The sequence below is a fragment of the Sporosarcina sp. YIM B06819 genome, from assembly GCF_033485175.1.
In the GTDB taxonomy this organism is placed as follows: domain Bacteria; phylum Bacillota; class Bacilli; order Bacillales_A; family Planococcaceae; genus Sporosarcina.
On record NZ_JAWLIQ010000010.1, the window covers coordinates 1 to 115,343 of the forward strand.

The 115,343-nt window shown below is 41.4% G+C and carries 110 protein-coding genes, 1 tRNA gene and 1 other annotated feature (1 of these 112 running past the window's edge); of the genes, 83 read left to right on the forward strand and 28 right to left on the reverse strand.

Features of this window, described 5'->3' with window-relative positions:
- The 4 genes from R2B72_RS07810 to R2B72_RS07825 form a co-directional block, all read left to right on the forward strand.
- A partial coding sequence (locus R2B72_RS07810; protein ID WP_318615893.1) for an InlB B-repeat-containing protein occupies nt 1-2,330 on the forward strand: 2,330 nt, incomplete at its 5' end.
- Between the two features lie 231 nt (nt 2,331-2,561).
- On the forward strand, nt 2,562-3,332 hold the full coding sequence (locus tag R2B72_RS07815) for a prolyl oligopeptidase family serine peptidase (RefSeq protein WP_318615895.1): 771 nt from the start codon (nt 2,562-2,564) through the stop codon (nt 3,330-3,332).
- 51 nt (nt 3,333-3,383) lie between these two features.
- On the forward strand, nt 3,384-3,692 hold the full coding sequence (locus R2B72_RS07820) for a metal-sulfur cluster assembly factor (RefSeq protein WP_318615896.1): 309 nt from the start codon (nt 3,384-3,386) through the stop codon (nt 3,690-3,692).
- 531 nt (nt 3,693-4,223) lie between these two features.
- Nucleotides 4,224-6,365, forward strand: coding sequence for an ATP-dependent Clp protease ATP-binding subunit (locus R2B72_RS07825; protein WP_318616055.1), 2,142 nt, complete (start codon nt 4,224-4,226; stop codon nt 6,363-6,365).
- 54 nt (nt 6,366-6,419) lie between these two features.
- Here R2B72_RS07825 and R2B72_RS07830 read toward each other — a convergent pair whose 3' ends face one another.
- The gene (locus R2B72_RS07830; protein ID WP_318615898.1) at nt 6,420-6,602 is read right to left on the reverse strand and encodes a YjzD family protein; all 183 of its coding nucleotides are present in this window, start codon (nt 6,600-6,602) and stop codon (nt 6,420-6,422) included.
- 187 nt (nt 6,603-6,789) lie between these two features.
- Here R2B72_RS07830 and R2B72_RS07835 point away from each other — a divergent pair, with 187 nt between their 5' ends.
- The gene (locus R2B72_RS07835) at nt 6,790-7,722 is read left to right on the forward strand and encodes a beta-ketoacyl-ACP synthase III (RefSeq protein ID WP_318615899.1); all 933 of its coding nucleotides are present in this window, start codon (nt 6,790-6,792) and stop codon (nt 7,720-7,722) included.
- Between the two features lie 63 nt (nt 7,723-7,785).
- Nucleotides 7,786-9,021: a beta-ketoacyl-ACP synthase II gene (gene fabF, locus R2B72_RS07840; RefSeq protein WP_318615900.1), complete on the forward strand. Its 1,236-nt coding sequence runs from the start codon at nt 7,786-7,788 to the stop codon at nt 9,019-9,021.
- Between the two features lie 540 nt (nt 9,022-9,561).
- On the opposite strand, the gene trpS is transcribed toward fabF, so the two are convergent.
- The gene (gene trpS, locus R2B72_RS07845; protein ID WP_318615901.1) at nt 9,562-10,548 is read right to left on the reverse strand and encodes a tryptophan--tRNA ligase; all 987 of its coding nucleotides are present in this window, start codon (nt 10,546-10,548) and stop codon (nt 9,562-9,564) included.
- A 148-nt stretch (nt 10,549-10,696) separates the two neighbouring features.
- Nucleotides 10,697-10,951 (reverse strand) — a binding site (T-box leader).
- 246 nt (nt 10,952-11,197) lie between these two features.
- Nucleotides 11,198-11,542, reverse strand: coding sequence for a DUF3899 domain-containing protein (locus R2B72_RS07850; protein ID WP_318615902.1), 345 nt, complete (start codon nt 11,540-11,542; stop codon nt 11,198-11,200).
- A gap of 251 nt (nt 11,543-11,793) precedes the next feature.
- On the opposite strand from R2B72_RS07850, the gene R2B72_RS07855 reads away from it, so the two are divergent.
- The 9 genes from R2B72_RS07855 to pepF all read left to right on the forward strand — a co-directional run bounded on the left by R2B72_RS07855 (nt 11,794) and on the right by pepF (nt 22,721).
- A complete protein-coding gene (locus R2B72_RS07855) occupies nt 11,794-13,500 on the forward strand; it encodes a peptide ABC transporter substrate-binding protein (protein ID WP_318615903.1) in 1,707 nt (568 codons plus the stop codon).
- A gap of 161 nt (nt 13,501-13,661) precedes the next feature.
- Nucleotides 13,662-14,591, forward strand: a complete 930-nt coding sequence (gene opp3b, locus R2B72_RS07860) for an oligopeptide ABC transporter permease (RefSeq protein ID WP_318615904.1) — start codon at nt 13,662-13,664, stop codon at nt 14,589-14,591.
- Complete coding sequence (gene opp3C / locus R2B72_RS07865) at nt 14,591-15,610, forward strand: oligopeptide ABC transporter permease (protein WP_318615905.1); 1,020 nt, start codon at nt 14,591-14,593, stop codon at nt 15,608-15,610. The genes opp3b and opp3C overlap by 1 nt, the downstream gene beginning before the upstream one ends.
- A 14-nt stretch (nt 15,611-15,624) precedes the next feature.
- Nucleotides 15,625-16,689 carry an ABC transporter ATP-binding protein gene (locus tag R2B72_RS07870; protein ID WP_318615906.1) on the forward strand — a complete coding sequence of 355 codons (1,065 nt, stop codon included), beginning with the start codon at nt 15,625-15,627 and terminating at the stop codon, nt 16,687-16,689.
- Nucleotides 16,689-17,612 carry an ABC transporter ATP-binding protein gene (locus tag R2B72_RS07875; protein ID WP_318615907.1) on the forward strand — a complete coding sequence of 308 codons (924 nt, stop codon included), beginning with the start codon at nt 16,689-16,691 and terminating at the stop codon, nt 17,610-17,612. The genes R2B72_RS07870 and R2B72_RS07875 overlap by 1 nt, the downstream gene beginning before the upstream one ends.
- 492 nt (nt 17,613-18,104) lie before the next feature.
- On the forward strand, nt 18,105-18,500 hold the full coding sequence (spxA, locus tag R2B72_RS07880; RefSeq protein ID WP_203246566.1) for a transcriptional regulator SpxA: 396 nt from the start codon (nt 18,105-18,107) through the stop codon (nt 18,498-18,500).
- Between the two features lie 446 nt (nt 18,501-18,946).
- Nucleotides 18,947-19,609 (forward strand): adaptor protein MecA, encoded by a 663-nt coding sequence (gene mecA / locus R2B72_RS07885; RefSeq protein ID WP_318615908.1) that lies wholly within the window; start codon nt 18,947-18,949, stop codon nt 19,607-19,609.
- Between the two features lie 94 nt (nt 19,610-19,703).
- Nucleotides 19,704-20,849 carry a competence protein CoiA gene (locus tag R2B72_RS07890; RefSeq protein ID WP_318616056.1) on the forward strand — a complete coding sequence of 382 codons (1,146 nt, stop codon included), beginning with the start codon at nt 19,704-19,706 and terminating at the stop codon, nt 20,847-20,849.
- A 51-nt stretch (nt 20,850-20,900) separates the two neighbouring features.
- Nucleotides 20,901-22,721 (forward strand): oligoendopeptidase F, encoded by a 1,821-nt coding sequence (gene pepF / locus R2B72_RS07895; RefSeq protein WP_318615910.1) that lies wholly within the window; start codon nt 20,901-20,903, stop codon nt 22,719-22,721.
- Nucleotides 22,722-23,202: 481 nt separating this feature from the next.
- On the opposite strand, the gene R2B72_RS07900 is transcribed toward pepF, so the two are convergent.
- The 3 genes from R2B72_RS07900 to R2B72_RS07910 all read right to left on the reverse strand — a co-directional run bounded on the left by R2B72_RS07900 (nt 23,203) and on the right by R2B72_RS07910 (nt 25,183).
- A complete protein-coding gene (locus R2B72_RS07900; protein WP_318615911.1) occupies nt 23,203-24,009 on the reverse strand; it encodes a DsbA family protein in 807 nt (268 codons plus the stop codon).
- Nucleotides 24,006-24,398: a globin gene (locus R2B72_RS07905; RefSeq protein WP_318615912.1), complete on the reverse strand. Its 393-nt coding sequence runs from the start codon at nt 24,396-24,398 to the stop codon at nt 24,006-24,008. The genes R2B72_RS07900 and R2B72_RS07905 overlap by 4 nt, the downstream gene beginning before the upstream one ends.
- A gap of 104 nt (nt 24,399-24,502) precedes the next feature.
- Nucleotides 24,503-25,183 carry a lytic transglycosylase domain-containing protein gene (locus tag R2B72_RS07910; protein WP_318615913.1) on the reverse strand — a complete coding sequence of 227 codons (681 nt, stop codon included), beginning with the start codon at nt 25,181-25,183 and terminating at the stop codon, nt 24,503-24,505.
- 157 nt (nt 25,184-25,340) lie between these two features.
- Here R2B72_RS07910 and R2B72_RS07915 point away from each other — a divergent pair, with 157 nt between their 5' ends.
- From R2B72_RS07915 to R2B72_RS07930, 4 genes are read left to right on the forward strand one after another with little or no spacing between them, the layout of a single operon-like run.
- Complete coding sequence (locus R2B72_RS07915; protein WP_318615914.1) at nt 25,341-25,721, forward strand: hypothetical protein; 381 nt, start codon at nt 25,341-25,343, stop codon at nt 25,719-25,721.
- Between the two features lie 21 nt (nt 25,722-25,742).
- Nucleotides 25,743-26,411, forward strand: coding sequence for a GTP pyrophosphokinase family protein (locus R2B72_RS07920; RefSeq protein ID WP_318615915.1), 669 nt, complete (start codon nt 25,743-25,745; stop codon nt 26,409-26,411).
- Nucleotides 26,412-26,416: 5 nt separating this feature from the next.
- Nucleotides 26,417-27,217: an NAD kinase gene (locus R2B72_RS07925; RefSeq protein ID WP_318615917.1), complete on the forward strand. Its 801-nt coding sequence runs from the start codon at nt 26,417-26,419 to the stop codon at nt 27,215-27,217.
- Nucleotides 27,189-28,130, forward strand: coding sequence for an RluA family pseudouridine synthase (locus tag R2B72_RS07930; protein ID WP_318615918.1), 942 nt, complete (start codon nt 27,189-27,191; stop codon nt 28,128-28,130). Before R2B72_RS07925 ends, R2B72_RS07930 begins: the two co-directional genes overlap by 29 nt.
- On the opposite strand, the gene prpE is transcribed toward R2B72_RS07930, so the two are convergent.
- Nucleotides 28,114-28,854 carry a bis(5'-nucleosyl)-tetraphosphatase PrpE gene (prpE, locus tag R2B72_RS07935; RefSeq protein WP_318615919.1) on the reverse strand — a complete coding sequence of 247 codons (741 nt, stop codon included), beginning with the start codon at nt 28,852-28,854 and terminating at the stop codon, nt 28,114-28,116. The genes R2B72_RS07930 and prpE overlap by 17 nt on opposite strands.
- A gap of 84 nt (nt 28,855-28,938) precedes the next feature.
- Here prpE and mgtE point away from each other — a divergent pair, with 84 nt between their 5' ends.
- Entirely contained in the window at nt 28,939-30,312 is a 1,374-nt protein-coding gene (gene mgtE / locus R2B72_RS07940; protein WP_318615920.1) for a magnesium transporter, read from the forward strand.
- Between the two features lie 60 nt (nt 30,313-30,372).
- Nucleotides 30,373-30,816 carry a hypothetical protein gene (locus R2B72_RS07945; protein ID WP_318615921.1) on the forward strand — a complete coding sequence of 148 codons (444 nt, stop codon included), beginning with the start codon at nt 30,373-30,375 and terminating at the stop codon, nt 30,814-30,816.
- A gap of 130 nt (nt 30,817-30,946) precedes the next feature.
- On the opposite strand, the gene R2B72_RS07950 is transcribed toward R2B72_RS07945, so the two are convergent.
- The gene (locus R2B72_RS07950) at nt 30,947-31,498 is read right to left on the reverse strand and encodes a CotY/CotZ family spore coat protein (RefSeq protein WP_318615922.1); all 552 of its coding nucleotides are present in this window, start codon (nt 31,496-31,498) and stop codon (nt 30,947-30,949) included.
- Between the two features lie 106 nt (nt 31,499-31,604).
- Here R2B72_RS07950 and R2B72_RS07955 point away from each other — a divergent pair, with 106 nt between their 5' ends.
- From R2B72_RS07955 to R2B72_RS07985, 7 genes are all read left to right on the forward strand, one after another.
- The gene (locus tag R2B72_RS07955) at nt 31,605-32,021 is read left to right on the forward strand and encodes a hypothetical protein (protein ID WP_318615923.1); all 417 of its coding nucleotides are present in this window, start codon (nt 31,605-31,607) and stop codon (nt 32,019-32,021) included.
- Nucleotides 32,021-32,476, forward strand: coding sequence for a stage V sporulation protein AC (spoVAC, locus tag R2B72_RS07960; RefSeq protein ID WP_318615924.1), 456 nt, complete (start codon nt 32,021-32,023; stop codon nt 32,474-32,476). The genes R2B72_RS07955 and spoVAC overlap by 1 nt, the downstream gene beginning before the upstream one ends.
- Nucleotides 32,470-33,471, forward strand: a complete 1,002-nt coding sequence (locus R2B72_RS07965; RefSeq protein WP_318615925.1) for a stage V sporulation protein AD — start codon at nt 32,470-32,472, stop codon at nt 33,469-33,471. The genes spoVAC and R2B72_RS07965 overlap by 7 nt, the downstream gene beginning before the upstream one ends.
- A 9-nt stretch (nt 33,472-33,480) precedes the next feature.
- Nucleotides 33,481-33,843, forward strand: coding sequence for a stage V sporulation protein AE (gene spoVAE, locus R2B72_RS07970; protein ID WP_318615926.1), 363 nt, complete (start codon nt 33,481-33,483; stop codon nt 33,841-33,843).
- Nucleotides 33,844-34,225: 382 nt separating this feature from the next.
- Nucleotides 34,226-34,360: a YjcZ family sporulation protein gene (locus R2B72_RS07975; RefSeq protein ID WP_318615927.1), complete on the forward strand. Its 135-nt coding sequence runs from the start codon at nt 34,226-34,228 to the stop codon at nt 34,358-34,360.
- A 16-nt stretch (nt 34,361-34,376) separates the two neighbouring features.
- The gene (locus R2B72_RS07980) at nt 34,377-34,631 is read left to right on the forward strand and encodes a stage VI sporulation protein F (RefSeq protein WP_318615928.1); all 255 of its coding nucleotides are present in this window, start codon (nt 34,377-34,379) and stop codon (nt 34,629-34,631) included.
- A 76-nt stretch (nt 34,632-34,707) separates the two neighbouring features.
- Nucleotides 34,708-35,016, forward strand: coding sequence for a hypothetical protein (locus R2B72_RS07985; RefSeq protein WP_318615929.1), 309 nt, complete (start codon nt 34,708-34,710; stop codon nt 35,014-35,016).
- 193 nt (nt 35,017-35,209) lie between these two features.
- Here the strand turns inward: R2B72_RS07985 and R2B72_RS07990 are convergent, their stop codons facing one another.
- From R2B72_RS07990 to R2B72_RS08000, 3 genes are all read right to left on the reverse strand, one after another.
- Complete coding sequence (locus tag R2B72_RS07990) at nt 35,210-35,644, reverse strand: GNAT family N-acetyltransferase (RefSeq protein WP_318615930.1); 435 nt, start codon at nt 35,642-35,644, stop codon at nt 35,210-35,212.
- 3 nt (nt 35,645-35,647) lie between these two features.
- Nucleotides 35,648-36,163: a YjcG family protein gene (locus tag R2B72_RS07995; RefSeq protein ID WP_318615931.1), complete on the reverse strand. Its 516-nt coding sequence runs from the start codon at nt 36,161-36,163 to the stop codon at nt 35,648-35,650.
- 98 nt (nt 36,164-36,261) lie between these two features.
- Nucleotides 36,262-36,984, reverse strand: coding sequence for an esterase family protein (locus tag R2B72_RS08000; protein ID WP_318615932.1), 723 nt, complete (start codon nt 36,982-36,984; stop codon nt 36,262-36,264).
- Between the two features lie 98 nt (nt 36,985-37,082).
- Here R2B72_RS08000 and R2B72_RS08005 point away from each other — a divergent pair, with 98 nt between their 5' ends.
- The 14 genes from R2B72_RS08005 to R2B72_RS08070 all read left to right on the forward strand — a co-directional run bounded on the left by R2B72_RS08005 (nt 37,083) and on the right by R2B72_RS08070 (nt 51,094).
- Nucleotides 37,083-37,667 (forward strand): phosphatidylglycerophosphatase A, encoded by a 585-nt coding sequence (locus tag R2B72_RS08005; protein ID WP_318615934.1) that lies wholly within the window; start codon nt 37,083-37,085, stop codon nt 37,665-37,667.
- A gap of 173 nt (nt 37,668-37,840) precedes the next feature.
- Nucleotides 37,841-38,818, forward strand: coding sequence for a TAXI family TRAP transporter solute-binding subunit (locus tag R2B72_RS08010; RefSeq protein WP_318615935.1), 978 nt, complete (start codon nt 37,841-37,843; stop codon nt 38,816-38,818).
- A 94-nt stretch (nt 38,819-38,912) separates the two neighbouring features.
- Nucleotides 38,913-39,440 carry a DUF1850 domain-containing protein gene (locus tag R2B72_RS08015; RefSeq protein ID WP_318615936.1) on the forward strand — a complete coding sequence of 176 codons (528 nt, stop codon included), beginning with the start codon at nt 38,913-38,915 and terminating at the stop codon, nt 39,438-39,440.
- A gap of 37 nt (nt 39,441-39,477) precedes the next feature.
- Complete coding sequence (locus R2B72_RS08020) at nt 39,478-41,457, forward strand: TRAP transporter permease (RefSeq protein ID WP_318616057.1); 1,980 nt, start codon at nt 39,478-39,480, stop codon at nt 41,455-41,457.
- A gap of 234 nt (nt 41,458-41,691) precedes the next feature.
- Complete coding sequence (locus tag R2B72_RS08025) at nt 41,692-42,408, forward strand: FadR/GntR family transcriptional regulator (RefSeq protein ID WP_318616058.1); 717 nt, start codon at nt 41,692-41,694, stop codon at nt 42,406-42,408.
- Nucleotides 42,409-42,422: 14 nt separating this feature from the next.
- A complete protein-coding gene (locus R2B72_RS08030; RefSeq protein WP_318615937.1) occupies nt 42,423-43,139 on the forward strand; it encodes a (Fe-S)-binding protein in 717 nt (238 codons plus the stop codon).
- Nucleotides 43,140-43,156: 17 nt separating this feature from the next.
- A complete protein-coding gene (locus R2B72_RS08035) occupies nt 43,157-44,584 on the forward strand; it encodes a LutB/LldF family L-lactate oxidation iron-sulfur protein (RefSeq protein WP_318615939.1) in 1,428 nt (475 codons plus the stop codon).
- A complete protein-coding gene (locus R2B72_RS08040) occupies nt 44,581-45,288 on the forward strand; it encodes a lactate utilization protein C (protein ID WP_318615941.1) in 708 nt (235 codons plus the stop codon). Before R2B72_RS08035 ends, R2B72_RS08040 begins: the two co-directional genes overlap by 4 nt.
- A 127-nt stretch (nt 45,289-45,415) precedes the next feature.
- Nucleotides 45,416-46,972 carry a glycoside hydrolase family 10 protein gene (locus R2B72_RS08045; RefSeq protein ID WP_318615943.1) on the forward strand — a complete coding sequence of 519 codons (1,557 nt, stop codon included), beginning with the start codon at nt 45,416-45,418 and terminating at the stop codon, nt 46,970-46,972.
- A gap of 185 nt (nt 46,973-47,157) precedes the next feature.
- Nucleotides 47,158-48,420: a methyl-accepting chemotaxis protein gene (locus tag R2B72_RS08050; RefSeq protein ID WP_318615945.1), complete on the forward strand. Its 1,263-nt coding sequence runs from the start codon at nt 47,158-47,160 to the stop codon at nt 48,418-48,420.
- 166 nt (nt 48,421-48,586) lie between these two features.
- Nucleotides 48,587-49,291: an N-acetylmuramoyl-L-alanine amidase family protein gene (locus R2B72_RS08055; RefSeq protein ID WP_412177809.1), complete on the forward strand. Its 705-nt coding sequence runs from the start codon at nt 48,587-48,589 to the stop codon at nt 49,289-49,291.
- Nucleotides 49,292-49,428: 137 nt separating this feature from the next.
- A complete protein-coding gene (locus R2B72_RS08060) occupies nt 49,429-49,797 on the forward strand; it encodes a hypothetical protein (RefSeq protein WP_318615946.1) in 369 nt (122 codons plus the stop codon).
- 212 nt (nt 49,798-50,009) lie between these two features.
- Nucleotides 50,010-50,082: transfer RNA gene (locus R2B72_RS08065), tRNA-Val, on the forward strand.
- A gap of 166 nt (nt 50,083-50,248) precedes the next feature.
- A complete protein-coding gene (locus R2B72_RS08070) occupies nt 50,249-51,094 on the forward strand; it encodes a DNA-3-methyladenine glycosylase (protein WP_318616059.1) in 846 nt (281 codons plus the stop codon).
- A 210-nt stretch (nt 51,095-51,304) separates the two neighbouring features.
- On the opposite strand, the gene R2B72_RS08075 is transcribed toward R2B72_RS08070, so the two are convergent.
- Complete coding sequence (locus R2B72_RS08075) at nt 51,305-51,448, reverse strand: hypothetical protein (RefSeq protein ID WP_318615947.1); 144 nt, start codon at nt 51,446-51,448, stop codon at nt 51,305-51,307.
- A gap of 143 nt (nt 51,449-51,591) precedes the next feature.
- Between R2B72_RS08075 and R2B72_RS08080 the strand changes: the two genes are divergently transcribed.
- Both R2B72_RS08080 and R2B72_RS08085 read left to right on the forward strand, forming a co-directional pair.
- Complete coding sequence (locus R2B72_RS08080) at nt 51,592-52,533, forward strand: Gfo/Idh/MocA family oxidoreductase (protein WP_318615948.1); 942 nt, start codon at nt 51,592-51,594, stop codon at nt 52,531-52,533.
- 24 nt (nt 52,534-52,557) lie between these two features.
- Complete coding sequence (locus tag R2B72_RS08085) at nt 52,558-53,946, forward strand: aldehyde dehydrogenase (protein ID WP_318615949.1); 1,389 nt, start codon at nt 52,558-52,560, stop codon at nt 53,944-53,946.
- Between the two features lie 23 nt (nt 53,947-53,969).
- On the opposite strand, the gene R2B72_RS08090 is transcribed toward R2B72_RS08085, so the two are convergent.
- Nucleotides 53,970-55,538, reverse strand: coding sequence for an ATP-binding protein (locus tag R2B72_RS08090; RefSeq protein ID WP_318615950.1), 1,569 nt, complete (start codon nt 55,536-55,538; stop codon nt 53,970-53,972).
- A gap of 107 nt (nt 55,539-55,645) precedes the next feature.
- Between R2B72_RS08090 and R2B72_RS08095 the strand changes: the two genes are divergently transcribed.
- The 7 genes from R2B72_RS08095 (at nt 55,646) to R2B72_RS08125 (ending at nt 67,213) form a co-directional block, all read left to right on the forward strand.
- Nucleotides 55,646-56,692, forward strand: a complete 1,047-nt coding sequence (locus tag R2B72_RS08095; RefSeq protein WP_318616060.1) for a M42 family metallopeptidase — start codon at nt 55,646-55,648, stop codon at nt 56,690-56,692.
- A gap of 14 nt (nt 56,693-56,706) precedes the next feature.
- The gene (locus R2B72_RS08100) at nt 56,707-58,197 is read left to right on the forward strand and encodes a UDP-N-acetylmuramoyl-L-alanyl-D-glutamate--2,6-diaminopimelate ligase (RefSeq protein WP_318615951.1); all 1,491 of its coding nucleotides are present in this window, start codon (nt 56,707-56,709) and stop codon (nt 58,195-58,197) included.
- Nucleotides 58,198-58,327: 130 nt separating this feature from the next.
- Complete coding sequence (locus tag R2B72_RS08105; RefSeq protein WP_318615952.1) at nt 58,328-59,902, forward strand: peptide chain release factor 3; 1,575 nt, start codon at nt 58,328-58,330, stop codon at nt 59,900-59,902.
- A gap of 456 nt (nt 59,903-60,358) precedes the next feature.
- Entirely contained in the window at nt 60,359-63,424 is a 3,066-nt protein-coding gene (locus R2B72_RS08110; protein ID WP_318615953.1) for an efflux RND transporter permease subunit, read from the forward strand.
- Nucleotides 63,425-63,634: 210 nt separating this feature from the next.
- On the forward strand, nt 63,635-64,723 hold the full coding sequence (locus R2B72_RS08115; protein WP_318615954.1) for an SDR family oxidoreductase: 1,089 nt from the start codon (nt 63,635-63,637) through the stop codon (nt 64,721-64,723).
- A gap of 248 nt (nt 64,724-64,971) precedes the next feature.
- A complete protein-coding gene (locus R2B72_RS08120; protein WP_318615955.1) occupies nt 64,972-65,727 on the forward strand; it encodes a TerC family protein in 756 nt (251 codons plus the stop codon).
- 136 nt (nt 65,728-65,863) lie between these two features.
- Complete coding sequence (locus R2B72_RS08125) at nt 65,864-67,213, forward strand: TrkH family potassium uptake protein (protein WP_318615956.1); 1,350 nt, start codon at nt 65,864-65,866, stop codon at nt 67,211-67,213.
- A gap of 220 nt (nt 67,214-67,433) precedes the next feature.
- On the opposite strand, the gene R2B72_RS08130 is transcribed toward R2B72_RS08125, so the two are convergent.
- Nucleotides 67,434-67,589 (reverse strand): hypothetical protein, encoded by a 156-nt coding sequence (locus tag R2B72_RS08130; RefSeq protein WP_318615957.1) that lies wholly within the window; start codon nt 67,587-67,589, stop codon nt 67,434-67,436.
- Nucleotides 67,590-67,695: 106 nt separating this feature from the next.
- Between R2B72_RS08130 and R2B72_RS08135 the strand changes: the two genes are divergently transcribed.
- Entirely contained in the window at nt 67,696-68,556 is an 861-nt protein-coding gene (locus R2B72_RS08135; RefSeq protein WP_318615958.1) for a helix-turn-helix domain-containing protein, read from the forward strand.
- Between the two features lie 70 nt (nt 68,557-68,626).
- Here the strand turns inward: R2B72_RS08135 and R2B72_RS08140 are convergent, their stop codons facing one another.
- Entirely contained in the window at nt 68,627-70,378 is a 1,752-nt protein-coding gene (locus R2B72_RS08140) for a B12-binding domain-containing radical SAM protein (RefSeq protein WP_318615959.1), read from the reverse strand.
- 189 nt (nt 70,379-70,567) lie between these two features.
- On the opposite strand from R2B72_RS08140, the gene R2B72_RS08145 reads away from it, so the two are divergent.
- Together R2B72_RS08145 and R2B72_RS08150 are read left to right on the forward strand one after the other, a co-directional pair.
- Complete coding sequence (locus tag R2B72_RS08145) at nt 70,568-72,001, forward strand: ATP-binding protein (protein ID WP_318615960.1); 1,434 nt, start codon at nt 70,568-70,570, stop codon at nt 71,999-72,001.
- A gap of 101 nt (nt 72,002-72,102) precedes the next feature.
- Complete coding sequence (locus R2B72_RS08150; protein ID WP_318615961.1) at nt 72,103-72,543, forward strand: MarR family transcriptional regulator; 441 nt, start codon at nt 72,103-72,105, stop codon at nt 72,541-72,543.
- Between the two features lie 709 nt (nt 72,544-73,252).
- On the opposite strand, the gene R2B72_RS08155 is transcribed toward R2B72_RS08150, so the two are convergent.
- Together R2B72_RS08155 and R2B72_RS08160 are read right to left on the reverse strand one after the other, a co-directional pair.
- Nucleotides 73,253-73,894 (reverse strand): hypothetical protein, encoded by a 642-nt coding sequence (locus R2B72_RS08155; protein WP_318615963.1) that lies wholly within the window; start codon nt 73,892-73,894, stop codon nt 73,253-73,255.
- A 48-nt stretch (nt 73,895-73,942) separates the two neighbouring features.
- The gene (locus R2B72_RS08160) at nt 73,943-74,140 is read right to left on the reverse strand and encodes a YkvS family protein (protein ID WP_318616061.1); all 198 of its coding nucleotides are present in this window, start codon (nt 74,138-74,140) and stop codon (nt 73,943-73,945) included.
- Nucleotides 74,141-74,382: 242 nt separating this feature from the next.
- Here R2B72_RS08160 and R2B72_RS08165 point away from each other — a divergent pair, with 242 nt between their 5' ends.
- The 5 genes from R2B72_RS08165 (at nt 74,383) to R2B72_RS08185 (ending at nt 78,972) form a co-directional block, all read left to right on the forward strand.
- A complete protein-coding gene (locus R2B72_RS08165) occupies nt 74,383-74,541 on the forward strand; it encodes an aspartyl-phosphate phosphatase Spo0E family protein (RefSeq protein ID WP_318615964.1) in 159 nt (52 codons plus the stop codon).
- 56 nt (nt 74,542-74,597) lie between these two features.
- A complete protein-coding gene (locus R2B72_RS08170; RefSeq protein WP_318615966.1) occupies nt 74,598-75,533 on the forward strand; it encodes a MoxR family ATPase in 936 nt (311 codons plus the stop codon).
- Nucleotides 75,533-76,723 carry a DUF58 domain-containing protein gene (locus R2B72_RS08175; RefSeq protein ID WP_318615967.1) on the forward strand — a complete coding sequence of 397 codons (1,191 nt, stop codon included), beginning with the start codon at nt 75,533-75,535 and terminating at the stop codon, nt 76,721-76,723. Before R2B72_RS08170 ends, R2B72_RS08175 begins: the two co-directional genes overlap by 1 nt.
- Nucleotides 76,684-77,922, forward strand: a complete 1,239-nt coding sequence (locus R2B72_RS08180; RefSeq protein WP_318615968.1) for a hypothetical protein — start codon at nt 76,684-76,686, stop codon at nt 77,920-77,922. Before R2B72_RS08175 ends, R2B72_RS08180 begins: the two co-directional genes overlap by 40 nt.
- 183 nt (nt 77,923-78,105) lie before the next feature.
- Nucleotides 78,106-78,972 carry an NAD(P)-dependent oxidoreductase gene (locus R2B72_RS08185; RefSeq protein ID WP_318615969.1) on the forward strand — a complete coding sequence of 289 codons (867 nt, stop codon included), beginning with the start codon at nt 78,106-78,108 and terminating at the stop codon, nt 78,970-78,972.
- A gap of 140 nt (nt 78,973-79,112) precedes the next feature.
- On the opposite strand, the gene R2B72_RS08190 is transcribed toward R2B72_RS08185, so the two are convergent.
- Complete coding sequence (locus R2B72_RS08190) at nt 79,113-79,583, reverse strand: YkyB family protein (RefSeq protein ID WP_318615970.1); 471 nt, start codon at nt 79,581-79,583, stop codon at nt 79,113-79,115.
- A gap of 273 nt (nt 79,584-79,856) precedes the next feature.
- Between R2B72_RS08190 and R2B72_RS08195 the strand changes: the two genes are divergently transcribed.
- The gene (locus tag R2B72_RS08195; protein ID WP_318615971.1) at nt 79,857-81,911 is read left to right on the forward strand and encodes an EAL domain-containing protein; all 2,055 of its coding nucleotides are present in this window, start codon (nt 79,857-79,859) and stop codon (nt 81,909-81,911) included.
- A gap of 113 nt (nt 81,912-82,024) precedes the next feature.
- Nucleotides 82,025-82,783, forward strand: a complete 759-nt coding sequence (gene fadH / locus R2B72_RS08200) for a 2,4-dienoyl-CoA reductase (protein WP_318615972.1) — start codon at nt 82,025-82,027, stop codon at nt 82,781-82,783.
- A 352-nt stretch (nt 82,784-83,135) separates the two neighbouring features.
- Here the strand turns inward: fadH and R2B72_RS08205 are convergent, their stop codons facing one another.
- On the reverse strand, nt 83,136-83,705 hold the full coding sequence (locus R2B72_RS08205) for a hypothetical protein (protein WP_318615973.1): 570 nt from the start codon (nt 83,703-83,705) through the stop codon (nt 83,136-83,138).
- A gap of 190 nt (nt 83,706-83,895) precedes the next feature.
- Between R2B72_RS08205 and R2B72_RS08210 the strand changes: the two genes are divergently transcribed.
- The 11 genes from R2B72_RS08210 to R2B72_RS08260 all read left to right on the forward strand — a co-directional run bounded on the left by R2B72_RS08210 (nt 83,896) and on the right by R2B72_RS08260 (nt 97,827).
- Nucleotides 83,896-84,132: a hypothetical protein gene (locus R2B72_RS08210; protein WP_318615974.1), complete on the forward strand. Its 237-nt coding sequence runs from the start codon at nt 83,896-83,898 to the stop codon at nt 84,130-84,132.
- A 107-nt stretch (nt 84,133-84,239) separates the two neighbouring features.
- Nucleotides 84,240-84,680, forward strand: a complete 441-nt coding sequence (gene cbpB, locus R2B72_RS08215) for a cyclic-di-AMP-binding protein CbpB (RefSeq protein ID WP_318615975.1) — start codon at nt 84,240-84,242, stop codon at nt 84,678-84,680.
- A 132-nt stretch (nt 84,681-84,812) separates the two neighbouring features.
- On the forward strand, nt 84,813-85,703 hold the full coding sequence (locus R2B72_RS08220; protein ID WP_318615976.1) for a LysR family transcriptional regulator: 891 nt from the start codon (nt 84,813-84,815) through the stop codon (nt 85,701-85,703).
- A gap of 86 nt (nt 85,704-85,789) precedes the next feature.
- Nucleotides 85,790-88,195, forward strand: coding sequence for a hypothetical protein (locus tag R2B72_RS08225; RefSeq protein WP_318615977.1), 2,406 nt, complete (start codon nt 85,790-85,792; stop codon nt 88,193-88,195).
- On the forward strand, nt 88,192-89,127 hold the full coding sequence (locus R2B72_RS08230; RefSeq protein WP_318615978.1) for an ABC transporter ATP-binding protein: 936 nt from the start codon (nt 88,192-88,194) through the stop codon (nt 89,125-89,127). Before R2B72_RS08225 ends, R2B72_RS08230 begins: the two co-directional genes overlap by 4 nt.
- Complete coding sequence (locus R2B72_RS08235; RefSeq protein WP_318615979.1) at nt 89,124-89,975, forward strand: ABC transporter permease; 852 nt, start codon at nt 89,124-89,126, stop codon at nt 89,973-89,975. Before R2B72_RS08230 ends, R2B72_RS08235 begins: the two co-directional genes overlap by 4 nt.
- 15 nt (nt 89,976-89,990) lie before the next feature.
- The gene (locus tag R2B72_RS08240) at nt 89,991-91,418 is read left to right on the forward strand and encodes a hypothetical protein (protein ID WP_318615981.1); all 1,428 of its coding nucleotides are present in this window, start codon (nt 89,991-89,993) and stop codon (nt 91,416-91,418) included.
- A gap of 190 nt (nt 91,419-91,608) precedes the next feature.
- The gene (locus R2B72_RS08245; protein ID WP_318615982.1) at nt 91,609-92,601 is read left to right on the forward strand and encodes a MoxR family ATPase; all 993 of its coding nucleotides are present in this window, start codon (nt 91,609-91,611) and stop codon (nt 92,599-92,601) included.
- A complete protein-coding gene (locus tag R2B72_RS08250; RefSeq protein WP_318615983.1) occupies nt 92,601-93,473 on the forward strand; it encodes a DUF58 domain-containing protein in 873 nt (290 codons plus the stop codon). Before R2B72_RS08245 ends, R2B72_RS08250 begins: the two co-directional genes overlap by 1 nt.
- 12 nt (nt 93,474-93,485) lie before the next feature.
- Complete coding sequence (locus tag R2B72_RS08255; protein WP_318615984.1) at nt 93,486-95,249, forward strand: BatA and WFA domain-containing protein; 1,764 nt, start codon at nt 93,486-93,488, stop codon at nt 95,247-95,249.
- Nucleotides 95,233-97,827: a VWA domain-containing protein gene (locus R2B72_RS08260; protein WP_318615985.1), complete on the forward strand. Its 2,595-nt coding sequence runs from the start codon at nt 95,233-95,235 to the stop codon at nt 97,825-97,827. The genes R2B72_RS08255 and R2B72_RS08260 overlap by 17 nt, the downstream gene beginning before the upstream one ends.
- A gap of 181 nt (nt 97,828-98,008) precedes the next feature.
- On the opposite strand, the gene R2B72_RS08265 is transcribed toward R2B72_RS08260, so the two are convergent.
- The 6 genes from R2B72_RS08265 to R2B72_RS08290 form a co-directional block, all read right to left on the reverse strand.
- Nucleotides 98,009-99,211: an MFS transporter gene (locus R2B72_RS08265; protein WP_318615986.1), complete on the reverse strand. Its 1,203-nt coding sequence runs from the start codon at nt 99,209-99,211 to the stop codon at nt 98,009-98,011.
- Nucleotides 99,212-99,381: 170 nt separating this feature from the next.
- Nucleotides 99,382-100,455: an ABC transporter substrate-binding protein gene (locus R2B72_RS08270; RefSeq protein WP_318615987.1), complete on the reverse strand. Its 1,074-nt coding sequence runs from the start codon at nt 100,453-100,455 to the stop codon at nt 99,382-99,384.
- Nucleotides 100,452-101,252: an ABC transporter permease gene (locus R2B72_RS08275; RefSeq protein WP_318615988.1), complete on the reverse strand. Its 801-nt coding sequence runs from the start codon at nt 101,250-101,252 to the stop codon at nt 100,452-100,454. Before R2B72_RS08275 ends, R2B72_RS08270 begins: the two co-directional genes overlap by 4 nt.
- Nucleotides 101,236-102,060, reverse strand: coding sequence for an ABC transporter permease (locus tag R2B72_RS08280; RefSeq protein ID WP_318615989.1), 825 nt, complete (start codon nt 102,058-102,060; stop codon nt 101,236-101,238). Before R2B72_RS08280 ends, R2B72_RS08275 begins: the two co-directional genes overlap by 17 nt.
- Nucleotides 102,050-103,153 (reverse strand): ABC transporter ATP-binding protein, encoded by a 1,104-nt coding sequence (locus R2B72_RS08285; RefSeq protein ID WP_318615990.1) that lies wholly within the window; start codon nt 103,151-103,153, stop codon nt 102,050-102,052. Before R2B72_RS08285 ends, R2B72_RS08280 begins: the two co-directional genes overlap by 11 nt.
- A gap of 14 nt (nt 103,154-103,167) precedes the next feature.
- Nucleotides 103,168-103,710 carry an XRE family transcriptional regulator gene (locus tag R2B72_RS08290; protein WP_318615991.1) on the reverse strand — a complete coding sequence of 181 codons (543 nt, stop codon included), beginning with the start codon at nt 103,708-103,710 and terminating at the stop codon, nt 103,168-103,170.
- 249 nt (nt 103,711-103,959) lie between these two features.
- Between R2B72_RS08290 and R2B72_RS08295 the strand changes: the two genes are divergently transcribed.
- The 7 genes from R2B72_RS08295 (at nt 103,960) to R2B72_RS08325 (ending at nt 108,999) form a co-directional block, all read left to right on the forward strand.
- On the forward strand, nt 103,960-104,283 hold the full coding sequence (locus R2B72_RS08295; RefSeq protein WP_318615993.1) for a hypothetical protein: 324 nt from the start codon (nt 103,960-103,962) through the stop codon (nt 104,281-104,283).
- Between the two features lie 317 nt (nt 104,284-104,600).
- A complete protein-coding gene (locus R2B72_RS08300) occupies nt 104,601-105,398 on the forward strand; it encodes a helix-turn-helix domain-containing protein (RefSeq protein WP_318615995.1) in 798 nt (265 codons plus the stop codon).
- A gap of 10 nt (nt 105,399-105,408) precedes the next feature.
- Nucleotides 105,409-105,891 (forward strand): hypothetical protein, encoded by a 483-nt coding sequence (locus R2B72_RS08305; RefSeq protein ID WP_318615996.1) that lies wholly within the window; start codon nt 105,409-105,411, stop codon nt 105,889-105,891.
- A 96-nt stretch (nt 105,892-105,987) separates the two neighbouring features.
- A complete protein-coding gene (locus R2B72_RS08310) occupies nt 105,988-106,557 on the forward strand; it encodes a GNAT family protein (RefSeq protein ID WP_318615997.1) in 570 nt (189 codons plus the stop codon).
- A gap of 577 nt (nt 106,558-107,134) precedes the next feature.
- Nucleotides 107,135-107,677: a peroxiredoxin gene (locus R2B72_RS08315; RefSeq protein ID WP_318615999.1), complete on the forward strand. Its 543-nt coding sequence runs from the start codon at nt 107,135-107,137 to the stop codon at nt 107,675-107,677.
- A 72-nt stretch (nt 107,678-107,749) separates the two neighbouring features.
- A complete protein-coding gene (locus tag R2B72_RS08320; protein ID WP_318616000.1) occupies nt 107,750-108,205 on the forward strand; it encodes a TlpA family protein disulfide reductase in 456 nt (151 codons plus the stop codon).
- A 134-nt stretch (nt 108,206-108,339) separates the two neighbouring features.
- Complete coding sequence (locus R2B72_RS08325) at nt 108,340-108,999, forward strand: TrkA family potassium uptake protein (protein ID WP_318616001.1); 660 nt, start codon at nt 108,340-108,342, stop codon at nt 108,997-108,999.
- Between the two features lie 44 nt (nt 109,000-109,043).
- On the opposite strand, the gene rnjA is transcribed toward R2B72_RS08325, so the two are convergent.
- The 3 genes from rnjA to def all read right to left on the reverse strand — a co-directional run bounded on the left by rnjA (nt 109,044) and on the right by def (nt 111,718).
- Nucleotides 109,044-110,711, reverse strand: a complete 1,668-nt coding sequence (gene rnjA, locus R2B72_RS08330) for a ribonuclease J1 (protein ID WP_318616002.1) — start codon at nt 110,709-110,711, stop codon at nt 109,044-109,046.
- 2 nt (nt 110,712-110,713) lie between these two features.
- The gene (locus R2B72_RS08335; protein WP_318616003.1) at nt 110,714-110,923 is read right to left on the reverse strand and encodes a DNA-directed RNA polymerase subunit epsilon; all 210 of its coding nucleotides are present in this window, start codon (nt 110,921-110,923) and stop codon (nt 110,714-110,716) included.
- 237 nt (nt 110,924-111,160) lie between these two features.
- Nucleotides 111,161-111,718 carry a peptide deformylase gene (gene def, locus R2B72_RS08340; protein ID WP_318616004.1) on the reverse strand — a complete coding sequence of 186 codons (558 nt, stop codon included), beginning with the start codon at nt 111,716-111,718 and terminating at the stop codon, nt 111,161-111,163.
- A gap of 135 nt (nt 111,719-111,853) precedes the next feature.
- Between def and R2B72_RS08345 the strand changes: the two genes are divergently transcribed.
- From R2B72_RS08345 to R2B72_RS08360, 4 genes are all read left to right on the forward strand, one after another.
- On the forward strand, nt 111,854-112,486 hold the full coding sequence (locus R2B72_RS08345) for a YkyA family protein (RefSeq protein WP_318616063.1): 633 nt from the start codon (nt 111,854-111,856) through the stop codon (nt 112,484-112,486).
- 268 nt (nt 112,487-112,754) lie between these two features.
- The gene (gene pdhA / locus R2B72_RS08350; RefSeq protein WP_318616006.1) at nt 112,755-113,870 is read left to right on the forward strand and encodes a pyruvate dehydrogenase (acetyl-transferring) E1 component subunit alpha; all 1,116 of its coding nucleotides are present in this window, start codon (nt 112,755-112,757) and stop codon (nt 113,868-113,870) included.
- 3 nt (nt 113,871-113,873) lie between these two features.
- On the forward strand, nt 113,874-114,851 hold the full coding sequence (locus R2B72_RS08355; RefSeq protein ID WP_318616007.1) for an alpha-ketoacid dehydrogenase subunit beta: 978 nt from the start codon (nt 113,874-113,876) through the stop codon (nt 114,849-114,851).
- 158 nt (nt 114,852-115,009) lie between these two features.
- Nucleotides 115,010-115,343, forward strand: the beginning of a protein-coding gene (locus R2B72_RS08360; RefSeq protein ID WP_318616008.1) for a dihydrolipoamide acetyltransferase family protein. 983 nt of this gene lie beyond the right edge of the window; only the first 334 of its 1,317 coding nucleotides appear in the window; the start codon lies at nt 115,010-115,012; the stop codon falls past the right edge of the window.

A 115,343-nucleotide genomic window follows, 5' to 3' on the forward strand; every position in this document is an offset into this window, starting at 1 on the left:
TCACAACAGAAAAAGTAACATCAGCAACAACGCTTTACGCAAAATGGACAATCAATAATTACACGGTCACATTTGATTCCCAAGGCGGAAGCACAGTTAGCGATCAAACAGCAAACTACAATACAATGGTTGCAGTCCCAACAGCACCAACAAAAGTGGGTTACACATTCGATGGTTGGTTCAAAGAAGTAGGACTGACGAATGCGTGGAATTTCACGAGCGATATGGTGACGACTGACACAACACTTTACGCAAAATGGACAACTCAAAAGTATACCGTTAATTTTAACGTGGACGAAGGAAGTGCGATTGCAACTCAAGAAATTGAGCACGGTCAATTCGCAAACCAACCGGTGTCGGCCCCGACTAAAACGGGTTATACATTTGCTGGCTGGTACACAGATGACAATTTTGGAACGGCTTTTGTTTTTGCTAACAATGTAATCACCGCACCCACAATCATTTATGCAAAATGGGAGATTAACAATTATGTCGTTACATTCGATACCCAAGGTGGAGATGCGTTAAGTAGTGCAAGCGCAAATCATAACACTGTAATCGCAGCGCCAACAGCACCAACGAAGGAAGGCTATACATTTGTCGGTTGGTACAAAGATTCTGCAGCAACCGATGCGTGGGACTTCACAACAGATAAAGTAACATCGGCAACAACACTTTACGCAAAATGGACAATCAATAATTACACGGTCACATTTAATTCCCAAGGCGGAAGCGCAGTAAGTGATAAAACAACAAACTACAACACAGCAATCACAGCACCAACACCGCCAACGAAAGCTGGCTATAGATTCGTTGGTTGGTACAAAGAATCTGCGGTAACCAATGCATGGAATTTTACGGGTGCCATAACGGAAGATATTACACTGTATGCGAAATGGGTGGTATACAATGAACCGACGCCGCCAACACCATCAACACCGTCAATACCATCAAAAGTAGAGGAAATTAATGTGGATGTAGAAACTGGGACAACCATAATTAAGACTCCTGTTGTCCGTACAACTGATGCAAATGGAACGATCAAAGACCAAGTCACATTTACCAGTAAGAAAGCAGATGAAACGATTGGTAAATTAAAAGATCAAAATCAAAACACCGCAAAAATAATAATTCCAGACACTGAAGATAAAGTAAAAGAAGTTAATGTAACAGTGCCAAAAGCAGCCGTTAGCCAATTAGCTAATGGGCAAGTCAATTTAGAAATCTTCACAGAAAATGTATTGATTCATGTTCCACAAAGCTCAATGCAAGACTTTGACGAGGATTTGTACTTCCGTGTAATTCCGCTGAAGGATCAAGCCGAGAAGAACGTAGTGGAACAACGTGCTAAACAGGAAGAAATCGTTCAAAAAGTTTCTAAAGGTAAAACAATTCAAGTGTTAGGTAGACCAATGACCATTGAAACGAATATGGAAAATCGTCCGGTGACATTGACATTGCCGCTGCTAGATAGTTTGCCGAAAGATGAAAGCAAACGTCAGGAGATGTTGAATAATCTTGCTGTCTATATCGAACATGATGATGGAACACTAGAGGTCATCAAAGGGAAATTAGTTGTCTATAAAAATGGTGAACAAGGCATCGAATTTGACATCAACAAATTCAGTACGTTCACATTGCTTTACATGGAAGGACTAGATGACTATCTGAAGGAGCAGGACACGCATTCTGCTTATATCCAAGGATATTTGGACAAGACCTTTAGGCCAGAGGCCCCTGTCACCAGAGCACATATGGCGGCCATGCTAGCGAGAAATAGTGGCTATTCTGAACAAACAGGTATAACAAATGGCTACAAGGACGTACCGAAAACACACTGGGCATACAATGACATCTTAGCTGTAAAGAACACTGGTTTTATGGTGGGAGATGGCAAGTCATTCAACCCTAACAACAGTATCACACGTGCGCAAATGGCTACAATTGTCTATAGATGGGTTAAGAATGCATGTGAAAATGATCCTGATGCCTATAAACAGTGTGCAAGCCTTTCAAATATTAACGCAGTCTCCTATACGGATGTTTCAAGTAAGCATTCGGCAGCCCAAGCAATCCTAGCCATACAAAAGTTTAAAATAATGGAGGGCTATGCGGACGGAACGTTTAGACTTGAAGAAAAATTAACAAGAGCTCAAGCTGTAAAAGTATTAAATCGCTTATTTAAACGTGGTCCACTAAATGGCGATTTCAAATCAAGTTTTAAAGACGTGAAAACAAGTCATTGGGCATTTAGAGAAATCGAAGAAGCATCTAGAAATCACGCGTTCACGATTTCGACGGATGGGAAAGAGATTTTGTTGGAGAAGTAAAATAATTAACTAATCAAGGCAAATCTGTTTAAGTAGCAGATTTGCCTTGATTAAATTTCGTGACAAATTATCATGCAAAATCCATGAAAAAAACAGTTTTCAAAAGCTGGGAAAAAGATCACGCGTGTTGATAACCCAACCTGTTTTTTAGGAACCCGCTTCAAATCATCCTTTTTGTTTTTTTAGAAAAACTTTGATACCCTTATTTGAAAAGGTAAAGGTGGGGTGCGCGTGATTGTTCATGAAGAAAAATGGGGTCATATCCCTTTATTGCATATAGTTGAAGAAAAGTTTCAGGATAAACAGGTACCTGTGGTCATTTTCCTGCATGGTTTTACGAGTGCCAAAGAGCATAATTTGCATTATGCCCACAATATCGCGAAAAAAGGGATTCGTGTTTTATTGCCAGATGCGCATTTGCATGGCGCACGAGATGAAAAATTAGATGAAGCTCAACTAAGTCTGCGTTTTTGGGAAATTGTTCTGGCATCTATCGAGGAAGTAGGTTTACTGCGTGAAGAGCTAGTCAACCGCAAACTTATCACAACAGAGAAGGTTGGAGTAGGCGGTACTTCGATGGGAGGCATTACAACACTAGGTTGCCTGGCTGTCTATGAGTGGATTGATGTAGCAACTGTTATGATGGGGGCGGCTGGTTTTGTGCAGCTAGCAGAAGCACAAATGGCTCAATTTGAACGACAAGGATTCAAATTGCCGATCTCTGATGAGGAAAAGCGAGCTATACTCCATACATTATCGACATTCGATTTGACGCGACATGCAGCTACATTGAATAACAGGCCCATTTATTTTTGGCATGGTAAGCAAGATACGGTCGTGCCTTATGCACCGACCTATCAGTTTTATGAAGTAGTGAAAAAGGACTATGCGGACAAGCCGGAACGGATTGAGTTTGTTTCAGACGACACAGCCGGGCATGCGGTTTCAAGAACGGGAATGTTGCGAGCGGCAGATTGGTTTGCCTGTCATTTGAAAGGCTGAAGCGAACTCTGGTATGATAAGGATATTAAAGGAACGGAAAGAGGGATGAAGATGGATCAGGCAATGAAAGATAGTATGATGGGCGCTCTTGAAAACGTGATTGACCCGGAACTAGGTGTCGATATTGTCAACTTAGGTCTCGTCTATGATGTTGAGCTAGACGAAGAAGGTACGTCAAAAGTAACGATGACACTGACGTCTCTTGGCTGTCCAATGGGGCCGCAAATCGTTGCAAATATTAAACAAGAGCTAATGGAATTGCCAGAAGTAAAAGATGTCGATGTCAATGTAATCTGGAATCCACCATGGTCAAAAGACATGATGTCACGCTACGCCAAAATGGCGCTAGGTGTACGATAAGTGAATCGATCTAGCTGTATGACTGATTTTCAGTCGTACAGTTTTTTTATTTTTACGGAAACGTTGTCTAGTTTTCTGAACGTTGTTTAGTTACGCAGGAGTGTTGTTTAGTTTATGGAAAACGTTGCATAGTTCTCTGAACGTTGTTTAGTTACGTAGGAGTGTTGTCTAGTTTGTGGAAAACGTTGCTTGGTTTCCTAGAAACGTTGCATAGTTCTCTGAACGTTGTTTAGTTACGTAGGAGTGTTGTCTAGTTTGTGAAAAATGTTGCTTGGTTTCCTAGAAACGTTGTCTAGTTCTCTGAACGTTGTTAAGTTACGTAGGAGTGTTGTCTAGTTTATGGTAAACGTTGCATAGTTGTACGGGAACGTTGTCTACTATATTTTATTTCAAAATAAAGAAGGAAATGCTGAGTAATGTCGAATGGCTTAAGTAGGCAAATCATTTTACAATTGACAAGATACATCCTATAATTTCAATTAATCAAAGATGGTCAAAGTCGAATTAATGAAGAGGTGGATGTCAATGAGGATGAATGAACAGCAAGAAGATTCACGGACACCGCTTGAACAATTTGGGCGTAATCTCGTTGAAGAAGTGAAAAAAGGGAAGATGGACCCGGTCATTGGACGTGACGAGGAAATTCGAAATGTCATTCGAATTTTATCGAGAAAGACTAAAAATAATCCTGTGCTGATTGGGGAGCCCGGGGTCGGTAAGACAGCAATTGTGGAGGGCTTGGCACAGCGAATTGTTAAAGGCGATGTGCCGGAAGGATTGAAGGACCGGCAAATTTTTGAGTTGGATATGAGCGCGCTTATTGCGGGTGCTAAATATCGTGGAGAATTTGAAGAACGGCTAAAAGGCGTCCTGAAACAAGTGAAAGACAGTGCAGGGGAAATCATTTTATTCATCGATGAAATCCATACAATTGTTGGCGCTGGGAAAACGGAAGGTGCGATGGATGCTGGTAATATGCTGAAGCCGATGTTGGCGCGTGGTGAATTATATTGTATCGGTGCGACAACTCTAGATGAATACCGCATGTATATTGAAAAGGATCCCGCGCTTGAACGCCGATTCCAACAAGTGCTTGTCCGTGAGCCGTCTGTTGAAGATACCGTTTCGATTTTACGTGGCTTGAAAGAGCGCTTTGAACTGCATCACGGTGTCAGAATTCACGACCGGGCGATTGTAGCAGCCGCGACATTATCGGATCGTTATTTGACGGAACGATTTTTGCCGGATAAAGCCATTGATTTGATTGACGAAGCGAGTGCAATGATTCGTACGGAAATCGATTCAATGCCGCAAGAACTCGATGCGGTCACTCGACGAATAATGCAGCTAGAAATTGAAGAGCAAGCTTTACGCAAAGAAAAAGATGCTGTGAGCCAATCACGTCTGAAAATATTGCAGGAAGAGCTATGGGAATTGAAAGAATCCTCTGCCGGGATGCGTGGGCAATGGGATGCAGAAAAAGCAACATTGCGGGGTATCCAGGACAAACGGGAGATGCTCGATCGTTACCGACGTGAATTGGAGGATGCTGAAAACCGTTTCGATTTGAATAAAGCTGCGGAACTTAGTTACGGTAAAATTCCAGCTCTTGAGCAGGAGTTAGCCAAAATGGAAGCACCTTTACTGGATGGACAGGAAAATCGATTGCTTCGCGAAGAGGTCACGGAAGAGGAAATTGCTTCGATTGTTGCGCGCTGGACGGGTATTCCCGTGACAAAACTTGTCGAGGGTGAACGAGAGAAGTTACTTCGCCTGCGTGAAACGCTGGAACAGCGTGTCATTGGGCAAGATGATGCGGTACAACTTGTCACAGAAGCGGTATGGCGAGCACGCGCAGGTATTAAAGATCCCGATAAACCAATTGGCTCCTTTTTATTTTTAGGTCCAACAGGAGTAGGGAAGACAGAACTTGCAAAAACGCTGGCTGCAACGTTATTTGATTCAGAAGATCATTTTATACGCATTGATATGTCGGAGTACATGGAGAAGCATAGTATATCGCGACTTGTTGGTGCCCCTCCAGGATATGTCGGTTACGAAGAAGGTGGCCAGTTAACGGAAGCGGTTCGTCGTAATCCGTATGCAGTTATTTTATTGGATGAAATTGAGAAAGCGCATCCGGATGTTGCCAATATTTTACTACAGGTGCTCGATGATGGCCGGATTACTGATAGTCAAGGACGACTCGTTAACTTTACCAATACTGTTGTTATCATGACATCGAATGTTGGCTCTGCTTATTTATTGCAAGGATTGGATGATACAGAAAATCATGCGAAAGAAGACCTTGTAATGGCAGAGTTACGCCGCCATTTCAAACCAGAGTTACTGAATCGTATGGATGATATTATCATTTTCCATTCTCTTACAGGTAATTCATTCCGTTTGATAGCACGGAAAATGTTAGGGGATCTTGTCAAGCGATTGAGTGAACAAGAAATCGACATGACGTACAGTGATGATGTGCTCGATTGGATTGTCAATGAAGGCACAGATGCGGATTTTGGTGCGCGTCCATTGAAACGCTTTATCCAACGACATGTGGAGACACTAGTTGCCAAAGAGGTGATCAAGGGCGATATCAAGCCGAATGAAACACTTGTATTGCTGATGAAAGACGGGAAGTTACTAGTGGAAAACTCTTCGGAATAGTAAATAACGCAAAGAAAAAACCATCCCCGAAGAAGGAGATGGTTTTTTTGTTGATTAATGGTCTGCAACTTCGCCTTCTGGTATTGATTCACCAAGGAAGATAATTAATAGTGCTGCGACAACCGCAACGATTATACCTGCTGAAAAATTGAAATCAACGTTGGCAATTGATCCGGCAACATAGTTCAACATCGTGACTAAAGCGATAGCCCAAAAGAATGTCATAATATATCTCATTGAATTCACCTCTACAATACTATTTCATCATCCATCATATCATAGCGAGTCCATTGTAGAAACAAATATCCACGTAAATAGTCACTTTATTTGGCAGAAAAGTGTCGGTGGGTTGTAAAATGCGTGCATTTCTTTTATGATTAATACCAGGTACTAATAATAGATGATAAGAACAGGGGATGTTTGTATGAATGCGGGTCTTATTGGCATGGGTAAATACGTACCGTCACACATTTTGACGAACGCGGACCTTGAAAAGCGCATAGATACGTCGGATGAATGGATTCGGACGATGACGGGTATAGAACAGAGACATATTGCGGATGATTCGATGGATACATCTGATATGGCATATCATGCGGCGGTAGACGCAATTAGTAATGCTGGCATTAAGCCAGAAGAAATTGGTCTTATTCTCGTTGCAACTGTAACACCAGATCGACCATTTCCATCTGTAGCAACAATGATTCAAGAACGTCTAGGTGCAAAAAATGCAGCAGCCATGGATATTTCTGCGGCGTGTGCGGGATTTATGTATGGGGTTGTTACAGCCAAGCAGTTTGTGGAGTCGGGCGTGTATGATTATGTCCTTGTCGTAGGTGTAGAAAAATTATCTAAAATTACGGACTGGGAAGACCGAAATACGGCTGTTCTCTTCGGAGATGGCGCCGGTGCAGCGGTTGTCGGTAAAGTGAGTGAAGGACGGGGGATTCTGTCTTTCGAACTTGGTGCAGACGGCAGTGGTGGTAAGCATCTGTATCAAGACAAGTATCTTCAAATGAATGGTCGCGAAGTGTTTAAATTCGCAGTCCGTCAAATGGGTGAATCAGCTGTCAATGTCATTGAAAAAGCGGGTCTGGCGAAAGAAGATGTCGATTTCTTAATTCCTCACCAAGCTAATATCCGTATTATGGAAGCTTCTCGTGAACGGCTCGGTTTACCGGTTGAAAAGATGTCGAAAACGGTTCATAAATATGGTAATACCTCAGCAGCATCGATTCCGATTTCGCTTGTCGATGATTTAGCGGATGGTAAAGTGAAAGATGATGATATACTTGTTCTTGTTGGATTTGGCGGGGGACTCACATGGGGTGCTTTGTGCATTAAGTGGGGAAGATAATTGATCGAAATAAAAAGTACAGGGAATGGGTTCATTAACTAGATAGAAGGGAAGTTTAGTATTATGGAAAAAAGACGTGTAGTAGTAACAGGAATCGGAGCTATTTCTCCGGTCGGGAATTCGGCTGAGGAGTCATGGCAGTCGGTTTTAGCAGGGAAATCAGGCGTTGGCCTATTGACTAGGCTTGATAGCGAGCAGTTTCCGGTAAAAGTAGCGGCAGAAGTTAAGGATTTTGATATAGAAGCCTATATTCCACGGAAAGATGCACGTAAAATGGATCGGTTCACACATTATGCGTTAGCAGCGTCTGTAATGGCTATGAAAGATGCAAACCTTGAATTAGAAGGTGATTTGGCACTTCGGACAGGTGTTTGGATTGGCTCTGGAATTGGTGGCATGGAAACGCATGAACAACAATTTTTAACGTTCCAAGAAAAAGGTTATCGTCGAGTGAGTCCATTTTTTGTTCCAATGATGATTCCGGATATGGCCTCAGGTCAAGTATCGATCCATGTTGGGGCGAAAGGCATTAACTCTTGTACGGTAACGGCTTGTGCATCTGGAACAAATTCAATCGGGGATGCATTTGAAGTTATTCGTCGCGGAGATGCAGATGTGATGATTACAGGTGGCGCTGAGGCACCGATTACGACGATGTCGGTTGCTGGTTTTTGCGCAAATACCGCGTTGTCGTTGAATCCAGATCCAGCAACGGCGTCACGTCCGTTCGATGCAGAGCGTGATGGTTTTGTCATTGGTGAGGGTGCGGGTATCCTCATTCTTGAAGAGTATGAACATGCGGTTGCTCGTGGTGCGAAAATTTATGCTGAACTGGTTGGCTATGGTTCAACAGGAGATGCGCATCATATTACGGCGCCAGCTCCTGGCGGCGAAGGTGGTGCACGCGCGATGATACAGGCGATTGAACAAGGCGGCATCACACCGGACCAGATCGATTATATCAATGCGCATGGCACAAGCACGCCGTACAATGATTTGTTTGAAACGATGGCGGCGAAAGCAGTTTTTGGCGAGCATGCTTATAAGCTTGCGATGAGTTCGACGAAATCCATGACGGGCCATTTACTTGGTGCGGCAGGTGGACTTGAAGCGATTTTCACAGTGAAGGCATTGCAGGAAGGCATTTTGCCTCCGACAACGAATTTTGTCAATGCGGATCCTGAATGTGATCTCGATTATGTGACAGAGGGTGCGCGTAAAGTGGACATCGAGTATGCGATGAGCAACTCACTCGGTTTCGGCGGACATAACGCATCACTTGTTTTTAAGAAAATCTGAATTTGAATTGATATAGCTAGGGCGTCCCAGTTAGTTGGGGCGTCTTTTTTTGATTTGATTAGGAGGAGGGAGTTTTGCCCTTACAGTTTGCCAATTTATCCTGACAGTTCCCGTTTCTCCTTACAGTTTCGCCACTTACCCTGACAGTTCAGCATTTTGCCCTTACAGTTTGCCAATTTATCCTGACAGTTCCCGTTTCCCCTTACAGTTTCGTTACTTACCCTTACAGTTTAACGTTTTGTCCTTACAGTTATCCAATTTGCCCTGACAGTTCAACAGTTCGTTCAATAATAAAAGCCCCCTTCGTCTAAAAGGGGGCAATGCCGTCATATAATTAAAGAAAATTCAAAGGAAGATGTACAATAATGACACGCCTTTTCCTGTTTCTTATCAGTTATGGACTAATTGTCGTCACCGTATCGAATATGATCCTTTACTTTAATTACAGATCTCTTGGGTATGAATGGCAGCAGATTTTTTATTTCATCATGCATACTGCCGATTTCACGCTCTTTGTGCTAGCGGCAATTACGCTAATTCTTACCGTCTACGTCCGAGTCCCATCGCGGCTTCCATTTTCCCGAGAGTAGCGGATGCAATGGCGTGTGCTTTTTCTGCACCTTTGTCGAGAATGTCGTCAAGGACAGGCGATTCAAGCAGTTCGTAATATTTATCTTGGATTGGGGATAAGTGATTGATGACTGTTTCTGCAACGCCAGCTTTGAATGCGCCGTAGCCAAGTCCTTCATATTTTACAACGAGATCATCGATGGATACACCGCTAAGTGCTGATTCAATCGTCAGTAAGTTCGAGACGCCAGGTTTATTCTCCACGTCATACGCTACTACGCCATCTGAATCGGTCACTGCACTCTTAATTTTCTTCTCAATTTCTTTCGGTGTATCGAGAAGAGAAATCGTGCCTTTCTTGTTCGGATCAGACTTGCTCATTTTCTTCAAAGGTTCTTGAAGAGACTTAATACGCGCGCCGTTTTTCGGAATGCGAATTTCTGGAATCGTTAACACATCGCCATAGCGTTTGTTAAAACGTTCGGCCAGATCACGTGTCAATTCAACATGCTGCTTCTGATCATCACCGACTGGAACGATATCCGTGTTATATAGAAGAATGTCTGCAGCCATTAATGGTGGATACGTTAGAAGTGCTGATGATACGCCTTCTTTCCCATCAGACTTATCTTTGAACTGTGTCATTCGTTCAAGTTCACCAATATAAGAAATACATTGCATAATCCAGCCAGCCTGTGCGTGCGCTGGAACCTCGGATTGAATGAACAATACCGCTTTTTCGGGATCAATGCCAGTTGCTACATAAAGTGCAGCGAGCGAACGAATCGCTTTCGCTAATTCGGTAGGATCTTGTTGAATGGTAATGGCGTGCTGATCGACAATGCAAAATAGACATTGTTGTTCGTGTTGTAACTCTGTAAATTGTCGAAATGCCCCAATGTAGTTGCCTAGTGTTACGATTCCTGTTGGCTGTACACCTGAAAAAATGGTTTTCATGAATAAATCTCCTCCTTAATTATTTAAAGCTTTAAAAGGAACGCGGCTTAAGTGCGCGACGTCCTGTCGCAAAAGCCGCACATCTACAAGGAAGGATGGAATTCGATCCTTCCCTACTGTAGACGAAAAAACATCAGCCGTCCCCGTAAAAAGGGACGGCTGATGTTTTATCAACCGTGGTACCACCCGAATTGCCCGAAGGCCACTCAAATTCCCTTAACGCGGGGGACGTGACAAGCTACTAGGGAGTTTATTCAAAAGGACTAGACTTTTCGAATAAACCTCCAAAAGTTCACTTGTCAGGCTCAGGAACCCATTCCTTCAGCATCGATTACCTGTTTGCACCAACCACAGGCTCTCTACAAATCGACAACTGAAATACTATTTCCATCATAGCCATTCGCTCAACTGTTTTCAAAATTATAATACGCCAGTGATAAGTTTGCAATAGACTAAACTTGATTCAGCAGAAGTTCACTGCTAAATCAAGTTAAAGGAAGGCAACCTAAGTGCGCCACGTCCTGCAGCAACAAGGAAGGATGCAGTTCAATCCTTCCCCGTTGCATACCCGCTTCCTGCGGGCACAAGCGCAATTCAAAATTTGGAATCAATTACGCCAAGGCGTAATTGATTCTATTCGTTTCATCTATCATAAGTAAAAAATAACAAGAGCAATACCCATGACCATCAATACTAGGGCACCACTACCTAATAGAGGAGAAACAGGTGCTGAAAAAATTTCAGAAGGAGTTCGCATAGACATGACATCCTCCATTCGGCTTTTTGGTGTTATCACTTTTCTCATTGTTACAGTGAATACATCAAAAAAACCTGTCGAGAAAACAAAAGAAACTAGACCGAGAAACATAATCGTTCCTCCAACAACAAAAGCCGAGTTAATATAGGAGAGTAATGTTAACTCTTTAAAGTAGGTGAACATAATCAGTGCAGTAACAACCTGTGCAATGATGAAGTTCCGTATAATTTTGCTCACTATTTCACCTCCAATTTAGAATATTATACAATTTTTGTCGAAGTTAAACTATTTAGAAAATAGTAATTCTGTACTTTAACAATAGACAGAATTATTTTAATTTACCTCGAGGAACATTGGTATAATCACTTTCTTAAACCTATATCTGTAATAGTACACCATTAAATAACTAAAAGGTATGTACAACTGAAATAATCATTGTATAATATTATTGTAAGTAGTTTTCAGACAATTTTGAGGAGGTCATCGATTTGAAAAACCACAAATTTATGTGGCTTATGAGCATTTTGCTCGTACTAAGCGCGTTCCTTGCGGCGTGTGGCGACAAAAAAGAAGAACAAGGCGCTGCAGATCCAGCTAAGGAAGAGGACAAGCCAGCAACAGAAGAAACTGCAAAAGCACTACCACAGGTTTTGAACTTAATTGAAACGGCAGAAATTCCATCTATTGACTCATCACTTTCAGAAGATGCTGTTGGTTTCAACGTATTGAACAACATCATGGAAGGTCTTTACCGTTTAGATGCAGATAGCCTTCCAACACCGGGTATGGCCGATGGTGAACCTGAAATCAGCGAAGACGGATTGACATATACATTTAAACTTCGTGATGCACAATGGTCAAATGGTACACCTGTTACAGCACATGACTTTGTATATGCTTGGCAACGTGCAATCGATCCAGCTACTGGTTCTCCTTATGGACCATTCTTGATGGCTGGTATGATTAAAAATGCAACTGAAATCGGTGCAGGAACTGCTGAAGTAGCAGATCTTGGTGTTACAGCGACAGATGACAAAACACTTGTTGTTGAACTTGAGCGTCCAGTGGCTTATTTCTTGTCACTTATGTCTTTCGGAACATTCTTACCACTTAACGAAGAATTTGTAACTGCTCAAGGCGATAAATATGCATCTACATCAGACACAATGATTTACAATGGTCCATTCTCATTAACTGCTTGGGATGGAACGGGTAACTGGAAATATGTTAAAAACGAAAAGTACTGGGATGCTGCAACAGTACAACTTGAAGAAATCAACGTTGACGTTGTAAAAGAAACTTCAACAGCTGTTCAATTATATGAACAAGGTAAAAAAGATCGCGTAACTCTATCAGCTGAATACGCAATGCAATATGCTGATGATCCAAACATCATCAATGAGCTTGAAACAGCTGTATTCTATTTCAAATTAAACCAAGAACGTAACGGTAAAGCTACACCACTTGCGAATGCAGACATTCGTAAAGCGATTGCAAGAGCATTCAACAAAGAAGAACTTGCAGAAGCGGTACTTGCGAACGGTTCTGTTGCTGCTAACTATTTAGTTGCATCAAACTTCACTTATGATGAAAATGGTAAAGACTTCCGTGATTATAGCGGAGAACACACTTCTTATAATGTTGAAGAAGCTCAAGAATATTGGGCGAAAGGTCTAGCTGCTCTTGGCGTAGACAAATTAGAAATTGAAATTCTTGGTGGCGACACTGAAAATGCTAAAAAACAGCAAGAATGGTTTAAATCAGAGCTTGAAAGAAATCTTCCAGGTTTGACAATCAAACTAAAAGAAGTACCTTTCGCAGTTCGTCTTGAACTTGATGACACTAGCGATTTCGATATTCAATCAGCTGGATGGGGACCTGATTTCCAGGATCCAATTTCATTCATCGAATTGTTTGTAACAACTAGTCCACAAAACAAAATGAACTACTCTAACCCTGCATATGATGCGCTTGTAGAATCTACAAAAACAACACTTGCAAATGATCCAGTTGCACGTTTTGAAGCATTTGCACAGGCTGAAAAAATCCTTCTTGATGAAGATACAGCTATTGTTCCAACGTATCAACGTGGAAGAATGGTTCTTATGAATCCTAATGTACAAGGTCTTGCTACACACCCATTCGGTGGAGACTATAGCTACAAGTGGACTTATATTGCTGAAGAAGCTAAGTAAGAATTTGAAAGTTTGAAATCTCATAGAAAAGAGAGTATATGGCCGTTATCGCCCATGTACTCTCTTTTTCACTGAAATCAAACTATCTAAAAATTCATTGTACTTTTTGTCGAAATTTAATATTTTATAGAATTTATTGAAGAAATCCAGGAGGTGCAAACATGGCAAAGTATATTACAAAACGTGTAGTTTATATGTTCTTGTCACTATTTCTCATTGCGTCATTTACATTTGTGCTTATGAAACTGCTTCCAGGGTCCCCGTTAGCTTCCGCAGAAAAATTATCCATTGAGCAAAGGGAAGTTGTCTATGAAAAGTACGGCTTGAATGATCCAATTCCGGTGCAATATGTTCGGTATATGGGCAATCTAGCTAAAGGCGACTTCGGTGTATCATTCCAATATAAAAGTGCCGATGTAAAAGATTTAATCATCAAAAAGTTGAAATTCTCAGCACTTTTAGGTAGCCAGGCACTTATTTTTGGCACATTAATCGGAATCGTTCTAGGAATGATTGCAGCATTAAAACAAAATACAGTATGGGATTACGGCAGTACAATCATTGCGATTATTGGTATATCCGTTCCTTCGTTTGTTTTCGCTGTACTGTTGCAATATGTCTTTGCAGTATGGCTTCAATGGTTACCGGTTGGGTTATGGGAAGGATGGAAGTCGAGTATTCTACCATCTATCGCACTAGCTATGGGGCCAGTTGCGATTGCAGCGAGGTTTATCCGTACTGAAATGATTGAAGTATTAAGCTCGGACTATATTTTATTAGCGAAGGCGAAGGGAGCTAGTATGTTTGAAATCGCTTTCAAACATGCGTTCCGTAATGCGCTTATTCCGCTTATAACGATACTTGGACCAGTTGCTGCTGGATTATTGACAGGATCACTCGTTGTTGAGCAGATTTTCGCCGTACCGGGTATCGGAGAGCAATTCGTAAAATCGATTAGCTCGAATGACTTTGCGGTTATTATGGGTACGACAATATTCTTCTCGATTTTCTTAATTGTGATTATTTTAATTGTGGATATTCTTTATGGGATTATTGACCCGCGTATCCGTTTGTCTGGAGGTTCCAAGTAATGACGAATAATATGGAAAAATTACCAAAAGGGTCATTTGAGCGGATTACCATTGATAGTTCACATGCAGAAAAAATTTCAAAGCCGAGTTTAAGCTTTTGGCAGGATGCTTGGCTGCGTATTCGTAAAAACAAAGCGGCGATTGTCAGTATGTTCATCCTTATTTTTATCGTATTCATGGCTTTTGCTGGACCATTGATGGTTGAACATGATCCCGAAAATGTAAAAGTAACACATGCTAACTTACCACCAAAAGTGCCTGGTCTTGAAAAGTTAGGGATTTTTGATGGGGTAGGGAAACTCGGTTCAAAAACAGTCAACCTATATGAGTTGAAAAAAATAGATGAGTATTACTGGTTTGGAACGGATAGTCTTGGGCGTGACTTATTTTCACGGATATGGAAAGGGACACAAATTTCCTTGCTGATTGCTTTCTTAGCAGCCGTTATTGACGTCGTGATTGGTGTTATTTATGGGGGGATTTCCGGTTATTATGGAGGAAGAACCGATGACATCATGCAGCGTATTGTTGAGATACTGATTGGTATCCCCACGCTAGTTATCGTGATTCTCATGATTATGATTATGGAAGCGGGAATATTATCCATCATCATCGCGATAACGATAACCGGATGGATTGGGATGTCCCGGATTGTCCGTGGACAAGTACTGAAGTATAAAAATATGGAGTTTGTCTTGGCTGCCAAAACACTTGGTGCTAGTGATGCACGTATTATTAGCAAGCATTTACTGCCGAACTTAATGGCAATCATTATCATTAATATGATGTTCACGATTCCAACAGCGATTTTCTTTGAGGCCTTTTTGAGCTTCATCGGGCTTGGACTTCAAGCACCGCAAGCTTCACTTGGAACACTTATTAATGATGGGTATAAGTTTATCGCGTATCAGCCATATATGCTGCTATTCCCATCATTAGTATTGAGCTTGCTAATGATTGCGTTCAACTTAATTGGGGACGGCTTGCGTGATGCACTTGATCCGAAAATGAAAGATTAAAGGAGGAAAGCAAAATGGAGAAAATGATTGAAGTGAAAAACCTAGAGCTTTCCTTCCATACATTTGCAGGTGAAGTGAAAGCTATCCAAGGTGTTAATTTTGAAGTATTTAAAGGGGAAACACTTGCTATCGTAGGTGAGTCGGGGTCCGGTAAATCGGTGACAACGAAATCGATTATGCGACTCTTACCAAAATCTAGTACGGAATATAGAAATGGTGAGATTTTATTTGACGGCAAAGATCTGTTGAAGCTTTCTGAAAAGGATATGCAAAAAGTACGTGGGAAAGATATTTCGATGATTTTCCAAGATCCGATGACGTCGCTGAATCCAACGATGACAATTGGTAAGCAAATTATGGAACCATTGTTTAAACACCAAAAGCTTGGAAAAGCAGAGGCTTGGAAAAAATCGGTTGAACTACTAGGGCTTGTTGGAATGCCGCAACCAGAAATGCGTATGAAGCAATATCCTCACCAATTTTCAGGCGGACAACGCCAACGTATCGTTATTGCTGTGGCATTGGCTTGTAATCCGAAGATTCTCATTGCGGATGAACCAACAACAGCACTAGACGTGACGATTCAAGCGCAAATCCTGGAGTTGATGAAGGATTTGCAGAAGAAAATTGATACGTCGATTATTTTCATTACACATGATCTTGGTGTTGTTGCTAACGTGGCAGACCGTGTAGCGGTTATGTACGGAGGACGTATTGTGGAAGTAGGGACGGTGGATGAAATCTTCTATAATCCACAACACCCGTACACATGGGGGCTGCTGAGCTCAATGCCTTCGCTTGATGCTACTGAAGAGAAATTATATGCGATTCCTGGAACGCCACCAGACTTATTAGATCCACCTAAAGGAGATGCCTTTGCGCTACGTAGTGAGTATGCGATGAAAATCGATATGGAACAAGTTCCGCCGCTATTCAAGGTCAGTGAGACCCATTATGCTGCGACTTGGTTGCTCCACCCAGAGGCGCCGCAAGTGGATCCTCCGGCAGCGGTAATCGAACGTATGAAAAGGTTCCCGGGTAGTCGCTATTACGAAGGCAATGCAGGAGGTGTTCGGTAATGGCTGAAAAATTACTTGAAATCAAAAATTTAAAGCAATATTTCAATGTTGGCAAAAAGAATGAAGTGCGTGCGGTTGACGACATTTCATTTGATATTTATAAAGGTGAAACGCTTGGTCTTGTTGGTGAATCAGGCTGTGGGAAATCGACGACAGGTCGTACCATTATCCGTTTGTATGATGCAACGGGTGGGGAAGTCATTTATGACGGTGTTGATGTCCATACAAAGAAATCGAAAACAGATCTGAAGGCATTTAACCGTAAAATGCAAATGATTTTCCAAGATCCGTACGCATCTTTGAATCCTCGTATGAAAGTGCTCGATATCATTGCAGAAGGACTCGATATTCATGGACTTGTCAAAAGCCCGAAAGAGCGTACAGAGCGTGTCCATGAGCTGCTAGAAACAGTAGGACTCAATCGAGAACACGCCAATCGTTATCCACATGAGTTTTCTGGCGGTCAACGTCAACGCCTTGGGATTGCCCGTGCGTTGGCTGTTGAACCGGAATTCATCATCGCAGATGAGCCGATTTCAGCGCTAGACGTGTCGATTCAAGCGCAAGTCGTTAACCTGTTGAAAGAGCTTCAAGAAGAAAAAGGATTGACGTATTTATTCATCGCACACGATTTGTCGATGGTTAAATACATTTCTGATCGAATTGGCGTTATGTATTTCGGCAAGCTTGTTGAACTTGGGCCAGCGGAAACGTTATACACGGCACCATTGCATCCATACACACAGTCATTGCTATCGGCAATTCCGTTACCAGATCCTGATTATGAGCGCAGTCGGGTACGTAAGAGCTACAATCCGAATATGCATGAGTATGGTCCAGATGAGGAAGTCATTATGCGAGAAGTCACACCAGGACATTTTGTCCTTTGTTCACTGCGTGAATTTGAAGCGTTTAACAAATAATAATAAGTAGGACCGATTTTCGAAAAGAGAATCGGTCCTTTTACATTGTTTGCATATACTCGTATGGTTGTTTACCAGCCTAAAAAAAAATCCGGAAAAAAATTATTTCTGGATTTTTTTGAATTTAGATGAAACCTTTTTATATTGACAAACGTATTATATAAGTGAAGAGTCAAAAATATTTTCAATTAGCACCAGCCTAAATGAGAAAAGTTTTTATTTGACAAATCAGATGTTTAAAACTCTGGCATGCGGGGTATAACAGTATAGAGCAGAAATGTAACTGTCGTTAAGTCGTGATAAAGCCGATAACTATTGTGGAATTGTGACAACATGCTATCGTTTGGTAAATTTTTTTCAAAAAGTGTATTCATCAGTATTGAATATGTGTATAATAGGCATTAGTAGCAACCACATTAAAATTATTCTAATTTAATTGTACAAATATAATTTCTACTACTCGATCCGATTGAAAGGAAGTGTCAGCATATGATGGTTACACTATTTACATCCCCAAGCTGTACATCATGTAGGAAAGCGAAAGCATGGTTAGAGGAACATGATATTCCATATACAGAGCGAAATATCTTTTCTGAACCTTTGAATATTGACGAAATAAAAGAAATTCTTCGTATGACAGAAGATGGAACTGATGAGATCATTTCAACACGTTCTAAAATATTCCAAAAATTGAACGTTGATGTAGAAAGTCTTCCATTACAACGTCTATACGAGCTAATCCAAGAACATCCTGGCCTTTTGAGAAGACCGATTATTCTCGATGAAAAAAGGTTACAGGTAGGGTATAATGAAGATGAGATTCGTCGATTCCTACCGAGAAAAGTAAGAGCCTATCAGCTGCTTGAAGCGCGGCGCATGGTAAACTAATCCAACAATAGTGTGAAGCTGATGGGAATTGACATTGAAAAATGCCGTAAACCTATCAGTTTTTTTATTTGTATTCAGCGGATGTTTAAACATCCGCTGAATACAAATAAAGCCTCCGGCGGATGTCACAGATTTTGGAAGGAGTTAAGAAGGCAACCTAAGTTCGCCGCGTCCTGCGGCAACGGTTGCATGACCTGCATCGTGCAGGCCTCAAGCTCGATTCAAAATCTGGACGCAATTACGCCGTAGCGTAATTGATTTCTCTTGCTTTCCCGAAGGATGTTTTCTACAATGCTATTACTATCAAAATTATTCATCCCAAGGCAGAACCCTTTCAAATCACGCGGGATGGTCATATATTAAGTATAAGCATTGTAGGAGTTTTACACACATTGATTGCAGGGAACCAGTCAAATCCTGTTTTAGAGGAAAGGAGAGAATAAGAGATGGAAATAGAGCGCATTAACGAAAATACAGTAAAATTTTTTCTTTCATATATTGATATTGAAGAGCGTGGCTTCACTCGAGAGGAAGTTTGGTATAATCGCGACAAAAGCGAGGAACTCTTCTGGGAGATGATGGACGAAGTCAATGATGAGTCCGAGTTTGAAATCGAGGGGCCGTTGTGGATTCAAGTGCATGCTATGAGTGGCGGAATTGAAGTTACCGTTACTCGAGCGCAAATGTCAGACGATGGTGAACCAATAGACTCACCCTTCGGTATGGATGATCCGAGAAAAATGTTTCCGCAAGACAGCGGAATTTTTGGAAATGATGAAGATATGATGCCTGATATGAATGGTAGTACAGTGGAATGGCTTGACAATGTATTTAGCTTTAAAGAATTCGATGACCTTATTCCACTAGCCGATCGAATGTCAGGTTATATTGTGAACTCATCACTTTATTCGTATGAAAATAACTATTATTTGCATATTGAATATGAGGATGAAACGATGGACGAAGCGAGAAAGACTGATTTATTCAGCGTAGTTTCTGAATTTGGAATGCCGTCCAACCTAACAATCCATCGACTTAAGGAATATGGAAAAGTTGTAATGGATTCAGATGTTTTCACCAAAATTCAACACTACTTTGGGGAAAAATAGGTAATAAAACAGCTATCTGTATGATAGCTGTTTTTTCTTGCATTCTAATCGGAGTATTTGTAAAATTGAATTAGGTTGAAAGGAGGAAGCTACTATACTTACAGCAAAAACAAGCAATGGAGAACTAATTGTCCTGACAACAGAATTAACAAGAGATCAGCTAAAAAAGTGGCGGAAGTCACAATCATTCTATTGCCCCCAATGTAGTTTGCCAGTGCAGTTGAAGGTTGGTGATATTAAAATTCCACATTTTGCACATGAAAAAGATACGGCCTGTTCAGCTAATTTTGCTGAGGGTGAATCGAAGGAACATCTTCAAGGAAAACAGCAATTGTATCTTTTTTTGCAAAAACGTACGGGACATGTCGAACTTGAACCATTTTTGCGTATGCTGTCACAACGCCCAGATCTTCTTGTGATGACAACATCCAATACGACACCAATTGAGTTTCAATGCAGCACGATTCCTGTCGCCGAAATAGAGTCAAGATCAAACGGTTATCGCAGTATGGGCATGAAGCCTATATGGATTTTGCATACCCCGGCAAAATTCAGCACATTACCGCAAGGTGTAGGCGTCTTTTATTTTTCTAGGTTCCACGAAAGCTTTTTCACCCACGTACATCCTGAAGGCTATACAATTCTTACGTACAATCCCCAAAAAGAACGCTTCCATTACTTTTCTAGTCTTATTCATGTTGCGGGTAAACGCTATATAGGTATTCATCGTTCATTATCATTGGCAAAACAAATATTTCCTTTTGCTCGCCCTAAAACTCCTACTAAAGAAGAAATAACTCAATATATATCCATTTATGTAGCGATGCGTAACAATTTTCTACAATCCCGCATTTTATTGAATAGAAGAGGGATAAATGATCCATTTTTGAAATGTTGCTATGAATTGCGTATGCATCCATCTAATCTTCCGTTGTGGATAGGGTTGCCTGTTGCTTTTAACGAGTCATTTCGTGAGCATGATTGCGAATGGCAATTGGGTCTTATTTATTATATGAGATGCAAAGGTATCCGTATTAGGGATTTGTCGGAAAATCAGATTCATGCCTATGTGCGTAGGATGGAAAACCCATCCGTAGGGCAAGAAAGAGCATGTATGGCCTACCGTGATTTACTTATAGCGGAAGGCATCGAATCTTTTCACACTGTGGCTGCAATTGATGAAATGATTATTTTTAATGTATTATCAGAAAGATTGCTTGCAAAGCGATATGAAAATTGAGAAAATAGAGTTGATTCGTTTCCCGAAGTAACGGGAGAAGGGGGAATTTAGATGACAACTGAAACTAACAATAAAGTTTTGACGCGTGATGAAGTAAAAGTGGAGGAGACTTGGCGCTTAGAGGACATCTTCGCTTCAGATGAAGCGTGGGAAAAAGAATATACTGCTGTCGAGGAATTTTCAAGCAAAGCAGCGGCTTTCAAAGGAACATTGCATAACAGTGCAGAAGCACTCTATAATGCACTTGTTTACCGTGATGAGCTGTCGGAGAGATTGCGCCGTCTTTACACATATGCACATTTAAAGACTGACCAGGACACGACAAACAGTTTTTATCAAGCAATGGACAGCCGTGTTAAATCATTGTACGTAAAAGTATCCACAGCTTTATCATTTTTCTTGCCTGAGCTGTTAGCGATGGATGAAGATGAATTGAATAAGCTTGTTGAATCACATGATGGATTACATTTATACAAGCAAGAATTTGAAGAGGTTAATATGCAACGACCTCACGTCCTGCCTGCTGAACAAGAAGCGCTTCTTGCCCAACTTTCTGAAGTGATGGGGAAATCTGCTGAAACGTTTAGCATGTTGAATAATGCGGACTTAACGTTCCCTATGGTGAAAGATGAAAATGGGGAAGAAGTCGAATTGTCTCACGGCCGCTACATTCGATTCCTAGAAAGTGATGATGCTCGCGTACGGGAAGATGCGTTTAAAGCAACTTACTCGAGATATGAAGAATTCCAAAATACATTTGCATCGACACTGTCAGGGAATATAAAACGCGATAACGTTAACGCTAGTATCCGTAACTATTCATCTGCACGTGAAGCTGCCATGTCCAATAATCATATTCCGGAACAGGTATATGAAAATCTTGTGTCGACAATCAATAAAAATGTGCACTTGCTTCAGCGCTATGTAGCACTTCGTAAAAAAGTGTTTGGACTCGAAGATCTTCATATGTGGGACATGTATGCACCACTTGTAAAAGATGTGGATATGAAAATTCCATACGAAGAAGCAGCCCAGACGATGCTCGACAGCTTCCATACGCTCGGAGAAGAATATGTGTCAATCGTTCAAGAAGGACTAGATAACCGTTGGGTCGACGTCCGTGAAAATAAAGGCAAACGCTCGGGGGCTTATTCTTCGGGGGCTTATGGTACAAACCCGTATATTTTAATGAATTGGCAAGATAACGTCAGCAACTTGTTTACATTGGCACATGAATTTGGCCATAGTGTGCATAGTTATTACTCACGTAAAAGCCAGCCATTCATTTATAGCGGCTATTCCATCTTTGTAGCGGAAGTTGCATCGACTGTCAATGAGGCCCTTTTGAATGATCACCTATTGAAAACCATTGATGACGAACAAAAACGTATTTACCTATTGAATTACTGGTTAGATGGATTCCGCGGAACGGTCTTCCGTCAAACGATGTTTGCTGAATTTGAGCATCTAATTCATCAGTTAGATCAGCAAGGTGTCGCATTAACAGCTGAAAAACTAACAGAAGAGTATTATGCGCTTAACAAAAAGTATTTTGGCGATGATCTTGTTGTGGATGAAGAAATTGGCCTCGAATGGGCAAGAATTCCACATTTCTACTATAATTACTATGTCTATCAGTATGCGACAGGGTATAGTGCAGCGGTGGCGCTCAGCAATCAAATCCTAACTGAAGGTGAGCCAGCGGTTGAACGTTATGTGAATAACTTCTTGAAAGCGGGTTCTTCTGATTATCCAATTGAAGTGCTTAAAAAAGCGGGTGTCGATATGACGAGCGCAGCACCGATTGAAGAAGCATGCCGCGTCTTTGAAGAAAAATTGAATGAGCTTGAGTCACTTCTTCTGAAAAACTAACTTATACTTTCTTACAGCCCTATTTGTCATGAAGGGCTGTATTTTTATTATATAAGAATAGTTTGGATAGCATCTTGTTGAAGGAGTATATCGCTGTTGTATAGTAGTAGGTTCTGTTGTATAACTAATAGATTGTGGGTTTATCGATGTTTAAAAATGTGACATTCATGTGAATTGTATTGTGAAAAGTTGCCGTTACTATTATTTTGTGATAAAGTAAGGATGTGAAATAGATCACATACCAAACATACACCCCTTTTGTTTGAACGTGAACATTTCTCCCATTCCCTTTGTAAAAGAGCATTCACTCCCCCCCAGGAGTAGGATGCTCTTTTTTGTTGTATGGAAACAGTAAGGGAGCGCGATAATTGTCACGGCAAAAGTGCGAACTGTCAGCGAAAATCATCTCCCTAACCGTTACCATAATAAAAAACCACTCCATCAACCGGAAATATCCGGAGAATGGAGTGGTTCGTGTTTGTTATAGTAATTTTTTTCGCCATAAGGTTGTGTCTTCGAAAGAGATTCGTTCAACGTGTTGTTGAAGAAGTTGTTTTTTTAGTTCGCGTTCAGCTGACTTTTCGGAGATGTTGTAGATGTCTGCAATCTCTTTTGTAGAAAGTGTGTCGAAACGTCGGAACAAATCTTCTAGTGCTGGGGGTATGTCGGGGATGATCGTCATACCGACCAACTCCTCTAAAATCTGTTCGTACACCTCGTAGCCGTACAATCCACTCACTTTTAAGCCTTCATCTTCAATATTGCCATTAAAGAACACGAAAGTAGCTGCTTTGTCGACTTCCATCTCTTTTGCCATATACAAATCAACTTGTAAAGAACGTAAAACGTTTTTGGAAGAAAAGTCTCGAATAAATTCATCGACATCGAGCTCTAATTTTTCAGCAATTTCAACAAGCACTGAAAAAGAGGAGACATTTCGGGATTTCAAGAATGAATATTCAAATAACTTCGATAGGAAGCGTAATCCGGCACGCTTGCCTTGGAATTCTGCTGCCTTCACGGCGATACTCGGAAAAGTTGGATGCACTTTGTTGCAAGCCTTTGCATCCTCATTTTCACGTGTGCATAGTAGGTTCATCGATGATAATGATGTACGCAATGCAATTCGAAGTGTGAAATAGTGATCATACTCGAGCTGTAGTTTGCGAAGAAGTGGTTGGATAGACCAGCAATCCTCGCATAAGGGATCCATGAAAACATATAATTCAATGGGTCTTGTACATGTAGAAGGAATCACTGAATTTTCCATCAACGTTTGTCGGTTCACAGATGATCCTCCCCGCTCCTGTTCACCATATGGTTTGCAGTTAAGGCGAGGCGATTATAATACATGTCACGTAAGTTCCCTTCGAGTCCGACTTCATCCATCGCTTGGGACATGCAAGAAAGCCATGCTTCCGCCCGAACGGGTGTAATTGGAAAGGGCATATGACGAGCTTTCATCATCGGATGACCGTGTTCGTCTGTATATAAATTGGGTCCGCCTAAATATTGTGTTTGAAATTGTTTTTGTTTACGTGCCGTTTCAGCCCAGTCACCCGGAAAAATGGGGTATAGGTCTGGATGGACAGCCACTTTAGCGTAAAATAAGTCGATAAGTTCCGACAACTTTTCAGCACCGATCTCCTCATAAGGGATCAAAGGTTTTCGCATCATTATGTCAATCTCCTTTGCTCTGACTGTACTGATATTCTACCAACCTGGCGCCACTTTCTCAAATAAATCGCTTCCAAGTAATCCCCACATCGGTGAAAAGGCTGTTAAACTCTAGCGTAATTAAGCACTTTATGCACATATTGCTGGGTTTCTTTGAAAGGGGGGATGCCGCCATGTTTCTTCACATTGCCAGGTCCAGCGTTATATGCAGCGAGGGCCAGTTCAATATTACCGTCGAATTGATTGAGCATTTGTTTTAAATATTTGGCTCCACCCATGATGTTTTGGACAGGGTCGAAACTATCTTTGACACCTAGGAATTTTGCTGTCCCAGGCATCAGTTGCATAAGACCTTCAGCACCAGATTGACTGACAACATTATTGTTGAAGTTTGATTCTTGTTTAATGACAGCGGCAATTAAGTTTTCAGGTAGGCCAAATTCTTCCGCAGCCTGCTTCACAATATCGCTGTATTGTCCTTTATCAATCGTACTATTGCCAAATGAACTACTATCAAATGAACGTGGTGCGGGTTGCTGGGACGAAGTAAGTATTTTAGCTAGCGTTGAAGGTTCGAAAACACGATTATTCCCTTCGTAGCGTAGGCTTTCTAGTTGGCTTACATTGTTTGGTAATAAGGAGTCTGTGATAGATGATTGACTACCTAACTCTTCAAGTAGCATTTGAAATATAGAAGTGGAGGAATCTTGTCCTGTGTTCTGAACTGAACCGAAAGACCGCATTGCATTGATCTCCATTAATGTCCGGATTGCACGTGTATCCATCAAGATCTTTCCTTTCTGCTGGTGTGCTTTTAGTTTACGAACTAGCACACTACTAACTAGTATACCAATTCTCTAAAGAAAACGCATTGTTCAACCTGCAAGGCCGCGCTCCATATGGTAAACTGAACATAATGACATGTGAAGGGAAGACGACATTGTGAGTATTCAAAATCAAATTGACAGCGGAATCCGGGACGGAGAAAAAATCCGCTTTTTATTGGCAGAAACGGCTGGACAGCCACAAGGGGTTCCAACTGGCAAGATGATTACGGATTCCGACGACTTATCATTTGTGTATCTGTTAGAAGTAGAAGAAGGCTATCGTCAGCTCCATTTTACACAGGCAGTGTGGCCGCTTATGGTGGATGTGTTGAAGTCGGATATCGATCCGGTGCTAGTATGGAAAGACGAAGTAATGGCGTTACCTGGATTTAAAGATGAACTAACGATGCTTATTTATAATATTGAGGGAAATGATAATTACGGGGAAGTATTCTCTTCGGCAGTCGAGCAAGCATTTCAAGACATACTTAACTGAAATCAGCTGGGAGGGGTCCAGATGAGGCAATGGAATCAATTTCTTGAACCTTATAAACAAGCGGTAGATGAATTGAAGGTGAAATTTAAAGGGTTGCGCAATCAATATGACTTGGAAGACGTACATACGCCTGTTGAATTTGTGACGGGCAGAGTGAAGCCGCTCGCAAGTATTTACGATCGAACACTTGAAAAAGGAATCCCTTTTGAACCATCGGCGGAACTGGCTACGGAATTGCCCGATATTGCAGGACTTCGCATGATGTGTCAATTTGTCGATGACATTGGCACGGTTGTCGAAACCTTACGCCAGCGCAAAGACCTTGAAATCATTGAGGAACGGGATTATATTTCGCATAAAAAACCAAGCGGTTACCGATCCTACCATATGATTATTAAGTATCCTGTGCAAACGATTCATGGGGAGAAAACAATTTTGGCAGAAATCCAGATCCGCACATTGGCGATGAATTTTTGGGCATCGATTGAGCACTCTTTGAATTATAAATATGAAGGTGAAATGCCGAACGAAATTAGGCTACGTCTGGAAAGGGCTGCAGAAGCAGCCTTCCAATTAGATGAAGAGATGTCACAAATTCGCGACGAAATCCAAGATGCACAACAATATTTCAGTGCATTTAAAGAAACTGCAACGAGAAGCTACGAGCGAAAGGATCGAAGAAAGAGGTGAACAACATGAAATTTGCCATTCAATCACGCAATGATGAGTTATCGAACCGACTCATGGAAGAAGCGAAAGGTTATTTAATAGACTTTGGGCTTGTCTTTGATGAAGAAGAGCCTGAAATTGTGCTATCCATCGGGGGAGATGGAACGTTGCTGCATGCGTTTCATAAACACCAGCATCGTTTGCAGAACACTGCTTTTGTTGGTATTCATACGGGCCATCTAGGGTTTTACGCAGACTGGAAGCCGGAAGAGATGGAGAAACTCGTTATTTCGATTGCACGTACAGAATTTGAAGTCATTGAATATCCCTTGCTCGAAGTAACCATTAATTACCTGAATACAGAAACTAGCACTACATATCTTGCGTTGAATGAATCGACTATCAAATCATCTGAAGTGACGCTTGTCGTGGATGTTGAACTCAATGGCGGACATTTTGAACGTTTTAGAGGTGATGGCTTGTGTATGTCAACACCATCTGGGTCAACAGCATATAATAAGGCGTTGGGGGGAGCAATCATCCATCCTTCGCTACCGGCCATGCAACTGGCGGAAATGGCCTCCATTAATAATCGTGTTTTCCGAACGGTTGGCGCGCCACTCGTGTTGCCTGATCACCATAAATGCATTTTGACGCCTGTTAAAGGGCCTGATTTTATGTTGACCATTGATCATTTGCAGTTGCTCCATAAAGATGTCAAGTCGATTGAATATATTGTTGCGAAGGAAAAAGTACGTTTTGCAAGATTCCGCCCATTCCCGTTTTGGAAACGGGTGCATGATTCCTTCATCGACAGTGATATTTGATATGATCCATAAAGATTTGCGTTTTCGACTCGTATTTTTGGTGGATGAAGAAGGAATGTTACTACGGGAATTTCTTCATTCGAAAGGAATTTCGAAAAGGACATTAACTGCGACGAAATATGAAGGCGGTATGATTACTGTCAATGGCCACGAACAAAATGTGAGGCATCGATTACAGGTGGGGGATAAGGTTGCGATCATTTTCCCACCTGAGCAGCCGAGTGAAGGCTTACAGCCAGAAGAAGGACCGCTAGATATAATCTATGAAGATGAAGCCATTCTTGTATTGAATAAGGCGCCAGGGCAAAGTACAATTCCCTCACGCGATCATCCGACGGGTACAGTTGCTAATTATGTTGCGGGAAAATTTGTAAGTGATGGCCTGCCGGCGACAGTTCATGTTGTTACACGGTTGGACAAAGATACATCGGGTTTGATTTGTATAGCAAAAAACCGGCATATTCACCATCTTCTAAGTGAACAGATGATGTCATCCGGTTTTCATCGTCAGTATATCGCGATTGTTGAAGGTCACGTGAAGGACGATCAATTCACAATCCAACAACCCATCGGGAGAAAAGATGGGAGTATTATTGAACGAATGGTGCGTGAGGATGGCCAATCTGCCCGAACAGATGTAAAAGTACAGCATCCATTCACAAAAGATGGTCATGAGCTGACGACAATTGCGCTTGTGCTTCATACAGGCAGGACTCACCAAATCCGTGTTCATCTGCAATGGGCGGGCTATCCGCTAACGGGCGATGATTTGTATGGCGGTACGTTACAATGGATACAGCGCCAAGCTCTACACTGTGCAGTACTGAGATTTAAACATCCTGTAACAGGAGCAGACATGCAATTCGAAAGTGACATGCCAGCAGATATGCAAAGTGTTAGTCGAATACTGTAAATTTATCTGCTTGAAATGGTTGTAATGAAGGCACGGATACGACATCCATTTCAGGGTAACGTAAGGCTGTCAGCTTGCCGCCGAAGACACATCCTGTGTCGATATTGACGGTATGCTGCAAAAAGCGTGCTTCTTTGACAGGGGTGTGTCCGTAAACAATGTAAGCTTGCCCGTTGTAGTGTTTGGCCCAATCGCGCCTGACTGGCTTGCCATCCGGTAGCTTTTCGCCTGTAATATCTCCAAATAAAACAAAAACACGTACTTTTTCCGAGTAAGGTGCACCAATTAGTTTTTCGGAGATACCGGCATGTGCAATGATTAACTCACCGTTATTTAACGTTTGATATAGTGGTAGAGCTTCGTAAAACTGGCGATATCTATGGAGAAATTGTTTGCGCTGTTCTTTTGTTAATGCATTGATTTCAGCTACGGTCGTTTCGAGTCCATGTGCGAGTTGTACATTATTTCCTTTAGCAAATCTGTAAAGTTTATTACAATGATTTCCCGGGGAATAATAAAGGGCATTTGCATCCTGCATGTTGAATAATAGCTGTAATATCTTTAGTGAGTCAGGTCCTCTATCTGTCGCATCCCCTACAAATGCCAGATGTCTGCCTTCTGAATGAGTTGGAATACCGCCCTGCATTGTGTAGCCAAGTTTTTGAATTAATGATAGAAATTCATCGAAACAACCGTGAATATCGCCAATAATATCGAATTTCATAATTTTGCCCACCCTTTTATTTATGATTTATGCTATTATAATACCCTATTTAGGGGAATGTACGCTGGAAAGGAAGGTGTAGCTATGCAGACACATGAAGAGTATAAAGAAGAAGTTATTTTCGATGAAGAAAAATTGTTGGAGACGCTTGTGAATGAAGATATAAAAGCTTTCCGAGATGAATACCTACTCCTTCATCCGTATGATCGTGCGATTTTCTATGAAAAAGTTGGCATTGATCTTCGGAAAATTATGTACCATTATTTATCACCAAAAGAGCTTGCGGAAATTTTTGAGACAAGTGAAATTGATGACAATGAATATAAACAGTTCCTTCAGGAGATGGACACGACGTATGCAGCGGATATGATTTCATACATGTTCGTGGATAACGCGGTAGATGTCCTGAAGGAACTCGATAAATCACAAGCGGTTAGTTATTTAACATTAATGGATAAAGCTGCAGCCGTAGAAATTAAAGCTCTTCTTCATTATGAAGAGTATACGGCGGGTTCCATAATGACAACGGAATATGTCACGGTACCCCAAAACTCTACGGTTCGTTCTGCAATGACTATTTTGCGGAATGAAGCACCTAAAGCGGAAACAATTTATTATGTGTTTGTGGTGGATGACTATAACCGTCTGACTGGTGTTGTATCATTGCGTGATTTGATCATTGCACATGAAGATACTTTGATCAGTTCGATTATGAGTGAGCGTGTCGTCAGTGCGCTTGTGTCGGATGATCAGGAAGAAGTCGCACGAACCATTAAGGATTATAATTTCCTTGCAATACCTGTTGTCGATTTTCAGCAGCATATTTTAGGGATTATTACCGTCGATGATATTATCGATGTACTCGAAGAAGAGGCATCTGATGACTATGCAAAATTTGCCGGGGTGTCCAATATGGATACATTCGACAAAAACTCATTTTCAGCAATGAAGAAAAGATTGCCGTGGCTCATTATTTTAATCATCTTGGGCATGATTACTGCTAACTTGATAGATCTATTCACAGATACGATTTCCAAAGTAGCCCTTCTTGCTGTATTTATTCCCCTAATTGCGGGAACCGCAGGGAATAGCGGAACGCAGGCATTAGCAGTTGCAGTACGCGGTATTGCGACAGGCGATGTGGGGGATGAAAGTAAATTTAAACTCCTTTTACGTGAGGCAGGAACAGGATTATTAACAGGATTTACGTGTGCAATATTTGTTGTTGGACTTGTTTATTTCTGGAAAGGTGAATTCCTAATTGGTTTATTAGTTGGTACAGCTATTTTGGTGTCAATTTTTGTTGCAACTATTTCGGGCTCGTTCATTCCACTACTCATGCATAAAATGAAAATTGACCCTGCTGTCGCTTCAGGTCCTTTTATTACGACATTGAATGATATTATTAGTGTAATTATATATCTTGGTCTTGCAACGATTTTCATCAGCGATTTGTAGATTGCTGATGAAAATCGTTTTTTTAGTGTTGCGCTGAAACTTCTAATGAACATCAGCAAAATGGGCGCATATACTAAAGAAAAAAGGGATGTGCTAATCATTTTGCGAAATGAGCCGTTATTGTTCGTTCAGGGGCCACCCGTCTTTATTAGAGTTGTGACAAAGCATGAGGAAAGCACGTCTGTTTTCGTACTTAGTGGGGAAGAGCCCGAGATGGCTAGTGAAGTGGAACTAGAACAGGAAATTGAACAAACGACAGCCGTAAAAGCTGCCAATCCATCCGTAATTAGAAGAATTACGTATCTGGGAACGCCGTTTTCTCGACAAGTCTATCGTCCGTTACAATTTGTGTTATCGGATGAAACACTTACAGGGACAATTGAAAAGATTGATGGAGAAACCGTTTTTATTGGTATTGGTGAGGATGGATCCGAATTAGTTTCAGTAGAAATGGCAAATATTGAGGAAATTCTTTGGCGAGGCGATCCATTTGCCGAAGATTAAAGACAATGGCAGGGCAGAAATTTCTGCCCTGTTTTTTGTATAGATTCAATTGAAATAAAAACTACCCAACCGGTTTATACCAATTGGGTGGTTTTGGGCATTGCAGGTTGCAGCTTAAAAACTTTAAAACTTAGTCCTCGTCACAATCGATGAATACGTCTTTAACGCATTGAATGGCACAGAAGCATTTTAAGTCGACTGTAATACATGAACCTGTCGCTCTAAATTGTTCTACATCACACATTGCATCAAAATCGAGTTTACCATGTTTGAACAAATCTACTCTGTTTCCATGTCTGTCGCGTGGTTCAAGAACCTGTAAAGTTGCACAACAGTTATCAAATACATTTTGTACTCTAAAGAAGACAGAGAAGCAGCTAGCGCAATCTTTTCCGTGCTCATTAGATTGATTGCCAAAATTATTATGTCTTCTTCTATTATTGAACATTGCTTTGAATGGATCACCCTCATCATTCATTAGCATGAATACCCGAGTGTTTGCTCGTTGTCTTGAAGGACTTACAAGACTGCCAAGCGGTGTTAAGAAACAGTCCGTTCTGCAATCGTCACAATCTACGTCTTCTCGAATATCCTGTATCCGTCGAATTGCTCGGACGACCTCACAAATACAGTTATCATGGCGGCGAATATCCGCTACATCATCATTTCTTCCACATCCCATTAATTCCACCTCCTTCTTTCAATTCTTTATACTTTATGCGCCAGAGTTCGAGGTGTTAGGGCGAACGAACCGGTGATGAATAAAGTTAAGAATGAACAGGCATACTATGAAGAAATTGGAGGGGATGCATATCCGAAAACTAGGTCTGGCGATAGTCGTACTTGTGATGCTGACCGGCTGTTCAGAAAATGGTATCCGAATTCACAATGATTCGAGTGAAAATGCCAGGAAAGCCGAAGAAGTATTTATAAAAGATAAAGATCTTACAGCTGTGGTGACTGTGTTTCACGATAAAGACTTACTAACCGGTGTCACACTTAAAACGTTTTCAAGATTTAAAAAGGAGAAAATCGAAAAGGAGCTAAAGAAAAAATTAGAGGAATTATACCCAGAGCTAGATATCACTGTGTCAGCAGATGGTAAGATATGGATGGAAGCAAACAAACTTATCAATTCGGACCATGAAAAAGATCTTGGTGAAAAAATTGACAAGCTGAAACTACTATTAAAGGAAGAGACCTGATGGACGAAAAAAAGTATGCACAATTAGAACAACAAACTTCCCCGAAAACGCCCTTACTACGCAATGTAATCTTTGCATTTCTAACAGGTGGAACTATTTGTTTGATAGGTCAATTTATTGCGCTTTTTTATATGACGTTCTTTGATTTCACTGAACGGACGGCAAGTAATCCAACTGTCGCAACGATGGTGTTTTTTTCAATGTTATTAACAGGCTTTGGCCAATATAAGAAAATTGGTCAGTTAGGAGGAGCGGGTAGTGCAGTGCCGATAACAGGCTTTGGCAATGCGGTCATTTCTGCTGCTATTGAGCATAAATCTGAGGGCTATGTCCTTGGAGTAGGAGGCAATATGTTCAAACTAGCTGGGGCGGTTATTCTGTTCGGCGTTTTTTCGGCATTTGTCGTTGCACTTATTAAAACAATTCTTGTCAAATTTGGGGTCATATCATGGTAGCGCGCGGGTTATTAACATTTAAAACGACACCTTCGATTGTTGCAACGGGTGTAACAGCTGGTCCATTAGAAAAGAAAAGTCCATTCGTATCGCAGTTCGATAAAGTGTACGACGATGAACGTTGTGGATTAAAGACCAATGAACATGCTCATGCCAAAATGATTGAAGATGCCTGTATGATTGCGTTAAGTAAAGTAGATTCCATACCAAGTGATGCTGATTTTCTGTTGATTGGCGATCTTGTCAATCAAATGACGCCTTCAAATTTTAGTGCGACAACGTTAGGAATTCCGTATGTTGGCCTGTTTTCGGCTTGTGCGACATCCGTGTCTTCTCTCGTTATGGCCGCCTTGTTGACAGAAGCAGGTATGTCGACATGTGCAGTTGCTGGAGCAGCTAGTCAACATAATGCAATCGAGCGACAATTTCGCTATCCAGTCGAGTATGGTGCACAAAAACCTGAAACGGCTCAATGGACAGTGACAGCGGCAGGAGTAGCAACTGTTACTCCTTATAAAAAAGGATTTCCTTCTATTACATGCGCCACAATCGGATGTGCGACCGATCTTGGCATGACAGACCCACTCAATATGGGTGCTGCCATGGCACCGGCAGCCGCAGATACATTGACTCGCCATCTTGCTGGTCATGGAACGAAGGCTAGTGATTACGATTGTATTATGACAGGAGATCTTGGTAAGACGGGATTTGAATTGTACAAAATTTTGATAGGTAATACGGGAGTCGACGTGAAGGAGAATTTCCGAGATGCGGGTGCAGAATTTTATAGCGATAATCCGGTGTTTTTATCTGGTGCGAGTGGAGCGGGTTGTTCTGCTGCCGTTTTTTTCACCGAAATCATTGAAAAAATGAAGGCAGGTGACTATAAGCGTGTCTTGCTCATTGCGACAGGTGCGTTGTTGTCGCCTATGTCGTTCCAACAAGGCGATACAATTCCATGCATTGCGCATGCAGTTGAATTAACGATGAAATGAGTGGGCATAATGATTTCAATTTTTATAACATCTTTTATTGTAGGTGGGCTGATTTGTGTTGTTGGACAGCTATTATTTGATGTAGCGAAGCTGACTCCTGCCCATACATTATGTATTTTGGTCGTCACCGGATCTGTATTAGATGGTTTTGGTCTTTATGAACCTTTAATTGATTTTGCGGGTGCCGGCGCAACGATTCCGATTACTTCCTTTGGTAATGCATTAACGCATGGTGCGATGGCAGAAGCTGAAAAACATGGACTCATCGGCGTGTTAACGGGGATGTTTGAAGTGACAAGTTCGGGAATTAGTTCTGCAATATTATTTGGCTTTATAGCTGCGCTTATTTTTAAATCGGAAGGAAAAATCTGAGGAAAAAGATCAATTACGCCTTGGCGTAATTGCGTCCGGATTTTTTCGAGCTAGAGGCCTACAGGGGGGAAGGATTGAACTGCATCCTTCCTTGTAGGTCATGCAGTCGTTGCGAATCGAACTGCGAAGGATTCGATTTGCCGTATTTCTGTGCTTTTTGCAGAAATTAAGGCACTTTCCGACGTCGCGTCCTTAGACTGCCTTCTTAAACTACCCTACAAAAATCCGTGACATCCGCCGGAGGCTTTATCAGGGAGGAATTGAACTGCATGCCTCCTAGTTCAGCGGAGGTCTTCTGCTGAATAAAGATAAACTAGACGTTTTACCCATATCTCTCTTTCTTCTCCGCATAGGATATGTGGAAGGGAAGGAGGGGTTTTTCATGTACGGAGGATACGGTCCTTATGGATACGGTGGATATGATTGCGGAAGAGGCTATAACTATGGCGGTTCGACATTCGTTCTAATTGTTGTTCTCTTCATCTTGCTCATTATTGTGGGCAAAAGTTTCCTATAAGAAGGGGGGATCATAAATGAATGATTCATTTTTCCGGAAAATCGAATCAAAAACAGGCGTCCCGATGGAGGAAGTGTTCGCATTGGCGAATGCAATCCAGTTTGCGGATTTCAGTGATGAACGGCAAGTGAGGAAAATTATACGGAAAGTCGGCAAGTTGGCGAAAAAAGAAGTGCCTCAGCATACGGAGGATGAGCTCGTTCGATCGATTATTAAGGATGGTAAGGCTGTAAATATTCAAGACATCCAAAATATGATTGGAAGACAATGAATAATAGATTAAATATTCGGTTTTATTTGCCGATAATACTAGTATACTAGTAAAAATTAGAAAAGGGGTGTTAACAATGGGTTATCTATTACCAATTCAACCAATTCAATCTCAACTGTATGCCAACCGGATGAACATGGAGTCGTATAATTTTGCACATATTAATCGAGTGAACAAGATTAAATTCGATTTCAAGTCTTCCGGGGATTCACATGGTGCATTTCAACAGGAACACGAGAAGAGGGAAGAAAACGTAATGGAGCGTGCTCATGTTTCCGCTCCTTCTCTAGCATCTAAAGGCTTTATTTACCCGAATCCTGCGAATCTATCGCCAGCGATTTCACAGGTGGTTGGAAAAGGCCTTTCGGTTAATGCATATGTTTAACTAATTAAAAAGGTTCGCTGTGCTTGTAAGAGCATGGCGAACCTTTTTTTGCATCCGAGTGCCTGGCACTACTGTGCTCTGTAAAAGTTTATGCTAGTGCATAGAAAAAACTTTAAAAAAAGAAAACGGTGCCAGGCACTCGCAAGTTCGGACAAAAAAACAGCCTCTCTCTATTGAGAGTGCTGTTTTTGGGTTATTCGGTAATAATCTTTTCCATTGCACGATGTGGGATGTCAGCATCCATAAATTCTGGAGATGTAATGATATATCCTAATTTTTCGTAGAAAGGGATGGCATAAGCCTGGGCATTCAAGATAATCTTGTTCATACCTGTCTCTTTTGCATGCTCTTCGAGTGCGTGCATAATGAGATTCCCTAAATGTTGCCCGCGACACTCTTCCAACACACAGACCCGTTCAACTTTACCAATTCCAGGGCTAATTTCACGGAGTCGCCCAGCACCAATTGGTGAAGTCATCGAATAGACTACAAAATGGGTTGCGGTTTTGTCGAAATCATCGAGTTCCAAGTTAAGTGGCACGCCTTGTTCTTCTACAAAAACTTTCCTTCTGACAGAAAATGCATCTTCCCGCTCAAGGTCAGAAGTCACAATTCTTACTGTGACCAATGTTTAGTTATCCTCATCGAGGCGGAATGTTTCGTACACTGTCCAAGAACCATCCTCAAGCTGATAGAGAAGGTGGAGGCGGTCAATTGTTTCCTTATGATCCACGCCAACCATTTTCAGTTGTCCGATAATATCATCGTGTTCACCAGAAGTGAGTTTTTGTGCAATTGTCACGTGCGGAACGAATGCAAACTCAGGCTCATCACCAGGGAAATTATAATTTAGGTCTTTATGCAATGCGACTAAATCATCGTTTAATTCTGCTTTAAAGTAAATTGTATTCGTGATAGGTGCGAAAGTGCCCACTTTAGAAACGCTCAATTCAAAAGGCTTGTGTTTGTTTGTGACTTCTTTAATCGCTTTTGCTACTTCTTCAATTTCCTGATCATTGGCTTCAAATACACCCTTTAGAGTCATATGGGGTGTGATGAGTGCATAATGCGGGTCATATCTTTTTCGGTAAGCATTTGCGAGGTCCTGAAGTTTTTTTGATGGGAATGCAACAACGCCATATTTCATAATATTACCTCCTAGTAGAATGATTTGGTAATGTCTTTATTAGTATTGATTATACCAGAATACTCGGCAAAATGTCCGCTTTGTTTGAAATCAATTCATTAATAGCCATAAGTCTTAAGAATAGCTCGGCGGACGTCGGCTTGCCAATGCTTCCATGTGTGGTCCCCTTTGAATTCTTCATAGAAGTATGGGAATCCTTTTCTTTCAATTTCATCCTTTAATGTCCGATTAGGTGTTAGGAAGTCTTGGACGCCGTCAACGGTTGTCTTTACTTCTGTTTCACCTTCTCCAATAACATGATAAATTGAGAAACGTGATGGATCTTTTGCGGCTTCTACAGCTTCAAGTACCAACTCGTCGACAAAAGGAGAATGTAAAATCACTTGTCCAAAACAATTTGGATATTTTAATGCAGTTAGCAGGGAAACCGTCGCTGCTAGCGAGTCCCCAATTAGTCCACGACCGGCGCCAATCTGATAGGTTGGGTAATTTTCATCGATATAGGGAACGAGTTCATGGGCTAGGAATCGAATATAGGCTTCAAGTCGATCGCCTTGTGGATGATACATTCGTCTACGTTCCAAAACGCTTTTATATGGGACGCCGACGACAATGACATTTTCAATGTCATCAGCATCCATTAATTCATCCACCACACGTCCAATTCGTCCGTATTGAAAGTAATCTTTACCATCTGATGCAATGAGTACAGAGTATTTATATAGGGGAGAATAGTTATGCGGCAAATGAATGAGCAGTTGCATATTCTCGTCAAGTTCTTGACTGTAAAGTGTGATGTCTTCAATTCTTCCGTATTTCATTATGGGAGACCTCCTAGAAGTGTATGTGTAGTGAAAGTGTAACATATCGTTAAGTATAGGTATAATGTTCGTAAGAAATTTAAAGGAGCTGAGGGGAAATGTTTAATGCGCACAAGAGTGTCCATTCAAAAGTGGTAACAGACGCGACGAAAGCGGCGTTGAAGCGACGTGGAGTGACGATAGAGGCGATTGCGGAAATTGTTTTTGAATTGCAACAACCGTATAATAAAGGACTTGAGATGGCTCACTGCATCGAATCTGTTGAGGGTGTGCTACGAAAACGGGAGCTTCAGCATGCGATTTTGGTCGGCATTGAGCTTGATGAGCTGGCAGAGCAAGGGAAACTATCAGCGCCGCTGCAACAAATTGTCGAGTCTGATGAAGGGTTATTTGGTGTGGATGAAACGATTGCACTTGGTGCTGTATTTACATATGGTTCCATTGCCGTGACAACATTCGGTCATCTTGATAAAAATAAAACCGGTATTATTAATGAGCTCGATACGAAGGTAGGAAGAGGCATCCATACGTTCCTCGATGATCTCGTTGCTAGTGTTGCGGCATGCGCGGCTTCGCGTATTGCGCATAGAACGCGGGACTTGGCAGAGGCAGGAGAAACATTTGAAGATATTGCACCGGATGAAACAATGCCTGAAACGAAAGTGAAGGGTGCGCAAATATAAGCTGACACAGTTGCAAGCAGCGGGGTTTCTTACTCTGGCTGCTTTTTTCTTTGAAACATTTGTAAACGCTTGCAAAAAACTGATTAATCATAAAAAAAGTTAACCCAATAGGTCGCATTTATGCTAAGATGGATTTTGAGACTATTTTAAGTTGAAAAAGGGGAGGAAGTTAAATGAAAAAAACGAAATTACGCTTGCTAGGATTTATGACGTTGTTGGCGTTACTTGTACTAGCTGCGTGTAATTCTGGTGATTCAGGTAGTTCTGGCAAAACAAAAGAAGATTACAAGTTCCTTAGTATTTTAACGGGCGGAACGCAGGGGACGTACTACCCGCTAGGTGGATCGTTTGCAGATTTCATCACAGAAGCGACGGGCATTAAGACAACAGCAGAGGTTTCACAAGCATCGGCTGCAAATATGACAGCTCTTCAAGATGGAGAGGGTGACATCGCATTTGTTCAAACAGATATCGCTTACTATGCTTCAAAAGGTGAGCTGATGTTTGATGGTGAAATCATTGATAGTGTCTCTGCTATTGGTGCTCTTTATCCAGAAACTGTTCAATTGATTACGTTAGAAAAAAATGGTATTAAAACATATGCTGATTTGAAAGGAAAGAAAATTTCTGTAGGTGCACCTGGATCAGGTACGTATGCCAACGCAGAACAACTTCTTGAAATTCATGGCTTGACAATGGCAGATATTAAACCACAAAACCTTGACTTTGGTGAGTCACAAGAGAGCTTGCAGGCTGGTCAAATCGATGCGGCATTCATCACTGCAGGGACTCCTACGGGTGCTGTTGAAGGGTTGAATGCAGTTGCAAGCGTTTTCGTTGTTCCGGTTGAAGATGCGAAAGCAGATGAATTGATTGCTAAATATCCTTATTATGCAAAGGAAGTAATCCCGGCAGGAACATATGGATTAACTGAGGATACACCAGCCGTTTCTGTAGGTGCTATGCTTGTAATTCAAAATGAAGTTCCTGAAGATTTAGGCTATGAAATTACAAAAGCCATTTATGATAATGCGTCAAAAATTCAACACGCTAAAGGAAAATTGATCAAAGCTGAATCAGGACTGAATGGAATTGGTATTCCAGTACACCCTGGTGCACAGAAATACTTTGATGAAGTGAACAAAAAATAACTTGTACTATGAGCGGGGCGGTGAGGCGTTATGCTTCGGCCGTCCCATTCTTTTTATTTTATAAGGCTAAGTACTATATGAAAGGAAGAGGCGGATGAAATACAATGTGATAATCCCGCTTATTCTTTTTGTTTTTGTAGTATTATTTTTGCTACCTATTAAACAAGCGTTTACGTTTACTGAACATCGGACGGAAAATCCGAAACTCTTTTATATTCCAGTAGAAAGCGATGATAGCTTTCAAATTCGGTATGTCCATTCCATCCATCTAACGGATGTCATCGAATCTTATGAAATAACGGCGGATCAAAAAATTCGGCTCGTTTCGATGCAATATGAAGATCTGGCAATTGGTTTACCTGGTTATGCGGAAGAAGGAGAAACATTTTCAGTGAATGACGGTGTGTATACGCTTACATATGATGACAATGTGATTGAGTCATTTGTCATGTTAATTGGTAATGTAGATGCAGAATTAGCTTTTCAATACGTTGGAAATGAGCTAAATTTAAAGAAACAACTAGTTAGAGGAAAGTCTTACACATTTTGTGTGAAAAAACTATCCATCTATCAATTACTGAAGGGGGTCAATATGAATGGAAAAAAACATAAAGCAGAATGATGCATTAGTTACCGAACCACAGCAAGAAGAATTCAAAATGCTATCAGAAGAAGAACAGTTAGAAATTCTTCAAAAGTATGACCCTGAATCAAATACCCGCAATGTTACTGGAATCTTTAAGAAAATCGTTTTTTTCGGTTTGCTCGCATTTTCCATCTTCCAATTGTATACCGCGATTGGAACACCTTTCACTGCCTTCGTTCAACGTTCGATTCACTTAGGCTTTGCATTGGCACTTATTTTTATCTTATTTCCCGCGAGAAAGAAAATTGGCGTTAAAAGGCATAAGGTTCCTTTTTACGATGTAATTCTTTCGCTTCTTGCAATAGGGGTTGGATTGTATTGGCCGATGTACATTGGTGAACTTGTGTTGCGTGTTGGACGTGTATCATCACTAGACATGATTGTTGGAGTTATCGCTATTCTCCTCACCTTGGAAGCGGCAAGGCGTGCGGTCGGATTACCGATTACTATCATCTCGGTGACGTTTTTAGCTTATGCATTTTTGGGACCTCATTTCCCAGGGTTTCTTGCGCATCGTGGGCAAGATTTGAAAAGTGTTGTTCAACTGATGTTTTATACAACAGATGGAATTTTGGGTACACCGATTAGTGTATCTTCAACATTTATTTTTGTGTTTTTATTGTTTGGAGCATTCCTCGTTAAGACGGGCGTCGGGGCTTATTTCAATGACCTTGCAGTGGTCTTGGCGGGTCGCTTAGTGGGTGGACCTGCAAAGGTTGCTATTTTCTCAAGTGCCCTACAAGGTACGATCTCGGGAAGTTCAGTTGCCAATGTTGTAGGTTCAGGTTCGTATACCATTCCAATGATGAAAAAGCTTGGGTATAAAAAAGAATTTGCAGGTGGTGTTGAGGCAGCTGCTTCGACAGGCGGTCAAATTATGCCACCGATTATGGGGGCGGCCGCATTCCTGATGGTTGAATTCATAGGCGGTGTTACGTACTGGCAAATTGCCAAAGCTGCTGCGATTCCAGCCCTTCTTTACTTCACGGGTGTTTGGATTATGACACATTTTGAAGCGAAGCGTGTTGGCCTTCAAGGAATGTCCGAAGATCAGATTCCTGATCGTAAAAAGACATTAAAGAAAATCTATTTACTATTACCGATTATCGGGATTATCGTCTTCTTATTAATCGGTATTCCAACGATGAAAGCAGCTCTTTTAGGTATCGTTTTAACAATTGTTGTGAGTTCGTTCGACAAGTCAACGCGTCTCGGATTCAGAGACATGATCGATGCGCTTGTTGACGGGGCACGTACAGCTCTTGCCGTTGCAGCAGCAACAGCATGTGCTGGGATTATTGTTGGTGTTGTTGTGAAGACTGGTCTTGGTCTTAGCCTAGCGACAGGACTCATTTCGGCGGCGGGAGGAAACATTTTCCTCACATTGTTCTTTACGATGCTTGCAGCAATCGTTTTAGGAATGGGTTCACCGACGACAGCCAACTATGTCATAACATCGACAATCGCTGCTCCGGCAATTATTACACTATTGATGTTAGATACTCCTGATGCAGTAGTTCCACTTGTCGTAGCTGTATCTGCGCATCTATTCGTGTTCTATTTTGGAATTATTGCCGATATCACTCCGCCTGTTGCACTAGCAGCATTTGCAGCAGCTGGTATTTCAGGTGGGGATCCTATTAAAACCGGTGTTACATCGGCGAAGCTTGCGATTGCGGCATTTATCATCCCGTATATGTTTGTCTTTAATCCAGCGATGCTGATGATGGGGGCATCGATTCCTGAGATTATCTGGGTCGTGGCCACCGCAATTATTGGAATGATTGCCATTGGTGCAGGAATGATCGGCTACTGGTACCGGAAGTGTAATTGGATTGAGCGTATTCTTGCGCTAGGTACGGGATTACTCCTCATCTATCCTGAAACAATTACGGATATTGTTGGGTTGGTCCTGTTTGTGGGAATGTTTGTCATTCAGTGGATGTCTAGAAATAAAGATGAAGATAATAATAAAATTGCGGTTGCTTCGTAATAAAATTATAGAACTCCCTTTGCTATTTTATAGTGAAGGGAGTTCTAATAATTTTATAGGTAGTCACTATGAAATAAGTTTTGGTGTACTTGACTCGGATAGATTACGAGGCGTATTATTAACATTGTCGGAATGTTTGGATATAAATGCAAGTTACACAAATACATATAGTAATTTATTTGCTATTAATCATCAGATGACCAGATGACTTAATAGTACTTGGAGGAGAGCACAATCACAAATAGACGCATTCAAACGAAGAAGATTTATGAAGAAGTGGAAGATTCATTAATGAATATGATCAAATCAGGTGAGTTACAGCCGGGTGATCGACTGGACTCTGTGGAGCAGCTAGCGGAAAGTTTTGCTGTTAGTCGTTCGGCCGTTAGGGAAGCACTTAGCGGTATGCGGGCGATGGGATTAGTCGTGATGCGACAAGGTGAAGGGACATTTGTCACCAAGTTTGATGCAGCGAACTTTTCTTTACCGATTACAGCAAGCCTGCTCATGAAAAAGGAAGACATTAAAGAATTATATGAAGTACGTAAAATTCTTGAGGTAGGGACTGCGGCTTCGGCAGCCACTTATCATGAGGTTGAAGATTTGACGGCTATTTGGGATGCTATTGAAGACATGAAAAATGCGGAAGCGAATGGTGAAATTGGTGAAGGTGCAGATTTACGATTTCATATGGCGATTGCCATGGCCAGTCACAATCAAATTCTTATTCACTTAATGCGCTCAGTGTCAGAAATCATGACGAACGTATTACGTGAAACGCGAGCAGTTTTAATTTATTCGGAAAAAAAGACGGTTACATTAATAGAAGAACATGAACGAATCTATGGGGCGATTCAAGCAAGACAGCCGGAGCAAGCACAGCGGTATATGTTGGAGCATTTAAATAATGTTGAAAAGTCATTAGAAAAGTATATGGTTTTTAGAAAATAACGGGGGTGACTGGGATGAAAGTTTCATTATTTATCACATGTATGTGTGATATTTTCTCGGCGAATGTTGGAAAAGATACTGTCGAACTTCTGGAGCGTTTTGGCTGTAAAGTTGATTTTCCAGAAGCACAAACTTGTTGCGGGCAGCCTGCATATAACAGTGGATATGTAAAAACTACAAAAGAAACGATGAAGCATATGATGACTGTTTTTCGGGATTCCGAGTATGTTGTAGGTCCGTCGGGTTCTTGTGTAGCGATGTTACGGAGCTATCATGATGTTTTCCGTGGGGATGCGGAGTGGGAGCAACAAGCGAAGGGATTTGGGGCGAAATGCTTTGAAATTACTCAATTTCTTGTGGATGTATTAGGTGTAGTGGATGTAGGTTCAACGTTTAAAGGCAAAGTGACGTATCATCCATCTTGTCATATGACGCGACTATTAGGTGTGAAGGAAGCACCTCTTCAACTATTAGAACAGGTCAAGGGTGTTGAACTTGTAAAATTGCCGCATGGTGAAGATTGCTGTGGTTTTGGTGGAACATTTGCAGTAAAAAATGCTGTGATATCTGGACAAATGGTGCAAGAAAAAGCGGATCATGTAATGGAAACTGGGGCTGAGTATTTAGTCGGTGGGGATATGGCTTGTTTGATAAATATCGGTGGACGCTTATCGAGAGAAGGACGCAATGTCAAAGTCGTCCATCTTACTGAAATATTAAACCATCGCTAAAAAAGGGGGACATATAGGTGAGTATTCGTATTGGTAAGGGTTCATTTGATAGCCGTGTTCAAAAAGGAATCGACAATGATTTCATGCTAAACTCAGTCGCCTCTGCTCAAACTCGTTTTAGAGATGGAAGAATGAATGCTGCAGAGGAATTAGGCAATTGGGAAGACTGGCGCTCATTGGGGGAAGAAATTCGTACACATACGCTACAACATTTGGATTATTATTTACAACAATTGAGTGATAATGTTGCTAAACGAGGGGGGCATGTCTTTTTTGCTGAAACGGCGGAAGATGCAAATGCCTATATTCAAGAAGTCGTCAAAAGGAAAAACGGTAAAAAAGTCGTTAAATCAAAGTCGATGGTGACGGAGGAAATTGGGTTAAACAAAGCGTTGCAAGATATCGGCACAGAGGTCGTTGAAACAGATTTAGGTGAATGGATTTTACAATTGGATGGCGATGCACCTTCCCATATTGTCACACCTGCTTTGCACTTGAATCGAGATCAAATCCGTGCGACATTTGCTGAAAAAAGAGGCTATGATAAATCCAATACACCGGAAGAATTGGCTTTATTCGCCCGTGAGCAATTACGCAAAGACTTTTTGTCGGCGGATATTGGTATTACCGGCTGTAACTTTGCAGTTGCGGAATCAGGTGCCGTGACATTTGTAACGAATGAAGGAAATGCACGCCTGTCGACATCGTTGCCTGATACGCAAATTACGGTGATGGGGATGGAACGAATTGTTCCTACGTGGCAAGAGTTAGATGTGTTAGTTAGTTTATTGACGAGGGCGGCAGTTGGACAAAAGTTAACAAGCTATGTCACGGCGATTACAGGTACTAGATTAGCAGGAGAAATAGATGGACCGGAAGAGTTTCATTTAGTGATCGTGGATAATGGTCGGTCAAAAATTTTGGGTACTGAGTTCCAGTCGGCGTTACATTGTATCCGCTGTGCGGCATGTATTAACGTTTGCCCGGTCTATCGTCATATTGGTGGGCATGCGTATGGTTCAATTTATCCGGGGCCGATAGGGGCTGTTTTGACGCCTTTATTGGATGGTTATGAAGAACATAAAGAATTACCGTATGCTTCGACATTGTGTGCGGCTTGTACAGACGTCTGCCCTGTTAAAATTCCATTGCATGAGCAATTAATTCGTCATCGACAGATTATTGTCGAGCGACAGCAGATGGCTCCAACAACTGAAAAGTTAGCGATGACTGGGTTCGTCAAATGGTCTACTAGTCCGGCAGCCTATGCATTCAGTACGAAAATCGCACGTACTGCTTTTAAGCCATGGACGAAAGATGAAAAATTGTCTAAGGGGCCAGGTCCTTTAAAAGAATGGACAGCTATGCGTGATTTTCCAGCACCAAGTAAACAATCATTCCGTTCTTGGTTTAAAGAACATCGCAAAGGGGAGGAATCCAAATGACCATTCAAAATCGAGATCGTTTTTTAGACAACTTGGCGAACAGTCTTGGTAGGCCGCGTCTTACGGAAGGAGTAGAGCGTCCGACGTGGAGCTTTAATCCGCAATGGCAAGTGTACGCGGATTATACGCAAGACCAATTAGTCGATGTATTAGAAAAGCAATGCAAAAAAATCCATACTACTTTTAAACGAACGGATAAAGAGGGGCTACCTGAGCTATTAATAGAAGTTATTGCCTCGTATGGGGGGCAAAAAGTGTTGGCGTCGAATGATCGACGTAACGAGGACTTTGGATTACCTGCCATTTTTGATGAACTTCAGCAGCAAGGTGTGGATATACGCCTATGGGATTCGGCGAAAGAAAGGGATAACCAGGTTTTTGCTGAACAAGCGGATATCGGCATCACATTCAGCGAAATTACACTTGCGGAGTCTGCAACTGTGACGTTATTTAATGATAAAGATAATGGTCGGACAATTAGTTTATTGCCGAGATGTTATATTGCCATTATACCGAGGAGCACATTGGTTCCACGTATGACACAAGCGACTAAAAAAATTCATGATGCGCATGTACAAGGACGGGAAGTGTCTTCTTGTATCAGTTTTATTTCTGGGCCAAGTAATAGTGCGGATATTGAAATGAATTTAATTGTTGGTGTACACGGGCCGGTGCAAGCGACGTATATTGTTGTAGATGATTGACATGAAACTACGAATCTTGGACACTTTGAAAAGAGTCCCGAGATTCGTTTTTGTTTTTCAACAAACTTTGGTATGATTCTATCAAGTACGTTGGCTGAAAAACGGCCACGAAAGGATGTTTATACATATGAAGAAAAAATATGTAGGTAGATTTGTGACGTCAGTAATGATGGCACTCGTTCTATTAATTTCTATTTTTCCAACTCCAACTCAAGGGGCAAGCGATTTACCACCTAAACATGAAATGCGTGCAGCTTGGATTGCAACAGTTGGCAATATTGATGTGAAAGCTGGAATGACAAAGGCACAGTATACGACTTGGGTACGTCAAACATTAGACCAATTGAAAGCCCAAAAATTCAATGCAGTTATTTATCAAGTAAAACCGACCAATGATGCTTTTTATCCTTCGAAGTTGGCTCCGTGGTCATCTTACATAACAGGAAAAAAACAAGGAACAAACCCGGGATATGATCCTTTATTGATCATGACGGAAGAAGCACATAATCGCGGCATGGAGCTACACGCATGGGTCAATCCTTACCGTGTAACAATGCCGGGACAAACCTTATCAAGCCTTGCGCCTACTAATGTAGCCCGTACCAACCCTAGCTGGGTTATTAAATACGGCAAACAGTATTATTTGAATCCAGGTCTTCCAGAAGTACAAAATTACTTGCTAGCGACAGTTGAAGAATTGGTTGCCAATTATGATATTGATGCAGTTCACATGGATGATTATTTTTATCCTTATAAAATTAAGAATGTGACATTCCCAGATCAAGCTGCTTTCAAAAAATATGGAACTTCTTATAAGAAAATTGCCGATTGGCGGCGCAATAATGTCAATCAGCTTGTGAAGGATATTTATTCAACGATTAAAGCAACGAAACCGCATGTACAATTTGGAATTTCGCCATTTGGCGTTTGGCGCAATCAATCGCTTGACCCTACTGGCAGTAATACCAAAGCGGGTGTTAATAATTACGATGATTTGTATGCAGACACTAGACAATGGATGAAAGACGGCAGCATTGATTATATTACACCGCAAATATACTGGTCTAAAACGTTGTCCGTTGCCAAGTATGAAACGCTCGTCAACTGGTGGAGCAAAGAAGTAGCGACTTATGCTAAAGTGCATCCTATTAATCTTTATATTGGTTTGGCCGATTATAAAGTTGGCACGGATGCTGATAAAGCGTGGAATAATAAAATGGAGTTGCCGAACCAGGTTATCACGAATAGAGCTGATGAAATGGTACAAGGCCAAATGCATTTTTCGTTAAAAAGTATACAAAAAAATAAACTTGGCTATGCAACCATTTTACAAAAACAACATTACAATTATACGGCAATCACCCCGGCGATTTCATGGGAGAATGATAGTCTACCTAAACTGCCAACATCTGTACAAGTGAACAAGGCTGCGGCTGGACTACAGCTTGAAATCGGGCAACAAACGACTGAACAACCAAGAAAATATATCATTTACCGTTTTGAAGGCAATGAAGAAGGTTCTTATCAAGATCCAAGAAATATTGTGGATGTTGTTTATAATGTGCAAGGACATACTGTATTCGTAGACAAAACAGTTAATGCGAAAAAAGTCTATACGTATGGTGTTGTTTCTGTGTCAGCGACGGGTGTCGAAAGTGAAGAGGCGTATGTTGTTAGTCGATGAATAGTAGCTAAAAGGTTGGGTCGAAATTTTTTGACTCAGCCTTTTTCTATTAATCACTCTCAAATGATAAAATTTTCCCATAAGTCACTCTATATCTTGTTGAAATCACACCGATATTATTATATAGTCGATGTTCAGTGTGTATTACTTTAGACATAATGATGGTTGGAGAGAGAGGGATAATAATGCGAAATAAACAAAAATTAACAAGTGGAATTTCATTCAGATTATGGATACTTATTATTCTGCTAGTCGCTGTGATTGGCACTATAATTGGCGTGACAAATGAATTTTCTAGCTTAAGGTGGATTATTTTACTACTCACATTGGTAGCGGTGGGTATTGGTTCAGCCATTTCCAATGAGGTGACAAGGAAAAAGATGGCCTTATTAAATGATGTTTCACAAATCACGCTTCAAATTGTTGATGGTGATTTAACAGCTAAACAGCTACCTGAATCGGCTGACGAGATAGGTCAAATTGGAATGTCCTTTAATCAAATGACGACTAATTTGCGAGCATTGCTAATAGATGTTCGACAAACGAGTGAATTATTAGTTACATCAGCAAGTGAACTATCTGCTGTGTCTGAGGAAACCTCTGCAAGTAGTGATGAAATTGGCGTTGCCATGCTGGAGATTACGACTGGCGCAGTTGGACAAGTGACAAATCTTGAAGAAACGAATAAGAGTCTAGGTCTTTTAATGACTTCTGTAGATAAAATGAACGATCAAAATCAGCATATTAAAGAAATTACTGCAATTTCTGAAGATGCAACGGCAAAAGGGCAAGATATTGTTGTCGTTCTTAAAAAGTCGAATGATGAATCAAAGTTAGCTGCTGATCAAATTAGTATCGGAATTACAAATCTTTACACGAAGCTAAAGGATATTTCGACGATAACAGATGCTATCAAAAATGTGTCCTCGCAAACGAATTTATTAGCATTAAACGCCAGTATTGAAGCGGCGCGCGCAGGTGAGCATGGAAAAGGCTTTGCGGTTGTTGCCGATGAAGTCAGGAAATTAGCAGAACAATCAAGTGTCTCGACAAACCAAATTCAGCAAATGATCATTGGCATTGAAAAAGAAGTTGAAAGTACCGTCATGGCAATGATGAAGACAACAACAATCACCACTCAATTGAACGCTGCTGTTCTTGATACAGAAGATGAGTTCAATAAAATCGCAGCATCAGTTCAAGAAACTTCAGCGGCAATGGAGCAGTTAAACGGTGAAATTCAGCAAGTGACTGCACAAAGCGTAGTTATCATTGATGCTATTCAAAATGTATCAGCTATTGCGGAACAAACGGCTGCATCGGCAGAAGAAGTGACGGCATCTGTCGATGAACAATCACAAGCAATTAGCAGTGTAACTACATTGGCACAAGGATTAACAGATTTAAGTGAAAGAGTAAATGAAGCCATTCGGAGATACAATTTATAACTGATGAATTAAGAACATCTTCTACAACCAGAAATGGGTGTGGGAGATGTTTTTTTTCTTTGTATTCTTTTGTCACAGGGGTTGTCTATACCGTGCCATATGCTAATAGACAAGGTGTTATTGTCGGCGCGGTGATGGGACCTTAGTGAGAAAGAAGGTGAATTATATGGCATATATCATCATCAACAATCTTATTCCGTCGTCTCTTTATCCACTCAAAGCAACGTATCCAATGACACCAGAATATATCACCATCCACAATACAGCTAATGATGCGACAGCCATCAATGAGATAGCTTATATGACGCGCAATACGGACGCAATATCATACCATGTCGCAATTGATGATAAACACGTAGTACAAGCCATTCCGTTTACGCGAAATGGTTGGCATGCAGGTGACGGCAATGGAGCTGGTAACCGTAAATCCATCGGCATTGAGATTTGTTACTCAAAATCCGGGGGGACTAGGTATAAGGCGGCAGAAGAAAATGCTATTGAATTTATTGCAAATTTGCTTCAACAATTTGGCTGGAACATGGATCGAGTCAAATGGCATGGGGATTGGTCGGGAAAGAATTGTCCCCATCGGATTATGGATGAGGGGCGAACGTTAGCTGTCCGAAATGCGATTGCTAAACGTTTGGCAGAATTGAACACGAATAAACCAATATCACCAAAGGAGGATGTACGCATGTTTAATCCAAGTTCTACAACACTTAAAGCTGCTTTCGAGCAATATTTAGCAGAGGCCGTTAAGGAGGGAGTGATGACGGACAAATGGCTAACGGATTTCAAGGCGGGGAAGCTATCGCTCGATGATGCGCTCGCACTGAAAGTCATTATTGACCAGCGATTGAAGAAGGGCTAATTGATATTTGTTGAAAAGTAATTAACTCAAGCATGTTTTAGTTTACTAGTTCTAAAAGCTGTTGTATACTGTTGTTACTGGTTCTAAAAGACTGCTCTATTTAGAGGTATACCGTTGGGTAAAAGGAAGTGCTTTACATGGAAATTCAAGAAATACTAAAAAAGATCAATCAAAGCGTAGACAACCTAGACTTGGTTTCGGCGAGAAGATACATTGAGAAAAACATAGAACAAGTAAGCCAAAATAGACATCATCTATGTAAAAATGCTAGGGATTTATTGGGCTTCCTACAAAGTGACGCTGCTAATGCGACAAGTGTTTATAACCGTCGCGAACTACACATGATTAATACCATTAACACATACGCGACTCGATTTGATGTTCGGGGGCTTAGATTATCTGTTAAAAATAATGCAGACTTATTACTGAAAAAAGACATACGACTCTATTTAAATGCAGATGCTAAGATTTTGCTAGAGGGCATGAAGGCTATTCAGGCGGGCTGAAAGTTAAGTGGGATGCTGTAATTGAGCGGATTATGTAAAAAAGTGACTTTCCTAAGCGGCGGTCACTTTTTGTGATGACTGAAATGAAAAAGACAGTGGAACAAAAATGGTTTTTATAGTTTTAAAAAAACTTTTGAAAAAGTGTTGACTTCTTTTGTAGATTAGCTATAATAGAACTTGTGCAGTAAGCAAACGCGCACAATAACTTCCCAGGTTCCATAGCTCAGCTGGGAGAGCACTACCTCGACAAGGTAGGGGTCGGCGGTTCGAGCCCGTCTGGGACCATATGAATAAGATCATTTATTCCGAAGCTTTGCATTAAAACATCATCCATATTGGATGATGTTTTTTTGTTGTTGCGGCTAAATTAGTGTTAAAGTTCAATGTAAGGCGTAATGAAATATTGATAGAGAAATGAAAATTATAAAATTGGGGAAATGTGGTGTTTCTAATCGATATACAAATTGAACTACCATTCGTGTATGATTTTGACCGCGCGCTTGATAGGCTCGCGGCTAGTCCCGTCAATGCGGTTGATTGTGCGCAGCGAAAGATCCGCATTCCGATGGCGGAAGGGAATGTTGTGACACTACGCGGAACGGGAACGACACAGCAACCAGCTTTCACAATAGAAGGGTTGCTAAATGATTATCAACTCAATGAAATCAAATCGATCTTTCATTTCGACAGGTCTCTGGATGGCATCCAAAGTCATTTTGTTGGGACTGATTTGGAACCGCTTTTTATGGAACATGTGGGGACGCCACTTATTAAAAGTTTTTCGTTATACGGGGATCTTATGACGAGTATTATCCATCAACAGCTTAATCTGTCATTTTCGCATACACTGACGAAGCGTTTTGTGGAGTCGTATGGAGAGCAAGTGGACGGCGTCTGGCGTTATCCGTCGCCAGAGCGCATTGCGTTGCTAGACGTCCAAGAGCTACGTGATAGGCAGTTCAGCACGCGTAAGGCGGAATATGTCATTGGCTTGTCGCGGTCAATTGTAGAGGGTGCGCTGGACCTTGAACAATTTAAACAAATGGACGATGAGGAAGTAGTAGCAAAACTGGTGGCATTTCGAGGTGTTGGACCTTGGACGGCACAAAACTTTTTAATGTTTGGGCTAGGACGCCCTAATTTATTCCCGTTGGCGGATATTGGTTTGCAAAATGCACTGAAGAAATTATGGGGTATGGATCGCAAGCCAACGAAAGAGGAAATGCTAGCTCATTTTCCAGATTGGTCGCCCTATTTGAGTTATGCCGCCCTGTATTTATGGCGCAGTATTGAGTAACCAACGTTTTCCCGGAACTATGCAACATACTGTCGAAAGTATGTAACGTTTTCCAAAAACTAAACAACGCACCGCCTGAACTAAGCAACGTAATCATCAAGCCATCCAACACCCTAAAATAAAACGACAGCTTTCCCATATTCGCATGGAAAAGCTGTTGTTAAGGTTCGCTTGAAATAGGGATTATCGGCATCGTCCATTCGGTACTTATCAGTGCGGTAGCTCCAGTATTTGTTCTTCATCATTAAAGTAAAGGAAGTTTTCTTCTTCTAATTCGGTGAGTCTTTCCTTGTTAATGCCGAGCGATAGGTTGCCTTCAAAAATAGTTTCCCACCAAGTTTCTGTTGTTGTCATGTCCATATCCTCCTTAGTAGTCTTTGTTGTTTGAACATTCTTTTCCCTTAAATGTTATACTCTGAAACATAGAAGGTTGAAAAAGAATCGTAAGACCTATTCAAATCCTTCAATTGAATTCGTGAAAAAAAGGGGTTAATCTAATGAAAAAAACTACATTTGCCATCGTTGGTACAGGGATTGTTGGCGAACGCATCATTAAACAATTGTTACAAACTACGGGGGCGACAGTTGTTGCCTTGTTTGATGAAAATGGCAAACGTCTGCAAGAAATGACGGATACATACGGACTGTATGCGGCATCCTCTTATGACGAAGTACTTTCTCTAAAACCGGACTGGGTCTATATTGGTACACCACCCGTTTCTCACGCAACACTAAGTCAGCAAGCGATTGCGCAAGGATTGAACGTCTTATGTGAAAAGCCGCTTGCGCATAGTGTAGAAGATGGATTAGTCATGGCGGCAGCCGCTACCAACAATAGTGTCATTCAAACAGCGATGCATTTTCCGCTCTTATATAGTCCGGCAGTTAGGCATATGATGAAACTGGTCGATCGAGGCGCCATTGGTAAAATCACTCGAGTCGAGCTACAAGCGTATTTCCCACACTGGCCACGTGTGTGGCAGCAAAACCCTTGGATTGCTTCGCGTGAACAAGGCGGTTTCACGCGTGAGGTTTTTCCGCATTTTTTTCAGCTTATGTACAGGATGTTTGGTCAACTTACAATTAATTCCTACGAAACCATTTATCCTGAAGATGAAGCGCTTGCAGAAATTGGTGTCTTAGCAATCGGACAAACAGAGAGTGCTATTCCTTTCCTGTTGAATGGTGTATCTGGGATTGGTCAACAAGAAGAACTGTCATACACAGTATATGGAGCGGAAGGTGTTCTGAAACTGCGTAATTGGTCGGAACTTAGTAGCGCACAAAAAGACAGTCCTTTTGAAATATTGACTTCCTTCGATTCAGTGAATTCGCTGATAGAAGAATGTGTGTTAGCTGCTAATGGTGAACAGGCATTGCTTGTGTCATTCGATGAAGGACTTGAAGTGCAAAAGCTAATTGATCATCTACTGGAATAATCATAAATAAATGGAGGCATGGTTATGAACTTTACTACACAAGATGTGGAGACAATGATTGCTGAGCAACGCAGATTTTATTTTACAGGGGTAACGAGAACTGCGGCTTATCGTATTGCCATGCTGTCAAAATTGAAGGAAGCTATTATTTTAAATGAAGAAACTATTTCAGAAGCACTCCATAAAGATTTGCGGAAAAGTCCATTTGAATCGCATTTGACAGAAATCGGCATCGTTCTTTCTAGTATTTCGCATATGATTAAAAACCTGGAACAATGGATGGAACCGGAAATTGTGAAGACGCCTATGCATCTACAACCAGCAAAAAGCTTTGTCGTGCGTGAGCCATACGGATCTGTACTAATTATCGGACCATTCAATTATCCGTTCCAGCTTGTCATGGAACCGCTTATTGGTTCGATTGCTGGCGGTAATTGTGCGATTGTTAAACCGTCCGAGGCCGCTGTCCATACAGGAGAAATCACAAAGAAAATCTTGACGGAACTATTCCCGTCTGAGTTCGTCCGTGTTGTTGAAGGGGAGCAGAAAGAAACATCGGCCCTTATTCATGCATCATTTGACTTTATTTTCTTTACGGGCAGTGTAGCTGTTGGGAAAGTTGTTATGAAAGCGGCGGCAGAACGTTTGACACCGATTACGCTTGAATTAGGTGGGAAAAGTCCGGCGCTTGTGGATCAAACTGCAGATATAGCAAGAGCTGCTGAACGGATTGTATGGGGCAAGTTCGTCAACAATGGCCAGACCTGCGTTGCGCCTGATTATGTCCTTGTTCATCACAGCGTGAAAGACAAGCTCGTAAAAGCGATGAGTGCTGCGATTCTAGAATTTTACGGGAAAGTCGCTGCGGAAAGTGTGGATTACGGCAGAATCGTCAATGACAGGCATTTTAGCCGTTTACTGAAAATCCTTGAAAAGGATCATGCGCATGTCGTTTATGGCGGAGATTTTGACCGTGAGGATTTGTATATTGAACCGACATTGCTCGACAATGTGACATGGAATAGTGCTTCAATGGAGGATGAAATATTCGGTCCACTCTTACCCATTTTGACATACGAAAATCTCGGCGAGGCCGTGCATCACATCCGTCAATTGCCGAAACCACTTGCGGCTTATATGTTCACGGAAAATGAGCAGGCTTCACAGTATTTCATCGACAATTTACCATTTGGTGGTGGCTGCATCAATGATACGATTACCCATTTCGCTAATGGAAATTTACCATTTGGTGGTGTTGGACCCTCGGGAATGAATGCCTATCATGGAAAGTATAGTTTTGAAGCATTTACACATGCCAAAGCGATGATGAAAAAAAGTACCGCGTTGCCGATGAAGATTGCTTTCCCACCCTATGGCCAAAAACTGAAATTAGTAAAACCGCTTATCCGTTAAGGACAGCGGTTTTTCAGGTTTGATTAAGTTAGTGGAAGTGTAATGATGATTTCAGTGCCTTCATTCAGTTTACTGGTCACGGTCATTGTGCCTCCTTGGTCGACGATGATTTTTTTGGAAATCATCATACCTAGTCCTGTCCCTTCTTGTTTCGTCGTAAAGAAAGGCTTGTAGAGATTGTCCAATGTTTGCTGATCCATGCCAGGGCCGTTGTCGCGTATAGAAATTTTCACGTTATCCGTTTGGCGAGTCAGTGCCACTGTCAGGTCGCCGTTTTCATCCAACGCTTCGTATGCGTTTTTCAATAAATTGATAAAAACTTGCTTCATACCGTCTTCATTCCCACTAATCATTGTTGTATTTTCGGGAATAAGGATATCAAAAACAATCGAACGTCGAATAAATTCAGGTTCAAACAGTACAACTACATCCTGTAATGTTTGTTCAATGAAAAACGCAGTGGATTTCTTCAAATTGGGTTTAGATAGCACCAGGAACTCACTGACAATCATATCAATTCGCTTGATTTCTCTTTGCATAATATCTGTGTAAGCGTGATAGGGATTTGCAGGATCATTGTTCATAATTTGGATGAAACCTGAAATTGACGTCAGTGGATTGCGAACTTCATGGGCAACACTTGCGGCAATTTCACCAATCGCTTTGACCTTTTCGGTATCAATTAGCAGCTGTTCAGCTTGCAATTTTAGCGAAATGTCACGTGAGATGAATGTCATCGCGATAATCTCTTGTTGTTCATTGTAAATAGGTTTGATTGTCAATTCTGCGTCGAATATAGAGCCGTCTTGTCGCATTTCTTTTGTACGTAGCAGATGAAAGCTTTGCCCTTGTAATAGACACTTGGTTCGTTCCTCGACTTTGGCATCTTCAGAAGAGGGATATAGCTTTGGGTATTGTCCGATACAGTCCGCTTCTTTCCACCCATAGATTTTTTCAAATGCAGGATTGACTGCAATGATTTTCTGATCTAACCCAAAGACGACGATGGCATCCTCTGCATGCTCAAAAAAGAGATCAAGATAGCTTTCTTTTGACATGAGGATGGTGTCCATTCTTTTGTTTTCGGTAAACATGCTGTTCCACTGAGGGCTAATTTTAAAGGTATACAGCATACAAAGAAATGCGACTAAGAAGACAATGGAGACGACGTGAGAAACTTCCACTGCCTTGCTGTCAGCAAGATAACTAGCATTGTGCAAGTAGAAAAGAGTCACTAGTTGTGCACAAGTAATCGCCGTCATAAAGAAGTTGATGCGCGAAACGTTGTAGACGGTTGCTAGAATCATTGGGAATATCAAGTAGAGTAAGTTCGACAAATCAGGTACGAATAAGTTGATGAGAAATATGTATAAGTTGTAGGTAATAATGATGATTAGGCGCAAGGTAATGGGATTTATATCCTGCCGTTGCATGATTATGAGCGCAGCAATAGATACAACTCCAAACAGGGCGATGCTCGTTTCATAGAAATTGTTTAAAAAAGGTACAAAAATAAGATGAACAATGACGCCAGCAATGAAAAAAAGTATAATAAACTTATTGCGTGATTGGATGATTGTTGAATGTTCCATTGGGCACCTCGATAATAATAATCAATACTAAAACCTATCATACACGATTCAGCATCTACATAATATGACGAAATTCGATGTGATAGAAGGGGGAAATTAAAATGACACTGATTTTGAATGAACAACGGACAATTGACTTATTGAAAAAACTGGTAGAAACACCGAGCCCATCAGGCTATACGGAGAAAGTGATGGCGCTTATTACGCAACAACTCGATGACATGGGCATAGCTCATAAAAAGACTAATAAAGGAGCAGTTATCGCTACAATTGAGGGAGCAGATACGACAAGACATCGCCTGCTTACTGCCCATACAGATACATTAGGGGCGATGGTAAAAGAAATTAAAAGCGACGGACGTTTGAAATTAGCGATGGTTGGCGGTTTTAATTGGAATGCTGTGGAGGGGGAATATTGCCTTATTCATACAGCGAGTGGAAAAGAAGTACGTGGGACAATTTTAATGCATCAAACGACAGTGCATGTCTATAAAAACGCTGGAACTGCAGAGCGCAGTGTCGACAATATTGAGGTACGCCTTGATGAAAAAGTGACGGATGCAGCAGGTACTCGTGGACTTGGTATTGAAGTGGGTGACTTTGTATCCTTTGATCCGCGTTTTGAAGCAACAGCTAGCGGGTTTATCAAGTCGCGCCATTTGGATGATAAAGCGAGTACGGCGTTATTGCTAGAACTTGTGCGTTCACTGAAAGAGCAAGGAACTGTACTTCCTCATACAACGCATTTCTATGTTTCGAATAATGAAGAGATTGGTTACGGTGGTAACTCTAATATTCCTGAAGAAACGGTCGAGTATATCGCAGTAGATATGGGCGCAATTGGCGATGGGCAAACCTCGGATGAATATACGGTGTCGATTTGCGCCAAGGATTCGAGTGGGCCGTATCATTATGCGCTGACACAGCATTTGACGGGCCTTTGTAAAGAAGGGAACATTCCGTTTAAATTAGATATTTATCCGTATTACGGTTCGGATGCATCTGCTGCGATTCGGGCGGGCTTTGATGTCAAGCATGCCTTATTTGGACCGGGCATTGAATCATCTCATGCGTTGGAGCGGACACATATTGATTCACTGAAGGCGACTGCACGATTGCTTCACGCGTACGTTACTTCACCAATGATGGACTGAACGGAGGTTTTTTGATGGATACTGCAAAATTATTGTCAGTGTTGGCTGTTAAACAAGTAATGGGAACGATTCCGCCAACTGTGACGGATATCGCGGTGGATTCGCGCACAGTGAATGCCGGAGGGCTTTTTGTGTGCATCGAAGGATTTACGGTGGACGGTCATGATTACGTTGACAAAGCGGTTCAGAATGGCGCTAGGGTGATCGTGGCTTCGAAGCCTGTGACAGTAGATTTGGATCAAGTTGCGGTTGTCCTTGTCGATAATACGTCAAGGGCTATCGGTTTATTGGCAGCTTGTTTCTATGGTTATCCTTCGAAACAGATGACGATGATTGGTGTGACAGGGACAAATGGCAAGACGAGTGTCAGTGGCATTATCCAAGCTATTTTACAGCTAGCAGGTGAGAAGGCGGCTGCTTCAGGAACCATCGGCTTCAATGTAGATGGCATAGTATATGACACGGATAATACAACGCCTGATACATTGACGACGCAGGGGATGATTGCGCAGGCCGTAGCAGAAGGTTGTACGACGATGACGATGGAAGTGTCATCGCACGGACTTGTGGAAGGACGTCTAGCAGGTACGGAATTTGATATTGCCATTTTCACGAACTTGACGCATGACCATCTCGATTTTCATGGGACGATGGAGGCGTATGGATATGCTAAAGGATTGTTATTTTCGCAGCTTGGACAAAATTTGGACAAGCGTAAGTTTGCGATCGTAAACGCTGATGATGCGTGGAGTGCTAAGTTGAAGGAAATGACGTCGTATCCTGTTTTATCCTTTGGTATCCACAATGATGCCGTATTCCGGGGGAAAGATATTGTGTTAGCGGCGGATGGCACGACGTTTACGTTGACTACTCCTGAAGGGGAATTTAAAGTTGGCATGCAGTTGATTGGTGAATTCAGCGTTTATAACGCATTGGCTGTCATTGCGGCACTGTCTGCGAAAGGGATGGCGACCCGGGACATTATTGGCTATCTAGAGCAGGTACCTGCTGTGAAAGGACGAATGGAGCGCGTACAGACTGAATTACCATTAACGATTTATGTGGATTATGCCCATTCACCCGATGCGATTGAAAAAGCAATCGCGGCTGTTCTTCCTTATAAGAAGGCCGATAGCAAACTCATTTTTGTTATCGGTACGGGTGGTAACCGCGATCGCTTGAAGCGACCAATTATGGCGGAAAAAGCATCTGTTGCAGATTACGTGATCCTGACAACAGATGATCCGCGTGACGAGCCATACGAGTCGATAGTTGGAGAGTTAGCGGCAGGCATGCAACATAAAGGGTTTGCTTGCATCGGTGATCGTGCAGAAGCTGTACGTCATGCCGTAGCAGTTGCGGAGCGCGGGGATATTATTATTTTCGCAGGCAAAGGCCATGAGGATTATCAAATTATCGGCTCTACAAAATATCCACACTCTGATGCGGAAATTGCGCTGGCAGAGGCGGAGAAGAAATTTGGCACGGGTGTGGTAGAAAAATAAGTGGTAAAGAAGTCGTCCTGTTGTAGGGCGACTTTTTGATTGGGTGGAATTGATTGTGATAAAAAATTGTTGAAATCCCTACCCAATGCGTCTATGCTAAGAAAAGCGAAACAGAAGGAGATAACTTAAAATGGATAAACCTATACATGAAGAAATTGCATCACGGCGCACATTTGCGATTATTTCTCACCCGGATGCTGGTAAAACAACCATTACGGAAAAACTGCTTTATTTCGGCGGCGCAATCCGTGATGCGGGTACGGTTAAAGGAAAGAAAACAGGGAAATTTGCCACATCTGACTGGATGGAAATTGAGAAGCAGCGTGGAATTTCGGTTACATCGTCTGTTATGCAATTCGATTATGACGGCAAGCGCGTTAACATTCTCGACACACCTGGACACGAAGATTTCAGTGAAGATACGTACCGTACGTTAATGGCTGTCGATGCAGCTGTAATGATGGTCGACTCTGCCAAAGGGATTGAGCCACAGACAATCAAATTATTTAAGGTTTGTCGTATGCGTGGAATTCCAATCTTTACGTTCATTAACAAAATGGACCGTCAAGGGAAAGAGCCGCTTGAGCTGATGGAAGAATTAGAAGAAGTGTTAGGCATTGAATCATATGCCATGAACTGGCCAATTGGGATGGGAAAAGAATTCCTAGGCATTTATGATCGTTTTAATAATCGTATTGAACAAGTGCGCGTTGAAGAAGATAAACGTTTTCTTGCTTTGAATGAAGACGGCGAACTCGCAGAAGAACATCCAATGAAAGAAACATCTTATTATAAACAAGCACTCGAAGACGTTCTTTTATTAAACGAAGCAGGCAATGATTTTGATGAGCAGCGTGTGGCCAAAGGTGAATTGACGCCAGTATTCTTTGGGAGTGCATTGACAAACTTTGGTGTGCAAACGTTTTTAGAAACGTTTTTACAATTTGCGCCAGCACCACAATCACGTTTGACGAAAGATGAAGCAGAAGTTAATCCGTACTCAGAAGAGTTCTCAGGTTTCATCTTCAAAATCCAAGCGAATATGAATCCAATGCACAGGGACCGTATTGCGTTTGTTCGTATTGTATCAGGTGCATTTGAACGTGGGATGACTGTGACGGTGCCACGTATTTCGAAAACCTTTAAATTGACACAGACGACGCAGTTTCTTGCGGATGACCGTGAAACGGTGGATGAGGCAGTAGCTGGCGATATAATCGGCTTGCATGATACGGGGAACTACCAAATTGGTGATACGGTAATCGGTGGGAAATCGTCCTTCCAATTCGATGCGTTACCGCAGTTTACACCGGAGCTTTTTGTCCGCGTAACGGCGAAAAACGTTATGAAATCGAAGCATTTCCATAAAGGGATTTTACAACTTGTGCAAGAGGGAGCTATTCAGTATTACAGAACGCTTCATACAGAAGAAGTGTTGCTTGGTGCTGTTGGTCAACTGCAATTTGAAGTGTTCGAACATCGCATGAAAAATGAGTACAATGTTGAAGTGCGTATGGAACATGTCGGGTCAAAAGTAGCGCGCTGGATTGAAAACGAAAGCGACGTAAAAGAGTCGATGACAGGACCACGTGCCATGCTCGTGAAGGATCGCTATGATAATTTAGTGTTCTTGTTTGAAAATGACTTCGCGATGCGTTGGTTCCACGATAAATACCCGGATATCCGGTTGTATAGTTTGTTATAATTCATTACCTGGTAAGGCGGTTTATCCGTTTTATCAGGTTTTTTTTCACTGGATCATATCCGGTGTACTTTCGGCGAAATATTCACGATAGTATTATCGAAGAGTAGGTTTATCTATCACTAAAAAAACTTTCTCTCCCGCTACAAGCACAATTGGAAACTTATCGATCAATTGGCGGAAGTTATCGATCAATTGCTAAAGGTTATCAATCATTTCCCCAAACTTATCGATCAATTGGGCAGAGTTATAGTCATTTTGGGACCTTTGACTTATCAAGGTAACGAAGCCCTCTACTTACTTTAAGATCTCCCTTTCTTATTCAATCCAAAGCAATCCAAAAGCATTGTACAAGAAGTGTTTAGTATTTAATCAAAAAAAAGAAGCTGATATTTGAAGTCAGCCGGTACTTTCAATATGATTAGTGTACCTGTAGTTTGAAAGAAAGGACTGTGCTGTATGAAAATCAGTGACTTCTCCATAAAAAGACCTGTCTTTACGATTGTGACAATGTTTCTCGTTATTATTCTTGGAGCAGTGTCGTTTTTCCGCATACCTGTAACGCTCATTCCTGAATTGAATCCACCCATTGCGGTGGTTGTGACCAGTTATCCGGGGGCTTCACCGGCTGAGGTAAGTGAGAAATTAACGAAACCGCTGGAGAATAGTTTATCGACTGCGCCAGGATTGAAATCCATGCAATCCACATCGCAGGAAGGATCGAACTTCATTTTACTGATGTTTGATTGGTCAACGAATATTGACGATGTGCAGCTTGATATTATGCAGCGCGTGGATCAAATACCTGTTCCAGAAGGTGCCAATAAACCCCGGTTCATGAAATTTGACCCCTCTCAGTTTCCGGTTATTCAATTGTCCCTACGTGCAACAACGGAAGATGCTGATATTCGAAAAATTGCGGAACGGCTGGAAAAGGAATTACGCCGGACAGAAGGTGTAGCGAGCGTAACAGTTTCAGGAAAGTTAGTAGAAGAAGTACGAATTATTTTGGATCCACAAAAGCTGGAGTCCAATGGGCTTGCACAAGTAGATATTGTCCAAATGCTTCAGGGCAATAATGTGTCAATGCCGGGTGAGCCGATTCAAACACAGGGTGGTAAACAACTGACTACCCGTATCATCAGCACCTTAACCTCGATATCCGATATTAGGAGTGTCATTGTCGGCGCAAATCCCTTAACGGGTGACAAAGTAACGATTGGGGATGTCGCAGATGTGGCGCTCGTTGAAGCAGAATCAGCGACAAAAACACGTGCGAACGATCAGCAAGCCGTTTTGATGTCGGTTTTACAAGAGTCGGGCTCAAACACAGCGGATGTCTCGACAGCATTTAAAGCATCACTGGACAAACTGCTTGAAAAAGAAGAATTTGCAGGTGTTGAATCCGATATTTTGTTTGATCAAGGCGATTATGTCAAGCTCGCTATCGGCAATATAGGCCAGACACTGCTATTGGGCGGTGTTTTCGCAATGCTCGTCTTGTTCTTGTTCCTGCGGAGTGTAAAAAGCCCAATTATCATCGGGATTGCTATTCCTTATTCCGTCATTGTGACATTTGTGTTGATGTATTTTGCCAATTTCTCGCTCAATATTATGACACTGGGTGCGCTAGCACTTGGTATAGGCATGTTGGTTGATAATGCCATTGTCGTTATTGAAAATATTGAGCGTCATTTAGCGATGGGCAAGGAACCCAAACAGGCGGCCGTTGAAGGAACTAAAGAAGTTGGCGGAGCAATTACCGCCTCGACCCTGACAACATTAGCTGTATTTGTCCCGGTCATCTTCATCAGCGGCTTGATTGGTCAAATCTTTACAGAGTTTGCCTTAACGATTTCGTTTAGTTTGTTTGCATCCCTTGTCGTAGCTTTGACAGTTGTGCCAATGATGGCGAGTCGTATGCTGAAGAAACCTAAGCGCAATGTGGAAGCACGTAGACGACGTTCAAGAAAATTAGGCAACTTTGAGAAGTCTGTGAAATGGGCATTGAACTATCGTTTTGTCGTGTTGTTCGTGACGGCGGTTTTATTGGTGTTGAGTGGTTTTGGTTTATTCAAAGTGGGGACTGAATTCCTTCCTGCGACGGATGAAGGATTTGTTAGTATTACTGTCAAGCTGCCGAATGGTTCTTCTCCAAACGCGACAGATGAAGTTGTGAAGCGTATTGAGGCTCAATTGAAAGAAGAGCAAGATGTAGAAGTGTACGTGAGTCTTGTTGGAGGCACGCAGGAAGGCTTGGCGCAAGGCTCGTCAAAAGCGAATGTGGGGGAGATTTATGTCAAGCTTGTACCGCTTGCAGACCGACAACGTTCCATTTTTGAGTTTGTGGATACTGTGCAACCGAAAGTGGTGAAGGAAGTTGGGGATACAGCGCAGATTGGTTTTGTAATGCAAACTGCAGCAGGATCCAGCCCAAATACATTGACGTTTGCCTTGAATGACACAAATGAAGCACGATTGACTGAAGCAGTGACGGAGTTGAACCGTGAACTCATTGCACTTGATTCGGTGATGGAAGTGACGAATAACTTACAAAATACGGTCGATGAAATTCGAATTGAAGTGGATCGCGACAAAGCATCCGCTCAAGGATTGACACCGTATCATATTGCGCAAACTGTTAATAGTGTCACGCGTGGGACTATTGCCACGCAAATTATTGGTAAAAATGATGAAGTGTTTGCGGTTAATGTGCAATATGATAAGAAGTTCCGGAATAGTATAGAGCGTTTGAAAAAATTAAAATTACGGACAGCCGCGGGGACTTTTGTGTCACTAAGCGAAGTAGCAGATGTGTCGATTGCACAAGGACCTGTGTCGATTCAAAGAGTCGATCAAGCGCATTCGGTTACATTTAATGTGAAATATGAGTCGTCACAGACACTTGGTGATATGACGAAGAAAGTGAATGAAATCATTAAGGAAATGAAGATGCCAGAGGAAATTGAACTTACGTATAGTGGTGATCGAGAATTGTTTGACAGTGCGATTGACGACATGCTGATGGCGTTGGCACTTGCGGTAGTGCTCGTTTATATTGTGATGGCAGCACAGTTTGAATCGTTCAACTATCCGTTTGTCATCATGTTCTCCATCCCCTTAATGGTGATTGGTGTGGCAGCAGGTCTTTATATGACGAGCACGCCCATTAGTGTGACAGCGATTATCGGTGTACTGGTCCTTGTTGGAATTGTCGTCAACAATGGGATTGTCCTTGTGGATTATATTAATCAGCGCAAAGAGGCAGGGCTTAGCTCGTATGACGCGATTATTGCTTCAGTGAGGGATCGAGTGCGTCCAATCCTGATGACGGCTCTGACGACGATTTTGGGGCTGTTACCTCTCGCGCTTGGACTTGGTGAAGGAACTGAAATGAACCAGCCAATGGGCATTGCAGTAATCGGAGGCTTGTTGAGTTCGACGCTATTGACTCTCTATGTTGTGCCGATTATTTATAGCTTATTTGACCGAGAAACGAGAAGGCGTGCAGTTGGGGATAAATGATGGAGGAGCTTCCTGTAATGGGAGGCTCTTTTTTACTTTGAATGTGCCAGGGGATTAGCTGTCACAATTCGCGGAAGGATGCGAATGATGTCAGTAACTGGACACCGGGTAGGGAGAATTGTGTTAGTATCGGAAAGTTTTTGTAGGCGGAATATTCTTTCAAGTTGAAGTGGCAGATGTTATACTTGTAAAATAATAAGGGGGTTGACTATGGGGGCGCATTTTTTCACGGGATTTCCTGGTTTTATTGCGACAGAATTGATCAAAGAGCTGGTTCGTCTTGGGCAAGTAGAGAAATTATATGCAGTGGTGCAAGCAGGGCAAGGGGAACTTGCGAAGAGCAAAGCGGCTTCGATAATGGCGGAGATGAATGCGACCATCCCGTTTGATATTATTGTTGGTGACATTACGCAAGAAAATTTTGGGATGGATCAACAGATAATGGATCAGTTGAATAGTGAGATGTTAACCGTGTGGCATCTGGCGGCAATTTACGATTTGGCTGTCAAAGCAGAAATTGCCTGGGACGTCAATGTGGAAGGGACGAGGCAAGTGAATACGTTTGTGCGCAACCATCCCTCTATCACGCGATATATGTACTTCAGCACGGCTTATGTGGCTGGGAAACGTGAAGGGATGTTGCTTGAAACAGAATTGCTACGTCCGACTGCTTTTAAAAATCATTATGAGGAAACCAAATTTGAAGCGGAATTACTAGTCGAGGAACTGAAATCCGATGTAGCTGTGACGATTATCCGCCCAGGAATCGTGCGTGGTCATTCCGAAACGGGGCAGACAATTAAGTTTGATGGGCCTTATTTTTTTATGAATATGATCGACCGTTTAAAATGGATGCCGATTATTCCATACGTCGGTAAGACAACAGCGTGCATAAATGTCGTACCCATTGACTATATAATTAATGCCACAGTCTTCCTTGCAAGTAGAGCAGAAGCAGCTGGCCAAACCATCCATTTAACAGATCCATCTCCTCATCCGATTGAAGAGATTTACGAAGCAATGGTTTTCGAACTAACAGGAAAAAGACCTAAAGGAAGATTGCCGCTTGTGTTGGCGGAAAAAGGGCTGTCATCGATTCGATTGCAACGCAAACTAGGCGTTGAAGCGCAAACGATGGATTATTTAACGTGGAATGCCACATTCGATACAGCGATTGCACAAAAGCTTCTTGCAGGAAGTGGTATTAGCTGTGCTGACTTTCTCCAATCCATTCCCTCCATGACAGCATTTTATGAGGATAATAAAAACAATCCCGATTTTCATATAAAAATCGGCTGACTAATTGTTTACAAATATGATTTTAGTGGTATAATAAAACAAAAGTACCCAACAACTTAATAAACTTTGACATCATGTCAAGGGGGAGTAGCTTTAGGGAAACCTATTTCATAGTCGTCAATACATGGCTGACGCCATCGGTTATGATAGCTAGATTTTTGTAAACCAAAATTCTGACTTTGCGAGACCTTTGCCTTTTATTAGGTGAGGGTCTTTTTTGTTTGAAAAAAAGTGTAGGAGGAATGGATTTGGAAGCAATATTATTAGAATACGCATGGGTACTAGTTGTACTGATTGTACTGGAAGGTTTACTGGCAGCAGATAATGCGGTCGTTATGGCGGTTATGGTGAAGCATTTACCGCGTGAACAGCAGAAGAAAGCCCTATTTTACGGTTTATTAGGTGCATTTGTATTCCGTTTTGCTGCGCTATTTATGATCACGCTACTTGTTAATATTTGGCAAATACAAGCGCTTGGAGCAGCTTATCTGTTATTTATATCGATTAAAAGCCTCATTGATCAGCGAAAAGGTGAGGAATCTCATCCAGATGATAAACCGCGTAAAAAATCTGGTTTCTGGATGACGGTTGTGAAGGTCGAGCTTGCGGATATTGCTTTTGCCCTAGATTCTATGTTGGCAGCTGTTGCACTTGCGGTAACACTTCCGGAACTTGGTAATTTCCATATCGGTGGTATCAATGGTGGGCAATTTATAGTCATGCTATTGGGTGGTATTATCGGATTGGTTATTATGCGTTTTGCAGCTCGGCAGTTCGTGGTTCTATTGGAGAAATTTCCGTCATTGGAAACTGCAGCCTTTTTGATTGTAGGTTGGGTAGGTGTTAAATTACTCGTTCTTACATTGGCGCATCAGAAATTGCAAATTATCGATGTGGACTTCCCTCATTCAACTGTGTGGAAAATGACATTCTGGATTGTTCTAGTAGGGATTGCTGTTGGTGGTTATTTGATCGGAGTCAGGAATAGTCATAAGAAAAAATAATATTCGTAAAGAAGATGTCGTGAACCGTATACGGCATCTTTTTTTTGTTATTTTTTAGTTTCTCCTTTCATTTTTGCATCAACTTCTCTAAAATGGGTACAACACCTTTGAACAGCCGAAAGGATAGGCGATACAGTTGAAATTTACTCGAGAAAATTTTCGGAGATTCACACCTGCACAAATTATTGTTTTTTATTATTTTTTGGCCATTGCCTTTTCGGTTCTATTGCTAAATTTACCCGGTGTTTATAAGCCAGGTGTCCAGGTGGATTTCATTGATAGTCTTTTTACGGCGGTCAGTGCGGTTAGCGTAACGGGCCTGACGACGATTAGTATTTGGGAGACGTATACCGTGTTTGGATTGTGCATGATTATGGTTGTGCTCCAATTTGGCGGTATTGGCATTATGTCAATCGGGACTTTTTTTTGGTTACTCGTTAAAAAACGAATTGGCTTGCGGGAACGTCAGTTAATCATGGTCGATCACAATCAATATAGTTTAGCCGGGGTTGTCCATCTGATCAGAGAACTTGTTAAAATCATCTTTTTAATTGAAATTTTAGGTGGCTTATTATTAACCGTTTATATGACGCAGTTTTATGATACGTTTGGTGAAGCGCTACTGAATGGTACGTTCATGGCGGTATCAGCAACGACGAATGCGGGCTTTGATATTACAGGTGCATCGATGGTCCCTTATTTTAATGACTATTTTGTTCAATCGGTGACAATGATTTTGATTATTCTCGGAGCCATTGGTTTTCCAGTGCTAATTGAAGTGAAAAGTTATTTTTCGAAAAAGGTGCCGCATTTCCGTTTTTCCTTGTTTACAAAAATAACAACTGCGACATTTGGTTTCCTGTTGGTTTGGGGAACGGTGATGATTTTTATACTGGAGTCTTTTCACTCATTTAAAGGAATGGCTTGGCATGAAAAATTCTTCACTTCGTTGTTTCACTCGGTATCATCTAGATCTGCAGGATTGACAACGCATGATATTACGAACTTTAGTGAGGCGACGGATATTTTCATTAGCTCCCTAATGTTTATAGGCGCATCGCCAAGCTCAGTTGGGGGTGGAATCCGGACGACGACGTTTGCGATTGCTATTCTATTTCTCATTAACTTTGCACGCGGCCATGAAGTGATCAATGTCTTTAACAGGGAAATTAAGTTAATAGACGTGTTTCGTTCTTATGCCGTTATTCTTGTTGCAATTGTTATGGTCATGACGGCATTGCTGATCTTGCTTATTACAGAACCAGGCGTACCAGCTGTTGCACTGCTATTTGAAATTACATCTGCCTTCGGGACCTGTGGTATGTCATTAGGCATCACATCAGATCTTTCTAGCACGGGAAAATTGATTATTATGGTATTGATGTTCATCGGGCGAGTTGGAATTATTTCATTCCTCTATACACTAGGAGGAAAAACAAAGAAACCACATTATCGTTTCCCGAAAGAGCGAGTGATAATTGGCTAATAAACAAGGCTGTCCCCTGGAATTGGGAACAGCCTTGTTTTTATTTTTTACAGGAACTTTATGTATCCAATAGCATTAAGCGTTCTATACTCTATTTTGGCAAACTGCAATAATTTTGTATCCCCGTAGCGTTCTACAAATTATTAACTTTCATCTGCCGATTGACAATGTGATCTTATACTTTTTATTTATATCTAGCCTAAAGTAATTACTAACTAAATTAATGTTTTCCGCCTATCGGCTCACCATTTATATCAATGACTATTTTTGTAGGTTCAGTGATAGTGGTATCAGTGTGACCGGCTAGATTGATAAATATTCCTAAGGCTATTAGAAATGAAGTTATTACCTTGTATGTGCTCTTATTTTTCTTCATCATGATTACCTCCCCTCGATATGTTATAATTCATCACTATAAGGTAAGATGTTCTTAGGGTATATAGGATGTTATGCGAAATTGTGACAATTGTGAGGGATGTGCAGTGGGCGATTTAGGGGAAAAGATTTCTTACTTTCGGAAGGCTAAAGGGCTGACGATTAAAGAACTGGCAGAAGACTTATGTGATGATTCTACTATTTACAGATTAGAAAAAGGTAAACAACTTCCGAGGCTAGAAATCTTGAGCGATATTTGTCTGAAATTAGAAATTCCGTTTAAAGCCTTATTTCCTTTTGATGAAGAGGTAGACCAGTTGAAAAAAATGTGTAGGGAATTTACGTATATTGAAGACTTTTTGTCCTTAGAAATAGCCTTAGAAGAATGCGATAAGGTATTAGAAGAATTAGATTTTACTTATTCTAGGGCGGAGTTTAAAAAGTTTATTTTATGGCATCAGGCAATACTTCTTCATAAAAAAGAACATAATGCTGTTGAAGCATTAAAGATATTAACAAGTCTGGTAGATTTAAAAAGATGTGTTTCAGAACTTGATATTAGTATCATGAATTCAATTGGCCTTATCCATTTATCCACTAAAAATATAGATGCAGCACTTGAAATATACAAAGACATCTACCCGAAAATTAATAATAAAAAAGTTGTAGAAGATGTGACCCTCTTACCTAGGGTGGGGTATAACTATGCTCATTCTATGTATACATTACAAAGCTATGGCGATGCATTAGAGATCATGCAAGAGGTTCTCTATTATGTAGAAACGCATCAGTTGATATATTTATTAGGAGAGATTTATCATATGATTGGTATTTCATCTACGAAAAAAGGGTATTTAATAGACGCGGAAGAAGCTTTCAAAAATGCGATTTTAGTATTTACCTTGACTAAACAGCCGCAATATCTTGCAATAGCGGAAGAGGATTTAGCCGAACTTATCAATCAATAGCTATAAGGCAGTTAAATAAAAGGTTTCCAACGAGTCAGAAGCTAAACTGTTGGAAACCTTTTTTGATTGATTAGTACATCTTTATTGCTTGATTGAAAAACAGAAACGTAGGCTGTTCACCATGCTTGAATACCGTTACAAGATAGCCAGATGTTTTTTCAACGATGCCAATTTCCACATCCTCTGGATTGACAGCAATCGGTGTGATGAATGTCTGTTTACGGATTGTGCGGGTGGTTAAGCCGTACGATGCAAAATTGTCTCCCAAAATGTTGGGATCGTTGAGTAGCAATTGTTCAATTGCAACAAGCTCATCTACGGGCATATCATCTTGCCACCATACTTTACGTGGTTGGAATTTATGGTGTGCTAGGTAATCGAGCTTCATAAGACTTCGTGTGAGGGCCATGTCCGCCTGACCATTCTCCTCCAGAAAATCATTCAATCGTAAAAATAAATCTTCCAGCTGATGGCCGATTCTTGACCATCCGCGGTTTTCCCAGTATGTCCCGAACTGTTGGAAGAAGTCGAACGGCGTCTCAAAGACCTTTGATACGAGATATTCGACAGTGCGTGGCAAGCGATTGTCATTCCAATACTTTTCAAGGACATCTTCTGTCTGCTTGATGCGTATAATGTCATCGAATGATAGCACATTGTTAGAGAATATCTCGTAGGGCGCCTCGTCAACAAATGTATAGCCATATTGCTCGGCTTGGATACGCAATCCAGTTCCGCGCAACAACTTCAAGAAGCCAAGCTGTAATTCTTCGGGCCTCATGGCGAAAACTTCATTGAACGTGTTGCGGAAAGAAGTATAATCTTCTTCAGGCAGTCCGGCGATCAAGTCCAGATGCTGGTCAATTTTTCCGCCTTCCTTGACCATTGTCACTGTACGGGATAGTTTTTCAAAGTTTTGGCGTCGCTGCACGAGCTCGTTTGTTAAATCGTTTGTAGACTGTACACCGATTTCAAAACGGAATAGTCCTGCGGGTGCGTTGTCGTTCAAAAATTGGATAACTTCCGGGCGCATAATATCTCCCGTAATTTCAAATTGGAATACTGTTCCTGGAATATGTTCATCAATCAGAAATTGGAACATCTCCATTGCATAGCTTCTACTAATATTGAACGTCCGATCGACGAATTTGATGGTCTTGGCCCCATTCGCCATTAAATAACGAATATCATCTTTAATGGCATCCCGGTTGAAGTAGCGAACGCCGACTTCAATAGAGGATAGGCAAAATTGACAGGAAAATGGGCAGCCGCGGCTTGTTTCGATATAGGTTACTCGTTTGCCAAGTTCAGACACATCCTCTGGGAAGCGGAAAGGGCTAGGCAGTTCTCGCAAATCAAGTTTGGGACCAGGTGCTGTAATTTTCAATAGGTCATCCTGTCGATAGGCAATTCCTTGAACAGTTGATAAATCTGCTTTTCCCGCATAGACATCGAGTAATTGCTTAAAGGTCCTTTCACCTTCACCGATAACAATCACATCGATTTCTGGCACGCGCTCCAACCAAAAATCATAGTCATAAGTCACTTCTGGCCCGCCTGCAATAATTTTGACGTCTGGTTTTACTTTTTTAAGCATACGTATAACTTTAATCGTTTCTTCAATATTCCAGATATACAGACTGAAACCGACAATATCTGGTGTTTTTTGATATAAATCTGACACGATATTCATCGTCGGATCTTTGATGGTATACTCGGCAAGGGTCGAATGATACTCTGGTAGTGCATACGATTTTAAGTAGCGAATGGCTATATTGGTGTGAATATATTTGGCATTTAAAGTAGAAAGTACAATATTCATAGTTCTAGTCCTCATTTCATTTTTTGTGGGTACACTTTAGCTATAAACAATTTAGGTAAAAGGAACTATATCTTACATGTATAAAATATGGAATAATCTGAATTAGTAGCGTTTTACAGAAATTTAACTTTCTGCATGATTCATTGATACTTTTCAAACTGTCTTGTAAAAGGATCAGGAGGAATATAATTGAAATATAACAAGGAAAACGAAACAAAAAGAAGCATTTTTTTATTAAATGAAGCAAGTAGACCGGGTGCAGTTTTTGATTGTGACGGAACACTTTTATCTGTTAATAAATCTTTTTGTAAAGAGTTTTGTCTTCAAGAGATGGAAAATATCCAAGAATTCATCGCTGGTCAATCGATGAATCTAAAGGATGAAATCAAGAAACGTGTAATTGGTTCCGATTATAAAACATTCGATATGACTTTCCAGTTAGCTCACGGTAGAGAACGTGTCGCAAAAGTGCATCTAATGTATTTTGATGAAGATCAACAGATACTTGCATTATTTGCTGTTCTTCACAGTACCTATACCATAGCAGAAAAAGTGTATGAACACGCCTTTCGTCATTCGGATAATTGTATGCTTATTATCGACAAAAAAGGGATTATCTTCGATATTAATGATAAGCATACTGAATTTTTTAATTTACCCAAAGACTATTTTGTCGGCAAGCCAGGTGAAATCTTGGCAAAATTCTTTTTAGAAGACTCCGCAACGTACATCAAACACATGAAAGAAGTAAATAGGTATGGTTATGCGGAAACGACGAGAAAATATGAAAAGTCATCTGGCGACATAAGATATTACCACATTACAACCCTTTTTGATAGTGAGTCACAGACGTACTTGGTAGTCATGAATGATCGCACGGAAAAAGTTATTCTGGAAGATCGTTTGGCCCATACAGGTTCATTATCGACGGTTGGCGAACTGGCAGCAAGTATTGCACATGAAATTAGAAATCCAATGACTACTATAAAAGGTTTTATTCAATTACTTAAGCTATCCGCCAACGACGATTCTATGAAATATCTATCGGTTATCGATGATGAAGTGATGAGAATGGAGTCGATATTAGGCGAGATGCTCGTCCTATCTAAACCTACATTGAACAAAAAGACGACATTCTCTTTGGAAGTGTTGGTAGACGATATGATTCAGGTCGTTCATCCGAAAGCATTAATGGAAGGAATTACGATACGACAAGAGGTAAGTAGGCTTCCAAATACATTGATTGTCGGCGATGCCGATAAAATTAAACAAGTGCTTCTTAATCTATTTAAAAATGCTTTTGAAGCGATGTCCCCTGGTGGAGTTCTTACAACTTCTATGAAGATGGATGATATTGGTCAATTTGTGTTGAGCATTTCTGATACAGGTAAAGGTATGAGTGAAAATCAACTGAATCAAGTATTTATGCCGTTCTTTACGTCGAAGCCGGAAGGAACTGGATTAGGATTGCCATTTGTGCTGAAAATAATTGAGGAACATGGCGGAACGATTTCAGTTACCAGTAACGTCGATCAAGGCACGACCTTTATAGTAACATTTCCGGGGGTAAATGCCCATGCTCCGGGGGAATTTCTTGACGAGAAAAGATTATTATCATCGTGATGGAGCGTATTGTGTATTTTTCTGTCCTTTTGACATAAGGGGCTGGTTGCCGTTATAATGATGGCGACTCCTCAACGGGAAACAAAAGGTGGAACAGAAAAATGGCGGAAGATACAGAACGAGCATTGAAGTTATTTATCGTCCTTTCAAGGGCAAGTAAAGTAATTTTGGAAGAAGCGCATATACCAATTAACAAATTCGGACTGAATCCGACTGAATTTGCAGTCCTAGAACTACTTTATCATAAAGGAATGCAGCCTATTCAGAAAATCGGACAGAAAATTTTACTGCGCAGCGGCTCAATGACATATGTTGTTGATAAGCTTGAAAAGCGAGGGCTATTAGAGCGTGTTTTTTGCGAGGAAGATAAGCGGGTCACCTATATGTCGATTACACCCGAGGGAGTAAATTTAATGACAGCAATTTTTCCAGAGCATGCAGAAAATATCGAATCTCTGATGGCTGCCCTTACAGTGGAGGAGCAAGAACTAGCGATTAGTTTAATCCGAAAACTAGGCTTGTCAGTGAAAAGTCTATCCTGAAAAATGGCATCTCGCTAATGAGTGCCGTTTTTTTTTTTTTTTTGTCGTGATATGTCGATTCTATTTCAAGTTTGTTGATTTTAAAATAACCAATAAATAAATGAATTACATACTGAGTACTCCATGTATAGTTGCTTTTAGTTTTGCTTTGGATTGAACGACATCTATACAATAACCTTGATATGTTTTATGTGGAGGGATGCGACGAAGTCGCATCCCTCCACATTTACCTGGTAATCGTATGGTGGTCGTTTATCCGTCGCTCTCCAAAAATGCAAATACATGAAGTGCTATTGCATTTAGGGACGAGGGAATAGAAGGCCGCCAAAGATGCAATTTTGGCGGCGGAATCTTTCACCATGTTTTTTTCTTTTTTTATTTTGGAAAGTGTCGTTTTCTCCTTAAAACTTGCTGAAAAGTAAAGTAGGGACACCTTGTACAAAGTGCAAAAGTGCCCGAAATTGCATCTTCGGGCACTTATCTTTTTATATAAAGCCATCTATTCTTTTCTTTCCAAGAAACCGCACTAACTCCTTGGTAAAAATGTCGTGAATAGTTTGCCGAAAGCGAACCAAAAATTGATTTGGTGGAAAAGGTGAATTTTAAGCCTTTACTTACCCGAGATTCATGCAAGAAAATGGTTCATCAACAGAAGTGATTTTATGTATAAAAAAACCATATGGATGATCCATATGGTTTTTAAACTCGATTATTTGGCGACAATTGTTTCACCCATGTGTAAGAAGTTTGAAAAGTGTTCCTCTTTAGGGGAATCGAAAATGGTCAGTCTAACAATCATGCTATCACGTTCGAAGACGATTCCTGTAACAGGTCCGTTATCAGTTTGCACTGATAAGACTTTTGCATGTTCAATCCCGTCGCCCGTAGGAATGGATGCTGCATCCGACAATTCAGTCGGTGTGCTACCTCCGCTTGTTGCCTCAAGTACGGCAATCATATTTTCGACGAGGTAGTCATAAGTACCTTCTTCTTTGATAGTTGTCTCGATGCGCATAAAAAGAGAGCCGTCTGCGTTAGAGAACAGGCTATCTTTACCTGGTTCTTCACTTGTTAACGTATAGTTGGGAAGTACAGCAATCTCATAGTCCTGCGCGTCGCTGACTGTTAGTATAGCGTCAGCCATGCTATCTTCTAGGCCGCCTGCTGTATCGTCAGGTGTTGGTTCCGTCGTGTCTGGCTCCTCGACAGTCCCTTTGTCAGTTTCTTCTACCGGGTTTGGAGATCCATTTGAATTGCTATCCAGATTATCATTGCTAGTATCCGTACCGCACGCGGTAAGTAGCAAAGCGGTCGCGATTGCTGCATATAAAAGATTCCATTTGCTCTTCATCGAAAACCCCTCCTTCACTTCATTGGACGTATGGCTTGTCTTAATGTTTCATTCTTTTATTTGGCCTTCACCATGAATGATTGTGTAGCGTTTGTGGTTGATAACAGTTTTTTCTTCGAGTCCAAGCTCCTCAAAGTTTTCCATATATGTAAGATCTACAATGACTGAGTTCTCGTTTACTTTTTCTACAATACCTTGTAGCCCGTCCTTGAATTCAATGATATTTCCAACCGTAGCGATTAACATCATATAACAACTCCTTTATGAATAGTCCAGATTTTGGCACTAAAAATGTCTGAATCTCTTTTTTTATAATCCTTTATAGTGTGCCTTAAAAACAGTGCGGCGTAAAGTGTTTTCTATTTCCAATGTTATTAACTAATCGTTTTGACTAATTGGAAATTGTTGATAATATCTTCGCTTTTTAGGCGGACACTCCTGTATAATATGGAAGTAGTTATAGGATATTCCACGGATGGAGGATTGTCTTGGAGCAGAACTTGGAAAAAGAGATTGAGTTATTGCGGGAAGCGATGGTAAATGTAGCGGTTAGAGATGGGCTAACTGCTGAAGAAACGATTGAGTTCAGTAAAAAGCTAGACATCCTCATCAACAAGTATAACAAAATAATAGAGTCTCATCATTGAATTCAGATTTATTTGTCTATTAGAGAATATTGAATAGGGGAAAGGGTGGGATTAAGTTGACGACCATACAAAAATTTAGAAATGAATTGAATCAGGCAATTATTGGACGGGAAAGGGAATTTGATTTTATGCTCATTGCATTATTACAAGGGGGCCATGTTCTGTTGGAAAGCGTGCCAGGGTCTGGAAAGACGATGATGGCAAAAAGTTTTGCTAGCGCATTCCAAGGTGAGTTTAGAAGAGTCCAATTCACACCGGATGTATTGCCATCAGATGTGACTGGAATACGTTATTTTAATCCACAATCGCAGGATTTTTTGTTGAAATTGGGACCTGTATCGACCAATATTTTGCTTGCAGATGAAATCAATCGTGCAACGCCGCGGACACAATCGAGTTTACTTGAATCTATGGAAGAAAAACAAGTTACAATTGATGGTGAAACGCTGAAATTGCCCACGCCTTTTATGGTCATCGCGACACAGAATCCGCTCGAATCTCAGCAAGGGACATTTCCGTTACCGGCTGCACAGCTTGACCGGTTTTTATTCAAATTGACGATTGGTTATCCGTCTTTCGATGAAGAACATCAGATTTTGAAGCAATACGGCAACAATCCTGGAGCGATTACAACTTCTTCTGTCATTGGCGTGGATGAAGTGACACGTTGGTCGCAACAAGCTGGAAATGTCATTGTCCATGAAGATATTGAACGTTATATATTGAAAATCGTTCGTGCAACAAGGGAGCATAGTTATTTGGAAGTGGGGCTTAGTTCTCGAGCAGCCTTGGCGATTTTGCAAGCCACAAAAGCCTATGCGTATATTTCTGGCAGAGATTTTGCAACGCCTGATGATGTGAAAGTCATTTTAGAGCCTGTGGCATTGCATCGTTTGGAGTTGTCGACAGAAGGGATGCTGACAAAAGAACTTGAAGGCGTGTTGAAGGAGATTATTGCAGCTATCCCAGCACCGATTGAGGCGACAGTTTAATGAAATGGATTCGTTATGAAGAAGGACTGAAGCCGATCTATCAAGGAATGGGTATTACGCTCGTTTTTTTCCTGTTCTCACTGATCTATTCACAAGTGCTATTGGCTGCCTGTTTCGGATCTGTTTTTGTGATATTTGCATTACAAACTATTTATTATTCAAAAGTTGGGAAAGAGTTGAAGCTATTACCGCCGCGTAACCGTATTCGTTATTTGATAGGGACAGAAAATGAGCTTGTTTTTGAATTTGAAAATGGTAAAGTGCCGATTTGGAATGGCAATTTACTGTTGTTGATTCAAGATTCTGTATCTCCGGCAGTAGATCAACGCAAACATTTCAGCGGACATTTTGATTTCACTGTCCCTTTTTCTATTGGTAGTTTGGAAAAAGTAGAAATTAAAATACCCCTGGAGGGACGCAAAAGAGGAATAGCGAGAATTAGCCGCATGATCATTGAAGTTCCACATCTTTTTGGTGATGGTAGTGTGATGATGGAGTTAGATGAGCCAATTAAACAAGAAAATCTTGTGTATCCTAAAGTGACTCCATTTAAAGGGCAACTACATCCTTCGCCTTTTAGACCGGGAGAAGTGGATCAGCGTCTATCCCTTTTCCGGGATGTTTTCCAGCCTATTGGAACTCGCGATTATTTGCCAACTGACAGATTCGATCAAATCCACTGGAAAGCGAGTGCACGCTTGCAAAAGTTGCAAACAAAAGAGTTTTTGCCTGTTGCAGCCCAGTCCGTACTGTTTGTCATGAATGCAATTGAGAAGGCGCGTTCTGCCGAAGATTTTGAAATGAAAATCGAACGGCTTGCCTCCTATGTAGATTATTGCACACGAAATGACATCCCTTATTCCATCGTTATTAATATCAAAACATTCAGTGCAACACCTTATTTGCACCTTGTACCAGGAACGGGCAAACAACATTTTCAAAAGACGCTGGAAATGCTTGCACAGCTTTCGGAGAGAAATGCAAAAATTCCTTATGAACATGTTTTGCAAAGTATCGAAGCAAAAGGAATCCTTCCGCCGACAATCGTTATGATTACGCATGAACCGGAGCGTTTTAACCCCATCATCAACAAATGGTCGAGACATCATCATGTTGTTGTAGACCGTTTTTATGAGGGAGGTGACGAACAATGGAACAAGGACAAATTGAAAGAGACAGGCTCCGATTAATTAATGCGGAAAGAGTAGTTCTTGAACTTTACTTGCTCGTCTATCCGCTTTATTTCGTAACAGGTGCTTCTGTTATAGGTGATCATTACTTATGGCTCTTTTTAGCAACTGTTTTGGGAGCGATTGCTTATGGAGTTTTTCCTGAAAATGAGTTTTCAATCGGAAAAGCTATTCTGATAGCTGCAATGGTGGCTGTCCTATTTTTAATCCTTGGCTACCCCTTTATCATCATTTTCCTATTGTTTGTGTATGTATTTTGGCGGTTACAGGCTAACTTCAGTGAATCGAAAAGTACAGGATGGCCATATCATGTGCTAAACACGATTTTGTTCACATCATTTTACCTATTCACATTACCTTTTTATGTAAATTATAATCCGTATGATTTAGCCAAAGTGCATATTACACTGTATCTCTTAACAACCGTTCTTTACTTTGTCGTCCATTTTGCGGTGATTGGAATGATGGGTAGGCATTTAAGGAATTTTTATATTGTAGATATGGTGATAATATTTGGCGGATTGCTAGGGGCAGGATTCGTTTTCTTTGTAGCGATTTTCTATCTTCTTGAGCCGCTTAGGAAGGGAATTATTGCGGCAGCAGGTTTCTTGTTCGGTGGGCTTTTTATGGTGATTAGTAAATGGATTGTTGCGCCAATATGGGATTGGATTATTGCGTGGCTTGATGCGCAACGGGCACAATTTGTAGTAGAAGAAGAATCCGGACCTGTTGATTTTAAGATGCAGGATGAATGGAAAGTATATGGTTCGACTTCATCGGTACCTGATATAGTAGCTGTTATTTTGATGGTTAGCTTGCTATTGATTGTCTTCATAGTTATTATTCGAAAAAGGAAAAAAATGATCGCTAATGGAAGCGACAGCTTTTTCTTCCGTTCAGGTAGGCGACAGAATAATTTGGCCGGACAATCGGTCTATGACTACTCTGTTGCAGTGGATGCTGTCAGGCAGGCATTCAAAGAGTTCGAGCAAGCTGCTCAAGTATCGAGGGTGCCACGCTTACGAGGAGAGACCGTGAAAGAATGGTTTTTGCGAATGGATTGGGGACACAATGAGGGTTTATTTACTACGTATGATAAAGTAAGGTACGGCTCACACGATGTAACGAAAGATGAAAGCAATTACTTTTTTGATGAACTTGAAAAAATAAAAAATAAATATTTTTCAAAAGATGTTTAAAGTGTCGAAAAAGTGGGCAAATTACTATTGAACACAGCAACATTCTCATTTCCCCCTTTTGAGGACGGTCCCTAGTACAGGGTCCGTCCTCCTTTTTTTGTACAAATATTAGTCGAATGATGGAAAATAGCATGTACTCTGATAAAATAGACAAAGGCATAGAATCGAAAAGGGGAGATTTTGTTGAAGAATCGTAAAATTGCATTCATTGGAACAGGTGTCATGGGAGCGAGTATTGTTAAACATTTGTTACATGCCGAATACGAGGTGGCTGTTTACACAAGGACGAAAGCGAAAGCACAGCAGCTTGTTGAAGCGGGTGCTGTTTGGGCGGAAACGGTAGCGGAGGCAGTGGCAGAAGCGGACCTTATATTTACAATGGTTGGCTATCCGACAGATGTGGAAGAGGTTTATTTCGGTGAGGCTGGTATTTTTGCAAATGGTGCAGAAGGTCAGATTGTGATCGACATGACGACATCTAGTCCTGCGCTTGCGAAACGAATTGCTGAACAGGCTACAACGTTGCAGATGGCTTCTATTGATGCGCCAGTATCAGGCGGGGATGTTGGAGCGCAGAATGGGACATTGTCAATTATGTGTGGCGGAGAACAACAGGTATTCAATGAGATTTTGCCCATCCTATCTATTTTTGGCAAACAAATTGTCTATCAAGGTGTAGCAGGTGCTGGACAACATACGAAAATGTGTAATCAGATTGCGATTGCAACCAATATGATTGGCGTTTGTGAAGCACTAGCTTACGCTGAACACGCTGGGCTTGATGCTGAAACAGTGTTAGCCTCAATTTCGTCCGGCGCTGCGGGCTCTTGGTCATTATCCAACTTGGCGCCTCGAATGTTAAAGGGGGATTTCGAGCCAGGATTTTATGTGAAGCATTTTATCAAGGATATGACGATTGCTTTGGAGGAAGCCGAGGCGATGAACTTGCCGCTACCAGGACTTCAGCTTGCGCGGCAGATGTACGACAAACTCGTTCAACAAGGACTTGGCGACAAAGGAACGCAAGCTCTTTTTAAAAGCTATCACTAATTTAGTGAAATAAAAGAGGCGAATCACACCGTTACGGGTCTGATTCGCTTTTCTTATTTGTCTAGCCCCCGGGCGCCAGATGCTCGGAGGCTCACATGAGGTGAGTTACGCTGTGAGGAAGGATTGAACTGCATCCTTCCTTATTTTCCATCTAAATAAGAGGAGCGGAAGTTTTGGCTGTTTTGTATGTTGTGAATGGATTTTTTTTGCACGACTTTTGTTTTTTTCTTCACCACTGGAATTGGCTGCGGAGGATCGACATAAGTGGAGAGAAGTTCGCGCGCTGTTTTCAGGCTCATTCGTTCTTGAGGGTTGCGAGAAGCCGGATCCTGCTGTCCGAGGTGTGGAAGCGTATTGAAGTCTTCTTTTTCCGGGATGGTATGGAAGAGGAAATCGTCGCAACGGACGAGTACAGTGGAGTGCTGTTTGCTAAACTTCGGATTGTCGACAAAATGTAACCCGACTTTCTCAGCATTACCTGAACGAAGCAGTTTTTCGATAGCCATTTTCTTTAATGAATAGAGCTGCTTATTATCGGGTGCCGTTTTGGCATGCCGATTTATTGTGTAGATGGCAATTGCTAATTGGCGAATCGATTGATTATTTTTCAAAAATAATCCTCCTTTTGGAAAAATAGATGATTACAGTTGTTCTGATAATATCAAGAATGTGAAGAAATGTATACTTTTCGACAAAACTTTTATTGAAATAGTCCATTTTATTGAGAAAAACAGTATAATAATAAAAGCAGTATAATTTTGATACATATTTGCGTTAAACTTGTGCATTTTAGGATATAAAGCGGCTATTCTGTCGATCTATAGGCTACTTTTCAATAATAACTGTCAAAATAGTAGATGTATTCACAACTAATGGGGGTACTTATGAGAAACCTTGTTGTAAAAAGTCGTTTTGAAAAAGTTATTGAGTCCTATATTCTGGGACATTCATTCAACATGTTCATACTTGTTGGGAAAAACAAGAAAAATGATTTTAATGTTCTTTACGCTAATTTATTGGCGATAGAGTACTTTTCACAAGAAGTAAGCCAATCGGCAAGTAGTTTTTTAGGCGATTTTTGGAAGCCTATTAAGCGGAAAATGACAAAGTTATCTATTGACTCTGCGATTAAAACTAAAATTAAAGTATCCCGAGGTACAAGTAGCCTACTATTCGAATTGGATTTACAGCACTATACTGATGAATTAGGAGATGAGTTCATCTGTATCGGATTATGTGAACGAACGGATATGATTGCAAATGAGAAAAATTCAACAATTTTAGAACATAAATATGCATCTGTCATCGATCACAATTTGGATCCGATTATTACGATAAACAACAAGTTGAAAATAGTTAATGCAAATCGAGCTGTTCATAAAGTATTTGGCCACCGGTTTAAAGAACTGTCCAACCAATCCATTTTGAATCTTATTGGAGATGATGAAGCGGAAGATTTTCAACTGTTTTTTCTACGGGCATTAAGTGGTGAATCTATTGAAATGGAAGGATCTACTTTATACCATAAAGATGGTTGCTTATTACCGACATATTTGAAGGCTATTCCTGTTGTCGTTGATGGGGATGTCAAAGAAATTCTTATGATTTTACGGGATACATCTGTTCATCGAGAAAATAACGAGAAACTTCATTATCTATCTTATCATGACCAGTTAACGGGTCTATGGAATCGACGGGCAATGAATGAGCATTTTAATGAAGATGCTAATTACGCGTTAAAAAACAATGAAAATCTATCCATGGTACATGTGGGGATTGATCGTTTTAAACTGATTAATGAATCGCTTGGTCAAAACGGTGGCGATGAAATTTTGAAGATGGTTGCGGAGCGGTTGAAGATGATTTGTCCTCCTTCAGCAAGACTTTATCGCAATAGCAGTGATGAATTTATCGTTTCCATGAAAAAACATTCTGTTTCAAAAACAGAAAACTTCTCACAAAAGGTACTCAATGATTTTGGGAGACCATTTTATTATAACCATCAGGAGTATTTTATTTCGGCATCCATAGGCATTTCAGTGTATCCAGAGGACGGGAGAACATTAGAAGAGCTATTGCGTAAATCGGAACAGGCCCTGACCTATGTCAAGGAACGTGGACGTGCACATTATCGCTTCTATCGTGTGGAGATGAATTCCGTATTTCCAGATGAAGTACTTATGGAATCACATTTGCGTCGAGCGGTTGAATTAGATGAATTGGCCGTCCATTATCAACCGCAGGTCGATTTAAAAACGGGTCACATTGGCAGTTTTGAAGCACTTCTTCGTTGGAATAATCGTAAATTCGGTTTTGTGTCTCCGGCGCATTTCATCCCAATTGCGGAGGAATCTGGCCTTATCCATGGAATTGGGGATTGGGTGTTGGATCAAGTATGTAGCCAGTTGAAGGAATGGCAGGACAAAGGTTTTAAACCAGTTAGAATTGCGGTAAACATTTCACCAAAACAATTTAGGATGGAAAACTTTGTTGATAAATTGAAAAAGAAAATTATGCGATATGGTATTATTCCTTCTTCACTTGAAGTTGAAATCACTGAAAGTGCTTTATCAAACATGAATGAGACATTAGCTATTTTGAATGAGTTGAAAAAGATCGGTATTTTTATTTCAGTAGATGATTTTGGGACAGGGTATTCCTCCCTAAGTTATTTGAAGCAATATCCAATTGATATTATTAAAATTGATCGTTCCTTTATTAAAGATATTGAATCAGATCCGAAAAATGAAGCGATTGCGAAGACAATTATCAATCTAGCCCATAATCTTGGGATGGAAGTTATTGCCGAAGGTGTTGAAAAGGGTTTACAGGCAGAAATTTTACTTGGAGCAAACTGTCAAAAAGCGCAAGGGTTTTTATATAGTAAAGCAATTCCGGTAGAGGAGCTTGTTCAAAAGTATTTTGTGTATAGCAGGTAATCATTGAACGGGCAACGAGTAACATTCGTTGTCTGTTTTTTTGTACTCGTCATGTCATTAGCAACGTGATACAATTATGAGTGAATACTCATTCATAACAAGGGGGAATTGGTATGTTTAATGAGAAAGTCATCATCGTAACCGGTGGATCGAATGGAATGGGGAAGTATATGGCGAAGAAATTCGTTGCAGAAGGTGCACAAGTCGTCATTACAGGTAGGGATTTAGATAGGCTGAAGGCGGCGCAAGAAGAAATCGGAGACCGTGCACATCCATTCCAGATGGATGTCCGTCATGTTGAATCTGTCGAAGCGATGGTTGCTTTTGCCGATGCGAAATTTGGACGGATTGATGGTCTTGTTAATAATGCGGCAGGAAATTTCATTGTACGCGCTGAGGATTTATCGCCGAATGGTTGGAAGTCTGTGATTGATATTGTGTTAAATGGAACATTTTATTGTTCAAGTGCTGTGGGGAAGTATTGGATTGACAAGGGCCAAAAAGGATCGATTTTGAATATGCTGGCGACGTATGCATGGGATGCAGGTCCTGGGGTTGTTCATTCGGCGGCAGCTAAAGCGGGTGTGATGTCGTTAACGCGCACATTGGCTGTTGAATGGGGTAGACAATATGGAATCCGTGTTAATGGCATTGCACCGGGGCCGATTGATCGTACAGGCGGTGCGGAAAAGCTATGGCAGTCGGAAGAAGCAGCAAAACGTACACTTGCATCGATTCCTCTGGGCCGTTTGGGGCAGCCGGAAGAAATTGCAGAGCTAGCTGCATTTATCATGTCAGATAAGGCATCATATATGAATGGCGAAATCGTCACACTAGATGGTGGGCAATGGCTGAACCAATTTCCTTTTTAAGGTTAAACCATTTACTTGCATAAAGTGCAGAAAAGCAAATGCTTGAAAACCGCCATTTTCACTGGATTATTTCCGGTTCGCTTTCGGCGAATGATTCACGATATTATTACCGAGGAGTAGGTTTGTCTAGAAATGACTTCGTCATTCCTAGACAAACCTTTTTCGGTCATCTTATTGAGAATAATTTCCTATCGCGTACCTACAACATTCAAGTGAAAAATGCGGTTGCTTGGAAAGAAAAGAATAGATGACTTTCTATCTAGGGTGTAAGTTCCCGAAGATACAATTTCGGGAAATTTCGCACTTTGTACTATGTGTTCCTTACTATTAACAAAGAATAAAGGCCTATGCTCTATTTCAAAACTGTCTCGGCTGGGGTAAATGCTTCCCATTCATTATATTTCGTTGTTATTGATGAAATAAACCAATAATCTTTAAATGGCTCTAAATTCTTTTCCACGATTATAATCTTTTCCCCACCACCAAAATCTCCATATGATGCCGATAAATCGTATTTAACGGTATACCTCATTTTGGATTCGCTTAGCTTTTCTTCTTTGGTAAAACGAAAGTTACTAACCCAAGGGCTTGACTGACCTGTTATCCAGTGCGTTTCCTCAAATTTACTCCTTGATTGTTTTCGAAGCGAAGGGGACAACATCGCATATTGAACAGCACCACTTCGATTATTTACGCTAAATATCCAAAATTCAACAGCTTGTTTTGGTTCGGTTACCATCAAACCAGTCATAAAAGACATTAACTGGCTTTCTAAAGGCGTGAGTTGTTTGCCTTTAATAATTTCTTCCTCAAAGGAAGGAGGAGTATCGTTTGTTTTTGCATTTACTGTTCCGTAATACAACCCACAAATTAGTATACTAAATAAAACCAATAGCAGAGGTTTACTTTTATCCAATTTCATCACCCTACATTATATTTAGGATTAGTTTATGCTGTTCAGTTACAATCATACCTTGTTCAATTAACCTGCAGTGTTAGTTGAATAACAATTCTACATAATGATACGTTCTCAATGAGTAATAATTAAACAATACCCGAGGTTTAACATTTCTAATTCAGCACACCCTATCGTTAAAAGGAGTGATGTGCTGATGGACATCTGGACTGTCCCAATGATTATTATTATAACGATTATTTGTGCGATTGGGCTTGCATCGGTGCGCAAATGGCATCGGGTAGATCCTGTGGTTGATGGTGAAGATAGCGCTATTCCTGAAGCGATTGAAGAACATCCATTTACATTGAATCCGATTATTTGGGTCATTCTTGTCGCGTTAATGTTCATGTTCATCGTCATATTTTATTACGCAGCCTCTTCTTCTTACTAGAAGGGGTTTTCTTTCTTGATTTACGGTCCGAATAGCCTTTTTATGATATGATAGATAGGTAGCTTCTATATAAATGAACAGCGTGGCTACAGAGGGAGCGGATTTATATGATTTCTGTGAATAACAGAGATTTTCTCTTTACACCGATTGCAGATTACATCATTTCGTCTGAAAAAGTTGCACATGTCCAGCTTGGCAATAATGCAGAACATGCCTTACTTGTTTTAACGAAAACGGGTTATTCGGCCTTGCCTGTCCTAGATGCGAAATATCATCTAAAAGGGCTACTTGGAATCGGGATGATTACAGATTCCATTTTAGGGCTTGAGCGTATTGAATATGAACGCCTGGCAGATTTAAAAGTAGATACGATTATGCAGACTGACATCCCCTATATAAGGACGACTGACCGGTTCCAAAAAGGGTTGGATCTTCTTATAAACCACCCATTCCTTTGTGTAGTAGAGGAAGATGGAACTTTTGCGGGTATATTAACACGTCGAGTTATTTTAAAGCAGTTTAAAAAATATATTTATTCCGTCGAATAAGACAATGAAAGGCTCCGTGGATGGGGCCTTTTTCTGTTTAAAAAAGAGAATAAAGTAAAGAGGTAAAACGCTCATTAATGCTGCCTTGTTTGCTACTTATATAACGGATTCCACGTGAAAAGGGGTTATCAAATGACAACGACTGAACTTGAAATTATTAAAGCACTCGCGGAAGAGGGCAATATGCGGAAAGCGGCAGAACGATTATTTTTATCGCAACCGGCTCTTTCGCAACGGTTACAAACGATTGAAAAAGAGTGGGGCACTTTGTTGTTCATCCGCTCACAGAAAGGGCTTGAACCAACGCCGGCTGGCGAGTTGGTCATTGCCCATGCAAGGGAAACCATTTTGAAAAAGGAAGAAACGTTTGCGATGATTGCTTCGATGGCGGATAAAGTGCATGGGACACTGAAAATTGCTTGTGCATCTATTGTTGGACAGACGTGGCTGCCGCAAGTCCTAAAAGAGTATGTTGAGCTATATCCAGATGCGAAGGTATCTCTTATGACAGGCTGGAGCTCGGAAATTGTCAAAGCACTTTACGAGGGGGAAGCCCATGTTGGCATTGTGCGTGGACAAGTAGATTGGAAGAGTCGAAAGAATTATTTGTTCCGGGATCATCTTTATTTGGTAGATCGGGAGATTACGTCTATCAATGAGTTGAAGGAAACTGATCGACCGTTTATCCAATTTAAAAGTGATTCAAACTATTTCATGGAAATTCAACGCTGGTGGCAACGTCATTTTCCTAAAAATCCAGGGCGTCAAATTACGGTCGATCAAATTGAGACGTGTAAACAGCTTGCACTGAATGGCATTGGCTACGCTATTTTACCGTCGATCACGTTGACAGGTGATGAGGATGTCAATAAAATTCCATTGTTGAATAGCGAAGAAGAGTTTGAATTGACACGTGATACATGGCTAATTGGTTATGAATCATCGTTTGCGTTAAAACAAGTAGACGCGTTCGCTCAAATTGTTCAAACGCATGCTGAAAGATTACAAAAGGATGACAAATAATGAGAAGTTGTGGAACTTTGATTGGTTTGGTTCGTACTAATAGGGAAGAACTAGTAGGTAAGTAATACGGACAGGGGGATTAAGCTATGCGGAAAAAGTTTATGGCTTTTGTGGTCTTGTTGATGGCATCTATTGTGTTATTGCCAACCGCGACAGCGCTTGCTGCACCGGAGTTAACGGTCAAAGTGTCAGCAGGTCTCGATGGTCAAGCAAAGGAAGGCAAAGGGGCGCCTGTTACACTGACGATTGAAAATACGGGGACAGCTTTTAGTGGAGACGTCGTTGTCGATATGAATTATACGTATTCGATGGGAACCGGCGAAGCATTTCCACTTGAAATTGGCGCGGGTGAGACAAAAACCGTGTCATTTGTCATTCAAAGAATGAGTGATAATAGGGGAATGTCTAGCATGTCGAATACCAAGACCATCTTTTTCTACCAAGATGGTTGGGAAAAAGGTAAGGAAATTGAACACAACGGTTCGCAGCATATTACAGCTACTTTACAGAGTAAGAACAATAAGCTTAGTGTCCAATTTACCGATAATATTGATCGCTTAACGGCTTTGAAAAAAGTGAACTACAGCAATATATTAGTAGATGCCGCTAAAATAGCAGCAACTAAATTTCCTGAAGAAGTGGCGGGTTGGGGAGCTGCTAATTTTATCATTATCGATGAATATCCCTTAGCAGACCTATCAGCTAAGCAGCAACAAGCATTACTTGGCTGGGTACGCGATGGCGGTATTATGATTTTTGGCGGTTCGGATAATAGTCAGGCTGAAGCGGGGCTATTTGCTGATTATTTACCATTACAGCTACATGGCAAGACAGAAATGAATACAGCTGCATTGAATACATGGGCAGCAACAAAAGGGTTTGAAGGGTTGATTGCTGCTTATGAAACTGAACTATTGCCACATGCAACAATCCTTTTTGAAGATGAACACAATGTATTAGCTGCTTACAAACGACTTGGTGAAGGGCTTGTAATACAGACCGCTTTCTCTGTGGGCGATGAACCTTTAGCGACAATGGAAGGCATGCCTGCATTTTGGAAATTGTTATTTGAAACAGCTGAACGTGCGAATTATGTGAGTGCAGGCACAAATCCATATGAAGATGATCCTATGGATACAATCATCTCTTCGATTGGCAATGTGAATGAATTATTTCCCTCCTTTAAAGTGTCAGCACCCTTGATTTTAGGCATAATTATCTGCTATATGATTGTTATTATTCCTGTCCTGTATATGATTCTCAAAAAGAAGGATAAGCGGGAGTATACTTGGTGGATTATCCCTGCGATTGCGTTGCTAACTTCGATTGCGATTTTTGCTTATGGTGCGAAAGATCGTATTGGTCGTGCACAGATTCAACATACAGCTGTGCTGAATGTAGCCCATGACGAAAGTTTGACGGGCTATTATGCAGAATCTTTGTTAACGAATAAATCAGGAGACTTTACATTTACAGCACCTACGGGGACGACGCTGTTTACATCTAGCCGCAGAGACGACTTCTTCGTTTCGTCAACAACGATTCCTATCCACAACCGGGTCATGCTAGAAAAAGATCCAGCGGGCTCGACCCTTCAGCTGCTGAATGAAGGCTTTTGGGATGTTGCGACTGTTTATGGGCAAACGACAGTGGAACAGTTAGGGACTTATGCGAGTCAGTTAAAGATTGAGGATAAGAAATTGACGGGAACAATCACAAATGGCTTTCCATTCGCTTTGACGGACGTTGCGATTTGGTCAGGTTCGCAACTACATCCAATCGGTGATCTTGGTCCAGGCCAGACTGTTCAAGTGGATAAAATCTTACAGACCAACACGCTATTACCTAAACGAATGATGGTTAATTCGTATATGAATCCCCAAGCGACTAATGGGGATGACTTAACGCAGATGAGAAAAGACGGCATTTTTGAGTTTGCAGGTAGGCATATGAATAAGACGGCCAAGCCTGCGATTGTAGGCTATACAGATACTCAAATCGTTCCTATAGAACTAGCAAAGGGCAAGCCTGCCATCTCGTCGCTGACAATGATTGTTCAGCCAATTGAAGTGGATGTGGTATTCCAAGACACATTGAAAGTTGAGCCGGAAATGATGACGATGTCAATGATGTCGGAGAGAACTCAACTTGAACCACAAAAAATGGGTCTTTCTGGAGATGAATACTTTTTCAATGAACCTGCCTATTTACAAACTTGGCAGCTGCCAGAAGAGTTGAATCATCAAAATTTGACATGGACATCGCTTGAAGTATCCCAAATTGACCAACAATTATATGAGGTCAGCATTTTAAATAGCCAAACAGGGGTTTATGAGCAACAGGATGCTAGTCAATTTACATTGACTGACAGGCTGGGCGATTATATAACAGCTGATGGAGAAATGGTTCTTCGATTATTGTTGAAAAATGTCCAAAATGCAGGTACAGGACGTGCTCCGGAGCTCAAGTTGAATGGTGAGGTGGCAAAATGATTGAAATTAAAGGCTTAACAAAGAACTATGGGAAGTTTTGCGCACTGGATGATTTGAATTTGACGCTAACGGAAGGCACTGTTTTTGGTTTTGTAGGGGCCAATGGGGCGGGGAAATCGACGACATTTCTTATTTTAGCTACATTGCTACAGCCGACATCGGGGGATGTGTTCATCAATGGCATCAGCGTACGGGAAAACCCATCTGAAGTGCGTAAGATGATTGGCTATATGCCAGACTTTTTCGGTGTCTACGATCAGTTAAAGGCAGAGGAGTATTTGGACTTTTACGGGGCTAGCTATGGTATTCCAGCGGCAGAACGGAAAGTTTTAATCCCGCAATTGTTAGAACTCGTCAATTTGTCGCACAAGCGTTACGACTATGTTGATTTACTATCGCGGGGAATGAAGCAAAGGCTATGCCTTGCACGTAGTCTTATCCATGATCCAAAGGTGCTTATTCTTGACGAACCCGCATCTGGTCTTGATCCACGTGCGCGTGTGGAAATGAGAGATATTTTAAAAACGCTTAAAAAAATGGGTAAGACAATTTTGATTTCATCACATATATTGCCGGAGCTTGCGGAAATGTGTGATGAAATTGGTGTCATTGACAATGGACGGCTCATTGCACATGGTTCGGTTGCCGACATTCAAGATAAATTACGTGGTGAGCGAGTGATTACCGTTCGTTTGGCAGATTCAGTGGATCAAGCGATTGCCTTTTTTGAGGAAGATCCGTTTATCTCAACGATTCAACAACTAGAAGTGGGCGTTGGGCTTACATTTGCATATAAAGGAACGGAAGACGATCAAGTAGGTCTATTAAAGCGGGCGATTCTTCATGACGTTCCGATTCTTTCGTTCATGGAGCATGTCACGAATCTGGAAGATGTGTTCATGGAAATTACGAAGGGGGGCGATTTATTATGAAGGTGAATATTAATAATCCGGTGCTGTTCAAAGAATTGAAGCTGCGATTTCGGTCGCCTAAAAGCTTTGTGGGACTTCTATTCTACTTGGTTGCCATGTGTCTCTTCGTCTTTGGTTTCATCTTTCTGACAATGAACATAACGGGCGTATCGTATTTTAGACCGACTGAAAGTATGCTGTTGTTTTCCTTCTTGGCATTTATTCAACTTGGGCTGGTGTTATTTATCACACCGGGCTTGACGGCTGGGGCCATTAGTAGTGAAAGGGAAAAACAGACATTACCGATTTTACTGACGACCTCTCAAAGTTCGTTTCAAATTATTTCGGGTAAACTATTGTCATCTGTCGCTTTTTTGATGTTACTGACTGTGGCAGGATTACCAATTTATAGCTTGGTTTTCTTATTTGGTGGTATTTCTCCAATGGATTTTGTGAAAATATTTTTCTTCTTATTTGTGACATTATTAGCGATAGGGAGTATTGGAATTTTATTTTCAACACTCATTCGAAGAACGATTGTGTCAATGATTGCGACGTATGGCATCATGTTGTTCTTATCGGCTGTCACTGGTTTTTTACTAATCATTGTCATGCAAGTAGCCCTGTTCAATTTTAATGGAGTCAGCTCACCACCGCCTTCTATATTGGGCCATATTCTGGCATCCATCAATCCAGCGGTGCTCTTCGCTACCTTGTTATCGCCAGCAGTGGGGGAAAGTGTAATCGAAATGACGCAAATAAAATTACCGATATGGATAGGCTATCTCATTTTTTATATATCCATTACGGTTCTGTCGTTATGGCTTGCTGTGAAAAAATTACGCGTTAACATGAAGAAATCTAAATAATGAGGAGGAGGACGAATGGACAGGAAATCACTGTTGACAAAGTATGTCAAGGCGGCATTGGTACGGCTGCGTTTTGAGCAGGCTATCTATACGCTGCAAACAGGGTTATGTATGGCTATATTATTTGCCTTACTTGTAGTAGCGGCTTCTAGATTGTTCGTCCTGCCTTATTATGGACGAATCGCATGGCTTGTCGCGGTGCTCGCAGTTGTGGCAACCATAATTTTTATTATCTATAAGCGTCTACGGAAAAGTGGAGCAATTTATAGACTCGATCGTTATATGCCGGACAATTTATTAATTACTGCGCTGGATGAAAAAATCGGTGAAACACATCTAGCGTCGGCGATTATTGAAGCTGCGGAGTCGAAAGTTGTGACTGCATTTGAAGGTTTTAAAAAGAGAGATAAGCACTATGTCAATGTGAAAATGCTGACGGCTATTGCCATTGCATCAAGTTGTCTTGCTGTCCTGCTTATTTTTCCTTCTGAAGCACAACTAGAGGCAGGAGCAATTGTTAAGGAAAAAGAAGTGATTGAGGAAGTAAAGAAAGAAGTAAAGGAATTGATCAAAAAAGAAGCGCTTCCTGAAGTGAAAAAAGAACTGCAAGACCTTGCGGAAAAACTTTTAACAGCGGAGCTTTCAGAGGATGTATTAAAAGAATTGGTCAAAAAGCAGAAAGAATTACGTTTGAAAGAGCAGCGCCTTGCTGATAAACAAGAAGCCGCTTCCCGGTCAGATAATCCGGCTGAAGCATTGACAGAGGCGGAGGAGCAGGAACTAAAGGAGCTTGGCAAGCTAACAGATAAGCTCGCTCAACATGTAGGAAAAGCCCATAGCGAGTTGAATAAAATTGGTAAGGCGCCTACATTGCCTGCTCTTGCGGGAGCTAGTGGAACTTCGACAGTGACAGGTGGTAAGCCGAGCGATACAAGTGGTGAAGGTCAGGGAGAAGCAACCGGTGAAAAGGATGGCCAAAGTCAGGAAGAGAATGATGAGCAAGAAAGTGATGGTGAGAAGGGCGAAGGCACAGGGCAAGAATCGGGTTCGGGGCAGGTGCAAGGTTCAGGACAAGGAGCGGGCTCAGGATCTGGTTCTGGTCCGGGACAGGGTTCTGGTTCTGGGCAAGGAACAGGTCAGGGCTTAGGTTCAGGGACAGGTGGAACTGGGGCTGGACAAGGTTCAGGCGGCAGAAATCTATTATCCGTTCCTTACGATCGCGTAGGAGAAAAAGGTGACCCCTCGGTTGTTGGCGGCAATCTTGGCAAAGGCGATTTCATCGAAGAATATGAAACGCAAGGACCTGTTGGAACAGGGACCATCCGCCCTTATCAAGAAGTGGTGGGCGACTATAAAGATTCTTACTTAAAGAGCACAGAGAAGCTGCAGCTCCCACCCGATTTGCAGCAAATTCTCTCTGATTATTTTTCTTCGATTGAATGACGGGTGAGTGATTGTAAATGCCTAAGCGTAATTCTAATTGCAAATCGGACAGCAAAGGGTCCGATTTGTTTAATTTCTGTGCACTTGCAGAAATTAAACAATAAATGCCCAAGCGTAACTTTAACTCAAGCGAAACAGAGGCAGCCGTAGTGAGTTCAAATTGATATCTATATAGAACAGGAGGGTACAGATGCCATTTTCACCAGAGCAATTCAAAGAAATGAGCGAGCAGCTTGGAACGGTGAGAGAAGAAATCGGGAAATTTATCGTTGGACAGCAAGAAGCGGTCGAGTTTTCCCTTTATTCGATCCTAGCAGACGGGCACGCGCTGTTAGAAGGGCTGCCTGGACTTGGGAAGACGATGCTAATCCGAACGATTTCGGAAGTGTTGGATTTGTCATTTTCCCGGATTCAATTCACACCGGATTTAATGCCAGCTGATATTACGGGAACGAGTATTTTGGAGCGTAATGAGCAAGGGATGCAGCGCTTTGTTTTTAAAGAGGGACCGATTTTTAGCCAAATGGTTCTAGCGGATGAAATTAACCGTGCAACGCCCAAAACACAGAGTGCCTTGCTAGAAGCGATGGGGGAGCAAACGGTGACGGTGCTTGGTGAAACACGGAAGATGGCGAAACCATTTTTTGTCCTTGCTACCCAAAATCCAATTGAAATGGAAGGTACGTATCCTTTACCTGAAGCGCAAATGGACCGGTTTTTGTGTAAGATTTTATTGCCGTATCCAAAAAAGTCAGAGCTAAAGGAAATTATTTTGCGTACGACGGGACCGACACCGGTTGCGATTCAAAAAGTGATGGATGCGGAAACGATTGTCATGGCGCAGCAGATGGTCAAAGAAATTGTTATTGCAGATGACATGATTGATTACGCAGTCGATTTGGTCGCAGCGACACATCACAACAATACATCTGTGGATGAATGGTCGAAATATGTGCAATATGGCAGTGGACCGCGCGGACTTCAATCGATTATTCGACTGGCAAAAGCACGTGCGCTCATGGCGGGACGTTTCCATGTGTCCATCGCAGATATTAAAACAGTCGCCAAACCTGCATTGCGCCACCGTATTCTCATCAATTATGAAGGAGAAGCGGAAGGTGTCGATGTCGATGGACTCATCACGAAATTGCTTGAAGACGTAAGACAAGGAGCTTCCGTGTAATGAGTAGCGAATTGTTTCCCGACAGACTCGCGAAAAGACTAGGGGCCTTATCGATTGTTTCTAGGTCTGGACGACTCGGACATCATAAAGGCACACATCGTTCACGGAAGACAGGGTCATCACTCGACTTTTCTGATTTCAGGGAATATCATCCAGGCGATGATTTGCGTCATATTGACTGGAATGTTTATGCGCGAACGGACAAGCCGTTCATCAAGCAATTTCTCGACGAGCAAGAGATGCGTATTCATATACTCCTCGATTCGACCAAGTCGATGGGGATGGATGGCAAATGGGATTATGCCCGTCAATTAGCCATCGCACTGGGGCATATTGGACTGAAAAGTGGAGACACAACGTCGTTTTCGACGTGGTCAAATGAACAGGATTATTTTTATAGAAGAAAAGGCTCTGTGCATCGTGCGTCCATTACCAAATTCATATCTTCGATTGATACGCCTAGCTCGACAGATAGTTTCACTGACCGTGCACTGCGGCATATTCCAAAAGTGGTGACGGTGCTGTTTATCATTACAGATGGGCTTGAAGAAACGGCTAAGTGGGAGCATCTATTCCGCCGCCTACCAGGTATTTGCGGAGATATCCGTCTGTTGACGGTTCATTCAAAACCTGAAGAAACACCTGAATATGAAGGGGATGTCCGTTTTATCGACAGTGAGAGCGGTGCTGGCGTTGAGGTGACGGTGACGAGGCGTGCTGTGCAGGATTATTTGGCTAACAAGTCGGCACATGAAGCCCAAATGACAGCGCTCGCGGGTAAGTTTGGTATTCACTTAATTCGTGCGGCAGTGGCTGATGGGGTCATGGAAACGGTAACGAAAAAAATGCGCCATGCAGGTTGGCTGCGATAGGAGGGCGACCAGGTGAGATTAGATAGTATCGTTAATTTATGGACGGCTATTTTTCCGCTGGTCGTCTTGCTGTATTATTTCTTTCGCAAAAAATATGAAGTGACAACGATTTCATCGACATTATTTTGGCAGCAATCGATGCGGGAAACGAAAGTGTCTCCGTATTTGAAAAACTTACAGCGTAATGCGTTATTTTATCTACAAATGGCTGCGCTGTTGCTATTGGTCTTTATATTACTTGGTCCGTTTTTACCGAAAGAACAAGCGGTTGGTGGGCATACCATCCTTATTGTGGATACGTCCGCAAGTATGCTGGCGGGCAAGGAGCAGTTGACCTTATTTGCTCGGCAGCAAGCGGCAATGAAAGAGCTTGTCGTCGGTCGTTCAGGTGAGCCGATTACGATTGTGACGACAGGTAAGGAACCAGCGATTGTTGTGAGGGAGCAAACAGATGGTGAAGCGGTGTTAGCGGCTATCGACAAATTAGCAGTGTCCTACGAGCATGAGCATATGGAGCGAGCATTGGAGTTTGCGCGATCCATCGCCTCTGTTGGTGGAGCGGATATTCATATTTACACAGATTCACTGGACCGCGCCGCTTTTGCTGAAGAGGACAGCAACATTGCATGGACCATTCACGGTTCAGGGGATGCGCTCGTCAATGTAGCCATTAACAAGTTTGGTGCAGTGAAAACACCGCAAGGAACCGAGGCGATTGTGAAGATTACCAATGCTTCCGATATTGATCAAACCGGGGATGTGCAGCTCATGGATCCTATTACGGGTAAAGTACTAGTAGACGACAAGTTTACTGTTGAAGCCGGGAAAGATGCGCTATTATCTTTTAAGGAACTACCTGTCAGTCAAGCACTGCAAGCTGAAATCATTGTGGATGACGATTATAGGCCGGATAATACGGCAGCGATTTTGCTAGATAGCGAGGTATCGGAAGCGGTCGTTGACGGGCAATTGCATGAGCTTGTGAAACGAGCGTTTGAAGCGGTTGGATTGGCTGTTACTACTGGTTCAGCCAATGAATTATTGTCCGCACAGGATAGCTCGATTGTTGTCACAAACGATGTGTCATTGCTCAAAAAAGGGGATAAACCGGTTATTATTATAGGGCGTAATGATAAGTCTCCTGAGCCGGTTTCAGGTGTACTAAAAAGTTCTGCGGATCCACTATTCACCATTGCGGATATTAGCGATGTCTATGTTAGTGCACTCTATCCCCCCTTTACATCGTATACAACGATTGCGACGGTCGGAGATCAGCCATTCATCCAACAATCGAAGCGTGGTGATATTGTTGTGCTGGCGGATATAGAATTGACGGATTGGCCGCTACATCCATCATTCCCGCTATTCGTCTGGAGTGCAGCCGAACAATTACGTTCTGACACGGATACGTTAGGGCTATTTGTGCCGAATGAACGAAAAGCGGTGCTAGCTAGCGGCAGGGCGGATGGATTGGAAGTATTTACGTTGAATGATGAGTATGTCACGACATTTGTAGACGGCTCAAGTTTCATAGCACCTACGCGCCCAGGTATTTACAAAGCAAGGGATGGAGATACCGAGAAACTATTCGCAGTGCAACTTGAGCAATCTGAAAAAGAGCTTGTGATTGGCTCATCGTACAGTATTGGACAAACGGCAGGCGGCACGGGTGCAGAAGAAGGCAAGAATAGGATTGGCTGGCTATTGCTAGTGCCGCTGCTACTTCTGTTGCTGATTGAATGGGAGGTGCAACGTCGACGTGGATATCCGAACTGATGAGCCGTTGTGGCTTCTGTTACTCATTCCCATCGCTGTATACATGGCGTATACATGGAAATCATCTGTGCTGCACTTTTTGAGTAAAGGAACAATCCTATTTGCATTACGCTGTACAGTGATTGCCGCGTTAGTCTTGGCACTTGCAGCGCCTTATGTGACATTACGTGCCAATGAAGAACAAATACTCTTTGTCGTTGATCGTTCTGTGTCGATTGCGGAGGCCAAGGATATGGCGGATAAATGGCTGGCAGAAAGTTTGAAAGAACGCAAAGAAAATCAGTCTGTGGGTTTGTATTCATTTGCGGAAACGTTTCGGACAGATAAGCAGTTGACGGATACCCCGTTCACCATTCCGGTGGTGGAGGAAATGGAGACGAAGGATGCGACAAATATTGCGAAAGCGATTGATCTGGCTGCGGCGATTGCTAAAGAACAAGTAGCGACTCGAATAGTGCTGTTATCGGATGGATTGGAGACGGTTGGCGCAGTCGAGGAGCTATTGCCAAAGTATAGTGCGGGACGTGTCACAATTGATACAGTGCTGCTAGAACGACCAGGAACTGCCGATGCATCTATTTCAATCTTTGAAACTCCGCGAACGGCCTATGAAGGGGAGAAGCAGCTGCTCCAAGTAGAAGTGGAATCTTCAACGCGGACAGCAGGAGAGTTGATGATTTATCAAAATGATAAGGAAATTATTAGCGAAGCTGTTGTGCTAGAACCGGGGAAAAACGCTTTGTCATTTCGAACATCGGCAACGGGCAGTGGATTACTGAAGTATGAAGCAAAACTGATTGTGCCGGACGATGGATTTCTTGAGAATAATCGGATGCTATCGATTACGATGATGGAACAATCCCCGCGTGTGCTTGTCGTACAGACAGAGCGCAGTCCATCGATACTTCCAACGCTTCTCGATAAAAGTACGATGGGTGTCGATGTGATTGATGCACAGCAATTGCCGGAAACACTGTCGGGTTATCTCGGCTATGGTGCGATTATTTTCGATAATGTGCCGGGGCATGTTGTTGGGGAGCATAAGATGACACTGATTGAACAGGCAGTGAAAAGCTTTGGGACAGGCTTCATGATGGTTGGTGGAGATGAAAGCTTCGGACTTGGAGGCTATTTTAAATCACCAATTGAACGGCTACTCCCTGTTGAGATGGAAGTGAAGGGCAAAGAACAATTGCCATCGCTTGGACTCGTTATCGTATTAGATAGATCGGGCAGTATGGCAGGGCCTAAAATTGTCTTGGCGAGGGAAGCAGCGGCTCGCTCTGTTGAACTGCTACGAGACGATGATACATTTGGCTTTACTGCATTTGATGATAAAGTATGGGAAGTCATCCCAGTAGATAAGCTGGGCGATAAAAAAGAAGCGATAGAAAAGATTTTATCGGTTCCATCTGCTGGAGGAACGAATATTTTTCCAGGAGTGCAAAAAGCGTATGAAGATTTAACAGATGTAAAATTACAGCGTAAGCACATTATTTTATTAACAGATGGTCAATCAGAAATGCCTCCTGGTTACGAAGAAGTGATGGAGGAAGGCAAGAAAAATAATATTACGTTAACGACAGTAGCGATTGGGACGGATGCGGATGGATCCCTATTGGAAAAGCTTGCTGAAGTTGGTGGCGGACGTTTCTACGATGTTGTCGATGAATCGACGGTGCCGGCCATTTTGACGAGAGAAACCTCAATGATGACGCGAACGTATATCGAAGATAATCCATTTTATATGACGTTAGGAAATGTGCCTGAATGGACTTCCTTGTTCCAAGAAGGCGTGCCGCAAATCAATGCGTATATTGCGACGACTGTTAAAAGTACGGCGACCATTGTAGGGGAAAGTCATAAGGAAGATCCTGTCATTGCGGAATGGATGTATGGATTAGGTAGGACCGTTGCCTTTACATCCGATTCGACGGGGAAGTGGACAGGTGACTTAGCCAGATGGGAAGGTTATGCAAACTTCTGGAATACAGCAGTGGCGAGATTATTGCCGGCTTATGAAGAAGTTCCTTATATCATTACGCATGAACGGGGCGGTACGTATACGGTGACAGATAGTTCGCGTCAGGCGGCGTTCTTGGATATTGCCATTGTCGACGAGTCAGGGCAAGAAGTGCCATTCATCTCAGAACCACTTGCTCCGGGTAAAGTACGTGTCACTGTCGATGCTAAACCAGGTCTAGTATTTTTCGGTGTTTCGGATGATAAAGGCGGCTTGTTTGAGGCAGGTGTTTCAGTCCCTTATAGCGATGAATATAAGCCGACAGCATCGAATGCGGCATTGATGACGAAAATTGCAGAACGAACTGGTGGAAAAGTATTAGAACAACCAGAGGAAGCATTTCGTCCACAGCTGTTCCAAAGTGGCGAGAAGAAGCCGATTGCGGAATGGTTAATCTTAGCGGCTATGATTTTGTTTTTCATCGATATTACTTTGCGACGTTTCGGCATGTTTAAAGGATTTGGTGCAAAACGGATTCGTGAAGTTATTGTTGAAGAGAGTCCGACAGCGCAGGACAGTATTTCAGAATTGCTGAGGGCCAAGAGGAAGAGATAGGGCAAGATGATGGCTTGTCAGTGAAAGTCTGCAAACTGTAAGTGAAAATCGAAGAACTGTCAGTGAAAGTCTACAAAATGTCAGTGAACGCCAGGACTAATCCTCGAATGGAAACCGTAGTCTACTTATAACAAAAGCCACTTCATTTCCCAGTAATTTACGGGTAACGAAGTGGCTTTTGTTATTTCGTTCTCGTTTCTGCCAATAATCCCTTATTGCGTTTCGCCCATATCGCTGCGATAGCGAATGAAATGAGCAGGATAATCATGCCAAGAATATATGGATAGATAATGTTGATGTCGAAGATGACGCCTGCAATTGCAGGACCTACCATATTACCTAAGCTCATATAGGCATTCATCATACCTGCTGCAAAGCCTTGTTCCTGACCAGCTAGTTTTGAGATTAGCGTATTGACGGCCGGGCGAAGTAGCGAAGTCGCAGTGGAGAATATTGTTGAGACGAGTAGAATCGACCAGAATAGATCGACAAAAATAATCCCAATGAGTGAAAAGGCTGCAATGATAAGGTTGACAAGAATGACACGCATTTCGCCAAAGCGTTTAAATAAAGGGTTGATGATAAATGTTTGCACAATGACACCGACAAAGCCACCTACTGTGATCAACACAGCAATTTGTGTAGGTGTATAGCTATATTTATGATCGACATAAAGCGCTATTGTAGACTGGAAATTTGCCAGTCCAAATGAAAAGACAAACATAACGATGAGTACGACAAAATAGGAAGTCTTCGTTGAACGTGCCAATTGCTGAAACAGGTTTTCACGTTTTTTCTTCACTGAAGGATCGCCATCTACAACAGGCTTCGGATTGGGTAAGATAAATATGGAAAGCAGTGCTGCGAAAAGTGCCGCTGCTGTTGCGAAATAGAAAGGAAACTCCAAGCTGATTTTGGAAAGAAAGCCACCAATTGCTGGTCCAATCATGAAACCGAGTGACATTGAAGCGCCAAGAAGTCCCATTCCTCTACCTCTAGTTTCCAAGGTAGTAATATCTGCAACGAAAGCCATCATTGGAGGTACGATAAATGCTGAACCAAAGCCGGAAAAGAAGCGTGCAAGGTAAAGCATCCAAAGTTCAGTGGACAGCCCGAAAGCTAACTGTGAAAGTCCAAATATGATTAATCCGATAATAATGATTTTTTTACGTCCGTGTTTGTCGGACAAATCCCCGGCAAAAGGTGAGAAAATAAATTGTGCTAAAGAGAAAATGGCAATGAGGAAGCCGAGTGCTTGACCAGCTACACCGAACGTTGCTAAATACTCCGGCATAATCGGAATGATGAGTCCAATCCCGGCCATAGCAATAAACATATTAAACATTAAAATATATAAGGCAAGATTATTTGATTTAACCGCCATTGTTATCCCAACTTTCCAAACTATTTCGCGTCACTAAGGTATCGTATCATAAGCCTCATATGAATACACCGTCAAGCGACTTGTGTATTGTACTGCTTCGCATGCAGTACAAATATATTTGCTGAATCCAATAAAAAAAGCGCTAACACCAAGGTGTCAGCTGCTCTTCGTTATTTCATATCCATCTTAAACTCCAAAAATAATTCATTGTAAACCCCGAGCATTTCCAGTCCAAGATTTCGATAAACCTCTAAATGACTGCGCGTTTCCTCGTTAGGATAGAAGCGCTCATCTTGCGTTACTTCAGGATCCATCAAATCGAGTGCCGCAAGATTTGGTGTAGAGTAGCCGACATAATCAGCGTTCTGTGCAGCCACTTCTGCATCTAGCATGAAGTTAATGAAGGCATGTGCGCCATCAATATTTTTCGATGTGCGCGGAATGACCATATTATCGAACCAAAGATTGGAACCTTCTTCAGGTACAACATAATCGATATCTTCATTTTCATACATCATATCCGCGGCTTGACCAGACCATGTCAGAGAAACAGCTGCTTCTCCATTGATCATTAGGGGAGTGACTTCATCCCCGATAACTGCCTTGACATTTGGACTAAGCGCTTTCAATTTATCGGTTGCTTGACGCAATTGATCTACATCAGTGGAATTCAATGAAAAGCCAAGTGAATTTAATCCCATCCCAATGGTTTCCCTTGCGCTATCGACGAGAATGACATCTTGTGTGAGCGAAGGATCCCATAAATCATCCCAACGTTCAAATGTCTGTCCCTCTAGTAACGTAGGATTATAGGCAATGCCAACTGTTCCCCAGAAATAAGGAAGTGAGTATTGGTTGCTAGGATCGAATGGCAAGTCAAGGAAGTACGGGTCAATATTTTTAACGTTTGGAACTTTACTATAATCGATAGGAAGAAGTAGGTCTTTTTCCTTCATCATTTCAATCATGTACTCGGAAGGCATCGTTATATCGTACGCAGTCCCACCTTGTTCAATCTTGCCCATCATGCCTTCATTCGAATCGAACGTTTCATAGATGACTTTGATACCTGTTTCTTTCGTAAATTGTTTCAATAGATCAGGGTCAATGTATTCACCCCAGTTATAAACGGTAATCGAATTTTTACCTGCGCTCCCTCCACCTTCATTCAATTTAGCATTGACGAAGAGTAGGATGGCGGAAACAATGAGTATGATAGCTGCTCCGCGTAAAATATCTTTCATTTTCGCACCCCCGCAAGTGGTGATTTGGCTTTGCGGCTAATCATGTAATAGCCAATGACAAGCACAACTGTAATGAGGAAAATGAGTCCCGACAAGGCGTTAATCGTCAATGTAATACCGGCGCGAGCCATCGAGTAGATTTCCACGGATAGCGTTGAGAAGCCGTTACCTGTGACGAAAAATGTCACTGCAAAATCATCAAGTGAGTACGTTAATGCTAAGAAGAATCCAGCTAATATTCCAGGTTTGATAAATGGAATAATGACGCGCGTTAACACATCCCGTTTAGTGGCCCCAAGATCTAACGCTGCATCAATCAGTGTTGGACTCATTTCTTGCAGCTTTGGCAATACCATAATGACAACGATTGGAATGCTAAAGGCAATATGTGAAATTAGCACCGAAGCAAATCCGAGCTTAACCCCAATCATAGTGAATAAAATGAGGAAAGACGCTCCTATAATTACGTCAGGACTGACGATCAAGATATTATTCAGCGACAAGACAGCGTTACGCATCGCCTTATTGCGCATGAATAGGATGGCGATAGCTCCGAGCACGCCGATGGCAGTCGAAATAAGTGCTGACAGCAATGCGACAATAATGGTGTTAATCAAAATGACAAGCAATCGTGTATCTTCAAATACTGCCGCATAATGCTCCAGCGTAAACGATTCAAAATTCGACATGCCGCCACCCGAGTTGAACGAGTAGAAGATTAAATAGAAAATCGGTGCGTACAAAATGATGAAAACGGCCGTCAAATAAATTTTAGGGAGCTTATTTAGTTTTTCCATTGTTGGACGCCCCCTTTTCTTTACCATTCGTAATTAACATGATGATAAACATGAATAAAATAAGGAATACGGCAATCGTCGAACCCATTCCCCAGTTTTGCGTCACAAGAAACTGCTGTTCAATAGCCGTCCCAAGTGTAATGACTTTGTTTCCTGCAATTAATCGCGTAATCATAAATAGTGACAAAGCAGGGATGAAAACAACTTGGATGCCTGATTTTACGCCATTGATTGTCAGAGGCCAAACGACCCGTCTAAATGTCGTCCATGCATTAGCCCCGAGATCGCGTGAAGCATCAATTAAGGCAGGGTTTAATTTGTCTAGCGCATTGAAAATCGGCAAAATCATAAACGGAATGAAAATATAGACAGACACAAAGACAAAGCTGAAATCAGTAAATAGAATTTGCTGCTCGCCAATGCCCATCACTTCTAATAACGCATTGATTGGACCGTATAGCCCGAAAAGTCCGATGAAGGCATACGTTTTGAGCAGTAGATTGATCCAAGATGGAATAATGATCAATAGTAACCAAAGATGTTTATGCTTGGTTTTTGTTAAAAAATAAGCAGTTGGGTAGGCAAATAATAACGAGAAAAACGTAATTAAAAATGCATACCAGAATGAACTAAGCGTCAGTTTCAAATAGACGGAGGTGAAAAAATTTTTATAGTTTTCGAATGTGAAATTGCCGGTCAGGTCAAGAAATGAGTAATAGACAATCAGGGCAATTGGCGCGATAACGAATAGAATAATCCAGGTAGCGTAAGGAACTGTATATAACGGGCGTAGCGGTTTATTGTTCATAGTCCGCTACCCCGTATGCCTCAAGTCTAGCGTCAAATTCCTCTTCCGTTTCATTCAGGCGCATGACGTGAATCGCTTCTGGATCAAAATCAAGTCCAACTGTTACGCCAACTTCCGCTTTTTTCGTTGAATGTACAAGCCATTCATTTCCGTCTGCATCATATGTGGATAGTTCGTAGTGAACGCCACGGAATAATTGTGTGTCAACCGTTACATTTATTTTGCCTTTATCGACAGATGTTAGTTCCAAATCTTCTGGACGAATGACGATATCGACTTTTTCGTTAGGATTAAGTCCTTGGTCGACACATTCGAATGTCCGACCGGTAAATTGAACAACATAGTCTTCAATCATAACGCCTGGCACGATATTGGATTCACCAATGAAATCGGCAACGAAGCGATTAATGGGCTCATCGTAAATATCAAGCGGTGTACCAGATTGCTGGATCTTACCACCGTCCATGACGAAAATTTCATCGGACATAGCGAGTGCTTCTTCTTGGTCATGTGTGACGAAAACAAATGTTTTACCGAGCCGTTGTTGTAATTCACGTAGCTCATATTGCATTTCTGAACGTAATTTTAAATCAAGTGCAGACAGCGGTTCATCAAGTAAAATCACTTCTGGATCATTAATGATGGCACGTGCAATAGCGACACGTTGGCGCTGACCACCGGACATTTCAGAAATTTCACGTGCTTCATAGCCATCAAGATTGACGAATTTTAGCGCTTCATGCACGCGACGTTCTACTTCGCTTTGCTTTACTTTTTTAATGCGTAAACCAAATGCAATGTTTTCAAAAACGTTTAAATGGGGGAATAATGCGTAATCCTGAAACACAGTATTAACCTGTCTTTCATTCGCGGGAACGTCATTGATTTTTTTTCCATTGAAAAAAATAGCCCCCGCTGATGCCTCAGTAAAGCCTGCAATCAGTCGAAGGATTGTTGTTTTACCACAGCCAGAAGGACCTAGTAGTGTGTAAAACTTGCCACGTTCCATTTCGAAAGAGACGCCATTTAGTACTGTTGTATCTTCATCATATCTTTTTGTCACATTTTCAAAGCGAATGATTGGTTGAGTCATTAAGATAATCCCCCTTATAAATAAGATTCAGTAGCAACGAGTAATAGTTCGCTCGTGCCTGTATGTGCATTTGACAAACGATGGTGCTCAGATGCGTCGTAATAGACGGCATCGCCTTTTGCTGCACTGTACTGCGTGTCGCCGATTTCAATGGTTACTTTACCTTTTAGTACGTAAATGAATGTTTCAGCAAGGGAGGGCTCAAATCGTTTGAATTCCCCTTGTTGTTGAAATGTAATATGAACAGGCTCCATGTCATTTTCATTTGAGCGTGGGACGAGCCAACGAATGCTGTATTTGAGCTCATCATCTGAGTAAATGGTTTGGTCATCCGTTGAGTACACAACAGTTACATTTTTCTTCGGCTCATCAAAAAATTCCTTCGGCGTTGTGCCGAGAACTTCTAACAAGGCAAAAAGGGTTTCAATTGACGGAGAGTTAAGATCACGTTCCAATTGCGAAATATGCCCTTTCGTCAAATCGGTCCGTTCGCCAAGTTCTTCCTGGGTCAGCCCTTTCTTTAAACGCAGGCTTTTTATTTTACTACCTATCTCCATGGGTTCCCCTCCTTGGGATTATTGATGGCTAAAGTTTACTTATAATATACTTTAAGTTTACTGAAATCCTATTCATTATACAAAATCCCTTCTGGAAATCAAGACTTATTTGTTTGGGAAAATAAATTAAGGAACTTGAGGGACTTAAAATAGAGGAAAAAAGCTAAGTGGAGGCGTTTTAACAGGGGGGATCCAACGTTGAATTTCGCATATTTCGTGGTATAATATAGCAAGCAAGGGGGGCTACGATTGGGAAAAAAGAAAGTATTTTATTTGGATCCAGATGAACGAAAATGGACGATGAAGGACCTTGGATTTAACTGGGGATACATGGATGATCCGAGGGCAGGTAAGAAAGCAATTGAAGGAATATTTCTTATGAAAAACGGAAAAATTCGTGAATTATTTGAACTACCCAATCACTGTAAGGTGTGCCTCGATCCACTAGCTTATAATGACGAACATGACTCCGTTTATTGTCCAGCATGTGACGAATGGCGGGAAATATCTTGTAGCGACCCAAACTGTGAGTATTGTCTAGCAAGACCAGCAAAACCGTCTCTTTGTGACTAATAATCAAATTTAATAGATATATCTAAGTATATGCCTGGTGATTAACTGAAAAATAACGAGTAATTAACTTAATTAAATGCCTAAGTGTTCCGTGAGTTTGGAGCGCTATGAATTGAGCGACTTCTATACGATTACTGTGATACGCTTTATTATGTAGGGATGCGACTTTGCCGCATCCCTACATTTTTTTATTTTACTATCTATTGGATGAAATCCTTGCTTTCATAGAAGGATTTTTCTTTTTTTAAAATTTTTTTTAAGGTGTATTCGATTTCCTCATTCCCCTCTATATAAAGAATAAAAGGGGAATGACCACCATGACAACTTACTTAAGAGACTTCGCACATTTCGCAAACACACAAGATATGGACGAGGCAACACGCCGCCATGTCATCGAGCATTGGAACGAGATGAATCCAACAGATCGTGCTGTGTTGGACATGATTCGCCGTTACTCCGTGAAATACGGCGCTGCTCACCTAAAGCATGACACGATGGCAGATAAAATCGGCAAATCTAACGTCACCGTTCGCCGTGCGATTCGTAAACTAGAAAGTCTAGGAATTATCGAGCGGATCCATTACATTCGCCCGGTTATGAACGGTCTTGGTGCTAACATATATACTATTTTACCCTTCGTTGACCAGTCGACTTTGACCATGCCGGCAACAGTGGACAAGCCTTGTGACAGTGAGGCTGACGACGTTGTTCCAGATTCTGAATCTTTTTCTATTAAATCTAAAAACATTAAGACCCATACTCTTACAGATACGTATCCTACGGAGCTGACTCCTGCACCTACTACGTTGTTTGGGAGAATAAAAGATCTATTATCAACGACGATTGGTGACAGTTCTTTAGCTCGTCAAATGTTTGGTATTTACCGCATACAGTCATTACGCATGATGAAATTCAGCATTCATGAGCGACAAGGAGATTTATTTGAACAGTTGGCCATGCAAGCACTTCATATTGCTGTTCAAGCAACAAAGCGCAAAGACATTCGTAATATCGCTGGTTATTTTGATGGCGTATTGCGTAAATTGATTGATAAAGCGTTGTTTGAGGATATTTTCAAGGAATATGATGTGTCGTTGGAAGGGTTTTTGTATTGAAGATATCGTGATGCAAACAGAGCGATCAGCAAGATTAAAGATAAAAATGCATATTTTAGGAAATGATAATGTTATACTTGTTCTGCAAACTTTGTTAATTTTTAGCGTGAATAGATTCCGTGGGAAAAGACTAATTAATCCAAAAAACTTACTGGATAAACATAGGTATTGGCGGGCTTATTGTAGTGCTTGGTCTATTGATCTATCGACGCCATTAAGAATAATACCAATGTTTCTAAATAAGATTGGAGGACAGCGTGATATGAGAGATGAACTTATAGAGGAACTTACAGAAAAAGAAATAGCTGATTTGGCAGAGAAGTATGGATTAAGTAAACCTGGATCTGAACCTGAACTTTTAAAGAACAATCTATTCCAAGGCGACTTTGGAACCAGTATACCCCTTTCTGATCTAATTACAACGCTTATCCTGTTTTCTACAGTGATTTTTCTGATTATTTATATGAAGAAGAAAAAGAAGAGAAGTAATTAATTCGTACATTCATCATAATAAAAAGACATATTAATTTAAGAAGATAACTAACAATACGGGAAAAAGGTTAAATGAAAATAATGGAGTGTGAGTGTAATGATAGATTTAGGTCATAAACCCCTAATTGAGGGGGAGAAAATAGTTCTCAGACCATTTATAGATGAAGATTTTCCTTATATAGAGGAATGCTTAAAGGATTCTGAGGTAATAAAACTGACAGGGAGTACTTCTGATTTTGATAAGGAATCAATTCTGCATTGGTATAATACAAGAAATGAACAAACCGATCGATTGGATCTTGCTATTGTTGACAAATCCCAAAATGTCTTAGTGGGAGAGGTAGTAGTCAATTTATATGATGAAAAAAATAATAGCATGAATTTTAGAATACTTATTGGACCAAGGGGAAGAAATCGTGGGTTAGGAACTGAAGCAACTCAACTCATTATTGATTATGTATTTAAAAACACTAAACTTAACCAACTTACCTTAAGTGTTTTTGATTTTAATCCAAGGGCTAAGCATGTTTATGAAAAGGTCGGCTTTGTTATCGATAGTATTGATGAAAATGAACTTGAATTTGAAGGTGAATGGATAGATTCTATCAATATGAATTTGACGAAAGAAAATTGGCTGAAAAGGAAAGATTTAATAAAAAGTTCTTGAACAGGGCGTTTTTCTTCAATAATGATTTTCTTTTTTTATTTTAGGAAGTGTTACTTTTTTATAGGGTTTGCTAAAAAGTAAGGAAGGACCACATTGTGCAAAGTGCTAAAGTGCCCGAAGTTGTATTTTCGGGCACTTACAATCCCAATAGAAAGTCATCTATTCTCTTCTTCCCAAACAACTGCATTTTTCACTTGAACATTGTAGGTACGCGACAGGTAATTGTTTCGCAAAGAGATGACCGAAAAAGGTGTGGCTAGGAATGACAAAGTCATTTCTAGCCACACTTGTACCACAGTAATCATGTCGTGACTATTAGCCGAAAGCGAACCGGAAATAGTCCGGTGAAAATAAAGGTGTTCAAGCCTTTGCTTATCTATATTTTATGCGAATAAATGATTAATCGACAGATTCATCAAAATAGTAATTGTTTTTGTCGTTAATCCGACAAGAATTGATGTAACCTTACTTTTTCCAAGTCGCTCTGTTTGAATTTGAACAGGCTATTTGATATCCTAACAAAGGATTGGTGTAGGACTGATGTTCTAGCACAAAGAAATTTTGGAGGGATTACATAATGGCTGAACGTATGGTAGGAAAACAAGCTCCAGATTTTACAATGGAGGCAGTACTCGCAGATAAATCTTTTGGTAAAGTAAGTCTTGCAGAAAACATGAAAAACGATAAATGGACAGTATTGTTCTTTTATCCAATGGACTTCACATTTGTATGCCCAACAGAAATTACAGCAATGTCAGATCGTTACGATGAATTTGAAGACCTAGATACGGAAATTATCGGGGTGTCTACGGATACAATTCACACGCATCTTGCATGGATCAATACAGCTCGTAAAGATAATGGACTTGAGCAACTAAAATACCCACTTGCAGCAGATACGAATCACCAAGTTTCACGTGATTACGGTGTGTTGATTGAAGAAGAAGGGATTGCATTGCGCGGTCTATTTATCATCAATCCTGAAGGCGAACTACAATATCAAACTGTATTCCACAACAATATCGGCCGTGATGTAGATGAAACATTACGTGTACTTCAAGCACTTCAAACTGGCGGACTTTGCCCAGCTAACTGGAGACCAGGTCAGAAGACACTATAACATTTACTGATTGACACCCCACGCATATTATAAGCAGTGGGGTTTTTATGAAATTGAAGGAGGACAATAACGATGAAATTACGTGAACAAATGCCCGAACTCGAGGGTGCAACAGCATGGTTGAACGGCGAACAAACAAAAGCGCAGCTTGTAGGAGAAAAACCGACACTGATCCATTTTTGGTCAGTTAGCTGCCATCTTTGCAAAGAAGCAATGCCGGAAGTCAATGAATTCAGAGACCGTTTTAAAGAAGACTTAAACGTTATCGCTGTCCATATGCCACGTTCAGAGGATGACTTAGATATGGACCAAATTACAGCAGTAGCAGTTGAGCATGATATTACACAACCGATTTTTGTCGATAGTGATGCCATATTAACGGACAAATTCGATAACCAATATGTGCCTGCCTACTATGTATTTGATAAAGACGGTCAGCTTCGTCACTTCCAAGCAGGTGGCGGGGGCATGAAAATGCTTGAAAAGCGCGTCAACCGTGTTTTAGATGAAATGAAAAAAGAAGACTAATTTTCTACCCGATTGCGCATAGCCATGCGTGATTGGGTTTTGTTCTTTTCAATATGGAATGTATTGAGCATTTGAGAGGATTGACGCAGTGTGATACACTAATCGCATCCAGAAAGCGGATAGGGAGGTGCTTTGTGAAAAAGGAATTTGTAGTCATCGGGCTGGGCCGTTTTGGAGGAAGTATCGTCAGGGAATTAATCGAACTTGATGCAGATGTCATGGCGATTGATATTTCACCTGAAAAAGTGGAAGAATATGCCCAAATCGCCACGCAAGCAGTGGTAGCCGATACAACAGATGAATCGGTTCTTAGGTCGTTAGGGATTCGTAATTTTAAGCATGTTGTATTAGCGATTGGTGAAAATATCCAAGCAAGTATTTTAACGACGCTAATGTTGAAGGAAATCGGTGTAGAGAAAATCACGGTAAAAGCGCAAAATGATTACCATGAAAAAGTATTGCGCAAAATTGGAGCTGACCAAGTTGTACATCCGGAGCGAGATATGGGTATTCGGATTGCTAATAACATGGTGTCGAACAATATACTCGATTATCTTGAATTATCGGATGAGTATTCCATTGCAGAAATAAAGGCCAATGATAAATTGGCAGGCGCTACGTTAATTGAACTTAATATTCGTGCAAAGTATGGTGTCAATATTGTCGCGATTAAGCGCGGTAAGCATATTTTGGTGTCTCCTAATGCAATTGAAAAAGTTCAACGCGAAGATATTTTAATTGTTATCGGATCGGATGCGGATATTCACAAGTTTGAGAAAAAAGCGCTTCATTAAAAAATCCCGCCATACACATGAAAATGTGTATGGCGGGATTTTTGTCATACTTCCATAATAACAGGAAGTACCATAGGCTTACGCTTAGTTTTATCAAATAAATAAGGTCCGAGGACATCGATAATTTCACTTTTCAGTGCAGCGATATCAGCAGGGGAGTTTGTAAGCTTGCGTTGCATTTGCTTAGACAGCATTTGCTGCGCCTCGTGAATCATTGTGCCAGATTCACGCATATAGACAAAGCCTCTAGAAATGATATCGGGTCCTGAGACAACACGGTTTCGTTTCGTGTCGACTGTTGCTACGACAATAACAAGACCATCTTCTGACAAGATTTTGCGGTCACGGAGGACGACGTTGCCGATATCTCCGATTCCACTGCCGTCAATGTAAACGTCTCCAGAAGGGATACGACCTGCCAGACGTGCTGAGTCTTGCGTTAAAGCTAGAACATCACCATTGCCCATAATGAACGTATTTTCACGAGGGACATCACAGTCAACAGCAAGATTGGTATGCATTTTTAACATCCGGTATTCACCGTGAATCGGCATAAAGAATTTAGGCTTAATGAGTCTAAGCATAAGTTTTTGTTCTTCCTGCGATCCGTGACCGGAAGTGTGAATATTGCTTAATGAACCATGTATCACGTCAGCGCCAGCACGGAATAATGCATTAATCGCCTTATTGACACTTAGTGTATTGCCTGGGATTGGAGATGACGAGAAAATAACCGTATCCCCAGGATGAATTTGAACTTGTCGGTGTGTTCCGTTAGCAATACGTGAAAGTGCTGCCATTGGTTCACCCTGACTTCCGGTACAAAGAATCATCACTTCATTAGCCGGTAGTCTGTTCAATGATTGTGTATCGACAAACAGTTCTTTTGGCGCAATGATATAGCCGAGTTCACGTCCAATTGTAATGGCATTGTCCATACTGCGACCAAATACAGCAATTTTTCGACCGAATAGCTGGGCAGCTTCAATCACTTGCTGCAATCTGTGAATATTGGAAGCGAATGTTGCAAAAATGATGCGTCCGTCTACTTTTCTGAAAATATCATTCAGACTGTCGCCAACTTTTCTTTCGGACATGGTGAAGTTTGGCACTTCGGCATTCGTACTGTCTGATAGTAAACACAAAACACCTTCGCTACCGATTTTAGCCATTTTCGTTAAGTTAGCCGGTTCGCCAACAGGTGTAAAGTCAAATTTGAAGTCACCTGTGTGAACGATATTACCAGAAGGAGTCTTAACGACGACACCGAATGCATCTGGAATACTATGTGTTGTTCGGAAAAACGATACGGAAGTCTTGCGGAATTTAATGACATCATCTTCGTCAATTGGAATCATTTTTGTCGTCCGTAATAGGCCGTGTTCTTCCAATTTATTGCGCAATAGACCAAGTGCAAGTTTGCCGCCGTAAACAGGGACATTAATTTTTCTAAGTAGGTAGGGAATGCCCCCGATATGATCTTCGTGACCATGTGTGATGAATAGTCCTTTGATCTTGTCTACATTGCGTTCAAGATACGTGTAGTCAGGAATAACGTAATCGATTCCGAGTAACTCGTCGTCTGGGAATTTAATCCCAGCATCGATTAGGATAATTTCATCTTGGAATTGCACACCATATGTGTTTTTACCGATTTCCCCTAGTCCGCCTAGAGCGAAAACGGCTGTTTCATTATTTTTAATGGCTTTCATTATTAAACCTGCTCTAGCTCGAAATACGGTGCAGCCTGTTCGTGTTCAAGATGTGCACCTTCAAGAAGTTGGACAAATTCAATACTGTAGTTACGGTCTTTTAACTTCCTGCGGACAGACCTTTCCGAGTCCGCTTCGATGTACATGCTTTTTGTATTTTCGCGGACAGGTACTTGTAGCATGTTTTCTTGGTAATAAACTTTATAAATCATCGTTTGCTCTCCTTTTTACGTTCGATTGAACTGATTCTCTTTATAGTAGCATGACACTTCCTTAAAATAAAGAAAAGCTCACCAATTAACATTGGTGAGCTAAGATATCAGGCAATTGTTTTTTTACCGAGAATGCCATTCAGCCGCTTCAACAGTTTACGTTTTAGGCGCTTGTACATGGCTATATCACTTCCTCAGTTTAATTATATAATTATCTGAACCTTCTGTCAAGACTTTTTATTCGCGTTCAAAGGGAGTTGCATTAGGAATTTCTTTGAAAGGTGACTCTTTGTCGATATGATCATAGAACATGACGCCATTCAAATGATCGAGTTCATGCTGGAAGGCAATAGCAGCGAGTCCTTTTAAACGTTTTTTGAATTCCTTACCTTCTGGATTGAACGCTTTAATGGTGATTCTGGCATAGCGAGGGACATAACCTTCGACATCGCGATCCACAGACAGGCAACCTTCACCAGCAGTGAGGTAAGTCTTTTCGACAGAATGGCTGACAATTTTAGGGTTGATGGCGATAATACTCAGTGGCTCGCGATCTTCATCTAAAATATGTAGTGCAAACATTCTTTTCGATGCATTCACTTGGGGAGCAGCTAAGCCGATGCCAGGGCGCAGGCCATATTGTTCACAAATATCAGCGTTTTGGCTGTTTATAACATAATTAATCAAATCCTCACCTAACTTACGGTCAGCTTCTGATAAAGGGAATTGAACTTCCTCCGCACGTTGGCGAAGAGTAGGGTGTCCTTCGCGAACGATATGTTCCATTAAAATCATCGTACTAACTTCCTTTCGGTTATACTTATTCTATTAGTATAATCGAATAGGAAAATGGGTGAAAGGAATTCAACACAAATTTGAATATGGAAATTCGAAAAGTTATGGAAATCGGAGTGAATCAATGTGAAGAAAATGATAATGGGATTCATAGTATTGGTGTCGTTGGTGCTTGCTGGCTGTACACTGGGGTCATCTATTGAACAACAATTAGCAGATGCTATGACAGCGATGAATAGTGCGGAAAAAAATTACCGTGAAGCGCAGTCGGAATTGACGGATCTGGAGAATCTGGAACAACAATTATTCAATGAAACAATGAAATTGACGCAACAACAGCAAGAGGAACTAACAACTAAAGTGGCAGAACTAGAGGCGCTGCTAGATAAACGTCTTGGAAAACTTGAACAAGAGGAAGTTTCTATGGTAAAGGCGAAGGCATTTGCGCGTGATTTGGATGCAATTATTGAAAAAGCCGAAGAACCAGTAAAGGCAGGCGTTGAGGGATTAAAAAATAAAGTGAATGAGCGTTATGTGCAACACGCTGAATTTATCACTGCGTATAAAAAACTTGCGGCCTTGCAAAAAGAATTGTACGAAATGCTACGAGTTGAAAAAATACAATTGGTTGAGTTGAAGGACCAAGTCAATGATGTGAATGCGCAAAACGAGATTGTCCAATCTGCTGTCACTTCGTTTAATGAATTAACAGAAGAAGTTAATGTACAGAAAGATGATGTTTTTGCTAAATTTCAGAAAGAAAAGTAGTAGCTGAAAGGGGTGAAAGGCTTGTCTTTTCAATCCTTTTTGTTTGTTTAGAAAGCTGAATTAATTATTATTCTATTATAACACAGATAGGATATTGTGCTAATACAGGTTTATACTTACTATCAATTCCGATATCGAAAGTAGACTATGGGACATGTGATTCCTATGTTTGACCATTGTGTTTTGATTCAGTATACTAAGAGGGGTAAAGGTTGTACTAATAGATACAGCATTGATTCATAATACAGTTATAAGGAGAGTTGCCGAAATGGCTGCAAAAAAAGACAAGCAGTTCGATCCGGTGGAGACACTTCACGCGATTGAAGATAAGTTTGAAATGTTCCAGATTTTGAATGAAGAAGGCAAAATCGTCAATGAGGACGCAAATCCGAATTTATCTGACGACCAACTAGTCGAATTGATGACGCGCATGGTATATACACGAATTTTGGATCAACGTTCAATTTCATTGAACCGCCAAGGACGTTTAGGTTTCTACGCACCGACAGCAGGACAGGAAGCTTCCCAACTTGCTTCTCACTTTGCGCTTGAAACAGAGGACTTTATCCTTCCAGGATACCGTGATGTACCTCAAATGCTATTCCATGGTCTACCGTTAGCGAAAGCATTCCTATGGTCTCGTGGACATTACGAAGGTGGAGCGATTCCAGAAGGCGTTAATGTATTCCCGCCACAGATTATTATCGGTGCACAATATATTCAAGCAGCAGGTATTGCACTTGGCTTCCAAAAACGTGGTACAAAAGCAGTTGCGATGACGTATACAGGCGATGGTGGAACATCACAAGGTGACTTCTATGAAGGTATTAACTTTGCTGGAGCATACCGTTCACCTGCAATCTTCATTATCCAAAATAACCAATATGCGATTTCGACACCACGCGAATTGCAAACAGCAGCGAAAACACTTGCTCAAAAAGGGATTGCGGCAGGTATTCCAAGCATCCTTGTTGACGGTATGGATCCACTAGCTGTGTATGCGGTTACACGCGATGCGCGCGAACGTGCTATCAATGGTGAAGGACCAACGCTTATTGAAACAATGTGTTACCGTTACGGACCACATACAATGGCAGGAGACGACCCGACGCGTTACCGTACATCTGATACGGACAATGAGTGGGAAAAACGTGATCCACTTATTCGCTTCCGTACATATCTTGAAACAAAAGGTATTTGGAATGAAGAGAAAGAAAACGCAGTGATTGAACGTGCGAAAGAAGAAATTAAAGAAGCGATCAAAGAAGCTGATGCAGCACCTAAGCAAAAAGTAAGTGATTTCATTAACATTATGTACAAAGGTGAGCTACCATTTAACTTACAAGAGCAGCTTGCGATCTATACGGAAAAGGAGTCGAAGTAACCGATGGCACAAATGACGATGATTCAAGCGATAACTGACGCGATGCGTTCGGAGCTAAAAAATGATGAAAACGTTCTCGTCTTCGGTGAAGACGTTGGAAATAACGGCGGAGTGTTCCGTGCAACAGAAGGCTTACAAAAAGAATTCGGTGTAGACCGAGTATTCGATACGCCACTTGCAGAGTCTGGTATTGGTGGACTAGCAATCGGGCTTTCATTTACAGGTTTCCGTCCAGTCATGGAAGTTCAGTTCTTTGGTTTTATCTACGAAGTGATTGACTCGGTGAGTGGTCAATTGGCACGTATGCAATTCCGTAGTGCTGGTCGTTTCAATGCACCTGTTACGATTCGTTCGCCGTTTGGTGGAGGCGTTGCAACACCTGAGATGCACGCTGACAGTCTTGAAGGGCTTGTCGCTTCTCAGCCTGGGATTAAAGTAGTTATCCCTTCTACTCCATACGATGCAAAAGGACTTCTTATCTCTGCGATTCGCGATGAAAATCCGGTTGTCTTCCTTGAGCATATGAAGCTTTATCGTTCATTCCGACAGGAAGTACCAGAAGAATCGTATACAATTCCATTGGGCAAAGCAGATGTGAAGCGTGAAGGAACAGATTTATCTATCTTCACATATGGTGCAATGGTTCATGAAAGCTTAAAAGCGGCTGAAGAGCTTGAAAAAGAAGGTCACTCTGTTGAAGTAGTTGACTTACGTACAATCCAACCGCTTGATATTGAAACAATTATTGCATCTGTTGAAAAAACAAATCGTGCAATCGTTGTCCAAGAAGCACAGAAACAAGCTGGAATCGCGGCGAACGTTGTTGCTGAAATTACTGAACGCGCAATTCTTAGCCTTGAAGCACCTGTACTGCGTGTCGCAGCACCGGATACAATCTATCCGTTTGCCCAAGGTGAGAACGCATGGCTTCCAGGCGTAAAAGATATTGTCGAAACAGCGAAAAAGGTATTGACATTCTAATAAGGAAGAATGAAGTTCAATTCTTCCTTATTAGATCCTCCGGAGGATGTCACAGACTTTTTAGGGAAGCTTTTCGAGCTTGCTCGAAAAAAGTCTGGACGCAATTACGCCAAGGCGTAATTGATTACTTGCAAGCATAGAAAGAAAGGGTGAATCACGTGGCATTTGAATTCCGTTTACCAGATATCGGAGAAGGAATCCATGAAGGTGAAATTGTGAAGTGGTTTGTTGCTAAAGGCGATAAAATCAATGAAGACGATACACTTCTTGAAATCCAAAACGATAAGTCAGTGGTAGAAATACCATCACCAGTAACAGGTACTGTTACAGAAATTTTCGTTACTGAAGGAACCGTTTCAATCGTAGGAGATTTGTTGATTACAATTGACGCGCCAGGTTATGAAAACGTTGGCGGCGAACCGCAGGCTGAACCAGAAGCAGCTGTTCAGGCACCAGTCGAAGTAGCTCAACCAGCTGTAAAACAAGAGGCGG

Bases quoted from the DNA above. Each gene is read 5' to 3' on its own strand.
- R2B72_RS08175 (WP_318615967.1), top strand. From the start codon at position 75,533: ATGAAATGGATTCGTTATGAAGAAGGACTGAAGCCGATCTATCAAGGA.
- pdhA (WP_318616006.1), top strand. From the start codon at position 112,755: ATGGCTGCAAAAAAAGACAAGCAGTTCGATCCGGTGGAGACACTTCAC.
- R2B72_RS08105 (WP_318615952.1), top strand. From the start codon at position 58,328: ATGGATAAACCTATACATGAAGAAATTGCATCACGGCGCACATTTGCG.
- R2B72_RS07980 (WP_318615928.1), top strand. From the start codon at position 34,377: ATGAATGATTCATTTTTCCGGAAAATCGAATCAAAAACAGGCGTCCCG.
- R2B72_RS08090 (WP_318615950.1), bottom strand. From the start codon at position 55,538: ATGGAACATTCAACAATCATCCAATCACGCAATAAGTTTATTATACTT.
- R2B72_RS07985 (WP_318615929.1), top strand. From the start codon at position 34,708: ATGGGTTATCTATTACCAATTCAACCAATTCAATCTCAACTGTATGCC.
- R2B72_RS08300 (WP_318615995.1), top strand. From the start codon at position 104,601: ATGACAACTTACTTAAGAGACTTCGCACATTTCGCAAACACACAAGAT.
- R2B72_RS08020 (WP_318616057.1), top strand. From the start codon at position 39,478: ATGCTATCAGAAGAAGAACAGTTAGAAATTCTTCAAAAGTATGACCCT.
- R2B72_RS08220 (WP_318615976.1), top strand. From the start codon at position 84,813: ATGACAACGACTGAACTTGAAATTATTAAAGCACTCGCGGAAGAGGGC.
- spxA (WP_203246566.1), top strand. From the start codon at position 18,105: ATGGTTACACTATTTACATCCCCAAGCTGTACATCATGTAGGAAAGCG.
- spoVAE (WP_318615926.1), top strand. From the start codon at position 33,481: ATGATTTCAATTTTTATAACATCTTTTATTGTAGGTGGGCTGATTTGT.
- R2B72_RS07825 (WP_318616055.1), top strand. From the start codon at position 4,224: ATGAATGAACAGCAAGAAGATTCACGGACACCGCTTGAACAATTTGGG.
- R2B72_RS08265 (WP_318615986.1), bottom strand. From the start codon at position 99,211: ATGGCGGTTAAATCAAATAATCTTGCCTTATATATTTTAATGTTTAAT.
- R2B72_RS08290 (WP_318615991.1), bottom strand. From the start codon at position 103,710: ATGGAGATAGGTAGTAAAATAAAAAGCCTGCGTTTAAAGAAAGGGCTG.
- R2B72_RS08085 (WP_318615949.1), top strand. From the start codon at position 52,558: ATGAACTTTACTACACAAGATGTGGAGACAATGATTGCTGAGCAACGC.
- R2B72_RS08335 (WP_318616003.1), bottom strand. From the start codon at position 110,923: ATGATTTATAAAGTTTATTACCAAGAAAACATGCTACAAGTACCTGTC.
- R2B72_RS07930 (WP_318615918.1), top strand. From the start codon at position 27,189: ATGATTCCTTCATCGACAGTGATATTTGATATGATCCATAAAGATTTG.
- R2B72_RS08250 (WP_318615983.1), top strand. From the start codon at position 92,601: ATGAGTAGCGAATTGTTTCCCGACAGACTCGCGAAAAGACTAGGGGCC.
- R2B72_RS08310 (WP_318615997.1), top strand. From the start codon at position 105,988: ATGATAGATTTAGGTCATAAACCCCTAATTGAGGGGGAGAAAATAGTT.
- R2B72_RS08315 (WP_318615999.1), top strand. From the start codon at position 107,135: ATGGCTGAACGTATGGTAGGAAAACAAGCTCCAGATTTTACAATGGAG.
- R2B72_RS07835 (WP_318615899.1), top strand. From the start codon at position 6,790: ATGAATGCGGGTCTTATTGGCATGGGTAAATACGTACCGTCACACATT.
- R2B72_RS07950 (WP_318615922.1), bottom strand. From the start codon at position 31,498: ATGGGATGTGGAAGAAATGATGATGTAGCGGATATTCGCCGCCATGAT.
- R2B72_RS08355 (WP_318616007.1), top strand. From the start codon at position 113,874: ATGGCACAAATGACGATGATTCAAGCGATAACTGACGCGATGCGTTCG.
- R2B72_RS08115 (WP_318615954.1), top strand. From the start codon at position 63,635: ATGGGGGCGCATTTTTTCACGGGATTTCCTGGTTTTATTGCGACAGAA.
- R2B72_RS08270 (WP_318615987.1), bottom strand. From the start codon at position 100,455: ATGAAAGATATTTTACGCGGAGCAGCTATCATACTCATTGTTTCCGCC.
- R2B72_RS08050 (WP_318615945.1), top strand. From the start codon at position 47,158: ATGCGAAATAAACAAAAATTAACAAGTGGAATTTCATTCAGATTATGG.
- R2B72_RS08040 (WP_318615941.1), top strand. From the start codon at position 44,581: ATGACCATTCAAAATCGAGATCGTTTTTTAGACAACTTGGCGAACAGT.
- pepF (WP_318615910.1), top strand. From the start codon at position 20,901: ATGACAACTGAAACTAACAATAAAGTTTTGACGCGTGATGAAGTAAAA.
- R2B72_RS07905 (WP_318615912.1), bottom strand. From the start codon at position 24,398: ATGATGCGAAAACCTTTGATCCCTTATGAGGAGATCGGTGCTGAAAAG.
- R2B72_RS07975 (WP_318615927.1), top strand. From the start codon at position 34,226: ATGTACGGAGGATACGGTCCTTATGGATACGGTGGATATGATTGCGGA.
- R2B72_RS08280 (WP_318615989.1), bottom strand. From the start codon at position 102,060: ATGAACAATAAACCGCTACGCCCGTTATATACAGTTCCTTACGCTACC.
- def (WP_318616004.1), bottom strand. From the start codon at position 111,718: ATGATTTTAATGGAACATATCGTTCGCGAAGGACACCCTACTCTTCGC.
- R2B72_RS08075 (WP_318615947.1), bottom strand. From the start codon at position 51,448: ATGACAACAACAGAAACTTGGTGGGAAACTATTTTTGAAGGCAACCTA.
- R2B72_RS07875 (WP_318615907.1), top strand. From the start codon at position 16,689: ATGGCTGAAAAATTACTTGAAATCAAAAATTTAAAGCAATATTTCAAT.
- R2B72_RS08240 (WP_318615981.1), top strand. From the start codon at position 89,991: ATGGACAGGAAATCACTGTTGACAAAGTATGTCAAGGCGGCATTGGTA.
- R2B72_RS08000 (WP_318615932.1), bottom strand. From the start codon at position 36,984: ATGAAATACGGAAGAATTGAAGACATCACACTTTACAGTCAAGAACTT.
- fabF (WP_318615900.1), top strand. From the start codon at position 7,786: ATGGAAAAAAGACGTGTAGTAGTAACAGGAATCGGAGCTATTTCTCCG.
- prpE (WP_318615919.1), bottom strand. From the start codon at position 28,854: ATGAAATTCGATATTATTGGCGATATTCACGGTTGTTTCGATGAATTT.
- R2B72_RS08010 (WP_318615935.1), top strand. From the start codon at position 37,841: ATGAAAAAAACGAAATTACGCTTGCTAGGATTTATGACGTTGTTGGCG.
- trpS (WP_318615901.1), bottom strand. From the start codon at position 10,548: ATGAAAACCATTTTTTCAGGTGTACAGCCAACAGGAATCGTAACACTA.
- R2B72_RS08180 (WP_318615968.1), top strand. From the start codon at position 76,684: ATGGAACAAGGACAAATTGAAAGAGACAGGCTCCGATTAATTAATGCG.
- R2B72_RS08060 (WP_318615946.1), top strand. From the start codon at position 49,429: ATGGAAATTCAAGAAATACTAAAAAAGATCAATCAAAGCGTAGACAAC.
- R2B72_RS08210 (WP_318615974.1), top strand. From the start codon at position 83,896: ATGGACATCTGGACTGTCCCAATGATTATTATTATAACGATTATTTGT.
- R2B72_RS08230 (WP_318615978.1), top strand. From the start codon at position 88,192: ATGATTGAAATTAAAGGCTTAACAAAGAACTATGGGAAGTTTTGCGCA.
- R2B72_RS08140 (WP_318615959.1), bottom strand. From the start codon at position 70,378: ATGAATATTGTACTTTCTACTTTAAATGCCAAATATATTCACACCAAT.
- opp3b (WP_318615904.1), top strand. From the start codon at position 13,662: ATGGCAAAGTATATTACAAAACGTGTAGTTTATATGTTCTTGTCACTA.
- R2B72_RS07945 (WP_318615921.1), top strand. From the start codon at position 30,373: ATGGGCGCATATACTAAAGAAAAAAGGGATGTGCTAATCATTTTGCGA.
- R2B72_RS07830 (WP_318615898.1), bottom strand. From the start codon at position 6,602: ATGAGATATATTATGACATTCTTTTGGGCTATCGCTTTAGTCACGATG.
- fadH (WP_318615972.1), top strand. From the start codon at position 82,025: ATGTTTAATGAGAAAGTCATCATCGTAACCGGTGGATCGAATGGAATG.
- R2B72_RS08205 (WP_318615973.1), bottom strand. From the start codon at position 83,705: ATGAAATTGGATAAAAGTAAACCTCTGCTATTGGTTTTATTTAGTATA.
- R2B72_RS07965 (WP_318615925.1), top strand. From the start codon at position 32,470: ATGGTAGCGCGCGGGTTATTAACATTTAAAACGACACCTTCGATTGTT.
- mecA (WP_318615908.1), top strand. From the start codon at position 18,947: ATGGAAATAGAGCGCATTAACGAAAATACAGTAAAATTTTTTCTTTCA.
- R2B72_RS07870 (WP_318615906.1), top strand. From the start codon at position 15,625: ATGGAGAAAATGATTGAAGTGAAAAACCTAGAGCTTTCCTTCCATACA.
- R2B72_RS08045 (WP_318615943.1), top strand. From the start codon at position 45,416: ATGAAGAAAAAATATGTAGGTAGATTTGTGACGTCAGTAATGATGGCA.
- R2B72_RS07955 (WP_318615923.1), top strand. From the start codon at position 31,605: ATGAAGAAATTGGAGGGGATGCATATCCGAAAACTAGGTCTGGCGATA.
- R2B72_RS08110 (WP_318615953.1), top strand. From the start codon at position 60,359: ATGAAAATCAGTGACTTCTCCATAAAAAGACCTGTCTTTACGATTGTG.
- rnjA (WP_318616002.1), bottom strand. From the start codon at position 110,711: ATGAAAGCCATTAAAAATAATGAAACAGCCGTTTTCGCTCTAGGCGGA.
- R2B72_RS07995 (WP_318615931.1), bottom strand. From the start codon at position 36,163: ATGAAATATGGCGTTGTTGCATTCCCATCAAAAAAACTTCAGGACCTC.
- R2B72_RS08100 (WP_318615951.1), top strand. From the start codon at position 56,707: ATGGATACTGCAAAATTATTGTCAGTGTTGGCTGTTAAACAAGTAATG.
- R2B72_RS08235 (WP_318615979.1), top strand. From the start codon at position 89,124: ATGAAGGTGAATATTAATAATCCGGTGCTGTTCAAAGAATTGAAGCTG.
- cbpB (WP_318615975.1), top strand. From the start codon at position 84,240: ATGATTTCTGTGAATAACAGAGATTTTCTCTTTACACCGATTGCAGAT.
- R2B72_RS08320 (WP_318616000.1), top strand. From the start codon at position 107,750: ATGAAATTACGTGAACAAATGCCCGAACTCGAGGGTGCAACAGCATGG.
- R2B72_RS07820 (WP_318615896.1), top strand. From the start codon at position 3,384: ATGGATCAGGCAATGAAAGATAGTATGATGGGCGCTCTTGAAAACGTG.
- opp3C (WP_318615905.1), top strand. From the start codon at position 14,591: ATGACGAATAATATGGAAAAATTACCAAAAGGGTCATTTGAGCGGATT.
- R2B72_RS08345 (WP_318616063.1), top strand. From the start codon at position 111,854: ATGATAATGGGATTCATAGTATTGGTGTCGTTGGTGCTTGCTGGCTGT.
- R2B72_RS07920 (WP_318615915.1), top strand. From the start codon at position 25,743: ATGAGGCAATGGAATCAATTTCTTGAACCTTATAAACAAGCGGTAGAT.
- R2B72_RS08130 (WP_318615957.1), bottom strand. From the start codon at position 67,589: ATGAAGAAAAATAAGAGCACATACAAGGTAATAACTTCATTTCTAATA.
- R2B72_RS08055 (WP_412177809.1), top strand. From the start codon at position 48,587: ATGGCATATATCATCATCAACAATCTTATTCCGTCGTCTCTTTATCCA.
- R2B72_RS08015 (WP_318615936.1), top strand. From the start codon at position 38,913: ATGAAATACAATGTGATAATCCCGCTTATTCTTTTTGTTTTTGTAGTA.
- R2B72_RS08080 (WP_318615948.1), top strand. From the start codon at position 51,592: ATGAAAAAAACTACATTTGCCATCGTTGGTACAGGGATTGTTGGCGAA.
- R2B72_RS08195 (WP_318615971.1), top strand. From the start codon at position 79,857: ATGAGAAACCTTGTTGTAAAAAGTCGTTTTGAAAAAGTTATTGAGTCC.
- R2B72_RS08155 (WP_318615963.1), bottom strand. From the start codon at position 73,894: ATGAAGAGCAAATGGAATCTTTTATATGCAGCAATCGCGACCGCTTTG.
- spoVAC (WP_318615924.1), top strand. From the start codon at position 32,021: ATGGACGAAAAAAAGTATGCACAATTAGAACAACAAACTTCCCCGAAA.
- mgtE (WP_318615920.1), top strand. From the start codon at position 28,939: ATGCAGACACATGAAGAGTATAAAGAAGAAGTTATTTTCGATGAAGAA.
- R2B72_RS08160 (WP_318616061.1), bottom strand. From the start codon at position 74,140: ATGTTAATCGCTACGGTTGGAAATATCATTGAATTCAAGGACGGGCTA.
- R2B72_RS08225 (WP_318615977.1), top strand. From the start codon at position 85,790: ATGCGGAAAAAGTTTATGGCTTTTGTGGTCTTGTTGATGGCATCTATT.
- R2B72_RS08275 (WP_318615988.1), bottom strand. From the start codon at position 101,252: ATGGAAAAACTAAATAAGCTCCCTAAAATTTATTTGACGGCCGTTTTC.
- R2B72_RS08285 (WP_318615990.1), bottom strand. From the start codon at position 103,153: ATGACTCAACCAATCATTCGCTTTGAAAATGTGACAAAAAGATATGAT.
- R2B72_RS08030 (WP_318615937.1), top strand. From the start codon at position 42,423: ATGAAAGTTTCATTATTTATCACATGTATGTGTGATATTTTCTCGGCG.
- R2B72_RS07910 (WP_318615913.1), bottom strand. From the start codon at position 25,183: ATGGATACACGTGCAATCCGGACATTAATGGAGATCAATGCAATGCGG.
- R2B72_RS08150 (WP_318615961.1), top strand. From the start codon at position 72,103: ATGGCGGAAGATACAGAACGAGCATTGAAGTTATTTATCGTCCTTTCA.
- R2B72_RS08305 (WP_318615996.1), top strand. From the start codon at position 105,409: ATGCAAACAGAGCGATCAGCAAGATTAAAGATAAAAATGCATATTTTA.
- R2B72_RS08005 (WP_318615934.1), top strand. From the start codon at position 37,083: ATGTTTAATGCGCACAAGAGTGTCCATTCAAAAGTGGTAACAGACGCG.
- R2B72_RS08245 (WP_318615982.1), top strand. From the start codon at position 91,609: ATGCCATTTTCACCAGAGCAATTCAAAGAAATGAGCGAGCAGCTTGGA.
- R2B72_RS07925 (WP_318615917.1), top strand. From the start codon at position 26,417: ATGAAATTTGCCATTCAATCACGCAATGATGAGTTATCGAACCGACTC.